Source organism: Rhodococcus sp. NPDC056960 (genome assembly GCF_042674125.1).
Taxonomy (GTDB): Bacteria; Actinomycetota; Actinomycetes; order Mycobacteriales; family Mycobacteriaceae; genus Rhodococcus_F.
Genome location: NZ_JBHURF010000015.1, coordinates 69,715 through 181,461 on the forward strand (window position 1 = coordinate 69,715; position 111,747 = coordinate 181,461).

Annotated in this window: 106 protein-coding genes and 10 pseudogenes (1 of these 116 only partly in view); 60 read left to right on the forward strand and 56 right to left on the reverse strand. The window is 67.1% G+C overall.

The window, feature by feature from the left end:
* From ACFTWF_RS24000 to tal, 7 genes are all read right to left on the reverse strand, one after another.
* A protein-coding gene (locus ACFTWF_RS24000; protein ID WP_378463670.1) for a PfkB family carbohydrate kinase crosses the window boundary here: on the reverse strand, positions 1 to 164 show its 5' portion. 787 nt of this gene lie to the left of the window's left edge; only the first 164 of its 951 coding nucleotides appear in the window; it begins with the start codon at positions 162 to 164; its stop codon lies beyond the left edge, outside the window.
* A complete protein-coding gene (locus ACFTWF_RS24005) occupies positions 161 to 1,192 on the reverse strand; it encodes a LacI family DNA-binding transcriptional regulator (protein WP_378463671.1) in 1,032 nt (343 codons plus the stop codon). The genes ACFTWF_RS24000 and ACFTWF_RS24005 overlap by 4 nt, the downstream gene beginning before the upstream one ends.
* A gap of 7 nt (positions 1,193 to 1,199) precedes the next feature.
* On the reverse strand, positions 1,200 to 2,012 hold the full coding sequence (locus ACFTWF_RS24010) for a glutamine amidotransferase (protein ID WP_378463672.1): 813 nt from the start codon (positions 2,010 to 2,012) through the stop codon (positions 1,200 to 1,202).
* A 144-nt stretch (positions 2,013 to 2,156) separates the two neighbouring features.
* Positions 2,157 to 2,681 (reverse strand): pyridoxamine 5'-phosphate oxidase family protein, encoded by a 525-nt coding sequence (locus ACFTWF_RS24015; protein WP_005561315.1) that lies wholly within the window; start codon positions 2,679 to 2,681, stop codon positions 2,157 to 2,159.
* A 7-nt stretch (positions 2,682 to 2,688) separates the two neighbouring features.
* Positions 2,689 to 3,096, reverse strand: coding sequence for a hypothetical protein (locus tag ACFTWF_RS24020; RefSeq protein WP_378463673.1), 408 nt, complete (start codon positions 3,094 to 3,096; stop codon positions 2,689 to 2,691).
* Between the two features lie 409 nt (positions 3,097 to 3,505).
* Positions 3,506 to 5,149, reverse strand: coding sequence for a glucose-6-phosphate isomerase (pgi, locus tag ACFTWF_RS24025; protein WP_378463820.1), 1,644 nt, complete (start codon positions 5,147 to 5,149; stop codon positions 3,506 to 3,508).
* A complete protein-coding gene (gene tal / locus ACFTWF_RS24030) occupies positions 5,149 to 6,435 on the reverse strand; it encodes a transaldolase (RefSeq protein ID WP_378463674.1) in 1,287 nt (428 codons plus the stop codon). The genes pgi and tal overlap by 1 nt, the downstream gene beginning before the upstream one ends.
* Positions 6,436 to 6,718: 283 nt before the next feature.
* On the opposite strand from tal, the gene ACFTWF_RS24035 reads away from it, so the two are divergent.
* The 7 genes and pseudogenes from ACFTWF_RS24035 (at position 6,719) to tkt (ending at position 16,125) form a co-directional block, all read left to right on the forward strand.
* Complete coding sequence (locus ACFTWF_RS24035) at positions 6,719 to 8,185, forward strand: aldehyde dehydrogenase family protein (protein WP_378463675.1); 1,467 nt, start codon at positions 6,719 to 6,721, stop codon at positions 8,183 to 8,185.
* Positions 8,186 to 8,265: 80 nt separating this feature from the next.
* On the forward strand, positions 8,266 to 9,696 hold the full coding sequence (locus ACFTWF_RS24040) for an aldehyde dehydrogenase family protein (protein WP_378463676.1): 1,431 nt from the start codon (positions 8,266 to 8,268) through the stop codon (positions 9,694 to 9,696).
* 55 nt (positions 9,697 to 9,751) lie between these two features.
* Positions 9,752 to 10,702 (forward strand): phosphogluconate dehydrogenase (NAD(+)-dependent, decarboxylating), encoded by a 951-nt coding sequence (gene gnd, locus ACFTWF_RS24045; RefSeq protein WP_378463677.1) that lies wholly within the window; start codon positions 9,752 to 9,754, stop codon positions 10,700 to 10,702.
* The gene (gene glpX / locus ACFTWF_RS24050; protein ID WP_378463678.1) at positions 10,699 to 11,700 is read left to right on the forward strand and encodes a class II fructose-bisphosphatase; all 1,002 of its coding nucleotides are present in this window, start codon (positions 10,699 to 10,701) and stop codon (positions 11,698 to 11,700) included. The genes gnd and glpX overlap by 4 nt, the downstream gene beginning before the upstream one ends.
* 40 nt (positions 11,701 to 11,740) lie before the next feature.
* Complete coding sequence (fgd, locus tag ACFTWF_RS24055; RefSeq protein ID WP_378463679.1) at positions 11,741 to 12,754, forward strand: glucose-6-phosphate dehydrogenase (coenzyme-F420); 1,014 nt, start codon at positions 11,741 to 11,743, stop codon at positions 12,752 to 12,754.
* Positions 12,755 to 13,012: 258 nt separating this feature from the next.
* A pseudogene (locus tag ACFTWF_RS24060) lies at positions 13,013 to 13,860 on the forward strand (3-hydroxybutyryl-CoA dehydrogenase).
* Positions 13,861 to 13,959: 99 nt separating this feature from the next.
* Entirely contained in the window at positions 13,960 to 16,125 is a 2,166-nt protein-coding gene (tkt, locus tag ACFTWF_RS24065) for a transketolase (protein ID WP_378463680.1), read from the forward strand.
* Positions 16,126 to 16,409: 284 nt separating this feature from the next.
* Here tkt and ACFTWF_RS24070 read toward each other — a convergent pair.
* Positions 16,410 to 16,562: pseudogene (locus tag ACFTWF_RS24070) on the reverse strand (histone-like nucleoid-structuring protein Lsr2); the annotation flags it as partial.
* 1,137 nt (positions 16,563 to 17,699) lie between these two features.
* Here ACFTWF_RS24070 and ACFTWF_RS24075 point away from each other — a divergent pair.
* The gene (locus ACFTWF_RS24075; RefSeq protein ID WP_378463681.1) at positions 17,700 to 17,930 is read left to right on the forward strand and encodes a hypothetical protein; all 231 of its coding nucleotides are present in this window, start codon (positions 17,700 to 17,702) and stop codon (positions 17,928 to 17,930) included.
* An 83-nt stretch (positions 17,931 to 18,013) separates the two neighbouring features.
* Here the strand turns inward: ACFTWF_RS24075 and ACFTWF_RS24080 are convergent, their stop codons facing one another.
* Entirely contained in the window at positions 18,014 to 18,463 is a 450-nt protein-coding gene (locus ACFTWF_RS24080; RefSeq protein WP_378463682.1) for a hypothetical protein, read from the reverse strand.
* 578 nt (positions 18,464 to 19,041) lie between these two features.
* Here ACFTWF_RS24080 and ACFTWF_RS24085 point away from each other — a divergent pair.
* On the forward strand, positions 19,042 to 19,407 hold the full coding sequence (locus ACFTWF_RS24085) for a WhiB family transcriptional regulator (RefSeq protein ID WP_378463683.1): 366 nt from the start codon (positions 19,042 to 19,044) through the stop codon (positions 19,405 to 19,407).
* Positions 19,408 to 19,671: 264 nt separating this feature from the next.
* On the opposite strand, the gene ACFTWF_RS24090 is transcribed toward ACFTWF_RS24085, so the two are convergent.
* From ACFTWF_RS24090 to ACFTWF_RS24105, 4 genes are all read right to left on the reverse strand, one after another.
* Complete coding sequence (locus ACFTWF_RS24090) at positions 19,672 to 19,926, reverse strand: hypothetical protein (RefSeq protein ID WP_378463684.1); 255 nt, start codon at positions 19,924 to 19,926, stop codon at positions 19,672 to 19,674.
* Positions 19,927 to 20,185: 259 nt separating this feature from the next.
* Entirely contained in the window at positions 20,186 to 20,968 is a 783-nt protein-coding gene (locus ACFTWF_RS24095; protein WP_378463685.1) for a hypothetical protein, read from the reverse strand.
* Between the two features lie 145 nt (positions 20,969 to 21,113).
* Complete coding sequence (locus ACFTWF_RS24100) at positions 21,114 to 21,422, reverse strand: hypothetical protein (protein WP_378463686.1); 309 nt, start codon at positions 21,420 to 21,422, stop codon at positions 21,114 to 21,116.
* A gap of 584 nt (positions 21,423 to 22,006) precedes the next feature.
* Positions 22,007 to 22,426 carry an Ig-like domain-containing protein gene (locus tag ACFTWF_RS24105; protein WP_378463687.1) on the reverse strand — a complete coding sequence of 140 codons (420 nt, stop codon included), beginning with the start codon at positions 22,424 to 22,426 and terminating at the stop codon, positions 22,007 to 22,009.
* A 903-nt stretch (positions 22,427 to 23,329) separates the two neighbouring features.
* On the opposite strand from ACFTWF_RS24105, the gene ACFTWF_RS24110 reads away from it, so the two are divergent.
* Positions 23,330 to 24,043 carry a hypothetical protein gene (locus tag ACFTWF_RS24110; protein WP_378463688.1) on the forward strand — a complete coding sequence of 238 codons (714 nt, stop codon included), beginning with the start codon at positions 23,330 to 23,332 and terminating at the stop codon, positions 24,041 to 24,043.
* Here the strand turns inward: ACFTWF_RS24110 and ACFTWF_RS24115 are convergent.
* The 8 genes from ACFTWF_RS24115 to ACFTWF_RS24150 form a co-directional block, all read right to left on the reverse strand.
* Positions 24,007 to 24,816 (reverse strand): GvpL/GvpF family gas vesicle protein, encoded by an 810-nt coding sequence (locus tag ACFTWF_RS24115; RefSeq protein ID WP_378463689.1) that lies wholly within the window; start codon positions 24,814 to 24,816, stop codon positions 24,007 to 24,009. The genes ACFTWF_RS24110 and ACFTWF_RS24115 overlap by 37 nt on opposite strands.
* Positions 24,813 to 25,178, reverse strand: coding sequence for a gas vesicle protein GvpJ (gene gvpJ / locus ACFTWF_RS24120; RefSeq protein WP_378463690.1), 366 nt, complete (start codon positions 25,176 to 25,178; stop codon positions 24,813 to 24,815). The genes ACFTWF_RS24115 and gvpJ (ACFTWF_RS24120) overlap by 4 nt, the downstream gene beginning before the upstream one ends.
* A gap of 338 nt (positions 25,179 to 25,516) precedes the next feature.
* Positions 25,517 to 25,735, reverse strand: a complete 219-nt coding sequence (locus ACFTWF_RS24125) for a gas vesicle protein GvpG (protein ID WP_378463691.1) — start codon at positions 25,733 to 25,735, stop codon at positions 25,517 to 25,519.
* Positions 25,736 to 25,738: 3 nt separating this feature from the next.
* Positions 25,739 to 26,572, reverse strand: a complete 834-nt coding sequence (locus ACFTWF_RS24130) for a GvpL/GvpF family gas vesicle protein (protein ID WP_378463692.1) — start codon at positions 26,570 to 26,572, stop codon at positions 25,739 to 25,741.
* A complete protein-coding gene (gene gvpJ, locus ACFTWF_RS24135; RefSeq protein WP_378463693.1) occupies positions 26,572 to 26,937 on the reverse strand; it encodes a gas vesicle protein GvpJ in 366 nt (121 codons plus the stop codon). Before gvpJ (ACFTWF_RS24135) ends, ACFTWF_RS24130 begins: the two co-directional genes overlap by 1 nt.
* A gap of 293 nt (positions 26,938 to 27,230) precedes the next feature.
* Complete coding sequence (gvpJ, locus tag ACFTWF_RS24140; protein WP_378463694.1) at positions 27,231 to 27,647, reverse strand: gas vesicle protein GvpJ; 417 nt, start codon at positions 27,645 to 27,647, stop codon at positions 27,231 to 27,233.
* Entirely contained in the window at positions 27,644 to 29,152 is a 1,509-nt protein-coding gene (locus ACFTWF_RS24145; protein ID WP_378463695.1) for an SRPBCC family protein, read from the reverse strand. Before ACFTWF_RS24145 ends, gvpJ (ACFTWF_RS24140) begins: the two co-directional genes overlap by 4 nt.
* A 6-nt stretch (positions 29,153 to 29,158) precedes the next feature.
* Positions 29,159 to 29,827: a hypothetical protein gene (locus ACFTWF_RS24150; protein ID WP_378463696.1), complete on the reverse strand. Its 669-nt coding sequence runs from the start codon at positions 29,825 to 29,827 to the stop codon at positions 29,159 to 29,161.
* A 673-nt stretch (positions 29,828 to 30,500) separates the two neighbouring features.
* Here ACFTWF_RS24150 and ACFTWF_RS24155 point away from each other — a divergent pair.
* From ACFTWF_RS24155 to ACFTWF_RS24175, 5 genes are all read left to right on the forward strand, one after another.
* The gene (locus tag ACFTWF_RS24155; RefSeq protein WP_378463697.1) at positions 30,501 to 30,977 is read left to right on the forward strand and encodes a hypothetical protein; all 477 of its coding nucleotides are present in this window, start codon (positions 30,501 to 30,503) and stop codon (positions 30,975 to 30,977) included.
* 101 nt (positions 30,978 to 31,078) lie between these two features.
* Positions 31,079 to 31,729 carry a PAS and ANTAR domain-containing protein gene (locus tag ACFTWF_RS24160; RefSeq protein WP_378463698.1) on the forward strand — a complete coding sequence of 217 codons (651 nt, stop codon included), beginning with the start codon at positions 31,079 to 31,081 and terminating at the stop codon, positions 31,727 to 31,729.
* 107 nt (positions 31,730 to 31,836) lie between these two features.
* Positions 31,837 to 32,016 carry a YegP family protein gene (locus ACFTWF_RS24165; RefSeq protein WP_378463382.1) on the forward strand — a complete coding sequence of 60 codons (180 nt, stop codon included), beginning with the start codon at positions 31,837 to 31,839 and terminating at the stop codon, positions 32,014 to 32,016.
* 240 nt (positions 32,017 to 32,256) lie between these two features.
* Positions 32,257 to 32,511, forward strand: a complete 255-nt coding sequence (locus ACFTWF_RS24170; protein WP_378463699.1) for a hypothetical protein — start codon at positions 32,257 to 32,259, stop codon at positions 32,509 to 32,511.
* Entirely contained in the window at positions 32,511 to 32,897 is a 387-nt protein-coding gene (locus ACFTWF_RS24175) for a hypothetical protein (protein WP_378463700.1), read from the forward strand. Before ACFTWF_RS24170 ends, ACFTWF_RS24175 begins: the two co-directional genes overlap by 1 nt.
* A gap of 205 nt (positions 32,898 to 33,102) precedes the next feature.
* On the opposite strand, the gene ACFTWF_RS24180 is transcribed toward ACFTWF_RS24175, so the two are convergent.
* From ACFTWF_RS24180 to ACFTWF_RS24190, 3 genes are all read right to left on the reverse strand, one after another.
* Positions 33,103 to 33,513 (reverse strand): lipopolysaccharide assembly LapA domain-containing protein, encoded by a 411-nt coding sequence (locus tag ACFTWF_RS24180; RefSeq protein WP_378463701.1) that lies wholly within the window; start codon positions 33,511 to 33,513, stop codon positions 33,103 to 33,105.
* 247 nt (positions 33,514 to 33,760) lie between these two features.
* A complete protein-coding gene (locus ACFTWF_RS24185; RefSeq protein WP_378463702.1) occupies positions 33,761 to 34,018 on the reverse strand; it encodes a Rho termination factor N-terminal domain-containing protein in 258 nt (85 codons plus the stop codon).
* Between the two features lie 672 nt (positions 34,019 to 34,690).
* Positions 34,691 to 35,113 (reverse strand): Hsp20/alpha crystallin family protein, encoded by a 423-nt coding sequence (locus ACFTWF_RS24190; protein WP_378463703.1) that lies wholly within the window; start codon positions 35,111 to 35,113, stop codon positions 34,691 to 34,693.
* 127 nt (positions 35,114 to 35,240) lie between these two features.
* Between ACFTWF_RS24190 and ACFTWF_RS24195 the strand changes: the two genes are divergently transcribed.
* Both ACFTWF_RS24195 and ACFTWF_RS24200 read left to right on the forward strand, forming a co-directional pair.
* Positions 35,241 to 35,621, forward strand: a complete 381-nt coding sequence (locus ACFTWF_RS24195) for a MerR family transcriptional regulator (RefSeq protein WP_378463704.1) — start codon at positions 35,241 to 35,243, stop codon at positions 35,619 to 35,621.
* 108 nt (positions 35,622 to 35,729) lie between these two features.
* Positions 35,730 to 36,386, forward strand: a complete 657-nt coding sequence (locus tag ACFTWF_RS24200; RefSeq protein WP_378463705.1) for a PAS and ANTAR domain-containing protein — start codon at positions 35,730 to 35,732, stop codon at positions 36,384 to 36,386.
* Between the two features lie 337 nt (positions 36,387 to 36,723).
* Here ACFTWF_RS24200 and ACFTWF_RS24205 read toward each other — a convergent pair whose 3' ends face one another.
* Positions 36,724 to 37,173: a hypothetical protein gene (locus ACFTWF_RS24205; protein ID WP_378463706.1), complete on the reverse strand. Its 450-nt coding sequence runs from the start codon at positions 37,171 to 37,173 to the stop codon at positions 36,724 to 36,726.
* On the opposite strand from ACFTWF_RS24205, the gene ACFTWF_RS24210 reads away from it, so the two are divergent.
* The 4 genes from ACFTWF_RS24210 to ACFTWF_RS24225 all read left to right on the forward strand — a co-directional run bounded on the left by ACFTWF_RS24210 (position 37,172) and on the right by ACFTWF_RS24225 (position 41,077).
* Complete coding sequence (locus ACFTWF_RS24210; protein WP_378463707.1) at positions 37,172 to 37,348, forward strand: hypothetical protein; 177 nt, start codon at positions 37,172 to 37,174, stop codon at positions 37,346 to 37,348. The genes ACFTWF_RS24205 and ACFTWF_RS24210 overlap by 2 nt on opposite strands.
* A gap of 52 nt (positions 37,349 to 37,400) precedes the next feature.
* Positions 37,401 to 39,581 (forward strand): catalase, encoded by a 2,181-nt coding sequence (locus ACFTWF_RS24215; protein ID WP_378463708.1) that lies wholly within the window; start codon positions 37,401 to 37,403, stop codon positions 39,579 to 39,581.
* Positions 39,582 to 39,913: 332 nt separating this feature from the next.
* Entirely contained in the window at positions 39,914 to 40,378 is a 465-nt protein-coding gene (locus tag ACFTWF_RS24220; protein WP_378463709.1) for a CinA family protein, read from the forward strand.
* A gap of 45 nt (positions 40,379 to 40,423) precedes the next feature.
* Positions 40,424 to 41,077: a HemK2/MTQ2 family protein methyltransferase gene (locus ACFTWF_RS24225; RefSeq protein ID WP_378463710.1), complete on the forward strand. Its 654-nt coding sequence runs from the start codon at positions 40,424 to 40,426 to the stop codon at positions 41,075 to 41,077.
* A gap of 325 nt (positions 41,078 to 41,402) precedes the next feature.
* On the opposite strand, the gene ACFTWF_RS24230 is transcribed toward ACFTWF_RS24225, so the two are convergent.
* On the reverse strand, positions 41,403 to 41,903 hold the full coding sequence (locus tag ACFTWF_RS24230) for a hemerythrin domain-containing protein (protein ID WP_378463711.1): 501 nt from the start codon (positions 41,901 to 41,903) through the stop codon (positions 41,403 to 41,405).
* A gap of 525 nt (positions 41,904 to 42,428) precedes the next feature.
* Here ACFTWF_RS24230 and ACFTWF_RS24235 point away from each other — a divergent pair.
* Positions 42,429 to 42,680, forward strand: coding sequence for a DUF6480 family protein (locus tag ACFTWF_RS24235; protein WP_378463712.1), 252 nt, complete (start codon positions 42,429 to 42,431; stop codon positions 42,678 to 42,680).
* Between the two features lie 36 nt (positions 42,681 to 42,716).
* On the opposite strand, the gene ACFTWF_RS24240 is transcribed toward ACFTWF_RS24235, so the two are convergent.
* Positions 42,717 to 45,071, reverse strand: a complete 2,355-nt coding sequence (locus ACFTWF_RS24240) for an ATP-dependent DNA ligase (protein ID WP_378463713.1) — start codon at positions 45,069 to 45,071, stop codon at positions 42,717 to 42,719.
* A 190-nt stretch (positions 45,072 to 45,261) separates the two neighbouring features.
* Here ACFTWF_RS24240 and ACFTWF_RS24245 point away from each other — a divergent pair, with 190 nt between their 5' ends.
* Positions 45,262 to 45,504, forward strand: coding sequence for a CsbD family protein (locus ACFTWF_RS24245; RefSeq protein WP_378463714.1), 243 nt, complete (start codon positions 45,262 to 45,264; stop codon positions 45,502 to 45,504).
* Positions 45,505 to 45,648: 144 nt separating this feature from the next.
* On the opposite strand, the gene ACFTWF_RS24250 is transcribed toward ACFTWF_RS24245, so the two are convergent.
* Complete coding sequence (locus tag ACFTWF_RS24250; protein WP_378463715.1) at positions 45,649 to 46,125, reverse strand: PAS domain-containing protein; 477 nt, start codon at positions 46,123 to 46,125, stop codon at positions 45,649 to 45,651.
* A 389-nt stretch (positions 46,126 to 46,514) separates the two neighbouring features.
* Here ACFTWF_RS24250 and ACFTWF_RS24255 point away from each other — a divergent pair, with 389 nt between their 5' ends.
* The 3 genes from ACFTWF_RS24255 (at position 46,515) to ACFTWF_RS24265 (ending at position 49,149) form a co-directional block, all read left to right on the forward strand.
* The gene (locus tag ACFTWF_RS24255; protein ID WP_378463716.1) at positions 46,515 to 46,994 is read left to right on the forward strand and encodes an SRPBCC family protein; all 480 of its coding nucleotides are present in this window, start codon (positions 46,515 to 46,517) and stop codon (positions 46,992 to 46,994) included.
* A 222-nt stretch (positions 46,995 to 47,216) separates the two neighbouring features.
* Positions 47,217 to 48,320: a glutamate--cysteine ligase gene (locus ACFTWF_RS24260; protein ID WP_378463717.1), complete on the forward strand. Its 1,104-nt coding sequence runs from the start codon at positions 47,217 to 47,219 to the stop codon at positions 48,318 to 48,320.
* Positions 48,321 to 48,450: 130 nt separating this feature from the next.
* Positions 48,451 to 49,149 carry a GAF and ANTAR domain-containing protein gene (locus tag ACFTWF_RS24265; RefSeq protein WP_378463718.1) on the forward strand — a complete coding sequence of 233 codons (699 nt, stop codon included), beginning with the start codon at positions 48,451 to 48,453 and terminating at the stop codon, positions 49,147 to 49,149.
* A 317-nt stretch (positions 49,150 to 49,466) separates the two neighbouring features.
* Here ACFTWF_RS24265 and ACFTWF_RS24270 read toward each other — a convergent pair whose 3' ends face one another.
* Positions 49,467 to 49,844, reverse strand: coding sequence for a hypothetical protein (locus ACFTWF_RS24270; protein WP_378463719.1), 378 nt, complete (start codon positions 49,842 to 49,844; stop codon positions 49,467 to 49,469).
* 560 nt (positions 49,845 to 50,404) lie between these two features.
* On the opposite strand from ACFTWF_RS24270, the gene ACFTWF_RS24275 reads away from it, so the two are divergent.
* Positions 50,405 to 50,908, forward strand: coding sequence for an STAS domain-containing protein (locus ACFTWF_RS24275; protein WP_378463720.1), 504 nt, complete (start codon positions 50,405 to 50,407; stop codon positions 50,906 to 50,908).
* Positions 50,909 to 50,966: 58 nt separating this feature from the next.
* Positions 50,967 to 52,031 (forward strand): NAD-dependent epimerase/dehydratase family protein, encoded by a 1,065-nt coding sequence (locus tag ACFTWF_RS24280; protein ID WP_378463721.1) that lies wholly within the window; start codon positions 50,967 to 50,969, stop codon positions 52,029 to 52,031.
* 57 nt (positions 52,032 to 52,088) lie between these two features.
* Here the strand turns inward: ACFTWF_RS24280 and ACFTWF_RS24285 are convergent, their stop codons facing one another.
* The 4 genes from ACFTWF_RS24285 to ACFTWF_RS24300 form a co-directional block, all read right to left on the reverse strand.
* Positions 52,089 to 53,006 (reverse strand): amidohydrolase family protein, encoded by a 918-nt coding sequence (locus ACFTWF_RS24285; protein ID WP_378463722.1) that lies wholly within the window; start codon positions 53,004 to 53,006, stop codon positions 52,089 to 52,091.
* A 161-nt stretch (positions 53,007 to 53,167) separates the two neighbouring features.
* On the reverse strand, positions 53,168 to 53,356 hold the full coding sequence (locus tag ACFTWF_RS24290) for a hypothetical protein (RefSeq protein ID WP_378463723.1): 189 nt from the start codon (positions 53,354 to 53,356) through the stop codon (positions 53,168 to 53,170).
* Between the two features lie 324 nt (positions 53,357 to 53,680).
* On the reverse strand, positions 53,681 to 54,586 hold the full coding sequence (locus ACFTWF_RS24295) for a Rieske 2Fe-2S domain-containing protein (RefSeq protein WP_378463724.1): 906 nt from the start codon (positions 54,584 to 54,586) through the stop codon (positions 53,681 to 53,683).
* 43 nt (positions 54,587 to 54,629) lie between these two features.
* Positions 54,630 to 55,478: an SDR family oxidoreductase gene (locus tag ACFTWF_RS24300; protein WP_378463725.1), complete on the reverse strand. Its 849-nt coding sequence runs from the start codon at positions 55,476 to 55,478 to the stop codon at positions 54,630 to 54,632.
* A 181-nt stretch (positions 55,479 to 55,659) separates the two neighbouring features.
* Here ACFTWF_RS24300 and ACFTWF_RS24305 point away from each other — a divergent pair, with 181 nt between their 5' ends.
* Together ACFTWF_RS24305 and ACFTWF_RS24310 are read left to right on the forward strand one after the other, a co-directional pair.
* The gene (locus tag ACFTWF_RS24305) at positions 55,660 to 57,021 is read left to right on the forward strand and encodes a cytochrome P450 (protein WP_378463726.1); all 1,362 of its coding nucleotides are present in this window, start codon (positions 55,660 to 55,662) and stop codon (positions 57,019 to 57,021) included.
* A gap of 67 nt (positions 57,022 to 57,088) precedes the next feature.
* Positions 57,089 to 58,198 carry an NAD-dependent epimerase/dehydratase family protein gene (locus ACFTWF_RS24310; RefSeq protein ID WP_378463727.1) on the forward strand — a complete coding sequence of 370 codons (1,110 nt, stop codon included), beginning with the start codon at positions 57,089 to 57,091 and terminating at the stop codon, positions 58,196 to 58,198.
* A gap of 71 nt (positions 58,199 to 58,269) precedes the next feature.
* On the opposite strand, the gene ACFTWF_RS24315 is transcribed toward ACFTWF_RS24310, so the two are convergent.
* Positions 58,270 to 59,730, reverse strand: a complete 1,461-nt coding sequence (locus tag ACFTWF_RS24315) for an aminotransferase class I/II-fold pyridoxal phosphate-dependent enzyme (protein ID WP_378463728.1) — start codon at positions 59,728 to 59,730, stop codon at positions 58,270 to 58,272.
* A 203-nt stretch (positions 59,731 to 59,933) separates the two neighbouring features.
* Between ACFTWF_RS24315 and ACFTWF_RS24320 the strand changes: the two genes are divergently transcribed.
* Both ACFTWF_RS24320 and ACFTWF_RS24325 read left to right on the forward strand, forming a co-directional pair.
* A complete protein-coding gene (locus ACFTWF_RS24320; protein WP_378463729.1) occupies positions 59,934 to 61,043 on the forward strand; it encodes a glutamate--cysteine ligase in 1,110 nt (369 codons plus the stop codon).
* A 98-nt stretch (positions 61,044 to 61,141) separates the two neighbouring features.
* Complete coding sequence (locus ACFTWF_RS24325; RefSeq protein ID WP_378463730.1) at positions 61,142 to 62,197, forward strand: C45 family autoproteolytic acyltransferase/hydolase; 1,056 nt, start codon at positions 61,142 to 61,144, stop codon at positions 62,195 to 62,197.
* 44 nt (positions 62,198 to 62,241) lie between these two features.
* Here ACFTWF_RS24325 and ACFTWF_RS24330 read toward each other — a convergent pair whose 3' ends face one another.
* A complete protein-coding gene (locus ACFTWF_RS24330; protein WP_378463731.1) occupies positions 62,242 to 62,583 on the reverse strand; it encodes a hypothetical protein in 342 nt (113 codons plus the stop codon).
* 625 nt (positions 62,584 to 63,208) lie between these two features.
* Here ACFTWF_RS24330 and ACFTWF_RS24335 point away from each other — a divergent pair.
* From ACFTWF_RS24335 to ACFTWF_RS24345, 3 genes are all read left to right on the forward strand, one after another.
* Positions 63,209 to 63,793 carry a hypothetical protein gene (locus ACFTWF_RS24335; protein WP_378463732.1) on the forward strand — a complete coding sequence of 195 codons (585 nt, stop codon included), beginning with the start codon at positions 63,209 to 63,211 and terminating at the stop codon, positions 63,791 to 63,793.
* A gap of 779 nt (positions 63,794 to 64,572) precedes the next feature.
* Positions 64,573 to 65,379 carry an aromatic acid exporter family protein gene (locus tag ACFTWF_RS24340; protein ID WP_378463733.1) on the forward strand — a complete coding sequence of 269 codons (807 nt, stop codon included), beginning with the start codon at positions 64,573 to 64,575 and terminating at the stop codon, positions 65,377 to 65,379.
* 13 nt (positions 65,380 to 65,392) lie between these two features.
* Entirely contained in the window at positions 65,393 to 65,623 is a 231-nt protein-coding gene (locus ACFTWF_RS24345; RefSeq protein WP_378463734.1) for a hypothetical protein, read from the forward strand.
* A gap of 535 nt (positions 65,624 to 66,158) precedes the next feature.
* Here ACFTWF_RS24345 and ACFTWF_RS24350 read toward each other — a convergent pair.
* The 3 genes from ACFTWF_RS24350 to ACFTWF_RS24360 all read right to left on the reverse strand — a co-directional run bounded on the left by ACFTWF_RS24350 (position 66,159) and on the right by ACFTWF_RS24360 (position 69,576).
* Entirely contained in the window at positions 66,159 to 66,566 is a 408-nt protein-coding gene (locus ACFTWF_RS24350) for a DUF952 domain-containing protein (protein WP_378463735.1), read from the reverse strand.
* Positions 66,567 to 66,652: 86 nt separating this feature from the next.
* The gene (locus tag ACFTWF_RS24355; protein ID WP_378463736.1) at positions 66,653 to 67,132 is read right to left on the reverse strand and encodes a hypothetical protein; all 480 of its coding nucleotides are present in this window, start codon (positions 67,130 to 67,132) and stop codon (positions 66,653 to 66,655) included.
* Entirely contained in the window at positions 67,129 to 69,576 is a 2,448-nt protein-coding gene (locus tag ACFTWF_RS24360) for a molybdopterin oxidoreductase family protein (RefSeq protein ID WP_378463737.1), read from the reverse strand. The genes ACFTWF_RS24355 and ACFTWF_RS24360 overlap by 4 nt, the downstream gene beginning before the upstream one ends.
* A gap of 168 nt (positions 69,577 to 69,744) precedes the next feature.
* Between ACFTWF_RS24360 and ACFTWF_RS24365 the strand changes: the two genes are divergently transcribed.
* The gene (locus tag ACFTWF_RS24365; RefSeq protein ID WP_378463738.1) at positions 69,745 to 70,251 is read left to right on the forward strand and encodes a MarR family winged helix-turn-helix transcriptional regulator; all 507 of its coding nucleotides are present in this window, start codon (positions 69,745 to 69,747) and stop codon (positions 70,249 to 70,251) included.
* Here ACFTWF_RS24365 and ACFTWF_RS24370 read toward each other — a convergent pair.
* From ACFTWF_RS24370 to ACFTWF_RS24380, 3 genes are read right to left on the reverse strand one after another with little or no spacing between them, the layout of a single operon-like run.
* A complete protein-coding gene (locus ACFTWF_RS24370; protein WP_378463739.1) occupies positions 70,223 to 70,600 on the reverse strand; it encodes a hypothetical protein in 378 nt (125 codons plus the stop codon). The two genes, ACFTWF_RS24365 and ACFTWF_RS24370, sit on opposite strands and share 29 nt — an antisense overlap.
* Positions 70,597 to 71,619 (reverse strand): SDR family oxidoreductase, encoded by a 1,023-nt coding sequence (locus tag ACFTWF_RS24375; RefSeq protein ID WP_378463740.1) that lies wholly within the window; start codon positions 71,617 to 71,619, stop codon positions 70,597 to 70,599. The genes ACFTWF_RS24370 and ACFTWF_RS24375 overlap by 4 nt, the downstream gene beginning before the upstream one ends.
* Before the next feature lie 31 nt (positions 71,620 to 71,650).
* Entirely contained in the window at positions 71,651 to 73,420 is a 1,770-nt protein-coding gene (locus tag ACFTWF_RS24380) for a glycoside hydrolase family 15 protein (protein WP_378463741.1), read from the reverse strand.
* Positions 73,421 to 73,751: 331 nt separating this feature from the next.
* On the opposite strand from ACFTWF_RS24380, the gene ACFTWF_RS24385 reads away from it, so the two are divergent.
* From ACFTWF_RS24385 to ACFTWF_RS24450, 14 genes and pseudogenes are all read left to right on the forward strand, one after another.
* Positions 73,752 to 75,545 carry a thiamine pyrophosphate-requiring protein gene (locus tag ACFTWF_RS24385; protein WP_378463742.1) on the forward strand — a complete coding sequence of 598 codons (1,794 nt, stop codon included), beginning with the start codon at positions 73,752 to 73,754 and terminating at the stop codon, positions 75,543 to 75,545.
* A 2-nt stretch (positions 75,546 to 75,547) separates the two neighbouring features.
* Complete coding sequence (locus ACFTWF_RS24390; protein WP_378463743.1) at positions 75,548 to 76,651, forward strand: enolase C-terminal domain-like protein; 1,104 nt, start codon at positions 75,548 to 75,550, stop codon at positions 76,649 to 76,651.
* A gap of 94 nt (positions 76,652 to 76,745) precedes the next feature.
* A complete protein-coding gene (locus tag ACFTWF_RS24395) occupies positions 76,746 to 79,694 on the forward strand; it encodes an FAD-binding and (Fe-S)-binding domain-containing protein (protein WP_378463821.1) in 2,949 nt (982 codons plus the stop codon).
* A gap of 5 nt (positions 79,695 to 79,699) precedes the next feature.
* A complete protein-coding gene (locus ACFTWF_RS24400) occupies positions 79,700 to 81,247 on the forward strand; it encodes a phytoene desaturase family protein (RefSeq protein WP_378463744.1) in 1,548 nt (515 codons plus the stop codon).
* The gene (locus ACFTWF_RS24405) at positions 81,244 to 81,522 is read left to right on the forward strand and encodes a hypothetical protein (RefSeq protein ID WP_378463745.1); all 279 of its coding nucleotides are present in this window, start codon (positions 81,244 to 81,246) and stop codon (positions 81,520 to 81,522) included. Before ACFTWF_RS24400 ends, ACFTWF_RS24405 begins: the two co-directional genes overlap by 4 nt.
* A gap of 183 nt (positions 81,523 to 81,705) precedes the next feature.
* On the forward strand, positions 81,706 to 81,981 hold the full coding sequence (locus ACFTWF_RS24410) for a type II toxin-antitoxin system Phd/YefM family antitoxin (protein ID WP_378463746.1): 276 nt from the start codon (positions 81,706 to 81,708) through the stop codon (positions 81,979 to 81,981).
* Entirely contained in the window at positions 81,978 to 82,241 is a 264-nt protein-coding gene (locus ACFTWF_RS24415; protein WP_378463747.1) for a type II toxin-antitoxin system RelE/ParE family toxin, read from the forward strand. Before ACFTWF_RS24410 ends, ACFTWF_RS24415 begins: the two co-directional genes overlap by 4 nt.
* A 159-nt stretch (positions 82,242 to 82,400) precedes the next feature.
* Positions 82,401 to 82,703 carry a putative quinol monooxygenase gene (locus ACFTWF_RS24420; RefSeq protein WP_378463748.1) on the forward strand — a complete coding sequence of 101 codons (303 nt, stop codon included), beginning with the start codon at positions 82,401 to 82,403 and terminating at the stop codon, positions 82,701 to 82,703.
* Between the two features lie 167 nt (positions 82,704 to 82,870).
* A complete protein-coding gene (locus tag ACFTWF_RS24425) occupies positions 82,871 to 83,344 on the forward strand; it encodes a hypothetical protein (RefSeq protein WP_378463749.1) in 474 nt (157 codons plus the stop codon).
* 9 nt (positions 83,345 to 83,353) lie between these two features.
* Positions 83,354 to 84,871 (forward strand): phytoene desaturase family protein, encoded by a 1,518-nt coding sequence (locus ACFTWF_RS24430; protein WP_378463750.1) that lies wholly within the window; start codon positions 83,354 to 83,356, stop codon positions 84,869 to 84,871.
* A 297-nt stretch (positions 84,872 to 85,168) separates the two neighbouring features.
* Positions 85,169 to 85,456, forward strand: a complete 288-nt coding sequence (locus ACFTWF_RS24435) for a hypothetical protein (RefSeq protein WP_378463751.1) — start codon at positions 85,169 to 85,171, stop codon at positions 85,454 to 85,456.
* A gap of 184 nt (positions 85,457 to 85,640) precedes the next feature.
* Positions 85,641 to 87,153: pseudogene (locus ACFTWF_RS24440) on the forward strand (FMN-binding glutamate synthase family protein).
* Between the two features lie 207 nt (positions 87,154 to 87,360).
* Complete coding sequence (locus ACFTWF_RS24445; RefSeq protein WP_378463752.1) at positions 87,361 to 87,495, forward strand: hypothetical protein; 135 nt, start codon at positions 87,361 to 87,363, stop codon at positions 87,493 to 87,495.
* Between the two features lie 288 nt (positions 87,496 to 87,783).
* Positions 87,784 to 88,272: a hypothetical protein gene (locus ACFTWF_RS24450; RefSeq protein ID WP_378463753.1), complete on the forward strand. Its 489-nt coding sequence runs from the start codon at positions 87,784 to 87,786 to the stop codon at positions 88,270 to 88,272.
* Positions 88,273 to 88,655: 383 nt separating this feature from the next.
* Here ACFTWF_RS24450 and ACFTWF_RS24455 read toward each other — a convergent pair whose 3' ends face one another.
* The 5 genes and pseudogenes from ACFTWF_RS24455 to ACFTWF_RS24475 all read right to left on the reverse strand — a co-directional run bounded on the left by ACFTWF_RS24455 (position 88,656) and on the right by ACFTWF_RS24475 (position 91,928).
* Positions 88,656 to 89,294 carry a DsbA family protein gene (locus tag ACFTWF_RS24455; RefSeq protein WP_378463754.1) on the reverse strand — a complete coding sequence of 213 codons (639 nt, stop codon included), beginning with the start codon at positions 89,292 to 89,294 and terminating at the stop codon, positions 88,656 to 88,658.
* Between the two features lie 363 nt (positions 89,295 to 89,657).
* Positions 89,658 to 89,939: a hypothetical protein gene (locus tag ACFTWF_RS24460; protein WP_378463755.1), complete on the reverse strand. Its 282-nt coding sequence runs from the start codon at positions 89,937 to 89,939 to the stop codon at positions 89,658 to 89,660.
* A 225-nt stretch (positions 89,940 to 90,164) separates the two neighbouring features.
* Positions 90,165 to 90,339, reverse strand: a pseudogene (locus ACFTWF_RS24465) (TetR/AcrR family transcriptional regulator); the annotation flags it as partial.
* 425 nt (positions 90,340 to 90,764) lie between these two features.
* Positions 90,765 to 91,415, reverse strand: a pseudogene (locus ACFTWF_RS24470) (HemK2/MTQ2 family protein methyltransferase).
* Between the two features lie 49 nt (positions 91,416 to 91,464).
* Positions 91,465 to 91,928 (reverse strand): annotated as a pseudogene (locus tag ACFTWF_RS24475) (CinA family protein).
* Positions 91,929 to 92,434: 506 nt separating this feature from the next.
* Here ACFTWF_RS24475 and ACFTWF_RS24480 point away from each other — a divergent pair.
* The 4 genes and pseudogenes from ACFTWF_RS24480 (at position 92,435) to ACFTWF_RS24495 (ending at position 96,297) form a co-directional block, all read left to right on the forward strand.
* Positions 92,435 to 93,616, forward strand: a complete 1,182-nt coding sequence (locus ACFTWF_RS24480; protein WP_378463756.1) for a zinc-dependent alcohol dehydrogenase — start codon at positions 92,435 to 92,437, stop codon at positions 93,614 to 93,616.
* Positions 93,617 to 93,993: 377 nt separating this feature from the next.
* Positions 93,994 to 94,240, forward strand: a pseudogene (locus tag ACFTWF_RS24485) (phosphatidylserine/phosphatidylglycerophosphate/cardiolipin synthase family protein); the annotation flags it as partial.
* Between the two features lie 108 nt (positions 94,241 to 94,348).
* The gene (locus ACFTWF_RS24490) at positions 94,349 to 94,642 is read left to right on the forward strand and encodes a DUF4193 domain-containing protein (RefSeq protein WP_378463822.1); all 294 of its coding nucleotides are present in this window, start codon (positions 94,349 to 94,351) and stop codon (positions 94,640 to 94,642) included.
* A 1,397-nt stretch (positions 94,643 to 96,039) separates the two neighbouring features.
* The gene (locus ACFTWF_RS24495; protein WP_378463757.1) at positions 96,040 to 96,297 is read left to right on the forward strand and encodes an SAP domain-containing protein; all 258 of its coding nucleotides are present in this window, start codon (positions 96,040 to 96,042) and stop codon (positions 96,295 to 96,297) included.
* Between the two features lie 111 nt (positions 96,298 to 96,408).
* Here ACFTWF_RS24495 and ACFTWF_RS24500 read toward each other — a convergent pair whose 3' ends face one another.
* The 4 genes and pseudogenes from ACFTWF_RS24500 to ACFTWF_RS24515 all read right to left on the reverse strand — a co-directional run bounded on the left by ACFTWF_RS24500 (position 96,409) and on the right by ACFTWF_RS24515 (position 97,951).
* The gene (locus tag ACFTWF_RS24500; RefSeq protein ID WP_378463823.1) at positions 96,409 to 96,774 is read right to left on the reverse strand and encodes a Rieske 2Fe-2S domain-containing protein; all 366 of its coding nucleotides are present in this window, start codon (positions 96,772 to 96,774) and stop codon (positions 96,409 to 96,411) included.
* Positions 96,775 to 96,973: 199 nt separating this feature from the next.
* Positions 96,974 to 97,168 (reverse strand): annotated as a pseudogene (locus ACFTWF_RS24505) (hypothetical protein); the annotation flags it as partial.
* The gene (locus ACFTWF_RS24510; protein ID WP_378463758.1) at positions 97,134 to 97,487 is read right to left on the reverse strand and encodes a hypothetical protein; all 354 of its coding nucleotides are present in this window, start codon (positions 97,485 to 97,487) and stop codon (positions 97,134 to 97,136) included. The gene ACFTWF_RS24510 and the pseudogene ACFTWF_RS24505, both read right to left, overlap by 35 nt.
* Positions 97,484 to 97,951, reverse strand: a complete 468-nt coding sequence (locus ACFTWF_RS24515) for a hypothetical protein (RefSeq protein ID WP_378463759.1) — start codon at positions 97,949 to 97,951, stop codon at positions 97,484 to 97,486. The genes ACFTWF_RS24510 and ACFTWF_RS24515 overlap by 4 nt, the downstream gene beginning before the upstream one ends.
* A gap of 218 nt (positions 97,952 to 98,169) precedes the next feature.
* Between ACFTWF_RS24515 and ACFTWF_RS24520 the strand changes: the two genes are divergently transcribed.
* Positions 98,170 to 98,814: a hypothetical protein gene (locus ACFTWF_RS24520; protein WP_378463760.1), complete on the forward strand. Its 645-nt coding sequence runs from the start codon at positions 98,170 to 98,172 to the stop codon at positions 98,812 to 98,814.
* Positions 98,814 to 99,455: an RES family NAD+ phosphorylase gene (locus ACFTWF_RS24525; RefSeq protein ID WP_378463761.1), complete on the forward strand. Its 642-nt coding sequence runs from the start codon at positions 98,814 to 98,816 to the stop codon at positions 99,453 to 99,455. Before ACFTWF_RS24520 ends, ACFTWF_RS24525 begins: the two co-directional genes overlap by 1 nt.
* 1,627 nt (positions 99,456 to 101,082) lie before the next feature.
* Here the strand turns inward: ACFTWF_RS24525 and phoU are convergent.
* Both phoU and ACFTWF_RS24535 read right to left on the reverse strand, forming a co-directional pair.
* Positions 101,083 to 101,730 (reverse strand): annotated as a pseudogene (gene phoU / locus ACFTWF_RS24530) (phosphate signaling complex protein PhoU).
* Positions 101,673 to 102,107, reverse strand: a pseudogene (locus ACFTWF_RS24535) (hypothetical protein); the annotation flags it as partial. The pseudogenes phoU and ACFTWF_RS24535, both read right to left, overlap by 58 nt.
* Positions 102,108 to 102,634: 527 nt before the next feature.
* On the opposite strand from ACFTWF_RS24535, the gene ACFTWF_RS24540 reads away from it, so the two are divergent.
* The 3 genes from ACFTWF_RS24540 (at position 102,635) to ACFTWF_RS24550 (ending at position 105,204) form a co-directional block, all read left to right on the forward strand.
* Positions 102,635 to 102,988, forward strand: coding sequence for a hypothetical protein (locus ACFTWF_RS24540; RefSeq protein WP_378463762.1), 354 nt, complete (start codon positions 102,635 to 102,637; stop codon positions 102,986 to 102,988).
* A gap of 888 nt (positions 102,989 to 103,876) precedes the next feature.
* The gene (locus ACFTWF_RS24545; RefSeq protein ID WP_378463763.1) at positions 103,877 to 104,407 is read left to right on the forward strand and encodes a hypothetical protein; all 531 of its coding nucleotides are present in this window, start codon (positions 103,877 to 103,879) and stop codon (positions 104,405 to 104,407) included.
* Positions 104,404 to 105,204, forward strand: a complete 801-nt coding sequence (locus ACFTWF_RS24550; RefSeq protein WP_378463764.1) for an ANTAR domain-containing response regulator — start codon at positions 104,404 to 104,406, stop codon at positions 105,202 to 105,204. Before ACFTWF_RS24545 ends, ACFTWF_RS24550 begins: the two co-directional genes overlap by 4 nt.
* Before the next feature lie 1,328 nt (positions 105,205 to 106,532).
* Here ACFTWF_RS24550 and ACFTWF_RS24555 read toward each other — a convergent pair.
* From ACFTWF_RS24555 to ACFTWF_RS24570, 4 genes are all read right to left on the reverse strand, one after another.
* Positions 106,533 to 106,736: a hypothetical protein gene (locus tag ACFTWF_RS24555; protein ID WP_378463765.1), complete on the reverse strand. Its 204-nt coding sequence runs from the start codon at positions 106,734 to 106,736 to the stop codon at positions 106,533 to 106,535.
* 284 nt (positions 106,737 to 107,020) lie between these two features.
* Complete coding sequence (locus tag ACFTWF_RS24560) at positions 107,021 to 108,208, reverse strand: histone-like nucleoid-structuring protein Lsr2 (protein WP_378463766.1); 1,188 nt, start codon at positions 108,206 to 108,208, stop codon at positions 107,021 to 107,023.
* 1,184 nt (positions 108,209 to 109,392) lie between these two features.
* Positions 109,393 to 110,100, reverse strand: a complete 708-nt coding sequence (locus tag ACFTWF_RS24565) for a cutinase family protein (protein WP_378463767.1) — start codon at positions 110,098 to 110,100, stop codon at positions 109,393 to 109,395.
* 440 nt (positions 110,101 to 110,540) lie between these two features.
* A complete protein-coding gene (locus ACFTWF_RS24570; protein WP_378463768.1) occupies positions 110,541 to 110,690 on the reverse strand; it encodes a hypothetical protein in 150 nt (49 codons plus the stop codon).
* Positions 110,691 to 110,991: 301 nt separating this feature from the next.
* Here ACFTWF_RS24570 and ACFTWF_RS24575 point away from each other — a divergent pair, with 301 nt between their 5' ends.
* Positions 110,992 to 111,447, forward strand: coding sequence for a hypothetical protein (locus ACFTWF_RS24575; protein ID WP_378463824.1), 456 nt, complete (start codon positions 110,992 to 110,994; stop codon positions 111,445 to 111,447).
* Positions 111,448 to 111,747: the final 300 nt, after the last annotated feature.

The following is a 111,747-nucleotide window of genomic DNA, read 5'->3' on the forward strand; positions in this document are numbered from 1 at the left end:
GCGGCGTTGGCGCCTTTGCCGCCGCCGTACCGTTCGACGCGGGTTCCCACGACGGTCTCGCCCGGACCGGGCAGTCTCTCAGCGGCGACGACCAGGTCGACGTTGATCGCTCCGACGACGAACACTCGCCCCCGGGTGGTACCCGCGTCCAGCGACGTACTCATGAACTACCTAAGGGTGTGGCCACGGAATCTCTTATCTGTAGCAGGGTCGGGAACGGCTCGGGAGCGGGCACGTCGACCTTGTCGTCGATGAGTTCGAACAGCAGGTTCGCGGCTCGCTCACCCATGTCCCGAGCCGGTTGGCGGACTGTGGTCAATCTCGGCGTGAGGAGCGAGACCAGCGGTAGGTCGTCGAAGCCGACGACGCTGAGTTCTTCGGGCACTCGGATGCCCTCGGATCGGCAGTACTCGAGCACGCCGATGGCCATCAGGTCGTTCGCGCACAACAACGCTGTGGGGCGCTCCGACGGCGGCCCGGACAATGCCTTCGCCGCGAGTTCCGTACCCGACTCCTGCCGGTAGTTTCCACCGAAGACCGGAACGGTATCGGGTTCGATTCCTGAGGCTGCCAGCGCCTCCCGATAACCGGCGAGTCGCTGTTGGGCCGTCCACAAACCCTCGGGACCGCCGATGACGGCGATCTTGCGATGGCCTGTTCCGAGCACATGTTGAGCGACTTCCCGGGCGCCGCGGCGGTTGTCCGACACGATGGCCGGCAGGTCGAATCCGGGGACCTGCTCGTCCACCAGAACGATCGGACCGAGCCGCGTGAGTTCGAGAAGCGACGTCGGTGACGTCGACGCCCCCGACAGATAGATGATTCCGTTCAGCCTCTGACTTCGGAGCAGCCGCCCGTTGAGCGACTCTCCTCCATCGGTGGCTTCGGGGGCACACAACACGACAAGCACTCCACGAGCAGCTGCGGCCTGTTCGACGCCTTCCACGAGGAGCGCGAAGAACTGGTTCGACAGTTCGGGGACCACGAGTCCGATCGTGGGCGCCGAACGTCTCTTCAACCCCCGCGCAGCCTCGTTGGGTGCGTAGTTGAGGACACGCACAGCGTCGAGCACGCGGGCTCGACGTGCGGGCGCAACCGGTCCGCTGTCGTTCAAGACGTAGCTGACCGTGCTCACGGACACGCCAGCGTGCCGGGCCACGTCTTTCATCGTCGGGGGCTGACCATTGCTCATAAAATTCTCAATCTACCGCAGCAACCGCGTGCACCGGCGACGGAAGGCCCGCGTCGACGCCCGCAGCCCAGTTCACGATCGAGGTCCACAGCGCCTGATAATGCTGCCACTCCACGAATTCCGGCGGCGCCCAATGTGGGGCCAGATCGGACGCGAACGCCACCGAGCGGCCGACGCCGGCGGTACCGACGACCAGCAGCGGGTCTTCGCGGAAGCGCGCGACAACCGTCGCGTCGGATTTGGCGATGACCCGGTTGTAGCCGAGAAGCATCGGCCATTCCGCGGGGGTTCCGCCGAGGATCTCGTGATTCGGTTCGTCGAACGTGGCGTCGAGGCCTTCGGGAACTTCGATGCGGTCGTCGTAGTCGAGCATGGTGACCGGAAGCACCGGTGCCAGCGGGCTCATCCCGTAGCGGGCCTTGCCGTCGATCCCGGTGAACGACATGTAGCCGCCCACCATGATCAGGCCCCCGCCGGCTTCGGTGAAGTCCGCGAGCAGCGACAGGCGGTTGACGCTGCGTTCGGAGCGCAAAAATGTCTCGTCGGCCAGCAGGAAGGAGTTCGCTCCGATGTCGCTGAGGACCACGACGTCGAACTGCTGCAACTCTTCCAGCGCCTTCGGGAACCGCCCCGAGATCTCGTGGGCGCGCAGGTACGTCACGTCGAGCCCGGAAGCGTCCAGCGAGTCCAGGAAGACGCCGCCGCCTTCCTCGTACTCGACTGTGCGAAATTCGTCGAAGCCCTTGATGTGCACCGTGTGCTTGATCCACGATTCGCCGACCACGAGCACCCGGGTGGCGCCGTCCTTAGTCGAAGTCATACCTACTCCAAATTTCAAAGAATGTGTGTGTGCAACTCGAGCCGTCGCCCGCGGTCGTCGTTGTCGGAAGCGGGCGGACCGACGTCCCCGTCAGTGAACGAGGCGATGCCGGTCCGCCGTGATCTGCGGCGATGAACGGATCGGTCAGCTCTTGGGGAGCGGCCGGTCTCCTACAAAGTCCGGCAGCACACGAGCTTCCGGAACCTGCGGCATCGTCGTCTCGCGTGAATCCCAGCCGATCATCTTGTCCGGCACCAATTCCAGGTAACGGCGGTCGGCGAATTCACCGAACTCGAAGTACTGCTCGGCGTAAGGGTGACCCGTGCCGAAGTACTTCTCGAACACCTTGTCCTGGAGCTTCTTCACGAGAACCTCGTCTGTGGCTTCGACCAGCGTTCCCAGGATGCGTACACCGCTGACGGTGGCGTACTCGTCGCCCGAATCGACCAGCGCGGCGATTTTCCGGCCTGCCTGCGAGTTCGCACCGTGGCGGCTACCGGCATCGATCGGGAGGAAGATCCTCTTCTCGTCGACGACGAACCACAGGGGAGTCAGGTAGATGCTCCCGTCGGCATTCACGCTCGCCACACGAATGCTCTTGGCCCGGTCGAGGTAGCCCCACCTCTTGTCGCCCCGCAGAGGGGCGGTCTGGCTTGCGGTCACGGCCATTGCTCTCTCACTTCCTCAGTTCTTGGAGGGTCTTGTGGTAATCCGGCACCTCGACGAGTCCCACGCGGGGAGACGGTCCGCTCGTCCAAAAGAAGACGGTCCGCACGCCGGTGTTCTCGAGGGTGTAGGTGTATCCGGCCGGCAGGTAGATGTGCTCTCCCGGACCGGCTTCGAGCACGACCTCTCGGTCGTTCGCATCCTTGACCCGCAGCTTGATGTGCCCCTCGAGGCAGTAGTGCGTCTCGTCGAAGTTGGGCTGCTCCCAGTTGTAGGGAGCGTGGTCGGGCTCCTGGTAGCAGTAGCCCTGGCGGAAGTAGCGTGCGTCGTCGCGCTCCCGTGACAGGAAGATCGCGGTGTCGATGCCGGTGTTGAACTGCATACGCGGCATGCTGCTGATCTCGTCTTCAGTGATCACCCGCGGGTAACGTCGCGCGTTCGGCGCTGACGGATCGAAGTCGGCCATCCGGGTCTTCCCTTCATTTCGAGTCGGTTTCCGGAAGCATCCACAATGGTGGCCAGGCAGACTGAGCGCAGTTGGCTCGTGCTGGATCTTTCGGGTGATTCCCGCGACGACCACCGGGATTGCTAGCCGGTGTGAAACGTTTCCACTTTGGAGATCTAATCTGGCATTTTACCTGTTGTAATGCCGACTGGATTCGTTTCTAATCTACAAGAGCGGTTATGGAGCGTCAAGTGTTCTGGAGGAATCTCGCGTGCCTGTCGCGGACACCGTTCCGCACGCCCGGGACCTGCACACCGCACTGTGGACAGCCTTGTTCCCTCAGCGCACGGCGGCAACGCTCCGGTCTCCATCCGGTCCGTGACTACACCCGCCGGGCCGCGGCCTTCCGGTACAGCGAGACCAGGGAGTTGGTCGATTCATCGTGACCGAGCGCGGGCGGCTCGTCCTGAGAGAGCTCGTCGAAGATGCGGTGGGCGAGCACTTTGCCCAGCTCCACACCCCATTGATCGAACGAGTTGATCCCCCACAAGACCCCCTGGGTGAACACCTTGTGCTCGTACAGAGCCACCAGCTGGCCGAGCACGAACGGGTCCAGCCTCCCCGCCAGCAGCGTATTCGTCGGTCTGCCCCCCGCGAAACTTCGGTGCGGGACGAGGTCGGCCCGTACCCCGGCAGCCGCCACTTCCTCCTCGCTGCGACCGAAGGCGAGAGCCTCGGTCTGAGCGAAGAAGTTCGCCATCAACAGATCGTGGTGTTCGTCAGGACCGTCGACGGGACGAAGAAAGCCGATGAAGTCGCAGGGGACGAGGTGGGTGCCCTGGTGCAGCAGCTGGTAGAAGGCGTGCTGGCCGTTCGTGCCGGGTTCGCCCCACACGACCGGGCCGGTACGGACCCGGACCGGACGTCCCTCCGTGTCCACCGATTTGCCGTTGCTCTCCATGTCGAGCTGCTGCAAGTACGCCGGAAAGCGTGCGAGGTACTTGCTGTACGGCAGTACGGCATGAGTCTGAGCGTCGTGAAAATTGTTGTACCAGAGTCCGATCAGTGCGAGGAGCACCGGCATGTTGCGGCCGAACGGGGCCTCGCGGAAATGAGTGTCCATCGCACGGAAGCCGTCGGTCATCGAGGCGAAGTTCTCCGGCCCGATCGCGATCATCAACGACAGTCCGACCGCCGACTCGACGGAGTACCTACCGCCGACCCAATCCCAGAAACCGAACATGTTCTCGGTATCGATCCCGAAGCGACTCACCTGTTCCGTATTGGTGGAGACGGCGACGAAGTGTCTGCCAACCGCGTCCTCGTTGCCGAGCGCGTCCACCAGAAGCCGGCGCGCGGTGCGCGCATTGGTCAGTGTCTCGACAGTGGTGAACGTCTTGGACACCACGACGTACAGGGTTTCGCTCTGATCGAGATCCCGGACCGCCGACACGATGTCCGAGCCGTCGACATTGGAGACGAAACGGACGTTCAGTCCCGGATCCGAGTAGGCCGACAGCGCTGCGGCCGTCATCACGGGACCGAGATCCGACCCGCCGATCCCGATGTTCACCACGTTCTTGATGGCCTTACCCGTGTATCCCAGCCACGCTCCCGACCGGATCCGGGTCGCGAAGGCGGCCATGTCGTCGCGCACGCGGTGCACCCCCGGTACGACATTGCCTCCGCCGATCACCATTCGCTCACCGCGCGCGGCGCGCAATGCCACGTGTGCCACGGCGCGATCTTCGGTCATATTGATTCGCTCCCCCGCGAACATCGCCTCGATCCGCCGGTCCACCCCGGCGGCGTAGGCGAGGTCGACCAACTCGTCGATCACCTCGGCGTCGACGAGGTTCTTCGAGTAATCCAATAGCAGTCCGTCGACACCGAGGGTGAACTCAACAGCGCGTCCGGGGTTTTCGGTGAAGAGTCGGCGAAGCGATACTCCGTCGAGGCGTGCTCGGTGTTTCCCGAGCGCGGCCCACTGCGGCCGCTGATCGACCGGGGTCTGAAGGAATTCCATCATCGCCTCACATTTCTCGAGCCTTCGGCCGCCGATACGGGGATCGGCGGTGGTATCTGTGCTGGGTTACGGGACCGGTCGACCTGCGCGCGGGCGTCGTCGAGAAGCTGCGCGACGGTCGAAGTGAGTTCGTTCCAGGCGACCTCGAACTTCTGCAGTCCCTCGGCTTCGAGCGCACGGACGACGTCGTCGTACTCGACTCCGGCGAGCGTGAGCTTGTCGAGGACCGTGCGCGAGGTGTCGTATGTTCCGGAGATGCTGTCGCCGTCCACGACGCCGTGATCGGCCACGGCGTGCAGTGTCTCCTCCGGCATCGTATTCACCGTTCGGGCGGCGATTAACTCGGTGACGTACCTGGTGTCGAAGTACGCGGGGTCCTTGACACCGGTGGAGGCCCACAGGAGGCGCTGCGGGTGGGCGCCGTCGGCCTCGAGCGCCCGCCATCGAGGAGTGCGCAGCATCGTCTCGAACTTCTCGTAGGCGAGCCTGGCGTTTGCTATCGCGGCCGCCCCGCGCAGGTAGTCGCGAGCGTCCTCGCCGAGGCGGCGGTCTACTTCCGTGTCCACTCGGGAGATGAAAAATGATGCCACAGATTGGATGGCGGCCAGGTCGTGGCCGTTCGCGCGGGCCTGCTCGAGACCGGCCATGAACGCGTCCTGGACGCCTTCGTAACGTTCGAGAGAAAAGATCAGCGTCACGTTGACCCCGATGCCGGCCGCGAGCGTCTGTGTGATGGCGGGAAGGCACTCGGCCGTCGCCGGAATCTTGATCAGGACGTTGCGGCGACCGATCAAGCGAAAGAGGTCGCGGGCCTCGGCGACGGTGCCCGGCACGTTGCGCGACAGGTAGGGGTCCACCTCGATCGAGACATATCCGTCGGTACCTCCGGATCGTTCGTACGTCTCCTGCAGAATCTCGCAGGCCCAGCGGACATCGGTGGTGGTCAACGCTCGTACGGCCTCGGCGGCATTCGCCCCCGCGTTCGCCAGCACGAGGATCTGCTCACCGTAGGCGGCCTCACCCGACTGCAGGGCGTTCTCGAAGATCGACGGGTTGGTGGTCACGCCGCACACGGACCAGTTCCGCACGAGTGCGGCGAGGCTCCCCGACGCCAGGCGGTGACGAGACAAATCGTCGAGCCACACTGCAACGCCGGCGGCGGACAGCCGCTGGAGCGGGCCCGACGCGGCCGGGGATTGCGCGGAGTTGCGCTCCTCCCCCGCCGGCCGTTCGTCGGTGTCGAGGTACTCGTGAGGGCGGACAGTGCGCCCTCGATCGTTTCTCATTCGAAGTCTCCTTGACCGTTCCGGCATGGCCACATATTGTCATGTAAACGTTTCTACTCGGGAGGTCATCCCATCACATGCCGAATGCCCCTGACAACCTCATGACCCACGATTCCCCGAGCGCCTCGGCCGGCCCGATCGCCGCGATGACGCTCCGGCTCGGACACCCCGGCTGGATTCCCGGACGCAACGCACCAGATCCGATGCCTCCGTGCTCCATCGATGCAGGTGAAAGACCTGCAATTCTCCGTTCGACTCCTTCCATGCCCCAGGTCAGGTGACCATGTCCAACACTTGTGCGTCTGCAACGCTCCTCGATGACGCCGCGACACTCTTCCTCGATGGCGAGTGGTGCACCTCGGAACAGACATTTAATCGATTCGAGCCGTACGCGACAGATCGACTGTCGGGCATATTCGCGTCGGCGACTCCCGCTCACGTACGCCGCGCCTACGACGCGGCCGAGAAGGCCCAGCCGGGATGGGCTGCCACACCTGCCGTCCAACGCGCCGACGTCCTGCGCCGAGCAGCCGACCTGCTCGAGGCCAGGGTCGAGACGGCCGCTCGCCGGCTCACCGCCGACATGGGCAAGGCCATCCGCGACGCCCGCGGCGAGGTGCTGCGCAGCGCTGCGATCCTGCGCTACTACGCCGGCGATCTGCTGCAGCCCTCGGGCGAGACCTACCCGAGCGCAGACCCCGAGACCATTCTGCTCACCGTCGAGCAACCCCTCGGGATCGTGTGCGCCATCACGCCGTGGAACTTTCCGTTCGCGATTCCGACATGGAAAATCGCTCCCGCAGTAGCATTCGGCAACTCCGTGGTGTGGAAGCCGGCCGAAGTGGCCTCAGGCAGCGCGGTATTGCTCACCGAGATTTTCGCCGAGGCGGGTTTGCCGACCGGTGTGCTCAACCTTGTCACCGGAAAGGGCCGTTCCCTGTCCGGTTCGTTGACCGGGGACAACCGCTTGGCGGCGTTGACCTTCACCGGATCCAACGGTGTCGGTGTTCGCCTCCGTGAGGCGGTCGCAGACCGCAACGTCAAGGTGCAACTCGAACTCGGCGGCAAGAACCCTGCCATCGTGCTGGCGGACGCCGAACTCGAGGACGCGGCCGTGCAGGTCGTTCGCGGAGCCATGCTGGCGGCCGGACAGCGCTGCACGGCCACCAGTCGCGTCTACGTTCAGCGCCAGGTGGCAACGGAATTCCGCGAACTGCTGCTCGCCCAGGTGAACCGACTGGTGGTGGGCAACCCGTACGACGAGGCCACCGACATCGGGCCGATGTCCTCACCCGAGCAACGCGACACCGTCGTCGAGTACCTTCGGCTCGCGCACGAGGAGGGTGCGGACATACTGCTCGGTGGCAAGACAGACGGTGAGGGCTGCTTCCTCGAACCGACGGTACTGACCGGCGTGTCCCCGTCCAGCCGACTCGTGCGGGACGAAATCTTCGGCCCGGTGCTCGTCCTGACCGAGGTCGAGACTTTCGACGAAGCCCTCGCCGCGGCGAACGACACCGAGTTCGGCCTGTCGGCCTCGCTGTTCACCTCGAACATCTCCAAAGCCATGCAGTTCGTGACCCGGATCGATTCCGGCCTGGTGCATGTCAATCGGGAGACGGCGAGTGTGGAGCCGCACGTCCCGTTCGGCGGGGTCAAGGCCTCGAGCAGCATGAATCGTGAGCAGGGAAAGGCTGCCCGCACGTTCTTCACCACCACCAAAACGGTCTATCTCAGATCGCCGAACTAGCGGGGCGATCGCACATTTTCGAACTCAACCGCTTGGCCCCAGCACTTTTCAGAACCACCAACGCTTCGACGGAGGAAACGATGGACCACACTCAGAAGTTTTACATCGACGGCACCTGGGTAGACCCGATCGGCTCGAAGACGCTCGAGGTGATCAACCCGGCGACGGAGAAGCCGATCACCACAATCGCAATGGGCAACGAACAGGACGTTGACGTCGCAGTCACCTCCGCACGCAAGGCGTTCGACAGCTTCGCGTCGACCACCCCGGCCGAGCGCATCGCCCTGTTGGAGAAAATCATCGAGGTGTACAAGCGGCGCATGAAGGACCTGGCGGTCGCCGTCACCAGCGAGATGGGAGCGCCCACCGGCCTCGCGGAGGCGGCTCAGGCACCGGCAGGTCTCGGGCACTTCACGGCGACGCTCGACGCCCTCAGGGACTTCACGTTCGAGGAAAAGATCGACACCACGACCGTGGTGCGCGAGCCGGTCGGCGTCTGCGCCTTCATCACCCCCTGGAACTGGCCGCTCAACCAGATCGTCGCCAAGGTGGCACCCGCCCTCGCAGCCGGATGCACGATGGTGCTCAAACCGTCGGAGATTGCGCCCCTCAACGCGATCATCTTCGCCGAGATCCTGGACGAAGCCGGTGTTCCCGCGGGCGTCTTCAACCTCATCAACGGTGACGGCCTGACCGTGGGAACGGCACTGTCCGCGCACCCCGCGGTCGACATGGTCTCGTTCACCGGGTCGACGCGGGCCGGCGTCGAGGTCGCCAAGAACGCGGCACCGACGGTCAAGCGCGTCGCCCAGGAACTCGGCGGCAAGTCGGCGAACATCGTCCTCGACGACGCCGACTTCGAAGACGTCATCACCCGCGACGTCACCGCAATGGTGGTGAACTCGGGCCAGTCCTGCAACGCCGGATCCCGCATCCTCATCCCCTCGAATCGCATGAACGAGGCTGTCGAGATCGCAAAGAAGGCCGCGGCCACCATCGTCGTCGGAGCTCCGGATGCGGAGGGCACGACTGTCGGTCCCGTGGTGTCGCAGGCACAGTTCGACAAGATCCAGGGACTCATTCAGAAGGGCATCGACGAGGGCGGGACGCTCGTCGTCGGTGGCACCGGCCGCCCGGACGGGTTGCAGGAGGGTTACTTCGTCAAGCCCACCGTCTTCGCCGACGTCACCAATGACATGACGATCGCGCAGGAGGAGATCTTCGGGCCGGTGATGATGTTCATCGGCTACGAAGACGAGGACGACGCGGTGCGCATCGCCAACGACACGCAATACGGGCTCGCCGGCATGGTGTCTTCCGGAAACCCCGAACGTGCGCGGAGGGTCGCACGGCGGATGCGGACCGGAATGGTGCACCTCAACGGTGCCCCGCTGGCCGCCAATGCACCGTTCGGTGGATATAAGCAGTCCGGCAACGGCCGTGAATTCGGCAAGTTCGGTTTGGAGGACTTCCTCGAGGTGAAGGCCATCTTCGGGGACAACCAGAACTGACACCCCCCGCGGGAGGTCGAGCACTCGGCCCACGGGGCTCGGCCTCCCACACCGGTTGTGCTCTGTCGATTCGGAAAGGCTCCACGCTATGCAGATCGGGCTTATCGGGCTGGGAAAGATGGGCTTCAACATGCGCGAACGGCTCCGCCGTTCGGGAACCGAAGTCCTCGGTTACGACCCACACGTCAACAGCTCCGACGTGTCGTCGATTGACGCGCTCGTCGAGGCACTCCCCTCACCGCGCATCGTCTGGGTGATGGTTCCGGCGGGTGGGCCGACACGGGAGACAATCACGCACCTGTCACAGGCGCTTTCTCCGGGCGACCTCGTCATCGAAGGAGGCAACTCCCGCTTCAGCGAGGACATCCACCACGCGAAAGCGCTCGACGCGCACGGGATCGGATACATCGACTGCGGTGTTTCCGGCGGAATCTGGGGTCTCGAGAACGGCTACGCGTTGATGGTGGGTGGAGCCGAGGAGCACGTCGACAGGGCGATGCCCCTCTTCGACGCCCTCCGCCCCGAAGGCCCCCGCAGCGAAGGATTCGTACACGCGGGACCCATTGGAGCAGGACATTATTCAAAGATGGTGCACAACGGGATCGAGTACGGCCTGATGCAGGCCTACGCGGAGGGTTTCGAACTGCTCAAGGCCACGGAACTCGTCGAGAACGTCCCGGCAGTCATCGAGGCCTGGAGCCGTGGCACCGTCGTGCGATCGTGGCTCCTCGACCTCCTCGTACGCGCCCTCAAAGACGATCCGGAGTTGTCCGGGATCTCCGGGTGGACCCAAGACTCCGGCGAAGGCCGGTGGACCGTCCAAGAAGCCATCCGCAATGCCGTTCCGGTACCGGTCATCTCGGCCGCACTCTTCGCCCGGTTCGCCAGCAGGCAGGAGTCCTCACCGTCGATGAAGGCGGTCTCCGCCCTGCGGAAACAGTTCGGAGGACACTCCACGAGCAGCGCAGACGCTGCCCTCGATCAGGTGAAGGCTGCGGCCCGGTGACGGTGAGCCGCCGGGAGAAGCCGGACCGCAATCTCGCCCTCGAACTGGTTCGCGTAACGGAAGCAGCCGCGATGGCCGCCGGACGCTGGGTGGGACGGGGCGACAAGATCGGCGGCGACGGCGCCGCAGTCGACGCAATCCGGCAGCTCATCAATTCCGTATCCATGCGCGGAGTCGTCGTGATCGGCGAGGGCGAGAAGGACCACGCCCCCATGCTCTACAACGGCGAGTGCGTCGGAACCGGCGACGGTCCCGAATGCGACGTCGCGGTCGACCCGGTGGACGGCACTACGATGATGTCCAAGGGAATGTCCAACGCCATCGCCGTGCTCGCGGTATCCGAGCGCGGAACGATGTTCGATCCGTCTGCGGTGTTCTACATGGAGAAGATCGCAGTCGGTCCCGATGCCGCCGACGTCATCGACATCACCGCGCCGGTCCACGAGAACATCCGGCGTGTGGCACGAGCGAAGAAGTCGTCGGTCTCGGACGTGACAGTGGCCGTACTCGACCGGCTCCGACACGGCGACCTCATCAACACCGTGCGAGACGCCGGAGCCAGGGTCCAACTGCTGGCGGACGGCGATGTCGCCGGCGCCATCGCAGCCGCGGATCCACGCTCGGCGCCGGACATGCTGCTGGGGATCGGCGGCACCCCCGAGGGCGTGATCGCAGCAGCGGCCCTGCGCTGCATGGGAGGCGCGATCCAGGGCCGGCTCGCACCCACCAACGATGCCGACCGCCGGCGAGCGATCGACGCGGGCCACGACCTCGACCGGGTGCTGCATACCGAGGATCTCGTCTCCGGAGACAACGTCTTCTTCTGCGCGACGGGCGTCACCGATGGTGACCTGCTCCGCGGGGTGCGTTACGCCGCCGGCGGAGCCTCCACCCAGTCGATCGTCATGCGATCCAAGTCCGGCACAGTCCGGATGATCGACGGACGACACAGTCTGAACAAACTCCGTGAGTACTCCGCGGTGGACTTCCACGGCTGACGAACCACTTCGTACACACACAGAAATGCAGGAAACGCACATGACCGCAGAACTCAAGCTCGGATACAAGGCCTCGGCGGAACAGTTCGGCCCACGTGAACTGGTCGAACTCTCAGTGCTCGCGGAAAGTCATGGACTCGACAGTGCCATGGTGAGCGACCACTTCCAGCCGTGGCGGCACAAGGGTGGCCACGCCCCGTTCTCCCTGGCGTGGATGACGGCCGTCGGTGAGCGGACCACAAGGATCCGGCTCGGCACGTCGGTTCTGACACCGACATTCCGATACAACCCCGCGGTCATCGCGCAGGCGTTCGCCACGATGGGCCTGCTCTATCCCGGACGGGTGATGCTCGGGGTCGGCACCGGTGAGGCGCTCAACGAGATCGCGACCGGGTTCGAAGGCAATTGGCCCGATTTCAAGGAACGCTTTGCCCGCCTGCGCGAATCCGTACAACTCATGCGCGAACTGTGGAAGGGCGGCCGGGTCGACTTCGAAGGTCAGTACTACCGCACCACCGGCGCCTCGATCTATGACGTTCCCGTAGAGGGCATTCCGGTGTACATCGCGGCAGGCGGTCCGGTCGTCGCCCGCTACGCCGGACGTGCAGGTGACGGATTCATCTGTACCTCCGGCAAGGGCATGGAGCTGTACAACGACAAGCTGATGCCGGCCGTCGCCGAGGGCGCGCAGAAGGCCGAACGGAAAGTCGAGGACATCGATCGTCTGATCGAGATCAAGATTTCCTACGAGACTGATCCTGCACAGGCGCTGGAGAACACCCGATTCTGGGCGCCGCTGTCCCTGACACCCGAGCAGAAACACGACATCACCGACCCGATCGAGATGGAGGCCGCCGCGGATGCGCTCCCCATCGAGCAGGTCGCGAAGCGGTGGATTGTGGGTTCCGACCCGGACGAAGTGGTCGAGGCGATCAAGCCCTACATCGACGCAGGGCTGAACCACCTGGTTTTCCACGCTCCCGGTCACGATCAGAAGCGCTTCCTCGAGTTGTTCGCGCGTGACCTGGCACCCCGACTGCGTAAGCTCGGCTAACTCTCCCCAGCCGTCACCGCACCGTCCAGCCAGACACTGCGGTGACCGTCACCGCACTCGTCCAGCCATAGACAGTGCGGTGACCGTACTGCGGCGCACCAGGTGTTCGGCCTACGAGTGGTTGGAAATTCCACCCACTCGCCTGGGCCGTACGTCGCCATCGCCTGGTGCGCCGCTGTACGACTTTCACCGAGACCTGACTACGTTTGCAGCAGAGCCGATCCAGTCGCTCGACCAGCATGAAGACCAAGGAGACACGTGAAGAGTGTGGGCGTCATCGGCGGCGGAACAATGCGGGCAGGGATAGCGGAAGTAGTTGCACGAGCTGGTGATTCAGTGACCATCTTCAAGCGCGACATCACCTCGGCCAATGCCGCAGCGGACCGTATCCAGTCGTCCCTTGCCCGTTCCGTCAAGTCGGGACGACTCGACAACAACGCCTCGGCGGACACCTTCGCGAGAATCAACGTCACACTCGGTATCGAAGACTTCGCGAACCGCAACCTCGTGATCGAAGCCGCTCCCGAGATCGAAGCCATGAAGCTCGACTTCTTCCGCACCCTCGACGACGTCGTCAGTCCATCGGCAATTCTGGCAACAAATACCTCCGCTATTCCGGTTATCCGGCTCGCAAACGCCACCCGAACCCCGGGCGGGTGATCGGCGTCCACTTCTTCAACCCGGTGCCCGTCCTGCCGCTGGCCGAGATCGTCGTCAGTCTCTCCACCGCAGAGCACGTTGTCGACCAAGTCACTACCTATGTGCAAGAGCGGTTGGGGAAAAGAACCCTCCGCTCGGGGGACCGGGCAGGTTTCGTGGTCAACGCCCCGCTGATTCCGTACCTGGTCAATGCGATCAGGATGCTGGAATCGGGGTTCGCCAGCCGGGAGGATATCGACGAAGGCATGACCAGTGGCCGCGCCCATCCTCTTGGACCTCTGACACTGTGCGACAGAATCGGCCTCGATGTCGTACTCGCGATCACCGAATCGCTGCACGCTGAGTTCCGCGAGCGACAGCACAGCCCGCCGCCGTTGCAACAGCGAATGGTCGATGCGGGTCGTCTCGGTAAGAAGACGGGCCAGGGTTTCTACTCCTACACATAGTCCAGACCGCTCGTCGACGAATGGGCGGCCAGAATCAGTCCCGAAACCGGCAGCAATCGAGAGCCCACTTCCCCAACTCGCAACAGGAGACTTCTGCCCGTGTCGATCACAGACGACATCCACGTCCTCACGCAACCGGTTCACCCCGCCGACTGGACCGAACTGGACACCAAGGCCGTCGACACCATCCGGGTGCTCGCCGCCGACGCGGTGCAGAAGGTGGGCAACGGCCACCCCGGCACGGCCATGAGCCTCGCCCCCCTCGCCTACACGCTGTTCCAGCGGGTCATGCGCCACGACCCCACCGACGCCGACTGGATCGGCCGCGACCGCTTCGTCCTGTCCTGTGGACACTCCAGCCTCACCCTGTACATCCAGCTGTACCTCGCCGGTTACGGCCTCGAACTCGAGGACCTCGAGTCGCTGCGCACGTGGGGTTCGAAGACCCCTGGCCACCCCGAGCACGGCCACACCCGCGGCGTCGAGATCACGACCGGTCCCCTCGGACAGGGACTGGCCTCCGCCGTCGGCATGGCCATGGCCGCCCGCCGTGAGCGCGGCCTCTTCGACCCCGAGCCCGCGCTCGGCGACAGCCCGTTCGATCACCACATCTACGTCATCGCGTCCGACGGCGACATCGAGGAAGGCGTCACCTCCGAGGCCTCCTCGATCGCCGGCGTCCAGCAACTCGGCAACCTGACGATGATCTACGACGACAACAAGATCTCCATCGAGGACGACACCGCCATCGCGCTGTCCGAAGACACCGCCGCCCGCTACGAGGCGTACGGCTGGCACGTGCAGGTCGTCGAGGGCGGCGAGAACGTCGTCGCCATCGAGGAGGCCCTGAACAAGGCCCGCGAGGTCACCGACAAGCCGTCGATGATCCTGCTCCGCACGATCATCGGCTACCCGGCCCCGAACAAGATGAACACGGGCGCAGCGCACGGCGCCGCCCTGGGTGCCGACGAGGTCGCCGCGGTGAAGACGGCGCTCGGCTTCGATCCGGACAAGACGTTCGAGGTCGCCGACGAGGTCATCGCGCACACCCGCAAGGTCGTCGAGCGTGGTGCGCAGGCGCACAAGGAGTGGCAGGCCCAGTACGACGAGTGGACGCAGCGCGCCCCCGAGGGCAAGAAGCTTCTCGACCGCCTGATCGGACGCGACCTGCCCGCCGGCTGGGCCGACGTCCTGCCGACCTGGGAGCCCGACGCGAAGGGTCTCGCCACCAGGAAGGCGTCCGCCGCCGTGCTGAACGCCGTCGGACCGGTTCTCCCCGAACTGTGGGGTGGCTCCGCCGACCTCGCCGAGAGCAACAACACCACCATCAAGGGCGCCGACTCGTTCGGTCCCGCGTCCATTTCCACCAGCATGTGGAACGCGGAGCCCTACGGGCGCACCCTGCACTTCGGTGTCCGCGAACACGCGATGGGCTCCATCCTCAACGGTATCGCCCTGCACGGACCGACCCGCCCCTACGGCGGCACCTTCCTCGTCTTCAGCGACTACATGCGACCCGCCGTCCGGTTGGCCGCGATCATGAAGACGGCGGTCACCTACGTGTGGACGCACGACTCGATCGGCCTCGGTGAGGACGGACCCACCCACCAGCCGATCGAGCACCTCGCCGCGCTGCGCGCCATCCCCGGCCTGTACGTCGTGCGGCCCGGTGACGCCAACGAGACCGCCCACGCCTGGCGTGCCGTCCTGGAGAAGGGCTCCGACGAGGCCACCCGGGCCCCCGCCGGTCTCGCGCTGACCCGTCAGGACCTGCCCGTCCTCGAGGGGACCAGCTACGAGGGTGTGTCCCGCGGCGGTTACGTCCTCGCCGACGCCTCGACCGGGGCGCCGGAGGTGGTGCTCATCGGCACCGGCTCCGAGCTGCAGCTCGCCGTCGCCGCCCGCGAGGCCCTCGAGGCGGACGGCATCCCCACCCGCGTCGTGTCCATGCCCTGCGTCGAGTGGTTCGACGCCCAGGACCAGGCGTACCGCGACGGCGTGCTTCCCCCGACGGTCAAGGCCCGGGTCGCCGTCGAGGCCGGCGTCTCGATGCCGTGGTACCGCTTCGTCGGCGACGCCGGCGAGATCATCTCCATCGAGCACTTCGGCGCGTCCGCCGATTACAAGACCCTGTTCCGCGAGTTCGGCTTCACCGCCGAGGCCGTCACCGCAGCCGCACAGCGCTCACTCGCACATGCCAAACGCTCTCGGTACGCTCCGCCTCCGTTGACAAGCATTTCGACGGCCGCTACCAGAGCGAACTGACTGCGCAAACAACGCCCGCCGTACACGAACCGGCAATCCGTAGGTCCGCAAGCTATTGCGGCGGACCGGCACCTTCGCGCGGGGTGCGATGGCGTCGGCGTAATAGCCCCCCGAAACCGGTGATCGCCTCCAGTTCGGCGGTCAGCTGGATGTGAGCGAGCTCGTTTAATCACGATCTCCGGCGCCAAGCGGTGAGCGGATGCCCTGCGCCAGCCGTGCCGGCTTCACGTCCGAGGTATCGCCACGGCACCCGCCCTTGTCGCAGCATGATGGCCGCGGGATCATCAGAGTGTTGCAACTTTCGCGGCGCGCATCTTTGCCTGAGCGTCATGGAAGGCTTGCTCGATCTCGCCCGAGATCCGGCCTCGGGACGACACATCGAGGCCCTCCCCAATCGCCCACACGCGAATCTCCTTGGTCGTCATCTTCATCGGGGCCTTGCTCGCCGCCGCCTTCTACACGTCCCCCTCGGCCCCCTGACCCAGTGGAAGGGGGGCGTGTGCTTCCCAACGTCATCGGCAACGCCGTTCTCGAACACGATCATCACCCACCTACCCCGTCGATGCCGGAACACGATGTGCCTGGGATCCGCGAAGCCATCTCACGCTTCCGGCCACACACTCAGGCTCTCCGGGCCGAAGCAGTCACCCTGGGTCAACTCTCAGGGCAGGTAGCGCGTTGTAGGCGTCCCAGACCTCAGCGCTCAGGCGCCCGTGATCGGAAACGGCAATGTCATGGGAACGGGCCCAGCCACGGACTTCGGAGGGGGCGGGATCGATGGGACGGTGACATAGGCCTCCCAGACCCCGGCACCGAGGCGTCCGTGATCGGAAACGGACAGGCCGTGGGCGCGGGCCCAGGCGCGCACCGCGGCAGTGGGCGGAGTCGGTGCGTCCGCGTTGCCGTTGTCTGTCGTGGAAGCGACGGCGCCCGGTGCTGCCGTCGTCTCGTCGGCCGTGTCCGCGCGGTGGGCAGTGTCCTCCTGGTCGGCGGTGTCTGCCTCGTCGGCGGTAGCGTCTGCTTCCGGCCCTATTGTGTGATGCCGATTACTCCTCACCGATTTCATTGAGTCTTCAATCAGAGTGTCGCTACCATTGACATCACACCTCGTCAGCCCTTGTTTCCGTGGCGAACGTGTGTGGAGGCACCCGGAGAACGGCGTCTCCGTCGTCCACCGATGTCGAGCCCAGGCATCAGCGCACCCCGACGACCCTGCACCGCAAGCCCGGGGGGCGCATCGCCGCCGACACCTGACCGGTACAGCCCGTGCCCGTTCGTATCCGCTGGGCGCGGCGGAACCCAGCGATCATGCGAGACGACGAGGGACCCTCTCGCACAACATCATCGGGTCCGCAACTGGTGTCCACCCAGTTTGTGCACCGCCCATGTCCGCTCCCCGCACCGCCTTCCGACCCACCACCGCCACGACCAATCCCGTGACCACCATTACCTGCACCCGACCTCCCAGCACATTGCGAAAGGACACCATGCCGACCAACCTCAGCGCCCGTTCCAAGGCAGTTCGCCCGCCGGGAACCACGCGCGCGCCCCAGCTATCCGCCGCGATCAGGCTCTTGACCGAGCGCCACGCGCACAGCGAGGACGCGGCCTTCGACGCCCTGCTCGACGACGCTCGACGCCACCACATCAGTCTCGCCGCCGCCGCCAAGAATGCCCTTGCCCGGCACATCCCGCAGTCGCCGGCGGAACCGGACACCCCGCTCGGCGGGGACACCGCACACCTCCCCCAGGGCACCGTCACCCTGAGTGATAGTCGCAGTGGCACAGCTAGCCTAGGTTCCTGAAGGATCGGAAGATGTTGGCTGGGTGCGCTGTTCAGTCGGCCAGGCAGCAGGCCTCGATCCCCGCGGCGACCGCGGTAGCCGGATCAACGTGCATTCGCCCGCGCACGCCGGTCGGCCGTGGCCGCGAGAAGGACCCGGTAATCGTCGTCACCGAGGAGGTCGCGGGAGCGTTCGATCTGATCCCACGTCCCCCGCACATAACTCTCCCCCAGCGGGTCATCGCCCGGAACATGCCCGAAGGTGTAGTCCCAGGCCAGAAGCTCCGCCATCATCCGGTCGTGGTCGATCCGCTTCGCCGCATGCTCGAGCAGCACCTCCCGAGGGGAGCGGTCGCGGGCCGCCGGATTCAACCGCAGCCGTTTCACGATCCGGCTGACCTCCGGTTGCGTGACGGCCAGATTCTTCGCGATCACCCGCTGCGGCACCTGACTGTCGGTCGCGTGCGCCACCGCGCGCAGCAACTTGATCTGCAGCAGTTCCTTCTCCGCCGGGATCGCCCGCAGATCACGCTCCACATCACCGGTCAACACCACCGATATCACCTCCAACTGCAGTTATACGAAAAGTATCACTACGGTTTATCCGCCATCGGTCCGTGGGCGTCGGTACAGTCACCCGTCCTCACCGACCCGTTACGGATCATCCACCGCCGTCACCCGCGATCAGTCGACTGAGGCCGCCACACGGGGATCCCGGCCCGGCCCCAAGAGAAAGCCGGCTTTCCGGACGTTTCCGCGTGGGCGCGGCTTGTGTGATGCCGGTTACTCCTCACCGATTCCATTGAGTCATCAAACAGAGCCTCTCTACAATGGACCTCACACTCTCGTCACCTCGGGTTTCCCCACGGCGACGGGGTGGAGGCAGCCACACCGGCGCCTTCCTGTCACCGATGTCGAGACCAGGCATCAGCGCACCGACCCGGCGACCTCCCGCCGCGGCCCCGTTGTGTACCGGCCGCGGAATCCTCGAAGTGCCCCGCCCGTCGTTGATCGTGCCTGCACGCCCTCCACGGCGCCCAGTGCAGTGCGATATGCCGAAGGGTACTGTCGCACAACACCTCCGAGATCGTGTCCGGTACGCAACCCCGATCACTGCACCCGCCGGAAAGACGATGACGAACACGTTTGCATCCCGACCGACCGCCCCCACCCCGGCCTCCGCATCGGACTGGCAGCACCGCGGATCCTGCCGCGGCACCGACACCGAGATGTTCTTCTCCCCCGACGGTGAACGCGGATACGCCCGCGCCCAGCGTGAACGCGCCGCCAAACAAATCTGCCAAGACTGCCCCGTGCTCACCGAATGCCGCACCCACGCGGTCACCGCCGCCGAACCCTACGGGATCTGGGGCGGACTGTCCGAAACCGACCGTAACCGCCACAAACGACGTGCCGCCCGTGATCGGCGGCAAACTAACCTCACCACATCACACTCGTCGGAACGCAACCCCGAAGGCCATACACAGCACGCCAGATGACAACCACCACGTGCGGAAGGGACATCCGCCACCGATCACGACAGCGACTCACGGCACGTTGATCGGGTCCGGAGAATCGTGTGATGCCACGATCACGGCGTCACTGGACGACCGAAACCGGGTGCGGCACTGGGTATGCGAATGGATACAATTCGACAGCCCACGCAACTACCTGGTGACGGCAGGGCCGGGCGCACCAACCCCCACCTCGTCGCCGTGAGCGAGCGAAAGCCGGCGCAGGACCACACCGAACGTCGCCTCAGCTCACATCGCCTCTGGTGGGGCCGGTTCGACGTCACCATCGTCGGCGAAGACCAGACGCCCGTCGTCGGCCGCGACAGCCCACCGACGCACCGGCGCCCACTCATGACCGCCGGCATCCGCTTCCGCGGCGAAATCGTCCACCACCACACCGAACACCCAATCCGAACCACCTCCACCGCCAGCAGCAGCCCGAACCCGGACGCGATCCCCCGGCACAATCCCCTCCTGATCCTTCGGTGCATCGGGCATGGACATGATTGTGGCACTCCCCCACAAACCAAGGCAGTAAGTCGCCACATCCCGCTCACCGAGCAAGACATAGGGAAACGGGATTCGCGCGAACGACCGGCCGATGTGACGGAGCAAGTGGGAGCCATCAGATTCGTTGTCGCTGGGCAGTCCGGTGAAGACGTAGGCGGCGGGGTTCTTCCCGGTCGGCCCGTGTGTGCGGTAAAGGGCTGCGGGTGACGATCCCGTCCCCAGGGCGACGCTTCCGTCAGGAGCCGCCGCTCCGCTAGTGGGACTTCTTCTCGGCGATCGCGGTCGCCGGGTGCACGGCGATCAGGCCGAGGCCTTGGCGTCGCGTGCACAGCCGCGCCAGCTCCCGATACGCGGCCTCACCGAGCAACGCGGTCAGCTCCGGCGCATACGACTGCCACACCGCCTTGGCGCCGACGTGCGCGTCCGGCGAGCCGGAGCAGTACCAGTTGAGATCCGCGCCGCCCTCACCCCAACCACGTCGGTCGTACTCGGTGATCGTCGTCTTCAGGACCTGCTCGCCGTCGGGTCGCTCCACCCATTCCTGGGTGCGCCGGATCGGCAGCTGCCAGCACACGTCCGGCTTCACCTCGAGTGGCTCGATGCCACGCCGCAGGGCCATCGCATGCAACGCGCATCCGATGCCGCCCGCGAAGCCGGGCCGGTTGAGGAAGATGCACGCGCCCTGGTGGCGGCGGGTACGTAGCGCTGGCTCGTCCTCGAGCTCGTCGTCCTCGATGTACCCCTTCTTCCCGAGACCTTGCTTCATGAACTGCCAGTCCTCGGCTCTGAGCAGCTTCACCGACTCGTGCAACCTCTCCACGTCCTCCTCGTCGGTAAAGAAGGCGCCGTGCGAGCAGCAGCCGTCGTCGGGTCGGCCCGCGATGATGCCCTGGCAGGCCGGGGTGCCGAATACGCAGGTCCAGTGCGAGAGCAGCCACGTCATGTCCGCGGCGATGAGATGCTCGGCGTCGTCGGGGTCGCGGAACTCGACCCATTCCCGAGCGAAGTCGAGCGCAACCTCGGGGCTGGGCGTCATCTTGTGCGCATGCCCCGGAATACCTGCTGTCACAAACCCCCACGGTAGTCGACCCACATAACAGTCAAGGACTGATCGGGTCCCCACCCGGGAACAACGATGCTCGGCCCGATTTCGCGCGGCCTCCCCCGGGCCGGCACCGCGGTCAGGAGAAGACTTCGTCCCCGATATCTCGGTGCACGAGTTCGAACCACGCACTGGTGCCGCCGTGAACGTGCGGATCCGGGTAACACAGGGCCAGGCGTTGCCCGTCGAATGCGGTGAACCATTCGTGCCAGGAAAGGTGCTCGAGTCCCGCGGTGCCGTGACCGGGGACGTCGATGCGCAGGACTCCGGCGCTGTTGGCGGTCGCGGTGTTGGCCAGCCTCGCGGGTGCGCCGTGGTGCGCTTCGATCCAACGGCGGATTTCTTCATGATCTGTGGTTATGTGGCGGTGTGAACTCTGCATGGTCATCGGGTCGACTCCTGGGTCACGCTCGCCCTGGGCTGGGAGTTTTCGGGTAGGTGAAATTCCCGGAGTACCCACATGGTCTGCGGACGAATCGAGCGGCAGGTCACGGCGCAGAATCGGACCTGCTCCCCCAGGACGTTGTTCAGGGAATCCTCTGCCGCGACGGGCAGGGGCATGGAGTGCCCCGAGTGTTCTCGTTACCCTGGTCGAGCCTTCGTGGATCGTTGGCCTCAATTGGTCCGCGGGTCTTCGCTCGACCAGGCGAGGTCCTTCTCCCGTCCACTTACGCAGTCGGTCCCGGCCACCGGACATGTGCGCTCGGCACATGGCGAAAAAGGCGGTCAACGCGTACGTCAGCAGTTGGCGGTGGAGTGGCCGACACGACTTCGTCGCGATGTCGATGGCCGACGGCGTACGACGGCTACGGCAGAACAGACTCGACCCCAGTTGATTTCAGCTCCCGAGTTCCCGGATGGGTGGGTTTCGGTCTCGTTACCCCGTCGCCTCCGCTGCAATATTCCGACCCCGGCGCACACGAGGTATTCCGGGCCTTGGGTCCGGTATCGGCGATGGTGTCGAAGACCCGGTCAGCCCATCGGAAGGCAAATCGAGCCCAGATTCAGTCCCGTTGACACGGTCACGGTCGTGCTGCCCTCCGAGGCTTTGAAACCGGCCGCTCCTGTGAATTTTGCGCCGACGACGTGCGCGCCCGGCGCGCTGAAGGTGTGGTTGGCGGTCGCGGTGCCGTTCGTGACGACGGCGGCGGGAGCGATCACGGTGGCGCCGTCCTTGAACTCCACCGTGCCGGCGGCGTTCGCCGGGATCACCGTCGCGGTCAGCGTGACCGGACAGGTGGTCGCGACGGTCCCCTGCACGGACACAGTCGTCGTGGTATCGACGTCAACCGCTGCGGCGGGTGTGGCCATGAGGACCATCGCGGTGGCAGCGGCGCCGAGTGTGAACATCGGAGCCCGGAACCGTCGCACCTGCCGCCGTCGAACGCGCATGCCCCGTCCTGCCGATCCCGAACCGGCACAAAGACTTGCGAAAGCGATCATGGCCGTACTCCTTCGATTCGCGCTTGGCATGAAACGCGAAGCGGACGACCACGCATCCGAAAGTGTCGGCGGCCGCCCGGGCCGCTGAATTCGACGCTACTCGCGGCAGGTCTTCGCCATCAATACCCCCACAACAAACCCCGTGGCCGCCAGAATTGTGGCCCACACCGCCTTCCGTGATTCACCGAGAGGTGGGGGCGTCAACCCGATCGGGAGCTCACCCGCCCCGTGCATGCCGGGGTCGCCCGATTCGCGCGAGCAGCACTGGCACAGCACATTCGGCGCCCGCGACACGCAGTTCACCGGTGCGCCACGCCACGCGGGATCGACCATCCCCGGCCCTGGATCACCCCGGGGGATCTTCACACGTTTTGATCAGTCGTCCATTTTCCTTGTTGATCACTCCCCCACCCGAATTGGTCATTCGTTCAGTGCGAAAAGGGGCGGCCAGTTGTCCGATCCTCCCGTGTGAAAGAAGCCCAGATGCGGGGTCGATAATGGGCAAGACCGTTCAATTGGGAGGGCACGGTGAAGCCCGGAAGCGTCGTCCCCGCGAGGTCCAGTGCGGGGTTTCGGGGTGCCCGTTGCCGCTGTCGTGGACCGACCTCAGCAAGCGGTGCTGACCTGCCGGTACTCCCTTCTCCGTCCGCGTCACAGGAACCGCCCGCCGGCCGCAGCGTGGCGGCGATAGCAGGTCGTCGTGGCCGGGAAGCGCGGGCGAGCCCACCACACCGCTAGTCGGGTGCCGATTGTCGGCGGACCGTCGGCGAATCCGCTCACACCAGCCTCGGTTCGACGGTGAGCCAGACGTCGTGACTCCGCGTGCCCGAATCGCCGCTACCATCGCATGTCATGGGAGTCGTCACCGCGGCACAAGCGCTCGGCCGCCCCCACTATCGGCTCGCGCGGATCCCCTTCGACCTGTTCGAGGACACCGTGATGCCGGTGCTCTTCGACAACGGAGCCCCGGCCCGGCTGGCGTACCAGTGGGTGCTGATCGAGTGCGACAACGCCGCCGCAGTTCTCCTCGACGATGCCGCCGCAGTTCTCCTCGACGATGCCGCCGCGGCCACCCACGCACAGCGATTGCGGCAGCGCAGTACCGCCGTAGGGTACGCCCTGCCCGTCGGCAACGGCAGAGCGTCCATGCGACCGACGCCGCCGCCCTCGATCGGACTCCCGGATCTACCGGGCGACTGCCCGCCGGGACGTATCCCGCAGCGGTGGGTGATGGTGGAGGTCGAAGAGGCATACATTCACTGCCGCAAGCACATTCCCGCATGGAGTCCGTTCCGCACCACCGGGGCTGGGGAACCGACGACGCGAAACGCACGGGCGGTGACTACTTCGACGCGAAAGACACCCAGCGATACGACAGAGCGGCGGCGACCGCACCGCCCGAATCGACTCCGGCGTTGCCGTCGAGGTGTTTCTGACATGGGCGCGAAGCATCTCCTGCTCGGGCGCCAGCGAATCACACCCTTCACCTGCTGGAGGGGCAGCGTGACGACTGACAGCAGACCCCTCGTTCAGTCCTCCGGCTTCGGTGCCACCACGAAGTCGTAGGGCGCCATCGGGCCGACGAGGCGCATGGTGACCCGGTCGTCCCAGCGCGCGGCCAGGTCGCCGACCGTCTGTTCGAGTTCGTCTTGCCGGTCCACCTCGAGCAGGACCGCGATCTGGACGGCGTCCTCGTCGTGGGTGGGTTCGCGAACGGTCATGGTGTCGGTCAGCGGCGCCAGAGCGTCGAGAGCGGTGCCGGTGTCCGTCTCCCGCTTGGCCGCTAAGGTGTTGCCGATGATCTCCCCCAGCGCCATCCGGGCATCGCGGGTCAGTTCCTCGGGTTGCTCGCGGAGCGACTCGAGCAGGCTGGTGGCCTTCGGGTTCTCGTCGACGATCTCGCGGATGATGGCCTCCTCGACGTAGCGGCCCCTCACCAGGTACTGGGCGCAGCCCTCCAGTGCCTCGAGAGCGGAGGAGAACTCGTTCTCGTGTTCGGCGAGCAACTCGTTGATCACCGCGTCACGGTCGGACACGACGGCACCGAACCGCAGCGGCAGCACCGGGGCGACGCGCGAGGTGCCGTCCAGGATGCGGGCGTGGGCCCGCAGGTCCGCGGGGGTGCCGAGTCGTTGTGCCGGGTCGATCTCGCTGACCAGTGCCGCGATGTCGCCGTGGGTGACGATATCGATCGGCGCGTCGTGGATGCCGGTGGCGTCCTCTTCGGGTTGCACGTCGGCGGGCACGATTCCGTACACGTAGATCCCGACCGCCCGAGCGCCCTCGTCGTTGTTGTCGGCGGTGTCGGTGTCGGTGTCGGTATCCTCTGAGGAGGTCATTTTTGCCTCCGTCGGGGTGCGGGTTCGCGTTCGCTGCCAGATCCGCCGAGCAGCTCACCGAGTGTCTCCCCGACGCCCTCGAGGATGCCCTTGGTCTTGGATTCGGTGCTGCCGCTGCCCTTGACGTCGGAGACCAGGTCCGCGAGGCCCTTCGGTTCGCTGCCGATCGCGAGCCGGTTCGCCGCCTCCGCGAACCGCAGGTAGGTGTCGACACTGGCGACCACGATGCGGGCGTCGATGGTCAGCAGTTCGATGCCGACCAGCGAGACCCGCACATAGGCGTCGATGACCAGGCCCTTGTCCAGGATGGTGTCGATGACGTCGGCCAGGCTGCTCGAACTCGGACCACCTGCTGTGGTCATTGCTGCGCTCCTCACTTCCGGTTCCCAGGGGTTTTGCCTGGGCGCGCCGATCCCGACCGACCGCGAGTACCCCACCCACCGTCCCCCTGAACAGGGCCCCGCCCAGGGCTTTCGCGGGTCGGCGGGGTTTGCGCCGCCGACCGAGTGCGCACCGAGAACGCATGCACACGGGTGATCGTCGCGTACGAGGGGCACACGAGAACCGGCACGGCGTCGCCTCCGCCACCCGGACTCGGCCGGCCGCCATCGCGCACGAGGTGATCGGTCTCCCGAGTAGCCGACCCGAACTGAACAGCACCATCCGGACAGTCTTGGAACCCGCCCCCGTGCCCGGAATCCTAGGGCGATCCCGTCAGCCGGTCGATGAGCGCCTGTTCCTCCTCTTCAGCCGTGATGTCACCCCGGGCACGGGCCTCCTCGAGTTCCTCGAGCCCGCGGCGGATTGCCGCCGGATTGTGCATCTCCTCCTCGACCTGCCGTGGGATCAACTCCGCCAGCGAGATCACGCCCTTCACCGGTTGGAGTGGCAGCGTGACGATGAATGACAGCAGTCCCATGGTTCAGCCCTGCCCCGCCGGATTCGCGGTGACCACGAAGTCGTAGGCGGCCATGGGCCCGAGCAGCTTCACCTCGACCCGGCCGTCCCATTCCTCGGCCAGTGCTCCCACGGCCCTCTCCAGGTCGTCCTGCCTGTCCACGTCGGCGAGGACCGCCACCTGCACGGCCTCCTCCTCGTGCGTGGGTTCGCGGCGATTGACGGAGTCGGTGAGGCCGCCCAGGGCCTCGACCGCCTTGCAAGTGTCTTCCTCACGCTTGCCGGCGATCGCGTTGTTCACCAGTTCCCCGAGTGCCATCCGCGCCTGACGGCCGGCGTCCTCCGACTTGTCCCGGATCTCATCACGCAACCGCGCCGCCTGCTCGTCCTCCTCGAGGATCTCCCGCAGGATCGCCTGCTCCACATATCTGCCCTTGACCACGTACTGAGCCTTTCCCTCCAATTGTTCGAGGGCCGCCGCGAACTCGTCCGCATGCGCCGAGAGCAGTTCCTCCTTCACGGCGTCGGCGTCGGTGAGCACCGCACCGAACCGCAGCGGCAGCACCGGCGCCACCCGGGACATCCCGTCCAGCACGTTCGCGTGGGCACGGAGGTCTTCGGGTTTGCCGAGCGGACGGTCCACCGACATTCCGCTCACCAGGGCGGCGATGTCCCCGCCCGCCACGACGTCCACCTTCCCGTCCGCGACGCCGCTCGCGTCCTCTTCGGGTTCGACGCCGGCCGGGACGATGCCGTAGACGTACACTCCCGCCGTCTGCATCTTGTCCGACTTCTCAGCGTTCTCGCTCTTCTCTGTGTTCTCGCTCTTCTGGTTCTTCGTCTGCTCCGATGTAGCCATCACCTGTCACCTCGAGTCGACTTGCGCGACACTCGTTCCCGTTCCGGTTCCTCTTGCCCGCCCAGCAGGCCGCCGAGCTTGTCTTCGATGGCACTCTTCGTCTTCGACTTGGCGATCTTTTCCGTCCCACCCGACACCAGATCGGACAGCCCCTTCGGCTCGCTGCCGATCGCGAGCCGGTTCGCGGCCTCCGCGAACCGCAGGTAGGTGTCGACACTGGCGACCACGATGCGGGCGTCGATGGTCAGCAATTCGATGCCGACCAGCGAGACCCGCACATACGCGTCGATCACCAGGCCCTTGTCCAAGATGGTGTCGATGACGTCCGCCAGGCTGCTCGCACTCGGCCCACCCGCTGTGGTCATCCTCCTCGCTCCTCCCTGCCCCGCTTCGCCCCTCCCGCAACGCCGGGTGCGGGCTGCTCGTCGACGCGTGGCGGTACCGGTCGTTCCTCCGCCCGCTCTGCGTTCTCACCGCCGCCGCGCACAGCCCGCCCCTGTGGCATACCCGAGATGAAGACGAAAGTGCGGACTGCAGGAGTACCCGGAACGGCGGTGGGTTCTCTCGATCAAACACCGCAAGGGACTGAGCAATTCGACGAATACACCCCGCGCGAAACGGTGCGACCGGTCGACTCCCCGGGTACCCGACGGCGGCATCACCTGTCCTCTCGCGTGGACTTGCGTGAAACCCGTTCGCGCTCAGGTTCTTCCTTCCCGCCGCCGAGGAGGTCACCGAGTTTCTCCCCGGCCGCCCCGAGTGCACCCTGGGTTTTCGATTCGGTGTCGCTCTCGCCGCCGCCCCCGGCCAGGTCCGTCAGCCCCTTGGGCTCGCTGCCGATCTCGAGCCGATTCACCGCCTCCGCGAACCGCAGGTAGGTGTCGACGCTGGCGACCACGACGCGGGCGTCGATGGTCAGCAGTTCGATGCCGACCAGCGAGACCCGCACGTACGCGTCGATCACGAGGCCCTTGTCGAGGATGGTGTCGATGACGTCGGCGAGGCTGCTCGAGCTCGGCCCGCCGCTGACTCCTCCGCCGCCACCGCCACGACCTGCGGGTTGTATCGACGTCATCGCCGCGCTCCTTGCTTCGAACCGGCAGACTTGGCCGCCGTCTTGCGCGGGCGGGCACGGCGTGCCGGCGCCTTGTCCTCACTCGCAGCCGCTGCCTTGCGCGGACGGGCACGGCGTGCCGGAGCCTTGTCCTCACTCGCAGCCGCCGTCTTACGCGGACGGGCACGGCGTGCCGGAGCCTTGTCCTCACTCGCGGCCGCCGTCTTACGCGGACGGCCACGGCGCGCCGGCGCCTTGTCCTCACTCGCGGCCGCCGTCTTACGCGGACGGCCACGACGTGCCGGAGCCTTGTCCTCACTCGCGGCCGCCGTCTTGCGCGGGCGGCCACGGCGCGCCGGCGGCGGTGTTTCCTCCTCCTCCGGCTCCTCGTCCTCGTCCGTCTCTTCCGGCTCCTCGGGTTCCTCGTCCTCCTCCGGCTCCTCAGATTCGTCCGTTTCGGTGGGCTCGTCGTACTCGTCCTCTTCCGGTTCCTCGGCCTCGTCTGTCTCCTCTGGCTCCTCGGGTTCCTCGTCCTCCTCCGGCTCCTCAGATTCGTCCGTTTCGGTGGGCTCGTCGTACTCGTCCTCGTCGGGCTGCGCTTCGTCGTCGGCCGGTTCCTCGTCGTAGTCCTCGGACTCTTCGGGTTCGACTACCTTGCCGTCCCGGATTTCTCCGCGCCAGCCCTCGATCTCGTCGGGATGGAGGATCGACTGCGTCATGACGTGGCGTCCGAAGTGCTTCAGTTCCAGGCGCGCTCGTCGTCCCTGCGCCCGCCACAGGTTTCCCGTCCTCTCGAACAAACCCTTCGGGTGATATTCGAGGATCAGAACGATGCGGGTGAGATCGGGGGTCACCTCGTGGAACGTCACCGCACCATCGGGGTAACCCTTGGCGCCCTTCGACCGCCACACGATCCGCTCGTCGGGTACCTGCTCGATGATCGACGCTTCCCAGGTTCGGTGCGAGAGGAAGATCTGAGCCTTCCACTCGAGCTTCTCATCCGCCTCCTGCTCCACCCGCTCGACCTTTTTCATGAACGATGGGAAGTCGGCGAACTGGGTCCATTGGTTGTAGGCCAGTTGGACCGGGACCCCGACATCGATCGTCTCGACGATGTTGGTGAGCTTGAGTTTCTTACCCTTGCCACCACCACCACCGCCGCCGGTGACCGCATCCTTGAGGTCGGATGCCTTCTCCTTCACGGTGTCCGTCAGCCCGGACAGGGGCGACTTGCCGTCACCGTTCCCGTCGCTGTCCCCGTTGCCCTTCCTGTCTCCGTTGCCGTTGCCGTTGCCGTTGCCGGTGATCGCGGACAGCAGGGTGCCGCCGCCGCCCTCGGCGTAATCGTTGAGCCGGCCGGTGGCGCCCGCCACCTTGTCGGAGACGGCGGAGACCGCCTTGTCGGTCACGGTGCCGAGCAGGCCCTGCGCTGCACTTTTCAGTGGGGAGACCGACGCCGCCTTACCGGACGCCCCGGACACGTTCTTGCGCAGCGTCTTCGCCGCGCTGTCGAGATTCGCAGTCATCGCTGATCACTTCCGGGTCCGTCGTACGGGGGTGGAACTCGTGGTCGCCTTCGCACGCGTCCTGCGGACCCGCGCGAGCTCGTCGTCATCGCCGTCATCGCCGTCATCGTCGTTGGAGGACGACCGGGACCGGCGGGGCCGGGACGTGCCGCTACCCGAGGACCGGCGGCGCGGGGTGGGCCGCCGCCGAGCCCGGGGCTTGTCCTCGGTCTCCTCGTCCGGCTCCTCCCCCTCGCCCGGCTCCTCATCCGGTTCCTGGTCCGATTCCTCCCACTCGACCTCCGCGTCCTCGTAGTCGTCTTCGTCGTCTTCGGGTTCCTCGTCCCGGCGCCGCTTCGACTTCTTCCCGCCCGCGGTATCGCCGTGCCCGCCGAGCAGGCTCTCCCCGGACTGCAACCGGGAATTGAGCGAGTCGATGCGCTGACTGGCCGCGGTCACCGCGGCCGTCTTCGCCGCGTTCATCAGCTCGTGGCGGACCGTCTTGCCGAGCTTGGCGACCTCGGGGGAGTCGGCGAGTAGCTTGCGGCCCTCGTTGAGAAGACCCAACGATCCGCCGGAGGGAAATTGTCTGGTCGCCCCACCGGCGGCCAGCATCAACGCCAACTTCATCTTCTTCGTGCGGCCCAGCATGTATCCCGCACCGACGGCCAACGCCAGCTGAGATTTGGTGGTCATCGCCCAACCCCTTCGTCGAGTGAAAGTGGTGCACCTCGGCGCCGGCGGCGGTCTGTGAGCGGATCCTGCCCGGTGGGGGCGCATTCCGCCGACTACCCCAGGCCGGTGCTGCTCAATCGTTCACCGAACACATTCCCCACCCCTGCAGTCACCGAGCCAGACGATGTCGACGACCGCGTCGCGCACGGCGGGATGGGCGCAGGTCCCACAGTGTTGCTGCGTCTGCGACTACATTTCTCCGCCTCGCCCCGCACCCGCCGCCGGGTCCCGCGGGCCGGCGGCGGGTGCGGGTCACGGGCTCGGCCGGAAACCGGCGTAGCCCGCCCCGATCGGGGTACCCGCAAACTACGCTGCTCCGCGACCCGACACGGACCGTGGCAGCGAGTTCCGCTCAGGTCCGGCCTTCGAACCCCTCGGCCGCGGCGGAGCGCCCCGCCGCGCACGGACCGAGGCCGAGTGTTCGCCCACCCCACCTCGGCCGCGCGCGGCCCCCACCCCCGGTGACCTGAGGGCATGGCGGACTGGCGCGGCAACCCGTCAGCGTGCCATCCGGACCCGGGGCTCACCGCAATGGCTCCTTCGGGTAGGTCTGCTTCCGGAGCCGCGCGTGGGTCGTTCGGATCGAGTACCAGCTCGGTGCGCACACGCGTCATGATGAGGTGTGAGGATCTGGATGCTGGTCGATCTCGAGCCCGGATACGAGCGCCTGCAGGTAGGAGACCGAATCGACGCCACCACCCGGTGGTGCCGACCGGACATGCTGCCGGCCGAGGTGGTGAGCTGGGACGTCCCCGTGCACGTCGAACGCGTCGCCACGAACGGTGCCGGTGAAGGCGACTGGATAGCCCACAGCGAGGGACACTTCTCCGCGCTGCTGCCGGACTGGAAAGAATCCGAGGGCCGCACCGCGATCTCCGGCTCTCTGATGTACGACAGATATCTGCACCTGTTTCACCGCGTTGTGCCGACGACGCGTGGCCGCATTCTTCGTCGCGCCGTGATCACCCGGGAAGCGCACCGCATCCCGGCCCCGCATGGTGGCTACTCGGTGAACCCGTCCGGCCCGCCTGCGTTGACCGAGCGCGGCGCCGTTCCGCCGGGCAGGACCGTGACGTGGGACTGCATCGAACTCGGCACGGAGGCCGAATAGTCCACGATGACAGTGCTGCGGACGCTGCGGTGAGGTGCGGCCCGGGCACAGGCGCCCGTCCCGTTGGCAACCGCCCGGCTACGTGCGCTAAAAATTTGGGCATGGATTCAGAGCAGGTCTTCGGTGGCGGCCAGGTGCAGCGGGTGGGCAGCTTCCGGTTCTTCCTGGACGGACAACGCTGGGAATGGTCCGACCCCGTCGCCCAGATGCACGGCTACCGGCCCGGCGAGGTCACCCCCACCACCGAATTGCTGCTCTCCCACAAGCACCCCGAGGACCAGCCGCACGTGGCCCGGGTCCTGGACCGGACGGTCAACGCCGCCGAACCGTTCAGCAGCAAACACCGCATCATCGACACCACCGGGAAGGTCCGGCAGGTCGTGGTGGTCGGGGACCGCATGGTCGACGACACCGGGCAGGTGATCGGGACCACCGGGTTCTACATCGACATCACCGACTCGTACCGCAGCGACGTCAAGGACTCGGTCGACGGCCAGGTGGCGGCACTGAGCGAGTCCCGGGCGGTGATCGAGCAGGCGAAGGGTGCGCTGATGCTGGTTTACGGCATCCCCGCCGCCCGCGCCTTCGACGTCCTCACCTGGCGTTCCCAGGAAACCAACATCCGATTGCGCATCCTCGCCGAACAGATCGTCGCCCGGTTCACCGACTCCAAACCCGACGCCGCCGGGCTGCGCAGCTGGTTCGATCACCTGCTGCTCACCGCCCACGACAGCGTCCGACGCCCGGAGTAGGTGCTGCGCGGCGGTCCTTCGGGCGTTTCGTCAGCCGACGGCTGGTCGCCCGGTTTACGGTGAAGCGGTGCCCCTGACCGCTGCACATTCTTCCCCGAGGAGGGGTGATGACCGCGAAGTTCGAGTTGTTCAAGGACACCGCCGGCCAGTTCCGGTTCCACCTGAAAGCCGCGAACGGCGAAATCATCGCCGCCAGTCAGGGTTACACCTCGAAGGCGGCGGCCCAGAACGGGATCGCGTCCATCAAGACCAATGCGGCAACCGCCCCCACCGAGGACCTGACCTGACTCAGTGTCAAACCCCCTGGGTATCTCGGCAACTCGCGTCATCCGGCCGATTTTCGCCGCGCCCGCCTCTCGGGCTGTGACCGTGCACGCCGGGCCGGGGATGATGTCGGGTCCGTTTGGTGCAACTACGGCAGGAGATCCCGCTTCAGTGCGGGAGCCCGGTCGCACAACACGAACACCGGTGTCGGGGCAGGATGACGCACTGCCCACGCAGCCAGCCGAACCCGAAAGTCACACGAGATGACGACCACCTGGACACTCTGGACCGGCGCGCTGCTCGTCGTGATCGGATCCGCTGCCCTCCTCCAACGCCGAGTTCTGATCGCCCGCGTCCTCTGGCTCCTCGCCGCCCTCGCCTTCGTGGCCGCCGGCATCGGAGCGCTCGCCGCCGCGGTCCTCTCGCTGCCACTGGTGCTCGCGCTCGTGGTAGCGATCGCGGTGACCCTCGTCCTGGTCAAGGCGACCATCCCATCCCGGCAGAACACCATGAGGTGATGTCGGTGAGCGAGTGGATTCTCTGGGGTCGCAACGTTGCCGTCCTGGTGTTCCCGATCGCACTGGCGGTACGGATCCTCCGAGGCCGGCGGATGCGGCGCCGGGAGTTCCAACGAGGGCTTGACCACCTCACCGAGGGCGGACCGTACGTCACCTTCGACCGGAATCACGGCCGGATGCAGGTACAGACCCAGGACGGGGCGATCCTCGGGAGCTGGTCTCTCCCCTGCGGAGGGGCCCGCGCGCTGCACGCGACCCAGGTCCTCGCCGACTACGGGTGGCACACCAGTGCGCAACTCATGCTGATCGACGCCGACACATTCCTCGCCGCGGTCACGCACCGTCCCCTGATCGACCATGAAACTCGGCAGGTCGAGGAGTCGTAACTGACGCCGCAGTACCGCCCCGGGAAGCGCATCCGCAGGGCCGTTCTGGTCGGACGGAGATTCGCAGACTCCATCGATGTCGCATCGCTGCGCGGGCACCGTACGACTTTGCTGCCGAGGAGGCACCACCTATCGACCTTGTGTCGTCGGTGCCGTCCCCGATCGGACAGGTTCAGCTCAATCGGTAGACGCCGGACGTTGCCGTTTATGGGCTGGTGGTGAGGGTGCGCTGCCGCTTGGCTGCGTGCCGGATTTGCAGTATGCGCACCCCGCCGGCGAGCGCCATGATCACCGCACCGGCGACCGCGGCGAACAGCAGGGCCACTCCGAGTGGCAGCGAGAAGTCCCACCCGAAGAGTTCGAGGGTGATGGTGTCAAGGTTCTGCAGGATGAAGACCAGCAACAGGACCAGCAGGAGGATCCCGACGACTAGAGCGGTCCAGGTCGCACCGGTGCGGGTGCCCTTGATGCCCTTGCCGCGAGCAACGTCGGGGTGCGGACTCGTGGACTCGACCGGGTCCGACGTAGGCGGATCCGGCGGCACACCACCCTGCAGGGGATGTCCTGCCGGGTGGTCGGCGTGCGAATCGGCAGCCCCACCGGATGAGAGCGACATGAGCGGCGAGTACCCGCGACACGAAGTGGCTACACCGACCCGACATCGCCAAGAGGCGGTGGCCGGCACCCGGTCTCTGGTACTGCGATCCTCGAATACCTGCCCGGTCACCCACCACGTACCGCGCCGGCGTCGGGGTCGTGACCGTCCGCCATGCGGTCGCGGGCGTCCACGATCTGATCGTGCTCGCCGGGCCGCCGCCAGTGCATGGCGCGGGGGTTCGGCCCGAAACACTCTCTCGGGTCCGTCAGTGGTTGCGCAGCGCGTCGATCAACTCGCCCTTGCGTTTCGATGAATAGCCCGACAAACCCACTTCCTTGGCCTTCTTCTTCAGCTCGTCGACCGTCCAGTCCTCGTACGACTGCGACTTTCCGCCCTTACGTCCCGTGCTGGACCGCCCCCGGTTGGCTGCCGAGTTCGCGATCCGCGCCGCCTTCTGCTTCGACGCGCCGTCCTTGCGTACTTCCTCGTACACCTTTTCGTCCTTGATCGACGACCGCGGCATGACCTACCTCCTCGACTGCGATGACCAGTTCACACCGAATACCCGGGCCGGCCCGATCTACGCCGAGAATGCTCGCGTTTCAGCCGCTGATCGCACCCGTACCGGGCATCTGCTCAATGCGCCGATACGAACCGACCCTGCGAAGAGTCACAAGGACGAATTGCCTCGAAAGTTGTCACGACGCGATCCGGCGGAGTAGTCCGGCGGACCAGAAATCTGACGGCCGTTTCCCTCCCGTCAAGGCGCTCGCTTCCGGTACGGATCGCCGCTCGTGGATCCGAATCGACGGAATTGTGCGTGACGTCGGTGGCCTTGTGAGTACGTTGTTGGTTGATCGGGGCTTGACTGCGGGAGCGGCAGGCTCACCTCTCGTCAGGATGCCCGCCCTGGGGGTGGCATGTGATCGGAGACGGGGCGGTGTGCCTGCCGCGGATGCATGTGTGTGCCGGATGTCGTTCGAATAGTCACCGTCCTTCCCGAGTCTGTGGAACGGAGCCGCAGCCTGAGGCGTCAGCGCGTCGGCCAGGATGCGGCCGGAATCGTGTTCGAGCACAGCGTATTCGAGTTCGTGCCACGACCGAATCGCGGCGTCGGCAGAATCGGCGAGAGTGGCAAGCGGAGTCGGTGTCGTCATCGCCTCTCGAACTCCTTCTCGGGTGCGACTCGCGTGGATCAGGCGTTGATCGCTTGGGGCTGATGGCCGTTGCCGGTCACTTCGATCTTGTGCGGCTTCGCCTTCTCGGCGACGGGGATCGCCAGGCGCAGCACCCCGGTGTCATAGTGCGCCTCGATCTTGTCGGTATCGAGGTTGTCGCCGAGGATCAGCTGCCGACTGAAGACGCCGCGGGGCCGCTCTGCGGCGACCATCTCCCGGTTTTCGTCGCGGGCGGGGCGCTCGGCCCGCACCGTGACCACATTGCGCTCGACATCGAGATCGAGGGAGTCGAGTTGCACTCCGGGAAGGTCGAACTCGACGAGGAACCGGTCTCCTTCACGCCAGGCGTCGAGGGGCATGACCGCCGGCCGCGCCGGTGTGCCGAGCACTTGCTGGGTGAGTCGTTCCAGATCGCGGAACGGATCGGTGCGCATCAACATCGTGATCACCTCCAGAAGAACCTCATCATGACGGTTAACCTGCAGCAGATGCTGTAGATCTGGTATAGCATTCACAGTAGAAAGTTGACAAGATTCTCCGGAAAATTTTTCGACGGAAGGTACGGCGATGCCGATCCGATCGACGAACCACCCCCCAGACCAGCCGCGTTCGGCCGGGCCGTCACGGCGGCCGCTGTACGGCATCTCGGTGGCCGCGGAGTTGTCCGGGTTCGCGGTCGGCGCGCTTCGGCTGTACGAGCAACACGGCCTCGTCGCACCCACCCGGACCGACGGGGGCACCCGCCGCTACAGCGACTTCGACATCACCCGACTGCGCCGTGTCGCCGAACTCATCGGCGACGGCGTCAACCTCGTCGGCATCGGTCAGATTCTCGCGCTCGAGCAGCGCACCGCCGATCTGACCCACGACAACAACCAGCTCACCGCCCGCAACGACCAACTGACCGCCGACAACACCCGCCTGAGCTCCGCGAGGCGGAACACGTAAGCAAGTAGAGGTGAGGTTCGACTTCGCGCTGGTGTGGCACACTTTCCGGTCGCCGACGAGTGCGGTGACGACGGCAGAATGTTGTCAGGATCGAGACGGGAGGGGCGGATGAATGCGGGTGTGGAGGTCGACCATGTTCTCGGGTCCGGCGCACCGCAGCGGGTGGGTAGTTTTCGATTCTTCCTCAACGGTCACCGATGGGAATGGTCGGATCCTGTCGCCGCCATGCACGGCTACCTGCCCGGACAGATCACCCCGACCACGGCACTGCTGCTCTCCCACAAACACCCCGACGACCACCCTCAGGTCGCCGCGATCTTCGACAAGATGATCGCCGACGGTGAGCCATTCAGCAGCCGCCACCGCATCATCGACACCGGTGGCCAGGTCCACCACGTCATCGTCGTCGGCGACCGAATGCTCGACGACACCGGTGCGGTGACCGGAACGACCGGGTTCTACATCGACGTCACCGATCTGCTCGCGCAGGACCGCCGGGACACCGTCGATGAGATGGTCGCCGAACTCGAGCAGTCCCGAGCGGTGATCGAGCAGGCCAAGGGCATGCTGATGTTCGCGTACTCCATCAGCGCGGACCGGGCCTTCGACATTCTCACCTGGCACTCCCAGCAGACCAATACCAAACTCCGCGTCGTCGCGGGGAAGTTGGTCGCCGCGGTCGCGAGCGCCACCCTGCTCCCCGATGCGGTACGCGCACGCTTCGACCATCTCCTCCTCACCTCGCACCGTCACGATCATGACTGAGATGCGGTCCCGCGCGCTGCTGGGGTGAACGCACGGAACCTCGACCGCCCGGCCGCCGGCAACCGAACCGATCGTGCGGGCAGAGTGCCCGTCCTCTCCGTCGCCGAAACCGCCGCAGCATAGCGGCGGGTCCAACGAGGCACGCCCACAACGTCTTCCAGTCTTTCGCACCAAGCCACCAGCCAACTCATACCTGCGCGGAGGCCCAAGCAGTCGACACGCACGCCGCGACGTCGTGTCATCCGGCACGAGGCCGCCGTGTGCCCGGATCGCGAGATCGGCACCTACTTCGCGACAGCACACTCAGCATCACAAGTGGTGACGCGTCATCTGCAGGTCACTTCTTGTCTTCGGCCTTGCCGACACCTCCCTCGTGTGCGGGGCCCACCCCGGAGTCGCTGCCCCCGCTCGCCGCGCCGCCTGCGGCGGGATTCTCCTGCGCCGGGGACGCCACCGCGCCACGCGGGGTCTCCTCGGGTTTCGGCGACTGCATCCCGCCGGAGTCCACGTGCTCGTCGTGCTCCGGGCGTCCGTCTTCCGTGCTGGTCGTCCGGCCTTCGTACGGCGGTATTTCCGGCTCCGCGGCGGCCGGCGGTATCGAGCCGGCAGCCGGCGCCGGGTTCGTCCCGCCTTCCGCGGTGGAGGTGACCTCCTCCTGGCCCAGCGCCCCCTGCTCGCGGCCCGCCTCGTCTGCGCCGGCCCGGTCCGGGCCCGCGTCCCGGGACCCCTCGGGTCCACGCTCGGACTGTGGTTCCTCGTGCAATTGCTTGCCTGGTTCGGTAGTCATGATCTTCTCCTCGCCGGCGCACCAGAACACCGGACTTCCCTTCGTGGTGGTTGACATCTGTGGTAGCTATGCCCTGGGACGCGAACCCGAAACCGCGTCCGTCGGGGATCAGTCTTCGATCACCGGCATGGTTGTCGCGGCGGCCGACAACGACTCGTTCCCCGGCCCGACCTGATTCGCCGTGCGGACCACTGGGCACTCCGACAAGTGCGGACCGTTCAGCCACGATGCGGCGCCGAATCCACAGTCCCTCTGCGAGGAGTTACGCCGTGTCGAAGAAGAGCCCTGTCATTCCCGGGACGCCCGGTTCGGGCACGCCGACGGTCGCCGAGCCCACGGAACCGACCGAGCCGTTGCCACCCAAGCCGGATCAGCGGGCCCCCGCCCTGCGCGCTGCGACCGGGCAGTCCGTCGACGGTCCGGACACGGCCCGTGGTCAGCACGGTGAACGCCTCACCACGGCGCAGGGCGCGCGGTTGTACGAGACCGATCACTCTCTGAAGGCGGGCGAGCGGGGACCGACCCTGCTCCAGGACCATCATCTCCGCGAGAAGATCACCCATTTCGATCACGAGCGGATCCCGGAGCGGGTGGTGCATGCGCGCGGGGCGGCCGCGCACGGCGTCTTCCGCGGCTACGGTTCCGCCGAACCGGTCAGCAAGGCGGCGTTTCTCGGCAAGGACGTCGAGACGCCGGTCTTCGTGCGGTTCTCGACCGTGCTCGGTTCGCGAGGGTCGGCCGACGCCGTCCGCGACACCCGCGGGTTCGCGACCAAGTTCTACACCGGTGAGGGCACGTTCGATCTGGTAGGCAACAACATTCCGGTGTTCTTCATTCAGGACGGCATCAAGTTCCCCGACATCATTCACGCCGGCAAACCGCACCCGGATCGGGAGATCCCGCAGGCGCAGAGTGCGCACGACACCTTCTGGGACTTCGTGTCGCTGCACACCGAAGCTACCGCGCACACATTGTGGAACATGTCCGACCGCGGGATCCCCCGGTCGTACCGGATGATGGAAGGCTTCGGGGTCAACACCTTTCGGATGGTGAACGCGGCGGGCGAGAGTTCGCTCGTGAAGTTCCACTGGAAGCCGAAACTGGGTGTGCACTCCCTGGTGTGGGAGGAGGCCCAGATCGTCAACGGCGTGGACCCCGACTACCACCGCCGCGATCTCGCCGACGCAATCGAGTCCGGCGCCTACCCACAGTGGGAACTGGGTATCCAAGCGTTCCCGGACACCGCGGACCAGATGTTCGAGGGCATCGACCTGCTGGATCCGACCAAGATCGTGCCCGAGGAACTGGCGCCCGTGCAGCCACTCGGTCTCATGACCCTGAACGCGAATCCGACCAACTTCTTCGCCGAGACCGAGCAGGTGGCGTTCCATCCCGGACACCTCGTCCCGGGAATCGACGTCACCGACGACCCGCTGCTGCAGGCCCGGCTCTTCTCCTACCTGGACACCCAGATCAGCCGGCTCGGTGGGCCCAACTTCGGGCAGATCCCGATCAACCGGCCCCACGCCGACGTCAACGACATGCTGCGCGACGGCATGCACCAGAGCGGGGTTCATCCCGGGGTGGCGCCGTACCGGCCCAACTCCCTGGACGGCGGTTGCCCCTTCCTGGCCGGTGCGGACACGGCGTTCGTGGAGGTGCCGGTGCCGATGCCGGAGTCGACGAAGCTGCGCGGTGCGCCCGCCAGCTACGACGATCACTTTTCGCAGGCCCGCCTCTTCTATGCCAGCCTGACCCCCGTCGAGCAGGCCCACGTCGCCCAGGCATACACGTTCGAACTGGGTAAGTGTTACGAGCAGGCGATCAAGGAGCGCGCTCTCGGGGTGGTCGCGAACATCGACCCCGCCCTGTGCGCGACGGTCGCCGAAGGACTCGGTCTCCCGGTACCGGAGCCGACCGTCGCCTACGACGCGGCGCCGACGCCCAGCCCGGCGCTGTCGCAGGTGGGCGCGCAGTGGCCGCTGGACGGTCGGATCATCGGCATCGTCGCCGACGACGAGTCGGATCTGACGGAGGTGGCCGACACCGTCGCGAAGATCGACAAGGACGGCATGGTGCCGCTCGTCATCGGGCCGCACGGAGGCGAACTGGGATCGGGCAAGGGTGCCGTTCCGGTGTCGCGGACGTTCCTCACCATGCGGTCGGTGGAGTTCGACGCCGTCCTCGTCGCGGCACAGACAGCGGACCCACGGGTGCTGGTGCTCCTGACGGAGGCGTTCCGGCACTGCAAGGCGATCGGAGGCTGGGCCGCCGGTCGGGGCCTGCTCGACGCCGCCGGGATCCCGGCCGACGCCCCCGGCATCGTGATCGCCGACGAGGCGTCCGCACTGTTCGACGGCGTCACCGCGCTGATGAAGTCCCACCGGGTCTGGGAACGCCAGCCGTGACCTTCGGGTGGTCGTCCCGCCGACCCCGGCACCGACCAACAGTGCGCACCGAACACACCTCGCTGCCCTGCGCTTGTTCACCGGATCCCCAGAGGGACACGGAGCGGGAGCGGCAGGGGCATCTCGGACACGGCGATGGCCGCGCTCCGCGGTCGCATGGCGGCGGCGTGGCCGCACTGAAGTTCCGCGGGCAACCGGCAGCGGGTTACTACAGTCGACAAAGCAACTTGAGTCCACGAGAGAAACGGTAAGGGTTTGACGCTCGATTTGGCGGCGGTGGTGATCGTGCCGGCAGCGATGACGGGTGCCAAGCACGGATTGGAGGGCATCGCGTGAGTACCTGGGAGGAACGTGCGGAACACATTTCGACAGCGGCCCGCGACCGGCAACTCACCATCGCCACCGCGGAATCGTTGACCGGCGGAAAAATTTCCACCGTTCTCGGGGCCGCGCCCTCGTCGTCGCAATGGTATCGGGGCAGCATCGTGGCCTACGCCGATGCCGTGAAACACGGTCTATTGCAGGTCCCCGACGGCCCGGTTGTCAGCGAGCCCAGTGCCCGCGCGATGGTGACAGCGGCGGCCGGGTTACTCGGCGCGGATCTGGCGGTGGCGGTCACCGGTGCAGGTGGGCCGGACCCTCAGGACGGGCAACCACCGGGCACGGTGTGGTTCGGGGTCTTCGCCGACGGCACGGCTCGGACCGAATTGCGGCACTTCGACGGCGATCCCGGCGACGTAGTGGACGCGACCGTCGCTCATGCCCTGTCCTTGCTCGAAGACGCACTCGAGATCTAGGTGCAGGCAGTCCGGTTCGTTTTCCGAAGGTGAGAGGAGTGGCCGATGTTGCTGCGGATCCCGGGTGTCTATCCGCCCCAGGACGACACGTGGCTGCTCGCCGCCGCTCTGGCCGAGCAGCCCTGGAACATCCACGGACGCGTCCTCGACCTCTGCACCGGCACCGGAGCGCTCGCCGTGCGGGCAGCAGCGCTCGGCGCCGGCGATGTCACAGCGATCGACATCTCACGCCGCGCAGTGCTCACCTCCCGGCTCAATGCACGGATGCACCGGCGCCCGATCCGCGTGCTACAGGGAGACCTCACCGCGCCCGTTACCGGCGAACGCTTCGATCTGGTCGTCAGCAATCCGCCCTACGTGCCCGCGCAGAGGGACCGGATTCCCGCCACCGGCAGGGCGCGGGCCTGGGATGCCGGCACCGACGGGCGAGCGCTGCTCGACCGCATTTGCCGGCAGGTTCCCGACGTCCTCGTGCCGACGGGAACGCTGCTTCTCGCCCAGTCGGTACTCAGCGGGGTCGAGAAGACCCACGTCATGCTGGAGGAGCAGGGCCTTCAGGTCGATGTCGTCGCGCGGCGGACGATCCCCTTCGGGCCCGTCCTGACCGCACGTCGTCGCATGCTCGCCTCTCGCGGCGTCATCGACGCCGATCAGAGCAGCGAGGAGATAGTGGTGATCCGGGGCCGTCAGCACAGCTAGACGATTCTGGCGGAACGGATTACGGGGACGGATTGCCGCGGCCGCACCGACTTCGCCGATACCCCCCGGCGCGCACACCCGGTGAGGCATTCGGGACGCACCGCCAGCCCGGGCCGCGACGTCGATCGGGATATCCGACGGCAGTGGCCACCACGGAGAGTCGGCCTCGAGGTGCCCGCTGGCGACCAGACCGCGCGGGTGGGAAGATCCGGGCGTCGCCCCGGAACGTGGCGGCGACGCGGAACGGTGCCGTCACGAGCGCTGTGCGGACCGTGTCGAGGATGTGCCCGGTCGGGCCCACAGCCGCGATCCTTCCGCTCGATTCCTATTGCAGGACGGCGTCGACCGTCTTCTTCAACGCCGACGGTTGGGCGGGAGACCTCGGTGCCTTCTCCTTCAGTTCGAGCAGCCGTTCGCCGATCTTCTGGAGCTGTTTGCGCCCCAGCTCTTCTCGCACCTTGGGAAACCAGTCCTGCTCTTCTTCCTCGATGTGGTGCTCGACGTTCTCGATCAGCACGGTCGTCTTCGCGTCGAATCGCTCGTCGTCCGGCTTCATCCCTGCCAGTTCGACGACCAGGACGTCCGCGACGTGGTGTTCTTCGTAGGATTCGAGGATGTCGTCCTCGAGGTCCGGGGCCAGCTCGCGTACCTGCGGGTACATGCCCTCGTTCTCGATGTAGGTGTGCACCGTCAGGGCTTCGATGATGGAGTCGACGATGCGGCCCTTCTCCACGCGGGCGTTCGGCCCGGCACCGCGGTAGTCCCGGAAGAGTTTTCGGATCTGCTTGTGATCGCTTTTCAGGAGAACGATCGCATCGGTCGACATGAGTACCTCACACAGGGGGTTCGAGTGGAGACGCCAGGGCAGTGACGTCGTCACTACGCATTACCCACTCACGCCGACCACTAACACCATTCGGAAGCCATGCTCCTCATCTACCTCGTCTTGTGAATCTCTGGCCTGCTGATCGACCGCGACGGTGGCCGTGAACCGTGCCCTCAACAGTGCCGACGATTGGTTCCACGTCGTGCTCGGTGCCGCTCCTGGCGGTGCTCGGCTTCCACACTCTGTCGCACACGTCTCCGGGACCGCGCCTCTGAGCCCGAACTCAGGGGCCGGTCCAATGGTCTGCGCGGCACCTCGCGTGATGTGCCCGTCTCAGTGCGGTCTGCAACGGCGTCTCGTTTCAGGCAAGCTCAGTGTGGGATGTACCAGCCGGCGGTGCTGTTGCCGCTGTGTGAGAGCTTTCGGGTGGGTGGTTGGTCGTGTGGGTATCGCGACTGTGGGTATTCGAACCCCAAAGCCATCCGCTTGACCATCGAGCGGGCAGTACTTCACGGAGGCCTCATCATGACCGCTCAACCTCCGGATCCCGATCCGGCGAACACCCCCGATCTCGATTCGGGCGGTGGCGTCCGGCCGGGTTCGACCCCTCCGGACTCTGCGCAGACGTCGTCAGGACTGTCCGAGCACGAACCACGCACCAGTTGGTCGTTTCCGCCGACGGGTGTCGCCACCATGGTGGTCATCGGTGTGATTGTGGTGGTGTTCGTCGCAATTGCGGTCCTGCTGGTGCTCGATATCGTGGGTGTCTTCGACTGAGGTTTGCCGGCAGGGTGTGCGAGGACGACCAGACGGTCATTCCAGCCGCACGTCCTCGGGTTTCTTGTCCGTTCGCAGACCACGCCAGGTCGGGTGCCGGAGAAGGTTCGCCGTGGTCCACTCGGTGAACCCGACCTCGCCGACCAGGCGGGGAGTGACCCAGTTCGCGTCCTTGCGCTGTGCGGCCGTCAGCGCTGCGGCGAACGGACTCGTCTTCCGGGCGAGCCGCTCGAGCTTTCCCGTCAGGGAGTCGAGCATCGGCTCGGTGAAGCCGGTCCCGACCCTGCCCACGTACCGGAGTCCGTCGCTGTCCGGGATGCCGAGCAGCAGCGATCCGAGGGTATCGGCGCGCGATCCCCTACCCCATCGCCAGCCACCGACGATCACTTCCTGGGTGCGCTGGTTCTTCACCTTGATCCACCCGGTGCCCCGCCGGCCGGCCAGATAGGTCGAGTCGTCCTTCTTGCCGACGATTCCTTCCCACCCGCGCCGACGACTCTCGGCCAGCGCCTCGCCGGCATCGCCTTCCAGGCGTGGTGGAACGGTCAGGCCCGTCGCCGACGCCAGTTCCTCCAACACCCGACGCCGATCCGCATATCCCGTGTGCAGTAGCGAGATGCCGTCGACGAAGAGCACGTCGAATACGTAGAACTCGGCCGGATACTGTTGCGCGGCGGCGGCGATCGCCGCCTTCTTGCGCAGCCCGGACCGATTCTGCAGGGCGGAGAAACTTGTCACGCCGGCCGGGTCGAGGGTCACGATCTCGCCGTCGAGGACCGCCTCGTGCTCGGCCAGGGCATCGCCGATCGACACCAGCTCCGCGTAGGTCGCGGTGAGGTCGCGACCGGTGCGGCTGTGCAGGAGAACCTTTCCGTCCGCCACCTCGGCGATCGCCCGTATGCCGTCCCATTTGCCCTCGAACGACCACTCGTCGCTGGGCATGCTGTCGAGATCCCGATCGGATCCGAGTGTCGCGAGCATGGGTTCGAGATCCCGGGGCAGGGGCTTTTCTCCGGTGGACTCCGATGTGGCGCTCTCGGAGACCCTGTCCGATTCGGTGTGCGGCAGCGGCCTTTCCCGATCCTTCGTGATCTTGTGCATCAACCACTGGTCGTGCTTGGTGTGGATCAGCACGTACTGCCCGTGAAGGCGCCGGCCCCGTAGTTCGAACAGGACCTCGTCGCGTTCCCATTTGATGGGGACGTAGGTTCCCTCGTCGAAGATGTCCACCCGGCCGCCACCGTACTGACCCTTGGGGATGGTGCCGGAGAAGGTGCGGTAGTCGAGGGGGTGGTCTTCGGTTCGGACGGCCAGACGATTCTTCGACGGCGACTTCGGGACGCCTTTAGGCACCGCCCACGAGACGAGTACCCCGTCGTGTTCGAGGCGGAAGTCCCAATGCAGGGTGGTGGCGTGGTGCTCGTGGACGACGAAGCTCAGCGCCTCGCCCGATGCCGCTGCAGACGAATCGGCCGTGGCGTCGGGGACCGGTTCGGGTGTCTTGCCGCGGGTTCGTTTCGATCGGTACACCCGAAACGAGTCCAGGGAGGCCGAGAGCAGGTCACCGTCGCTGCGATACCGGTCGAGCACCTCGTCGAACCGCAGCTGACGCACATCGGTCGACTCGAGTTCGGACCAGTCCCGTGGCGCGGCGACCGTCGGCTCGGCCCGACCGCGCAGCGAATACGGGGCCACGGTGGTCTTGGCGACGTTGTTCTGGCTCCAGTCGACGAACACCTTTCCGCTGCGGTCGGTCTTGGTCATGGTCGCCGTCACCACTCTCGGCCAGTCCTTCTCGAGCCTCTTCGCCAGCGTTCGGGCAAACGAGGAGGGATCGAGGTCACTCTCGGCTGTCAGCGATGCATAGACGTGAATGCCCTTGCTGCCGCTGGTCACCGGGAACGACGACAACCCGGCGTCGTCGAGTTGTTCCTTGACCGCCAAGGCCACACGGGCACAGTCGGGGAGGTCGATGCCCTCCCCGGGATCGAGGTCGAACACCAGTCGTGTCACCGGTCCCGGCTTGCCGTCGACCACCGTCCACTGCGGTACGTGCAATTCCAGCGCGGCGAGTTGACCCATCAACATCAGGGCTGCGGTGGAGTCGATGAGGGGATAGTCGATACTGCGGTCCCGGTGCCGGACGGTCAGCCGTGGAACCCATTTCGGTGTCGACGAGGGAAGGTTGCGTTCGAAGAAGGAGCTCGCGTCGACGCCGTCCGGCCACCGCTTCCGGGTCACCGGACGCTGCGCCAGGTGCGGCACCATCGCCGGTGCGATCTCCGCGAGGTAGTCGATCACCTCGCCCTTCGTCGTTCCCGCGGCCGGGTACAGCACCTTGTCGAGATGGGTCAGGTTCAGCCGGTGCCCATCGACGGTCCTGGTTGGCATGGGGAGGGTGCTCCCTTCTGTGGTCTCGGCTCGGTACCGGTAGGCGTACCCGAGATGGCGTTCGCTTAATTGCGGCCCTCGACCGCACCATTCGGGCGGTCGTTTGGCGCGCCACCGACCGGGGTAGGCGAAGACGGGCGTGGACCACGGTGCACGCGAGAATCCATATCCGCCAGAGAAGGATGAACGAATGGTTGACGACAAGTCGGGGCCGGCCGAGGGCGTCAAGGGTGTGGTGGAAGAGGTGAAGGGAAAGGCCAAGGAGGCGGCGGGCGCCGTCACCGGCCAGGACGACCTGACCCGAGAGGGGAAGGCGCAGCAGGACAAAGCCGAGGCCCAACGGGAGGCCGCGCAGAAGGAAGCGGCGGCCGAGAAGGCACGCGGTGAGGCCGAAATCCACGAACACCGCGAACGCGCTGAGCAAGACAAATAGACACCGCGAGATCGGTGCACAATGTCCGGGCCGTCGAAGGCGAGCACGAGACCACACCGCACAGGGCACCACGACCGAAGCCCCGGTTCGGCGGCCGGAGCCCGGCTCCCCGGCCGCCGAAGCGGGCCGCGCAACGACGGGAGATCAACCAGGGGAGATCGTCCGCGGGTCCTCGCAGAGGTCGCCGCTGCAGTCCTTCCACGTTACCGCGATCAGATGCGCACCGCCGACAGCGAACACCGACGCTGCGGCATGGACCCACAACCAGTCCCCACCGCAGTGCCGGAGGCGGAAAAATGTGGTGCGCGTGGTGCCAGCACTGTCGAGGTCCCGCAGGAAGCGCCGCCATCGGGGTGTGTCGGATGGCAACAGCAGCCACTCGTAGTCACCTATGAGCTGCTCGACGCGATAGCCGACGAGGTCGGCGGAGGCCGGGTTGGCGAAAAGTATCCGACGCTGATCGTCGAAGACACAGAGCGGCTGCGGCAATACCGTGAACAGCGCCTCGAGCACCGCGCTGCGGCATGGAGCGGCGGACCGGCCGTCAGGCACGTCCGGGACGATGAAAGGCCTTCCGGTCGGCCGGGTACAGGTCATGGTGGGAACCGATTGATCTTCCACTGCACGTGCTCCTCGTCGCCGCCGAAAACCGCTGACCTTCGGTGTACCCGCAGCAGCGATAACGCTAACCGGTGGACCGGCGAAGGACGCGTCCGGTGCCGCCCGCTATGCGATCTCCACGGGCCACGGTGGTTTCCATCCGCATAGTGCACCATCCGGCGCGAGCGAATATCAGAAGACGGGCCCATCGGGAACGAACCGCGCCGACCTACCGCCCCCGAGAATGCAAGTGCATGAACATATTCGGTCCGGGCAAGCGGCGTGCGCACGCAATTGATTGTTCTGCGCTCGACCGGTGCGCGATCAATCGACAGACATGATGGCCTCGTCGAGGACGGGCCCCGGTGTGCCTCGTTTGGCAGAGCGGGGAGCGGGTAAGCGTGCGAGTCATGAGCACAATCACCGAAGCAGTCGACGTCGCCGTCCCGATCCGCATGGCCTATGACCAATGGACCCAGTTCGAGTCGTTCCCCCAGTTCATGGAAGGAGTGAAAGAGATCCGGCAGATCGATTCCACCACCACCCATTGGGTGCTCGACATTGCCGGGCAGAGACGAGAATTCAACGCCACCATCACCGAGCAACATCCCGACGAACGGGTGGCGTGGAAGTCCGATGTCGGCCCCGACCATGCGGGGGTCATCACCTTCCATCGACTCGACGACACCCACACCCGGGTCACCGCCCAGATGGATATCGACCCGGACGGAGTTGTCGAAAACGTCGCCGACAAGCTCGGTATCTTGACCCACCGGGTGAGGGCCGACATGACGAAGTTCAAGGAGTTCATCGAAGCACGCGGCACCGAAACCGGCGCCTGGCGCGGGAACGTCGACCGTCCCGACGAAACACTTCCGGACGAGACTTGACCGAGGGCCCTCGACATCGCCGGGAAGTTCGTCGCGTGTCTTGTCCCATCCATGCATGCTGCTTCCGGCTCATCCATGGACCATTCTCAGTCCGGCTCTGTGGGCAGTCGGGGTCGCCACTTCATCGACGCGTCCGGCTCCGGGTACACGTAATCGTGACGCAGACAGCACATTCAGTGTCGTCGAGAATCACGATCAGGAGCCGATCATGGTGTCCACCGAATGGTCGATCCCGCCCCCACACTCCACAATGATCAGAGCCTGCTCACCGTCGGCGTCGAGGAAGAATACGTCGTGGTCGACCCGGCCACCGGGACACCCGTTCCGGGCAACAGCGCCGTCGCCGCCGCGGGGCGGGCCCTCGATGCCGACCTGCAACTCAAGCTCTCACAATGCCAGATCGAGACCGCCACCCCGGTCTGCACCGGCACCACCAAGCTCCGCACGGAACTGTGCCTGGCCCGCGGGCGAGCAGCCGCAGCCGCCACCGAGGCGGGGGCGCGTCTGCTGGCTACCGGCGTCCCGCCCTTGGGACCCGCCCCGCGGACGATCACTGACCGTCCGCGATACCGGCACCTGGCCGAACACTTCGGGCTCCTCGGCTATCAGGTGATCTGCGGCTGCCTCCGCGACCGCGACCTCGCTGCCTCGGTCAGCAACCATCTGCGCCCCTGGCTGCCCACCTTGTTGGCGTTGACCGCGAACTCTCCCATCGTCGGCGGCGAAGACACCGGGTATGCCAGCTGGCGGCATGTGCTCTGGGCGCGGTGGCCCAGCGCCGGACCACCCCCGGTGTTCGACTCCGCCGACCACTACGACACCGTGGTAGCGGAACTGCTCGCGCAGCAGGCCATCCTCGATTCCGCGATGATCTATTGGGACGTGCGCCTGTCGGCGGTCGAAGTCCGCATCGCCGACGTACCCGCCACCGTCGAGGAGACGGTCCTGCTCGCCACCCCGATCCGCGGACTGGTCAGCACCGCTATCACCGACGTCCGTCTCGGCCGGACCACCGCGCCGGCATCCGGCCACCGGCTGAAGGCGGCGTACTGGCGTGCCGCCCGCGACGGAATCGGCGGGCACGCGGTCGACGTGCGCTCAGGACGACTGGTCGTGGCCACCGAACCGATCCGGCGCCTGCTCGAGCACGTGCGGCCGCTCTCGAACGCACCGGCGACTACCGCGACACCCAGCAGGCGGTGCGGACCGTCCTCACCGTCGGGAACGGCGCCATCCGTCAGCGCCGCGCCCTCGCCGCGGACACCATCCGGGAATTTGTCGACGTGCTCGCCCGCAGCACCGTCGGTGGCTGCATCCCAGGACTGACACCGCCCGCGGCACCCAGCGAGAGACCGGCCTCTCGGTGACCGGCCGATCCCCGCACCCGATCATCGGTGGGCGCGGTTGCCCTTCCCACCCGGTGGGTACCCGGCCCACGTGAAAGGAGGTCACCGCCGTGACCGACCCCGCCGATCCGGAGGACCTGACCCGCCAGATGGCGCAACTCGCGCGCGGATTCTTCGTTCCACACGACCTCGACCGCACCCTACGTGGGGTGACGGCCGCCGCCGTCGCCTCGGTGTCCGGCGCCGACAGCGCCGGCATCCTCGTCATCGAATCGAAGAAGACCTTCGCCTCCCACGCCGGGACATCGGAACTGCCCGAACAACTCGATGGGATCCAGGAGAAGCTCGGCGAAGGCCCCTGCGTGGAGGCCGCACTCAACGCCATGGTGGTCCGGTCCGACGACTTCCGCACCGAACCGCGGTGGCCGAACTTCGCCCGCGCCGCCGTCGACGCCGGCGTCCACAGCAGCATGTCGTTCCAGCTCTACACCCAACGTGACAGCATGGGCGCACTCAACCTCTTCTCCTTCACCCCAAACGGTTTCGGCGTCGAGGACGAGGCGATCGCCGAGGCCCTCGCCGCGCACGCCGCGATGGCACTGAGCGCCGCACGTCACCACGAACAATTCCGGTCCGCCCTCGCCTCCCGCGACATCATCGGTCAGGCCAAGGGCATGATCATGGAACGCTTCGCCGTGGACGCGGTCCGCGCGTTCGAGATGCTCGCGAAACTCTCCCAGGACAGCAACACCTCGCTGACGGTGGTGGCCGAGAAGCTGGTCGCGCTCGGTCCCGAACGCCGCTCCTGACCTGCAGACAATCCACGGTCCCGGGCCGGGGAACCGTCGGGGTTGGTCCGAGTTCCGTTGCGGGCCTGCACTGTGCAGTGATTGCCGTCCCGCCGTCGGGGGTATCACATGAACAGATGCGGTGGCGCTTCCGGAAGCGCCGATCGCGTCGAGGCCGCGCCCGGTTCAGCCGAGCAGCCGGCGTGGCCGCCGCTCGACTGCTGGGCCCCAGGAGTAATCCGTACGTGGCGCGAAGGTTCGAGTGTAACACGCTGTGCAGCAATGACCCTCGACAAATCTCGTGATGCGGTGACGACCTCACCAAAGTGCAGGGCCCGTTATCGTCCTACCGTGGTGACATCGGGCGGGTCGGGCAGGTCGACGTCGAGCATGAAGTCGAGCCAGATCAGTGCGTCGGCCAAAGTCTCCGCGCGCAGGGTCATGTCGAATCGGTGTCGGGCGGCGATGAGCGATCGCTCCGCCTCCACATAGTCCTCGGCGAGGAATGCCGCCACCGTCCGAAGCACCCACCGTTCCGACGCCGGCAAAGCCTCGACGTCTTGCCTGCCGGTGAAGCGGAGATCGAGGAGAAGCCTTTCCTTTGCGACCGCGGCGCCCAGGCGGGCGGTGACGACGCCGACGATGGCATCGACGACCCAGGCGAGCACATCACCGTATTCCGGTCGACCTGCGGTGAGGTTCGTGTCGGTGCACACCCGTGATACCTCGCACGAGAACCGGGCGGTCTCGCGGTCACCGACCAAGTGTATGAGCCGACCCCCGACAGCGGCAGCCGTCGGGCTGATGGGGCGACCGGTATTCGATTCCACACTCCGCGAGTGCCCGTCGCCGGGCATCCCCACACAGCACGGACCGCTGCAGTCCACTCGACTCCACGCAGTGCCGCATCGACGTCACTGACAGCGTGATCGTCGAAAGGCTGAGTGCGCCCGCATGATCGGCGTCGATGCGCAGCGGAATAAGGGAGCATCGGATTACTCGAAAGAAGAGGCGTCAGACGCTACCGGAGATACGAGCGCCCGCTCAGTGGAATCGTCTTCAGCTGGACCCGAGGAGCCCGGCCGACTGTCGGCGCACGTCGGTCGCCGCGACTCCCGACTATCAGGGGTTTCATTCCGGCCGCAGTCGGATTACCGTCATGGTCACAGGTTAAGACAGCAGCCGCCACACTTTCCGATGCGGCCGCCGTGCGTACCCTGACCTCCCTTATCGCTGGCAGGTTATCCGCTCCCCGACCGCCCAGCCTGGAGCGACCATGACCTACCTGCGATCCGTCATCGAAACCCCGCAACGCCTGCGCCTGTCCCTGTCCGACACCGCCGACTGGGACGAGGCAGACCCCGACAACCGCCGTTTCACCCTCAAGATCGACGAACCCACCGGTGGTCCGATCGTGCTGCGTCTGAGCGGCGACGTCGACGTGGTCACCGCGCCGATCCTTGCCGCATGCCTCGACGAAATCGTTCTCCACGGCCGCAGCGCCGTCGTCGACCTGCTCCGCACCAGCTTCGTCGGATGCGCTGCCCTGACCGCACTCGCGGCCGCCGGCACCCGAATCCGCGAGCAGCGCAGCCACCTGACCGTTGCCGCACCCCAACACCTGCGCCGGGTCATCGCCCTGGCCGACATGGACGCGGTGTGCACCTTCGATACCCTCGCGCACGCCTTCACCGCCGCCCATACCGCCACATCCAGCGCCGGCGAGGAGCCGCTCGGCCCCAGCGACCTCTCCGCCTCGCGGCCACGTCGGACCGGATGACGACCCGCAGCCGTCCACGCACGGATTCGCCACCGTGCGGTAGGGGTAACCGAACCGCGTGAGCAGCAGACGTGGACTGCGTGTGGTCGTGATCGGCGCGACCGGCAATGTCGGGACCAGTGCGGTGTCCGCTCTCGGAGCCATCCCGGACGTCGAGACCGTAATGGCCGTCGCCCGCAGACCCACCGAGTGGACGAGCCCGAAGACCACGTTCGTCACCGCCGACGCGGCCACCGATGACCTGCGCCCCGTGATCCGGGGCGCGGACGCCGTGATCCATCTCGCCTGGCTGTTCCAGCCCAGCCGCAAGCCCGCCGTGACTTGGAACAACAACGTGCTGGGCGCGTTGCGGGTGTTCGACGCCGTCGCCGCCGAACGCGTGCCCGCCCTGGTGTATGCGTCGTCGGTGGCCGCCTACTCGCCCGGCCCGACCGACCTGAAGGTGACCGAGGACTGGCCTACTCACGGGTGGCCCGGTGCCGCGTACCCCCGCGAGAAGGCCTATCTCGAACGCCGGCTCGACGCATACGAGGTCCGCAATTCCGGAATCCGGGTGGTGCGGATGCGTCCCGGGTTCATCTTCAAACGGGAGTCCGCGACCTCGCAACGCCGGCTGTTCGGCGGGCCCCTTGTGCCCGGCTCATTGGCTCGCCCCGCGGCCATGCCCGCCGTACCGCTTCCGGACGAGCTGCGGGTGCAGATCCTGCACACCGACGATGCCGCAGCGGCGTACGTGCAGGCAGTCCTGCGGCCGGTACACGGCGCATACAACCTGGCCACCGACCCTCCTGTCGACCGACAGTTCCTTGGCCGACTTCTTCCGAGCACACCCGGTGCGGATTTCCGCGGGGACACTGCGGGCAGCAGTCGCCGCCGCCTGGCACGCGCGGCTGGTGCCGGCCACGCCCGGACTCATCGAGACCGTTCTGCATCTGCCGCTGATGGACAGCACCCGCGCGCGGACCGAACTGGACTGGTCACCTGCCCACACCCCACACGACACCTTCACCGAATTCCTCGACGGCCTACGGTCGGGCAGCGGCCTGCCCACCGCCCCCTGGCCGACGACGCCGCCCGACGCCGGTGGCACGAAATCGCCACCGGCGTTGGACGCGTACCGTGAACAGCGAGGCGGGCCCCTCGCGGGCGATGACCCACGCGCCTTCCCGACCTGAACGCTCTATCCGAACCACAGGGCCTCCGCGTTGCGAAAAGCCACGCATTCCGCCGCACTCTCCGCAAGCGCGGAGAGAAAGGTTCGGATCTGCCGTCCCCGGGTGTCGACCGTGTCCGCCCGTGCCACGGAGTCGGTGCCGACTACGAATCGGTCCGGTTGTCGTGCAACGAGTCTCACCCATTCTTCGTCTGCACCACTCGCGTCGGTGATTCGGTCGAGTAGCACCCACGACAACTCGACCGTCAGATTGCGATGCCGTTCGATCATCCGGCGCACCAGATCCAGCTGGCCGGGCGGGTCGACCTGCCGGGACACCCCGGCATGACACCAGACCACCGACGTCGAGGGATGACGCTCGAGTGCACGCTCGAGGCTTCCGGCGTATTCGTGCCGATCGGGCATTCCGACGGAACCCGAATCGTGGTGCAGCGAGATCGGCACCTCATTCTGCGCACAGAAATCGAGAACGGCGTCCATCGCGACGTGATCCGGTGACGGCACCTCCCCGGACGTCAGGTTCGTGAGGTCGTCGTGCCGGAACATCACCTCCCCGACACCGGCCCAGCGCTCGGACCGGCTCCACACGAACTCGAGGTGCTCGATCGCCAGCAGATCGGTCGGGTCGAACCCGCAGACCAGCGGGGCGACCTCGAGCGCACCGCCCGATTCGAGATCCGGGAGTACGTCGAGGACCGTCGCGTCGGTGAGCGAGTGATAGTGACACGGTGCATTGTCGTCGAGGTAGTAGTCCGGACGCATCGGTTCGGCCGTCGACCATTTCTTCTTCACCGGCAGTCCGAACACGACTGCCCGCGTGGCGCCGTTGCGGAGGAGACCGTCCCGGAGGTCGTGCATCTGTCCCGGCCGCTGCAGGAAGTCGACGAGATGGACGTGCGTGTCGATCCACGTGAGAGAAACCATCCATCCGATGTACCAGCAATCGGCCTGGCTGTCCTGGCACGAACCCGCGGCGCGCGGATGCGGTGTCCCCCCTCGTCACGCAGATCAGGCAGAAATGTGGGCAACTCTGCACCGAAACCCGGACGCGCCGAGTCCACTGACATCGATGAGGGCCCACCAATTCAGCGCGGATTGTCGGGGGTATACGTGATGGTCCGCATCTCGTGGGCGCGGCGCCGCCGACGCGCCCGCGCGGCGAGGATGCCGCCGACCAACGAGACCATCGTGACAACCGCGGCAATCACGGCCCATCCTTCGAATCCGCCGCCGCGCGCGGTGATACACAGTGCCGCACCGATGAGGCCTGCCATCAGCAGAACGACGGCGGCCAGTTCTCCGCTATCCGCACCCGGCGGCGGCCGTCTCGGGTAGGTTCTCGTGCTGCACCGTGGTTTTCGGTCATCGCTCCAGCCTTCCTGTGGGAACCGCGCTTCGTGTGTGGGTGTTACCTGCAACGACCGTCAGGGTCAGGGCGACCCGGACCAGGATGCCGCCTCCCCTGTCCGGACGGGTACCCGAGGCACCCGCCGTCCACACCGACGACGGCACGTCGTGATCTCCGGTCCGTCAGGCGCGGTCGTTCGTCTGCTGTCGACGTAGCCTCCGTCTGCGATCAGGATTGCCGCCCAATGGCATCAATCATTCCCGCTGGCAACGGGGTTGGTGCGCAGCGTCCGCTGCTCATCCGCTTGGCGGACCTCGATCCGTCCGTCCCGTACCCGGGTCTCGTACACCTGTTGAGGTCGGGTCGCGGGACCTCGCACCACCCGGCCGTCCGCCACGTCGAAGCGACTCCCGTGCCAGGGGCATTCGATGCACCCGTCGCCGAGCGAGCCGTCGACGAGTGGCGCGCCGCGGTGTGTGCAGCGGTTGCTCAGTGCGACAACGGAGCCTGGGCGCTTCACCAAGAGCACCGACACGGTGCCGACCAGCACGGCGACCATGTCCCTGCCGTCCAGGGCCGCTTCCGGGGCCGCGTCCGTCCATTCCGAGGGCAGGGTGGAGAACGCGGTGGTGTCGACTCCGACTCCGGCGGCATAGGTCAGATGGCCCCCGAGCCAGCCGCTGACTCCCAGCAGTCCTGCCCCCGCGGCCGACAGCCCGACGCCGACACGGTGACGGCCACGACGGCGAGCGGTCCACGACGCAAGATACGCGGCGATCGCGCCATAGTTCGACATCGCATGGACGGCGCCGATCCTGCGCTCGGCGCCGAGCGTGTCGGCCCAGTCCGACGCGCCCGTGAGCGTGGCGGGCACGGCGGCAAGGGCGCCCAACCCCACGAGTGTCCTCGCGGCCGACCGCGCGCCTCCGCCACCGAAGGCGTCGAGGAAACCGGCGCTAATCCAGGCGCCGATAGGAACCGTGACCAACAGCGGGTGCAGCGGATGCCCCAGATCGGTGCCGGACAACACGTCCTTGACCCGGCCCGCCGGAAGCCACCTGTTGATGACATTGACCACCGCGCCGGCGGGTCCATCCAAGGAGTGGGCCTGTTCGAGTCGACGCACACTCCGCTCGAGAACCGTCACAACCACCACATCCCAGAATCCTCTCGACTCGACCACCTGTTCGTGCACGCGGTCAGCCCGGCAGCGTCTCACCGCCGAGCGGGGCGAGCACTTCCCCGGAGTAGTACGACGACAACAGACCGGAGGCGAAGAACACGTAGGACGGCGCGATCTCGTCGGGTTGGGCCGCTCGCCCGTAGGGGGCCTGCGTCCCGAATTCCGCGACCTTCTCCTCGTCCATGGTGGCCGGAATCAGTGGTGTCCACACCGGTCCGGGAGCAACACAATTGACCCGAATTCCGCGGTCCAGCAGGGTCTGCGCCAGCGAGTACGTCAACGCCGTCACCGCACCCTTGGTCGCGGAATAATCGATCAGCGACTTGTTGCCGCGCAACCCGTTGACCGACCCGGTGTTGATGATGGCCGAACCCCGCCCGAGATGGGGGACGGCCGCCTTCGTCACGTGGAAGTAGCTGTCGATGTTCACCGAGAAGGTGCGCCGCCACTGTTCCTCGGTCAGCTCCAGGAAGTCGTCGACCGGCTGCTGGTAGGCCACGTTGTTGACCACGATGTCGAGCCCGCCCAGTTCCGAGACCGTGCGGGCGACCACGTCACAGCAGTGCCGGGGATCGGCGAGATCGCCGGCGAAGGTGCGGCAGCGTCGACCTTCCCGTTCGACCAATTCAGCGGTGTGGGCGGCGTCGTCGTTCTCCTCGAGGTAGGCAATGGCCACGTCGGCGCCTTCTTTCGCGAATGCCACCGCCACCGCCCGGCCGATCCCCGAGTCCGCGCCGGTGATCAACGCCCGCTTGCCCTTCAACAGTTCGTTGCCGCGGTACGCACGCATCTCGTCCCGTGGTTGTTCCGCCATGTCCGCGGTGTGACCGGGGTAGTCGATGGTGTGTGGGGTGTGTTCGCTCATGCACCTCTCCGATCGGTTCAGCGGTCTCCTGTCGGATACCCGATCCGCGAGCGGGCAAATCGTGTGTCACACGCGAAGGGACCGGGTCCTCTCGAGTCTGTTTTCCCGGCGACCGGCAGGGGTAGACGGCACGGTGTGTGTGGACGGTGCTCGCCCCGTAGGTGTCGACCGGAGGTATTCGATGACTCTGACCGCCACCGGCCCGGCAGCGACCGCGCAGCAGCGTCGCGTGGCTTCCATCGACCTGGCGCGGCTGTTCGGTCAGGTCGCGCTGCCGTTCGTCGCGGCCGGTGCCATCGCGCGACGCCGCCGGGTGATGGGTCTGCTCGAGCGTGTGCAGGCCGACGCGGCCGCGGTGCGGCAGATACCCGCGCTCCGCGAATGCTACGGTGCCGGACCGCTGCCGTTACGCGTGTTCGGCCGGGACCTCGCCCTGGTCCTCTCCGACGACGACATCGACACAATCCTGCGGACCGACGCCGACACCTTCACCGCGGCGAACCGCGAAAAGATCGCTGCGCTCAGCCCGTTCCAACCCAACGGTGTCCTGATCTCCCGGGGCGACCTCCGGGCCCGCCGCCGGGGCGTGAACGAGCAGGCGCTCGACACCGGGCAGGCGATGCACCACCTCGCGGGCCCGATCGCCGAGTTGATTCGGGACGAAGCCGAGGAGATGCTGCGCGCAGCCCGAACCACCGGCGGCCTCGACGCCGCCGAATTCACTCGCTGGTGGTGGCGGGTCGCACGAGGTGTCGTATTGGGGCAGTCCGCGCGCGACGACCACGAATTGACCGACCAGTTGTGGACCCTTCGCTCCACCGGGAACTGGTCGTTCGCGCACCCGCTCCGGCACGCCCTGCGCGACAAGTTCACCCAGCGGCTCCAACGCCACGTCGAGTCGGCACCGGCCGAGTGCCTCGCCGGTGCCCTGCGCGAGGTCTCCGCCAGCGCACCGATCGACCCCGTCGGCCAGATCCCGCACTGGCTGTTCGCCTTCGACGCCGCCGGCATGGTCACCCTCCGCACCATGGCGCTGCTCGCGACCCACCCACGGCAACGCACCAAGGCACTCGACCGGATCGATTCGTCGACCCTGGCCGCGCCGCGACCCTACGACTACCTCCGCGGATGCGTCCTCGACAGCACCCGGCTGTGGCCGACCACCCCCGCGATCCTTCGCGATTCACTCGCGCCGACCGAGTGGGAGGACAACCACGGCCGGTATGCGATCCCAGCCGGTGCCGCGTTCGTCATCCTGACCCCCGCATTCCACCGCGACCGTCACACCTTCCCGTTCGCCGACCGCTTCGAACCCGAAATATGGATCGACGGACGCGCGGAACCGTACCGCGGACTCGTCCCCTTCAGCGCCGGACCCACCGCCTGTCCGGGGCGGAATCTGGTGTTGCTGGTGGCCAGTACGGTGCTCGCGAACCTCTTCTCCCGCGCCGACTTCACCGTCACCTCACGCACCATCCCCGACCCCGACCACCCGCTGCCCGCCACGTTGAACAACTTCGGCATCACCTTGTCCGTCCGATGAGGTCACCCAGTCGCCTCCGTCTCGCTCGCCGCTCGTCTCCTCCCACGGCCACGGACAGGACGAAGCGGTGGTGAACGTGCCCCGCAGAGTCGTGATCACCGGCGCCAGTGGAAATGTCGGCACCGCTCTGCTGCGCCTGCTCGCCGCGCAGCAACCAGCACCAGCGGTGACCACGATCGCCCGCCGAACCCCACCCGCCACGGCACCCTACGACGGCGCGCAGTGGCACCCACTCGACCTGGCACGAGACGACGCCCACACGAAACTCGTACCACTGCTGCAGGGCGCAGACGCGGTGGTGCACCTGGCGATCGCGTTCCAACCGGCCCGGGACCGCGACTACCTCAGACGCACCGCGGTCGCCGGAACACACGCGGTCGCACGGGCCGCACGAGACGCCCACGTGGACCACCTGGTTCACCTGTCCTCGGCTGCGGTGTACTCCCCCGGCGCCTACGGCGACCAGGTCGACGAACAGTGGCCCCGGCGAGGCATGCGGAGATCGATCTACAGCGTCGACAAGGTCGCCGAGGAAGACGTCCTCGACGGGATCGACGCGGCCTCGGCAACCGACGATCAGGCGCCTCTGATCGTCACCCGGCTGCGGCCCGGACTGATCGCCCAGCACGACGAGGCCACCGCGCTCCTGCGCTACACGGCACCGGCTTTCGTGCCGCGGAGCGTGACCCGGCGAATCCCGGGATTACCGGTACTGCCCCTCGATCGGACACTCACACTGCCCGTCGTCCACACCGACGACGTCGCCGACGCCGTGATGCAGGCCCTCCTCCATCGCGCGCCGGGGGCATTCAACATCGCCGCCGAGGACCCGCTGACCGCAACGATGATCGGCGTCGCCTTCGATGCTCACGTTGTGCACGTCCCGGCGCGGGCCTCGAGCGTTGTCGCCGACGTGGCGTGGTCGCTGCACCTGTCACCGGTGCACCGGGGCTGGATCGACCTCGCCTACGCCACGCCGCTGGTCGACTGCACCCGCGCCCATACCACGCTCAGCTGGCATCCCCGGCACGACGCCGAAGCGGTGATCGATGAACTCGTCACCGGAATCCGAAGCCGATCACGCAGCACGAGCGCCGTTCTCGGCGAACGTTCCCCGATCGACCGGGTGCGTAAGCTCCTCACCGCGGGGCCGCTCACTCGACGGAAACTGCCGTAACAGCACGGCACACCTTCCGGTCGTGCGTTCCACGGCTGCCGGACATTTCCAGGGTCTGTCGGCGTCGCTCGTCATCCGGCGACCACGCGGATCCGGCGGATGGTTCCGTCGGCGGCGTCGGGTATCCCCATCCCGGCGGCCACGCCGCTGCGCAGATAGTCGATCACTGGCTGGTCGAGCCGCTCCCCCGGCACCACGGCAGGAAGGCCCGGCGGATACGGGGTGAGTGGTTCGGCAGCGATACGTCCGGCCGCCTGGTCCGCGTCGACCATCTCCACCGGACCGAAGAACGCATCCCGCGGAGACATCACCGACTCGAGTTGCAACTCGTCGGGACTCGGCAACGAGATCGGTGGTGGTGCATCGAACGAGGAAGCCGCGCAGACCAGGTCGTCGAGCGCGGTAACCAGCCGGCCGGTGGTGTCCTCGTCGTCGGCCATCGACATGGTGGCCATGATGCGACGATGATCGTGCATGCCGACGTCGAGGTGGCGATGCTCCCGCATCCAGTCCGTGCACTGGAACCCGGACACGCCGAGTTCGCTGACATCGATGAGGATCTGCATGCGGTCCAGGTCGTGCGAAGCCTCTTCACCGAGCAACCGGTCCTCGAGCACGGTCAGTCCGTCGATGCCGGCGATCCGTTCCCGCGTGCGGCGAGCCAGGGACAACGCCGAGCCGAGCAGGTCCGTGCCGTGCTCGGCCATCTGCCGCCGCCACCCGTCCATGGCCGCGTACAACATCACGTTCGGGCTGGTCGTCGTCAGCAGATCCGCGCATTGCGAGAGATGCGTACCGTCGATCAGATCACCCTGCAGGTGATAGACCGATCCCTGCTCGAATCCGGCGCCCATCTTGTGGATACTGACAACGCAGATGTCCGCGCCGGCGTCCATCGCCCAGGTCGGCAGGTCGTCGTGGAAGGGCAGGTGCGCACCCCACGCCTCGTCGACGATGAGCGGTTTGCCGCGCTGGTGGCACACCTCGGCGATGGCGGTGATGTCGGCGCAGGTTCCGTACGGACTCGGACTGACGATCAGTGCACCGGCCGCGTCGGGATGCTTCTCCCACATGGCCCGCACCTGGTCCGGGGACGGAGGATGGGAAAAGTGCATGTCCTCGTCCCAGCGTGGGGTAATCCATCGGGGGGTCACCCCACTGAAGATCAGCCCGGCGACGATGGACTTGTGCGAGTCACGCGAGACGAGCAGACCACCGGGATCGTTTCCGGCGACGGCCATCATCGCCGCCTTCACCGACAGTGAGCTTCCGCAGGTCGAGAAGAAGGCCTGGTCGGCCCGGACCGCGTCGGCCATCAGCTGTTCGGCCCGGGACAGGTAGCCGTTCCTCGACCTTCGGTCGTCCAGGCCGCCGGAGGCGAGCACATCCGCGCGGAACGGGTCGGCGAGAACCCGCCTCACCCGCTCGTCCGCACCGCGCCCCTGACGATGCCCCGGCGGGGAGAATCCGTAGCGGTCGAGCTGGTGGTATTGCTCCAATGCATCCAATAACGGTGCCTGCGACTGGTCCATACCCGACGGTGTACCCGCACTCGTTTCACCCTGAACCCACGCCGCACCGGCGGCGCCGCAGACGCTTCCCCAGCGTCGCTCTTCGTCTGCCGTGCGACAGAGCAGATCACGCGATCCGTAAGTCTGGGTGAGGACGTGATCGGTTTCAGCTGAGTCCGGCGAGCCGCCGGTTTCGTCTCGAGGGAACCGGGGATACCTTGTGAATGAGCACTGCAGCAACGGAATCAGGTCACGACCTCAGTGTGGGGGTCGAGGAAGAATTCTTCCTCGTCGACGGGTTCGGCCACCTGGCCACCGCGGGACCCGACGTGGTCGCGGAGGCCGGGAACGTCATTCACGGGCTCCAACGTGAGCTCGCCCGCTGTCAGATCGAAACGGCGACCGGTGTGTGCCACACGGGGAAGGAACTGCACGAGGAGTTGCGCAGCCTGCGACGTCGGCTCGCAAAGGCCGCCGCCGCCCGCGACCTGTCGCTGTTGCCGAGCGGGACGTCCCTGAGCGACGAGGCAGTGCCGCCGGCGATCACCCCGAGCCCGCGGTACCAGGAGATGGCCCGCCGCTTCGGGTCGATCGTCGACACCGTGACCACGTGCGGCTGCCACGTGCACGTCGGGATCCCGAACCGTGACGTCGGTGTGCGGGTGAGCAACCAGGTGCGCAGTTGGCTTCCGGTGCTGCTCGCACTGTCCGCGAACTCCCCGTTCCACGGTGGACACGACACCGCGTATCAGAGCTGGCGGCACATCCTGTGGTCGCGCTGGCCGTCGGCGGGACCGCCGCCGCACTTCGATTCCGCGGACGAGTACGAGTCGGTCGTCGGCGCCATGATCGGGACCGGCGCCGCCATGGACCGCGGAATGATCTATTGGCACGTCCGGCTCTCCGACAAGCAACCGACGATCGAGGTCAGGATCGCGGACGTCGCGATGACGGCGGCGCACGCGGCACTCTACGCGGTGGTGGTGAAGGGACTCGTCGGGTGGGCGCTGCGGTCGCTGGAGGACGGCCGCACTGCGCCGTGGCTGCGCGCGGAGTTACTGCGGGCGCAGTTGTGGCGCGCAGCTCGTGACGGACTCGACGGCGAATGCACGAGTCCCGCGGCCGACCGGTCGATGCCGATCCGCCGGCAACTGGAACTGCTGAACGAGTGCATCGCCCCCGGGCTGGGGTCGAGCGACCGCGCCTTCCTCGAATCGGGATTCGACACCGTTCTGCGGGAGGGGACGGGTGCCGAGCGGCAACGCGCCGAATTCGCGCGCCGCGGCACGCTGGCGGCGGTTGTCGACCTCCTGACGAGCGAAGTCGTCAGCTGATCAGGGACGGGAGTGCGTCTGGCACGCCCGCGATATCGATGCTCCATCCCTGGATGTGTTCTACGACTGCGCAGTCGAATGTAGCGAGTGGAGGCGCGATGACGGTCATCGAGTGCGCCGGAAGTGGGCGGGTGCGCGGTCACGCTCACGGCGAGCAGGCACGCGACTTGATCCACACCGCCCTGGACCGGTGGCGCGACGGTACGAGCGCCCACAGTCGGGAGCACCTCGCGACGACCGGACTGCTGGCGGCGGTCGAGGCCGTCGTACCCGACCTGGCCGAGGAGATGCGCGGCATCGCGGAGGCAGCGGAAGTCCCGTTCGCGGAGATCCTCGCGTACAACTTCATGGACGAACAGTGGTGGGTGCACCGGGAGCATCTCGAATTCGGTTGCAGTGTCCTCGGACGGGCCGACGCGGACGGTGTGTTCCTCGCCCAGAACATGGACCTACCCGATTTCATGGACGGCTCCCAGGTCGTACTGCGGGTCCGTCCGGAAGTGGGTCCGGAAGCGCTCGTGCTGAGTTCGGCGGGAATGATCGGGCTGACCGGTGTCAACGCGGCCGGGGTCGCGGTATGTGTGAACGCGCTCGGCATGCTGCGCCACAACCTCGCCGGTTTGCCGGTGGCCGCCGCGATCCGCGGCGCGCTCGCCCACTCCTCGCGCACGGAGGCAGTGGATTTTCTGCACCGGATTCCGCACGCGAGCGGGCAACACTACGCGGTCGCGGATGCGCACGGCTTCCACGGTGTCGAATGTTCTTCTGCCGCAGTCGTTGTCAGTTGCCGGGCGGGTTCTCCGCTGCTGCTCCACACCAATCACCCGTTGGCGAACATCGACATCGATCCCAACGCCGAACAGGAACTGCAGAAGCAGGGCCGGATCGCCGATTCCCGGGTTCGCCTCGACTTCCTCGACACGAGCGCGAGGACCGTCCGTGACCGCGCCGCCGCCGAGCGCCTACTCGGCGACCGCACCGCACCGCTGTGCGTCATACCGCATCCAGGACACCGGACGCGGACGTTCGGTGCCGTCGCCTTCGAGTTCGCCACCCCACCGGTGGCGCGCTTCTGCCTCGGCCTACCGAACCAGCGACCCTGGTTCGAACCGGGTTGGCAAACGCCACCTCAGTACGCCGAGTCTTCCGCATAGAGACCGAGCACCACACTTTCGCTGTGATCGGCCCCGGTGATGCCCTACCTGCGGTGCCGACCGCTGTAGGCGCACAACGTTCCCCACGCTAGGGCGAATCCGGCGACTTTGGCCTTGGTCGCGGGGTCGGGAAGGGCGATTCCGAAGACCGCGGCATCACCGAGGTCCGAGGCGACCCGGACCAGGACGGCGCCGCGCAGAGCCGCTCCGGATGGCGCCAGGGCGAGGAGAAGTCCGCTTGCCGCATCCCGCACCCCTACCGCCCGGATGACGGTAGCGACCTCGGGTGAAACACCGCCGTCGGCGCGGGTGAGTTTGCAGGGCTTCGCGAGAATGCGGGGCGAGACGATGATGGCGGTGCTGTACGCGGCGGTCAGGACACCCAATACTCGTGGAAGAGCACGCGCGGCGGAAGTCGAGGGCATAACGCCCGTGTACCCCGATCTCGTTGGCGGACACGCCACCTCCACGGACGATCGTCACGAGAGCGCGCCCCACGCCTGTTCCACGTCCCGAACCTGACAACATCTGTCCCAATGCAGGACGGCTTCACGACCGGTCGTCGCGTCCGAGCACCGACAGACCCGAGCCGCGTTTGCCCGGCACGCCGCCGGGGGAAGCTGCCGGGAAGGGCACTTACGTCTTCGGACAGACGAGGGAACGGGTCGATGAACGCTTTCACCACCGGCATTACCGCCGGCGCCGCAGGCACCACCATGCTCAACGCCGTCACCTACCTGGATATGGCCGTCCGGGGCCGCCCCGCGAGCACGGTCCCGGACGAGACCGTCGAATCCGTCGTATCCGCCCTGGGCATGGCGACCCCCGGAAGGGGTGATGCACGCGCTGCCCGCCGGTCGGCGTTCGGGGCGCTCGGCGGGATCGCCGTCGGCACCGGAATCGGCATGGCCGCCTCCCTCGTCCGTCGGGCCGGTGCCCGCCTGACTCCGACCGCGGGAACGATCGGCGTCGGCGTCGCCGCGATGGCGGCCAACCGATGTTCCTATCGCTTTGCGCGGCATCAGCGACCCGCGAACGTGGACCACCCAGGACTGGCTCAGCGACATCGTGCCGCATCTGGTTTACGGCGCCACCGTCTCTTCCGTCCTGCGACAACAGGACGCGGCCACGGACCATCGGACCACCCGATCGGCGGAACGGTCGAGCACCGTCCGGTCGGCCGTGATCGGTGTGGCGAGCGGCCTGCGCAGTTCCACCGGCGTCGCGGCGGCTCTGCTCTCGCGTACCTCGGGGTCGGCGCACCGGACCCGGCTGATCGGCGCGACCGTGGTGGTCGGCGGAGAAGTGGTCGCCGACAAGAGCCCGAACATACCGTCGCGGCTCTCCCCACCCGCGCTGACAGGGCGCCTCGCGGCCGGCGGCGTAGGCGCCGCCGCACTGGCCCGCCGCGACCGGACCGACACGGCGTCCGCACTGGTCATCGGAGCTGTCGGTGCCCTCGCCGGCTCATACGGCGGCGCGCGGTGGCGGCAGTGGGCAGGCCGGCGCATAGCGGACTGGCAGGCCGCGGTGGCCGAGGATGCCGTCGCCTTCGCGATGGCGGCGGCGGCACTCCGAGTGGCCGCGTCGTCCTAGGTTGGCGAGCGGGACGACGTCCGGCGTCGTCGTCGGGGACCACCGATTCACCCGGCCGTACGGACTCGAGGTGTGGCCGCGCCAGTCGGTGACCGATTTACCCGCGCTTCCGAGCGTGCACGTCCCACCTGACGGACACGCCACCGTCCGATCCGGTCGGTCTAACTCGCATGCGGCCGGAGATTTCGACGCCGGGTCACCCTGGCCTCGGGCGGAACCGCCGATCGTGTGGCCCCTTCCCGGGACCGGCGCAGGCTCTCGGACATCACTCGTTGCCACCACAGGTCCAACGGACTCGGATCCGGCCACTGGATCGGGTCGTCTTCCCACCCGACATCAAGGTAGCCATCGCCACGGTCGGGGCCTTCTTCGATGTGAGGCACGATCTGTACATCCTCTCGGTCAGACGCAGCACGCACTCGGTCGTCGAATGCACCGCCCGCGTTGCGCTGGTTCGACGTCGACATCCGTTACCGGCCACCTCATCGTCCCGGCGTCCGGTTACCCGAATCAGCGTTCGCCTACCCACGCCGTGACGCAGCTGGCGGCCCGCCGATGCCAGCGCGGTGGATCGGTTGGACGGGTCCGCGGTGTACCAGTACGGTCACCTCACGACGCGATCGCGGTGGCCCGGGTCCCGGGGCGCTGCGCGACTCGTGACGGCCGGTCCCGGACTGCGCGGTGGGTAACCGGTCCCCATGTCACTACCTCGCTCGTTCGCTGCTGTTCGTGCCCTGGCACGAGCAGTCGGCTCGCCCCTGCGGTGGTTCGACCGTGCGGTGCGTGTCACCGGCCCCGAACGCGCCGCGCTCGTACAGGCGATCCAGGCCACCGGCGCCGCAGTGCTCGCCTGGGTCGTCGCCTCCCGCATCTTCGACTTCTCCCAACCGTTTCTGGCGCCGTGGTCGGCGATCTTCATCGTCGAGGCCACTGTGTACCGCTCGGTGCGCTCAGCCGCCCAGCAGGTATCGGCGGTCACGGTCGCGGTGGTGCTGACGACCGCCGTCGCCGCTGTCATCCCGTGGGAGTTGCTCACCCTGACCGTGGCTGTCCTGGCGGGACTGCTGATCGGCCAGTGGCACCGGTTCGGCGAGAGCGGACCGTGGATCGGGATCACCGCGCTGTTGCTGCTGACCTCCGGGGCCATGGCGGAATCGCTGCTCGTCGAGCGACTGGTCGAGACCGTCCTGGGCGCCGGAATCGGACTCGTTATCAATGCCACAATCTTCCCTCCGGTCTACGGTGACGCCGCGCGCGGTGCGACGAGCACGCTCGCAGACGAATTGGCCTCTCTACTAGCCACTGGCCACCGCGCTACGCGCGAACGAGCCACCGCCGCAAGCCGACGCGTGGGCACGACAGGCCAAAGCTGCGATCGGGCTGGTCCGCCAGGCCGAACGCGCCGTGGAATTGAGCGCCGAGAGCCGCCGACTCAACCTCCGCCAGCGCGCTGTCCGGCTGGGTACGGGCATCGAGGACGCGGAATGGGTGTTCACCAGCCTGCGCAACGTCTGGCCCTACGTCGAGGAGATCGCGCAAGCGGTGCGTACGGTGATCGAGCACCAACGTCCCTTCGTCTATCCTGACTCGGTTTCACGGATGGGTTTCGCTGAGGTTCTCGATCGGCTCGCCGACGTGGTCCGGCTCCGCGGTGAGGGCCACAGCGGCGGACCGGAGTTCGATGCGGCAGTCGAGTCCGCTCGCACCGCTCTCGATGACCTCGACGACCGGCTCGAAGCCCCCGAAACGGTGACCTTCGGATCGGCGGCCGGGGTACTCGGCATGGTGCTACCCGCCAGGCACGCCCTACGCGAACTCACCGCGTTCTGACCCACACACCGGACTGTCCGGTCAGCACTCGCGAGAACGTCCTACCGGTACGACGAACCCCCGTGCCGGGCCCCTGCGTGGTTGACAACCGTGGTCTGTGTGGCGCTCTGGGGCTGGCGGTTCGCAACCGCGGGCCAGTGACTGCACGGTGTGGCAATTCGGGCTTCGGATCATTTCGGTCGCCGGGCCGAGGCGCCACTCCATTCCCACCGCCGGGACCGACGACTCACCCGCAGACCGATCTGAGCGGTGGTGCGCTGCAGTGAGGCCGACCCTCCAGTGTGGTGGTGACGGTGCGTTGTGAGCAGCAGGTGGCCGAACGGGGCTCGGGCTGCCTCCGGCAGCAGCGCGGTCCCGGTGATCGCGGTCCCGGTGATCGCGACGCCGCGGAGTTTGGTGTCGTCTGTGGTGATCGCCAGGTAAGGATGCAGAAAGGCACGATCGACTGGGGCACTACTCGAAGGCCCGAAGACGGCGCAAGTAGAGTGCGGTCCCCGCTGTGACAGGTGGGCGCTGATGCTCTCTGATGGCATCGTCACGGTGAGGCCGGCGCGTGATTCCGCACCGACAGGCTCGACAGGTCGGGCGCGATCCAATGGTTGTCCTGGCGTTCGAGCGGGATGGTCATGACGACAATCGGGGCTTCCATCGGGAAGGGCCCGAGGATGCGCGGGACGCGTTCCCCGCTTCCGGTGGGGTGCCAGGTGACGCCGATTCCGGCGTCGGTCAGCGCCCGTTCGTCAAGCACGACCAAAAGCAGAGGCAGTGTGAGGTGTCCGTAGATCCGGTCGAGAACGCCCGGTAGGCGGGCGCGAGTAGTGGCATGGATGTGACCGGTGTCGTCGAATGGGGTGGCGAGGGTGGAGACGTCATACTCGCCGAAGCGGAGGCATCCTTCCCAGTCGTCGGCCAGCGCTACATGCATGATTCGTTGTTCACCCATCAGATAGCTCCTCTCGCGATCGGGATGTGTTGCTCTTGGGGGCGCAGCCTTGTCGATGTGGCGGGCGGCGGGGATCGTGGATGCGATCAGCTGGCCAGCACTTGTGGCGCGAGAACCTTCAGATGGGCATTGGCCCAGCGAAGTTGCCTCAGGGTCTGCGGATGGCATCGCCTGCTCATGGTCGACAAGACGGCATCCCGTGTCGCCTGGGCGCCCTGGGCGAGCAGCTCCCAGTCCAGCGACACCCCCGCGGCCACCCGGTGCAGGTGTCGCAGATCCATCAACAGCATCAACCCCGGCTCGGGCCGCCGGCCCAGCAGGTCGCTGAGCTTCTCCTGCACCTGTGCGGTTCTCCCCTCGGTGCGTGGTTCGTCGTTCAGATCGAGTCCATAGGCGCGACCGACCTGTGCGAGTTCCCGCACGTGAGATTGTGACCACACTGCGAGATCGCGGGCGACGTGGTGGATTTCGTGGTCTGCCTTGTGCCGAGAGGACAGACTCGTCAGGTCGAGGGCGAGCTTGCGTTCGGATCGGTGGAGTTCTCTGATGGCAAGTCCGAGTTTCATTGGTCGACTCCGATCGCGGGTGTCTCGGTGACCATCGCTGCGGCGCCTCCGGTGGTGGTGGCGATGCCGTGACCGAGTGGGGCGGAGGCCGTCGTCGTCGGGGCCGGAGCGGGCCCGGGTCCAGCGCCGACGCGGGCGACTGCCGCGGCGGCAGTCTTGAAGATCGGCTGTTTCGACGCCGGATCCCAGTCGGTGACGGTCAGTTCATTGGCTGCTCGGTCGAGTTGTGGATTGCCGGCGTCCCAGTATCCGTAATGGAACGGAACGAACAGCACGCCGCAGCGGATACCGGTGACCCGGGCCTGCGCGTGCAGTGTCCCCCGCGGCGAGGAGATCGCAACCACGTCGCCTTCCTCGACGCCGTAGACCTGCGCATCCGATGCGGATATCTCCACCCACACCTGGGGTGCGGCCGCGTTCAGCTGCGGGGCACGAGCGGTCTTGGTGCGGGTGTGGAAGTGGTAGAGCGTGCGTCCGGTGATCAGGGAGAACGGATACTCGTCGTCCGGTACCTCGTGCGGCGGCAGGTATTCGGCGGCCTTGATGATCGCTTTCGCGTCCGGGTTCAGGGCTCGGTACTCGGTGGGCTCGAGCGGGGCTCCGGTGACCAGGTCCTTGCCGTAGGACTCGCAGTAATCGGGTGCGGAGAAGAAGTGGCCGTCGATGTAGAGACGTTCGACGCCGCCGGGGTGGTCGGCATTGCAGGGCCACTGGATGCCGGAGTCGCCGCGCAGGTTGTCGTAGCTGATGCCGGAGTAATCGCAGGGCCGTCCGGTCGAGCACTTCTTCCATGCCTCGAACGCCGATTCCGCATCGTTCCAGGCCGGCAGCGGGTTCCCGTCCTTGTCCCGAAAGTCCATCCGGCGCGCAAAGTCGAGGAAGATGTCGAGGTCGGGGCGCGCGGCACCGGGTGGGTCGACGGCCTTGTCGGACAGGTGCACGGTGCGATCGGCGTTGGTGAACGTGCCGGTCTTCTCCCCCCACATCGCGGCAGGCAGGACGACGTCGGCGAGTTCGGTTGTTTCCGTTCGGAACACGTCCTGCACGACGAGGAACAATCGATCCTGCGTCAGGATCGAACGGATCCTGGCGAGTTCGGGCATGGAGACGGCAGGGTTGGTTGCGCTGACCCACAACATTTTCAGCGTGCCCTGCTCGGCGTAGCGGAACATCTGCATCGCATGTGTCGGCGGTCCATAGTGCGGAATCTTGTCGGCCTCGATATTCCACAGGTCGGCCAGTTCGGCGATGTGGGTGTCGTTGGCCCAGTTGCGGAAACCGGCGAGGTCGCCGTCCGCGCCACATTCTCGCGTGTTCTGCGCGGTGGGCTGGCCGTTCATCTGCAGGACCCCGCAGCCGGGCCGCCCGAGCATCCCGCGGATCAGATGCAGGTTGTTGACCTGCACCGCGGCGGCGGTGGCCTGGTGAGACTGGTAGAACCCCTGCAACACCGTCGACAGCAGGTGGTCGGTGGTACCGATCAACTGGGCGGCGGCGCGGAGGTCGTCGACGGGTATGTCGCAGATCGCGGCTGCCCGCTGCGGGGAGTACGCAGCCACCTGTTGCCGTAATTCGTCGAATCCCACCGTGTGCCGCTCGAGATACGCATCGTCGATCCAGTCACGGGAAATGATCTCGTTCAGCAGGCCGTTCATCAGGGCGACGTTCGTGCCCGGTAGTGGAGCGAGGTGGATGGTGGCGTGTTCGGCGACCGGGGTCGGCCGTGGATCGACACACACGAGCGCCGGCGGGTTCGGACCCGCGAGCCGATCCAGCATGCGCGACCACAGCACCGTCTGGGTTTCGGCGACGTTGTGGCCGAACAATGCGATCACCTCGGCGTGATCGACGTCCGCGTAGGACCCCGGTTGGCCGTCGCAGCCGAAGGACTCCTTCAACGCCTCGGCCGCGGTCGCGGTACACAGCCGGGTGTTTCCGTCGACATGATTGGTGCCGATCGCTCCGTGCGCGATCACCCCGAGGGTGTAGTACTCCTCGAGGAACAACTGGCCCGAGGTGTAGAAGCCGATCGCACTCGGGCCCTGTTCATCGAGCAAGACCCTGGTGCGCGCGACGATCCGATCCATAGCGGTGTCCCAGTCGGTCTCCACCAGTTCGCCGTTCCGGCGGATGAGCGGTGCGGTGAGCCGGTCCCGGGAGGCGCCTGCCTGCCAGCCGAACAGGTCCTTCGGGCCGAGCCTCCCCCGGTTGACCCGATCGGTGCCGCGGCCGCGGACTCCGACGATCCGGTCGTCCTTGACCGCGATATCGAGGGCGTCGCCGTTGGAATGGAGAATCGACGCCGACCGCACCCACCGATCCACCGACGCCGGGTCGATCCCGTCGGCGAGATACTGATCCACCCTCCGCGGCCAGCGCTGCCCCGGTTCGTACGGGGTGCGTGTTCCCCACGGTGCGGCGATCCGGTCATGCGAAGCAGTCATCAGCGGCTCCGTTCTCTTCTCGGGATCGATCACTACGCATCGATGGATCGGGACCATCCCGTCGGCCTTTCGGACGTGTGCGTGGTGGTGGGTGGCTGCGGCGGTCCCCCTCTCTCATCGAACGCGCAATGGTTGCGGTTGCGCAAGGGTTGGGGGCAGGATTTGAGTATGAGCGCGGCGCGGGGACAGCAGACCGAGGCGGGCCAACGGTTCACCGAGCAGGTGGAAGCGGTGCTGTGGGCCTCGCGCGCACTGGTGGGCATTGCGGCTGCCTCGGTCGCCGAGGTCGAAGATGTCGTCACGGTGCCGCACCTGCGGATCCTGGTGATGGTCGACACCCGTGGGCCGCTGAATCTGGGGGCGGTCGCCGACGCGCTGGGAGTCAATCCGTCCAATGCCTCGCGGGCGGTCGACCGGCTGATCAAGGCCGGGTTGCTGGATCGGCGCGATGCGCCCGAAGATCGGCGGAATCTGAATCTGACGCTCACCGCCGCCGGCCAGGACCTGGTCAATCGGGTCAGCACGCACCGGCGGGAGGCGATTTCGGGGGTCCTCGAGCGGATGACGCCCGAGGACCGCGATGCGTTGGCGTCGGCGTTGCGCCGGTTCGCCGCGGCCGCGGGTGAACCGATCGACGGTGATGTTCTCACGTTGTTGTGGCCGCCGGACCACTGAGCTGCCGGTCGGGACGGGTGCGAGCGGACGCCAGTCCGGCAGCAGCGAAACCACTGGCGCACAGCACTTCCGACACCGCCGGTCGGCGGCGGCGCCGATCGACGGCCGCGATGATCATGCTGGCCGCGTGCGCGGCGTCGACACCGGCGCCGAGTCGCAGCACCGCCGGTGTGGGCATGGCGACGGTGACTGTGGCCTGCAGCAGATGCCGGGCGCCGAGCAGGCGCACCACCGTCTGCTCGCGGCGGCGCAGAGGTTGCCCGAGCAGGTGGGTGGGAACCAGGTCCGGAGCGCTGAGCTGCAGCAGTCCGTAACCGATTCGGATCAACACAAGAGTACGGGGAGTCATCGTCGCCGCCGGGCGGTGAGGGCGGTGGCCGCGCCGGCGGCGAGCAGACCGGCTGCGGCGCCGAGTATTCCGTGATGGTGGGAGGCCCACAGTTGCCCGCTGCGCGCGTGGGCTTGCTCGTCGAAGATGCCGTGGGCGCCGAAGTCGTGGCCGTCGGTGTCGTCGGCGGGCTGCCACAGATTCGCCGGCTGGTGCGGGTCTCGCGGTTGGTTGGTTTGTTGGGAGGAGAAGCCGGTGGCGGCGAGGTACCGGTCGAGCAGACCCGGTGCGATCGCGTTGGCGGCGAGGGTGGCGGCGGTGCTGGCCCCGACCCAGTATTCGCGGCGGTTCGGGTGCTCGGCGGCGTAGAGGACGGCGCGGGCGGCGACCTCGGGTTGGAAGATCGGCGGTACCGGCTGGGCGTGGCGGGGCAGCCGGGAGAGCACCCACGAAAACTGCGGGGTGTTGACCGCGGGCATCTGCACCATCGTCACCCGGATACCGGATTTGTCGTGCAGCAGCTCGCAGCGCAGGGCTTCGTGGAATCCCTGGATGGCGTGTTTGGCGCCGCAGTAGGCGCTTTGGAGTGGGATGCCGCGGTAGGCGAGGGCGGAGCCGACCTGGACGATCGTGCCGGTATCCCGGGGCCGCATGCGGCGCAGTGCGGCCATGGTGGCGTAGACGTAGCCGAGGTAGCTGACCTCGGTGACCCGCCGGTATTCAGCCGCGGTGATGTCGGTGAACGGGGCGAAGACGGAGGTGAAGGCGTCGTTGACCCAGATGTCGATCGGGCCGAGGGTGTTTTCGACGAGGTCGGCGGCGGCCTCGACCTGGTCGGGGTCGGCGACGTCGGTGGGCACGGCGAGGGCGATCGCCCCGGCATCCTCCACCTCCCGAACGGCTGCGTCGAGGCCCTTCTTGCCGCGGGCGATCAGGGCGACCTGGTCGTGGCGGGCGGCGAACGCGCGGGCGACGGCGCGGCCGATGCCACCGGAGGCGCCGGTGATCACGACGACACGTCCGGATTCCGTGGTACTCATGAGGTTCTCGGTTCCTTTCAGAGGTGGCGGGTCAGCGCTCGGGTGGCCACGGCCGGGCGAGGCGGTGCGCGGATTCGAACAGCAGGGCGTGGACGAACGCCTGCGGGAGGTTGCCCCGGAGCTGGTGTTCGACGACGTCGAATTCCTCGGTGAACAGGGCCGGGGATCCGCAGGCGGCGCGGTTGCGTTCGAACCAACGCACCGCGTCGACGTGACGACCCTGTTGGTGTTCGGCCAGGGCCATGTGGAAGCCGCAGAGCAGGAAGGCGCCCTCGGCGTCGGCGAGCGGGCGCTCGTCTTGCCGGAACCGGTAGACGTGGCCGTCGCGGCCGAGTTCGGTGCGGATGGCGTCGAGGGTGAGCCTGGTGCGGGGGTCGTGGGCCGGGACGGCGCCGCGGATCGCCGGCAGCAGCAAGGCGGCGTCGACGCGGTCGTCGTCGGGGGCGCGTTGCCAGCGTCCGGTGGGGTGCAGGGACCGGGTGGTGGTGTCGGTGACGAGGGTGTCGGCGAGGGCCGTCCAGTGCGCGGCCTGCGCGGTGGGGGCGATATTGCCGATGGCGCGCAGCCCGGCCGCGCAGATCAGCCGCGAGTGCGCCCAGGCGTTGTTATCGAGTTCCCAGATGCCGGCGTCCGGTTCGCTCCAGCGCTTTTCGATGGCGGCCGCGGCGATCTCCACGGCGTGCCAGTGCTCACGGTCGAGATGTCCGTGCCGATCCGCGGCCGCGAAGAGCAGCAGCGCCTCCCCGAAGGCGTCGAGTTGGAATTGGTCGTTGACCCAATTCCCGATGCGAGTGTCGGCCCCGGGATAGCCTGGCAGGTCGAGGATCTGCTCGTCGGGAACGCGGCCGCCGCCGACGGTGTAGGCGGGTTTGAGGGTGGGACCGTCGGCGAGCAGGTGGTCGCTGACGAATCCGACGGCCTCGTCGAGCAGCGGATGGGGACCGGCTGCGGCGACGGCCTGCCCGGCGTAGCACTGATCCCGGATCCAGCAGTACCGGTAGTCGTAGTTGCGGCCCTGCTCGGCGCGCTCGGGCAGCGCGGTCGTGGCGGCGGCGACCATGCCGCCGGTGCTGCTGGTCAGCCCGCGCAACACCGCGTACGCGTGCCGGGCGTCGCGGTCCGCTACGGATCCCTCGATCGGCGGGACCGCCTGGTGCCAGGCGTGTTCGGTGCGATCCCACAACCGGTCCGGGTCCGGCACCGTGTCCGGGAGGGGGCGGTCGCCGAGTTCGAGGACCAGATCGAGGTGACCACCAGCGGGGATGTCGAGGACCATCTCGAGCCGTCCGTTGCGGTGATGCGCCGCCGGCGCCCCGGACCAGCGCAGCTGCAGGGCCCCGGCGTGCAGGGTCCGGATCCCGTGCTGGTGGCCGGTCTGCTGCATCGGGTGTGCGCCGAAGTCGGCGGACACGTCGAGTCCGACGGTGACCTGCGCGTCACCGTCGACGGCCACGACGCGGCGCAACAGGACCGCAGTGTGCGGATCGGCGGGGAAGGCGAGCGCCTCGCGACATTCGATGATGCCGGTGGTGGTGACCCACCGGCTGCGCCAGATCAGCGTGCCGTACTCGTAGTAACCGCCCCAGGTGAACCTCTGAGATGTCGGGGCGAGGGCGTAGACGCCGGGTCCGCCGAGCAGCACCGAGAACACCGCCCCGTCGTGCCAGGCCGGGACGCACAGCCAGGAAATGTCGCCGCGCGGGCCGATCAGGGCGCCGCGCTCACCGTCGGCGATCAGCGCATACTCCCGCAGCACGTGCGGGGGAAAGAGCGCACCGGCACCACGTGTGGGCACTGCCACCTTCTCTCAGCATCGCAATTTTTGCGCCTTCGCAAACAACTGACGGTCCATCGAGTTCCCGGTGACCGGACGCTCAAACCCTGAAGGTGAGATTGATCAGGAAATTCTCAGAATTCGGGGCCGCGTGGAGGAGATCGCCAGAATGAGCGGATCTTTCCCTCACCCCTTGCGCTACCGCAACCTTTGCGCGTAGAGATGGAAGGAGACCGTCCGCTGAATTTTTCGGGTACTCGTGTGCCGAACCCGCACGCTTTCCTTTTCGCCGTCCCGGCAGCCCTTGAGGCCACGACGTTCACCGGCCGGCACGCACCCCATCTGCGAGGAGGACTCGATGGCCAGTCAGAACGTCGCCGACTACCTACTCGAGCGATTGCGCGCGTGGGGGATTGAGCATGTCTTCGGGTACGCCGGGGACGGGATCAACGCCGTCCTCGCCGCCTGGGGACGTGCCGATAATCAGCCCCGGTTCATCCAGGCCCGGCACGAGGAGATGAGTGCGTTCGAGGCGACCGGATACGCGAAATTCAGCGGCCGGGTCGGGGTGTGCATCGCCACCTCCGGCCCCGGCGCGGTGCATCTGCTCAACGGTCTCTACGACGCCAAACTCGACCACGTGCCCGTCGTGGCGATCGTCGGGCAGACCAACCGCACCGCCATGGGCGGCTCCTACCAGCAGGAGGTCGACCTGCTCAGTCTCTACAAGGATGTCGCCGGCGACTACGTGCAGATGGTCACCGTCCCCGAACAGCTGCCCAACGTCCTCGACCGCGCCATCCGGGTCGCACTGACCCAGCGGGCGCCGACCGCCCTGATCATCCCGGCCGACGTGCAGGAACTCGACTACTCGCCGCCCACCCACGAATTCAAGATGGTGCCCTCGAGCGTCGGGATCGACTGGCCCACCACCGCACCGGACGGCCAGGCCGTCCTGCGGGCCGCGGACATCCTCAACGCCGGGAGCAAGGTGGCCCTGTTGGTCGGGCAGGGGGCGCGCGGCGCCCATGCGGAGATCGCTCAGGTCGCCGACCTGCTCGGTGCCGGCGCCGCCAAAGCCCTCCTGGGCAAGGACGTGCTCTCCGACGAGCTGCCCTGGGTGACGGGGTCGATCGGGTTGCTCGGTACCCGCCCCAGCTACGAGATGATGACCGGCTGCGACACCCTCCTGACCATCGGATCCAGCTTTCCGTACACCCAGTTCCTGCCCGGCCTCGACCAGGCCCGCGGGGTGCAGATCGACATCGACGGCCGCATGATCGGCATGCGGTACCCGTACGAGGTCAACCTGGTCGCCGACGCCCGAACCGCGCTGGACGCCCTGATTCCCCACCTCAAACGGAAACAGGACCGGTCCTGGCGGGAAGAGATCGAAACCGGCGTCGCCCGCTGGTGGGAGACGATGGCCATGGAAGCAGACGTCGCCGCCGACCCGGTCAACCCGCTGAAGTTGTTCGCCGAGCTGTCCCCCCGCCTGCCCGAGGATGTGATCGTCACCGCCGACTCCGGATCCTCCGCGAACTGGTACGCCCGCCACCTCAAATTCCGCCCCGGGATGCGCGGATCGTTGTCGGGCACCCTGGCCACGATGGGCCCCGGCGTGCCGTACGGGATCGGCGCGAAATTCGCGCACCCGGACCGCCCGGTGGTCGTGTTCGCGGGCGACGGGGCGATGCAGATGAACGGGCTCGCCGAGCTGATCACCGTCAAACGGTACTGGCAACAGTGGGCCGATCCCCGGCTGATCGTCGCCATCTTGCACAACAACGACCTCAACCAGGTCACCTGGGAAATGCGGGCGATGTCCGGAGCACCGAAATTCACTGAGTCGCAGACACTTCCGGACGTCGACTACGCCGCATTCGCCGCCGGCCTGGGGCTGCACGCGCTCACCCTCACCGACCCGGGCGAGATCGCCGGAGCCTGGGAGAAGGCACTGGCGGCGGACCGGCCCACCGTCCTCGACGTGCACACCGACCCGAACATTCCACCCATCCCCCCGCACGCGACGTGGGAGCAATTCACGTCCGCCACCGCCGCCGTGCTCAAAGGCGACGAGAACAGCTGGGACTTCATCAAGGAAGGGCTCAAGACCAAAGCCCAGGAATTCCTGCCGCACCGAAACGGGTGAACATGCTCGACGTCCCCCTCCGCGAGGTGAGTACCGCGGTGTACACCTTCCCCACCGACGCCCCCGAGGCCGACGGCACCCTCGCCTGGGACTCGACCACCATGGTCCTCGTCCACGTCACCGCTGCCGACCGGACCGGGATCGGATGGACCTACGCACCGCCCGCCAGCGCCGACGTCATCACCGGCATCCTGGCCGAACAGGTTCGCGGCCGCAGCGTCCTCGACATCCCCGGAAGCTACCAGGCCATGGCCCGTGCCGTCCGCAACGCCGGCCGACCGGGGATCGCCGCCTGCGCGATCTCCGCCGTCGACGTCGCCCTGTGGGACCTCAAGGCCCGCATCCTGGACCTGCCGCTGCACCGGCTGCTCGGCGCCGTCCACGACCGGGTACCGGTGTATGGGTCCGGCGGGTTCACCACCTACGACACCGACCAGCTCACCGCACAACTCGAGCACTGGGTCGACACACAAGACATCGGGCGGGTGAAGATCAAGATCGGGCAGTCCTGGGGAACCGACGACAAACGCGACCTCGCCCGGATCGAGCAGGCCCGCACCGTGATCGGTGACGACACCGAACTGTATGTCGACGCCAACGGCGCCTACCAGCGCAAACAAGCCATCCGCGTCCTCGCCCAGGCCGACGACTTCGACGTGGTCTGGTTCGAGGAACCCGTCTCGTCGGACGACCTGGACGGATTGCGGCAGATCCGCGACACCGTCACCGCCGACGTCGCCGCCGGCGAATACGGGTACACCCTGACCTACTTCGAGCGGATGTGCGCCGCCGGCGCGGTCGACTGCCTGCAGGCCGATGTGTCCCGCTGCGGCGGCATCACCGCCTTCGGGCAGGTCGCCGCCGTCGCCGCCGCCCATCACCTGCAACTGTCCGGACACTGCGCCCCGCACCTGCACGCCCACGTCGCGGCCGCCACCACGAACCTGCGCCACCTCGAATGGTTCCACGACCACGTCCGGATCGAAGCGATGTGTTTCGACGGCGTCCTCGACCCCACCGGGGGCTCGATCCGACCCGACCCCGACGCACCCGGGCACGGCCTGACCGTGCACACACAAGACATCGAACCCTACCGGGTCGCCTGAACAGCATGGGCACGACCGACCGGACCACGCCCGACCGGACAATGTTGAGGAGCTTCCCGTGAACGAGTCCACCGCCACCGGAACGCGGCCGATGATGCTGTTCGACGCTCTCGAACAACGCCTGCGTGAGACGGTCGCGGGTGAGGTGCGGTTCGACCCCGGTTCGCGGGCCGCGTATTCCACCGACGCCTCCAACTACCGGCAGGTCCCGATCGGCGTGGTCATCCCCCGGACCCCGGACGCCGCCGAAGCCGCGATCGCGGTGTGCCACGAGCACGACGTGCCGGTCCTCTCCCGCGGCGGGGCGACCAGCCTGGCCGGGCAGTGCTGCAACACCGCGGCGGTGATCGACTGGACCAAGTACTGCACCCGGATCGAATCATTGGACATCGACGACGGCATCCTGGTGGTGCAACCCGGCATCGCCCTCGACCGCCTCAACGACCACCTCGCGAAGTGGGGATGGATGGTCGGCCCGAAACCGTCCACCCACGTCTCCTGCACCATCGGCGGGATGATCGGCAACAACTCCTGCGGCTCCACCGCGCAGGCCTACGGCAAGATGGCCGACTCGGTCCGTCGCCTGGAAATCCTCACCTACGACGGACACCGGATGTGGGTGGGCCCCACCACCGCGGAGGAGCTGGACCGCAACATCAATGCCGGCGGCCGGGCCGCCGAAATCTACCGAGGACTACGACAGCTGCGCGAGAGCTACGCCGACGACGTCCGGGCGCAGTATCCGGAGATCCCCCGGCGAGTCTCCGGGTACAACCTCGACCAGTTGTTGCCCGAGAACAACTTTCATGTCGCCCGCCTCCTCGTCGGCTCCGAGAGCACCCTGGTCACCGTGCTGCGGGCGGAACTGTCCCTGGTGCGGGTGCCGGCCGCGAACTCGTTGGTTCTGCTCGGATTCGACAACATCTGCGCCGCTGCCGACGCCGTCCCGAAGGTCCTCGACCACACCCCCGCCGCCCTCGAAGGGATCGACCACCGCCTGGTGCAGCTCGAGCACAGCCAGCACCTCGCCGCCGCGGCACTGCGGGAACTGCCCGACGGCACCGCCTGGCTGATGGTGCAATTCACCGGGGACAGCAAAGACGACGCCGACCGCAAGGCCCAGGACATGGTCGACGACCTGCACCCGGTGACACCGCACGCGAAGATCCTCGACGACCCCGACCACGAGAAGCAGGTGTGGGCCGCCCGCGAGGCCGGCCTGGGCGCCACCGCCTACCCACCGAACGAACCGGAAACCCACGAGGGCTGGGAGGACGCCGCCGTCCCCCCGGACCGGCTGGGCGACTACCTGGGCGACTTCCGGGCACTGCTCGACCGATACGGTTATGGAACCGCCTCCCTGTACGGGCATTTCGGGCACGGCTGCGTCCACACCCGCATCCCGTTCGACCTGCGCACCGCCGAAGGCATCGCGAAGTACCGGTCCTTCGCCACCGAGTCCGCCCACCTGGTCGTCGACTACGGCGGCTCCCTGTCCGGCGAGCACGGCGACGGCCAATCCCGCGCCGAGCTGCTGCCGATCATGTTCGGCGACCGCCTGGTCACCGCGTTCGAGACCCTCAAATCGGTGTTCGACCCGCACAACCGGATGAACCCCGGCAAGATCGTCCACCCCCACCGCCTCGACGAGAACCTGCGGCAGGGTGTGCACTATCTGCCGCTCGAACCCGCCACCCACTTCGCCTATCCCGACGATCAGCACCGGTTCAGCCGCGCCGCCGCCCGCTGCGTCGGCGTCGGCAAATGCCGAGGACACGAATCCGGGGTGATGTGCCCGTCCTACCGGGCCACCGGCGAGGAAGAACACTCCACCCGCGGCCGCGCGCGGCTGCTGTTCGAGATGCTCCAAGGCGACGTCATCACCGACGGCTGGAGATCGACCGCCGTCCGCGACGCCCTCGACCTCTGCCTGGCCTGCAAAGGGTGCCTGTCCGACTGCCCGGTGAACGTCGACATGGCCACCTACAAGGCCGAATTCCTCTCCCACCACTACCGTCACCGACTGCGGCCACCGGCGCACTACGCGATGGGCTGGATCCCGCTGTGGGCGCGCCTGGCCGCCGCCGCCCCGGCGCTGGTCAACACCCTCACCCACACTCCTGCACTGGCGGCCGTGATCAAGACCGCCGGCGGCGTCGACCGGCGCCGCCCCTTCCCCCGATTCGCCCGGAGGCGATTCACCGACTGGTGGACCGATCGTCCACCCCACACCGATCCCGGGGAACGGGGACCGGTGCTGCTGTGGCCGGACACCTTCACCAACAACTTCGACCCCCACATCGCCGTCGACGCGGTCACCGTGCTCGAGGCCGCCGGCTTCACCGTCGAGGTCCCCGACCGGACCGTGTGCTGCGGGCTGACCTGGATCTCCACCGGCCAACTCGCCACCGCGCAGAAGGTGCTGGCCCGCACCCTGAAGGTGCTGACGCCGGCGCTGCGGACCGGCACCCCGGTGGTGGTCCTCGAACCGAGCTGCGCCGCCGTGTTCCGCTCCGACCTGCCGAACCTGCTGCACGGCAACGAGGACGCCCGGCGCCTGGCCGCCCAGACCTACACCCTCGGGGAACTCCTGCAGCACCAGGCCCCCGACTGGCACCCCCCTCACCGCCAGGACATCTCGGCCCTCATCCAGCCGCACTGCCACCAACACGCCGTCCTGAACTACGACGCCGACGAGAAAACCCTCGAGAGCGCCGGCGTGGACACAGAAGTTCTCGACGCCGGCTGCTGCGGACTCGCCGGCAACTTCGGATTCGAACGCGGCCACTACGACGTCTCCGTCGCCTGCGCCGAGGACACATTGTTGCCCGCGCTCCGCGCGGCCGATCCCACCACACTGGTGCTGGCCGACGGGTTCAGTTGCCGCACTCAGATCCGCGACCTCACCGCCGACGCCGCGCCGCTGCATGCCGCGCAGGTCCTCGCCGCCCAGGTTCGCGGCACCCCCCTCGCCGCAGACCCGGCAGCACGTCCGCCGCGGCGAACCTCCCTCGCCCGCCGCTCCGCAGACGCCGAGAGGTGATCAGCATGGCCCCGCCCGTACATGATGCGGTGATCGTCGGCTCCGGGCCGAACGGGCTCGCGGCCGCGGTCATCCTCGCCCGCGCCGGCCTGCACGTCCTCGTCCTGGAAGACCAACCGTCGCCCGGCGGGGGATGCCGCACCGAGGAACGGGCCCTCGCCGGAGCCCCACTGGCCCACGATGTGTGCTCGGCGGTGCACCCGATGGCCGCCGCGTCCCCGTTCTTCACCGCCTTCGACCTCGCGGCCCGCGGGGTGCGGTTGCTCCGTCCCGACATCGCCTACGCCCACCCGCTCGACCAACACCCCACCGGGCTCGCCTACACCGACCTGACCCGCACCCTCGACTACCTCCGCGAACACGCAGGGATCGCCGACACCCGCGCCTACCGGGAACTGCTCGAACCCCTGATCGACGCGTTCACCACCGTCACGGCACTGTGCTTGTCCGATATGCGGTCACTGCCCCCGACTGCCCGGTCCCTGACCGGGCTGTCCACCGCAGCCGGGCTGGGTTTGCGGATCCTCGAGCAAGGCACCCCCGCCTGGAACCGCCGGTTCATCGGCGAGGTCACCGCGGCGATGCTCACCGGCGTCGGCGGACACGCCAGCGCCACCCTCCCGTCGATGGGACCGGCCGCCACCATGCTGTTGCTGGCGTCGGCGGCGCACACGGTCGGGTGGCCGATCCCCGAAGGCGGCAGCGGCGCCATAACCGCTGCGCTGCTCGCGGATCTGATCGACCACGGCGGCGACATCGCCTGCTACCGAGGCATCTTCGACCGTCGCCTCCTCCCGCCGGCACGGGTGTATCTGTTCGACACCTCGCCCTGGATGCTCGAGCAGATCTACCGGGTTCCGCTCGGCGCCCGCTACCGGCAGCAGATCTACCGTTTCCCGCCCGGGAACGGGGTCGCCAAGGTCGACTTCGTCCTGTCCGCTCCCGTGCCGTGGCAGGACCCGAACATCGCCGCCGCCGGCACCGTGCACTGCGGCGGTACCCGCACCGAGATCGCCGCCGCCGCCGCCGACATCGCCGCCGGGCGCCACCCGGCGCGCCCCCTGGTGCTGGTCGCCCAGCCCGCCATGGTCGATCCCTCCCGGCGCAGCGCCGACGGACTCGACCCGTTGTGGACCTACACCCACGTCCCCAACGGGTCCGATCAGGACGTGACCGAGACGATCACCGCGCAGATCGAACGGTTCGCCCCCGGCTTCCGCGAAATCGTCCTCGCCGCCCGCTGCACCCCCGCCGCACACCTGGGCGATCACGACGTCAATTACCGCGGCGGCGACATCGCTGCCGGAGCGCTCAGTATGTACCGGATGCTCGCCCGCCCCGCCCCCCGCTGGAACCCCTACGCCACACCCATCGACAACGTCTATCTCTGCTCCGCCTCCACCCCACCCGGCCCGAGCGTGCACGGCATGTGCGGCTACCACGCCGCCCGCCGCGTTCTGCGCACCCACTTCGGCATCCGCACCCTTCCCTACCTCGGCCCCGAACCCCTTCGGCACGGCCGCCCGCACCCGCGACTGGAGCCCCACTCATGACTGCCCTGCATCTGACCACCGACCACGAGCAAATCCGGTGCTGGGTACAAACGAATCATGGTGCCCCCGCCCGCATCCCCTCCGAACCCGGTACCGCCGGCGACACGTTGTGCCTCGACTTCCTCGGACTCACCGCCCGCGACGTCGACCACCTCACCTGGCACGACTGGTTCACCCTCTTCGACAACCAACACCTTGCCCTGAGCTACACCACCACCGAACCCCACGTCCGGCCGCGATGGGAACTGGTCCACCGCGGTCGCGCTACCCCGTAACAGGCACACCCCCAGGATCGGGTGGTCGCCGAGAAGATCGCGTCGAACGGCAACTGCCCGCCACGAACAGTCGCCGTCGCATTGTGGCGATGCCGCCGGACCAGGCATCGGCTTCCTACGAGCCCCGTCTGTACAAAATACGAAACTTTCGTACTTCTTCCTACCCTGATGTACTATTAGTACATGTCTGATGCCGCTGCTTTCAGCATCTCCGATGCACGCACCCACCTGGCAGCGATCATCGATCGCGCTCGGACCGACCACCAGCCCGTCTACGTCGCTCGCCGCGGACGTCGGGTAGCGGCTGTTATCGATGCCGACGACCTCGATCACCTCCTCGAGCTGGCAGAGGACATGGCCGACATTCGCGCCGCCGAGCAGGCGCGCGCCGAGATGCAGTCGACCGGAGAGACGCCGATACCGTGGGATGAGGTCAAGGCCGATCTCGGCCTCGCATGATCTACGAGGTCTCCCTGACTCCTGCCGCAGCACGGCAGTTACGCAAGTTCGATCCGCAGGCGCGCCGACGAGTGCAAGCGGCCATCGAATTGCTTGCCACCGAGCCGCGGCCGCCGGCAGCGACGCGCCTGGTCGGTGGCAATGGGGAGTGGCGCGTGCGCACCGGTGACTACCGAATCGTCTATGAGATCGTGGACGACCGGCTCTTGGTGCTCGTCTTGACCGTCGGGCATCGTCGTGAGATCTACCAACGACACTGAAACGACGTCGAGCCAATCCCACCGTGTTGGTAGCGGATCCGCTTTTCGCCACGAGCGCAGACCCTTGCGGGCGTGCGCGCCGGCACCGATCTCGTCTCGATGCAGGTTCGCGTGTGGACTCCAGCTGGAGGTCCACCGTGCCGACGTACGCTGAGCCGCATGACCTTCGCCAACGCTGGAACATTAGGTGCCCTGCCGGGAAAGCGCGACGCACTGGTGGCACACCTGACGCGGCGCAGTGATCTGCTCGAGCAGATCGGGTGCCTGTGGTACGAGGTGGGAGTGAACGATGATGAGCCGGACACGGTGTTCGTGGTGGAGCTATGGGAAAGCGCCGCAGCGCACCAATCCTCACTCGCACTCCCCGAAGTTCAGGCGTCGATCGCGGCGGCCCGCCCGCTACTGTCCGGCACCTTTGGTGGATTCCGTTTCGAGGTCATGGGATCCCCGTTGCGCGACTGAGCCGGTGGTGGTGCTCGAGCCCAGCTGCGCGGCGGTGTTCCGCGCCGATCTCCCGAACCTGCTGCAACGTCAATGAGGACGCCCACCGTCTCGCCGGCCAGACCTACACCCTCGGCGAGTTGCTGCGCGCCAAGGCCCCGACCTGGCACGCTCCGCACCAGGACGGAGTGTCGGCACAGGTCCAACCGCACTGCCACCAGCACGCGGTGCTGCACTACGGCGCCGACCGCACGGTCCGTGCCGATGCAGGAGTGGACGCCACCGTCCTCGATACCGGTTGCTGCGGGCTGGCCGGAAACTTCGGATTCGAACGCGGGCACTACGACATCTCCGTCGCCTGCGCCGAAGACACCCTGCTCCCGGCGATCCGCGACGCCGACCCCACCGCCCTGATACTCGCGGACGGGTTCAGCTGCCGCACCCAGATCCGTGACCTCCAGGAGGGCACCGCCCCACTGCATACGGCGCAGGTCCTCGCCGCCGCGGTGCGCGGCCGGCAACCCGGCCGCGACTACTCGGCGACCTCGGTAGAACGAGCCTCGGTGCCCGCGGCGATTGCCCTGGCCGCTGCGCCGGTCACACTCGCGGTGGCGGGGCTGGTGCGCCGCACCATCCGGCGACGCCGGACCAGTGGAAGGTGATCGACGATAATGCTGAATCCGGTCCATGACGCTGTGGTGGTCGGTTCCGGGCCCAACGGCCTCGCGGCCGCGGTCGTCCTGGCCCGCGCCGGTCTGGGGGTGCTGGTCCTCGAGGACCAACCCTTCTCCGGCGGTGGGTGCCGCACCGAACTGGCCGCGCTCGCCGGTGCGCCGCTGCGTCACGACCTCTGCTCGGCGGTGCATCCGATGGCCGCGGCGTCGCCGTTCTTCACCGCCTTCGACCTCGCCGCGCGCGGGGTGCGGCTGCTCCGCCCGGCCATCCCCTACGCGCACCCCCTCGATCAACACCCCACCGGGCTCGCCTACACAAACCTGCGCCGCACCCTCGAGTACCTCACCGCGCACGCCGGCATCGCCGACGCCCGCGCCTATCAGGAGCTGATCGGCCCGCTGGTGACCTCCTTCGACACCGTCGTCGCGCTCGCCCTGTCCGACATGCGCCCCCTGCCCCCACCGATCCGGCATCCCGCCGGCATGGCGGCGGCCGCCGGGTTCGGGCTGCGGATACTCGAACAGGGCACCCCTGCCTGGAACCGGCGGTTCACCGGTCCGGTCGCCGCGGCGATGCTCACCGGTGTCGGCGGTCACGTCAGCGCGCCGCTCCAGTCGATGGGATCGGCCGCCATGATGCTGCTGCCCGCCGGTGGCAGCCAGGCCATCACCAACGTGATGATCGCTGACATCCGGGCCCACGGCGGCACCGTCGCCTGCGGGCGCGGCATCGCCGACCACCGGCTGCTCCCACCCGCACGGGTGTACCTGTTCGACACCTCCCCCTGGGTGCTCACCGAGATCTACGGGACCCGTCTCGGCACCCGGTATCGGCGCGCAATCGACCGCTTCCCCACCGGGAACGGGGTCGCCAAAGTCGACTTCGCCCTCTCCGGGCCGGTTCCGTGGACCGATCCGCGGATCGCCGGCACGGGGACCGTGCACTGCGGTGGCACCCGCACCCAGATCGCCGCCGCCGAGGCCGACCTCGCCGCCGGCCGGCACCCGGCCCGGCCGCTGGTGCTGGTCTGTCAGCCCGCCGCGGTCGACACCTCCCGCCGCTCCGCCGACGGGCTCGAGCCCCTCTGGAGCTACACTCACGTCCCGGCCGGGTCCGACCTGGACGTGACCGAGACGATCATCGCGCAGATCGAGCGGTTCGCCCCCGGCTTCCGCGACGTCGTGCTCGCCTCCCGCTGCACACCCGCGAGCCGGATGAGTGAGCACGACGCGAACTACCGCGGCGGCGACATCGCCGCCGGCCGAGTGTCGATGTACCGGATGATCGCCCGGCCCGTCGCGCGGTGGAACCCGTACCGCACCCCCATCGACAACGTCTACCTGTGCTCGGCCTCGACACCACCCGGTCCGAGCGTGCACGGAATGTCCGGATACCACGCGGCCCGGCGAGTCCTGCTCCGGCACTTCGGCATCCGCACCCCGTCTTCCCTCGGGCCCGACCACCTCACGGCGTCCACATCCCACCGCAGCGGCGCGAGGAGGCGGAAAGGATGAGCGAACACCGCGGTACACCACCGGGTTCGCGACTACTGGGTTCGCGACCACCGGGTTCGCGACCACCGCACCCGCCCGGACGGCGAGTTCTGCCGATCGCAGATCGCGAGCCGAGTGTCCCGCCGCGCCGCGGGCTCGGCGCCGCGTCCTCGGACCCCTCGGTGGCGCTCTGCCACGATCCGCCGTCATCGATACCATCGCAACCACCACACCACGAAAACGGGGCACCCCGACCTCCGGGACACCCTGCAGCAGAACACCACTCACACACCCGCCCGACGACTCCAGGTCCACATCATGTCCACCGCACACATCGCCACCGACCATGACGAAATCCGCCGTTGGATCCTGACCAACCACGGCGCACCCGCCCGCCTCACCCACGCCGCAACCCACACCCCCGGGCCGCTGCGGATCGACTTCCTCGGTGTCCACAGCTCCGACCTCGAACACCTCTCCTGGCACGACTGGTTCACCGCCTTCGACGCCCAGCACCTCGCCCTGAGCTACCCGGATCCGCACATCCGCGGAGGCACCAGCACCTGGTTCGAAGTCGTCCACCGCGGCGGAGCAGACCACCGGTGAGTGATCAACCATGCTCACCACAATTCGGGTTCACCCACCGGAGAACCCGTCGCCCACCGTGACCGCCCCTGCGACGTCATCCCCCAGGGACGGCCCGACCCGGTGCGCCGGGAGGCTCGGAACAGAAAGAGTGGCCTGATGTTTCGGTTCTTCGTCGCCCGGCTTCCTCGCGCTGGCGGCCATCGTGGTGGGGATCGCCGCGGCCATCGGAGCGTGGGCGTGGTGGGTGGCGCTGGCCCTGCTGGTAGCGCTGGTGCTGCTCGGGGTCTACGACCTGCTCCAACGCCGGCACGCGGTGCTGCGGAACTACCCGATACTGGGGCACCTCCGGTATCTCCTCGAAAGCATTCGACCGGAGTTGCAGCAATACTTCGTCGAACGCAACATCGACGGTCGACCCTTCGACCGCGATGTCCGCACCATGATCTACGAACGCGCCAAGGGCATCCACGGTGATTGTCCTTCGGCACCGAACGCGACATCGAACAGGTCGGCTACGAATACCTGATCCACTCCACCGCCCCCGTTCCCCGAACCGGACACACCCCCACGGGTCCCGATCGGGGGCCCGGACTGCACCCAGCCGTACTCGATGTCGCTTCTGAACATCTCCTCGATGAGCTTCGGCGCCCTCTCCTCGAACGCACTGCGGGCCCTGAACACCGGGGCCACGCGCGGGGGATTCGCCCACGACACCGGGGTGGGCTGACCCCCTACCTCCTGTCCGGAGGTGGGGATCTGGTCTGGGAGATCGGCTCCGGGTACTTCGGCACCCGCACCACCGGCGGGCACTTCGACCCGCACCATTTCGCCGACAAGGCCGCCCCCCAGGTGAAGGCGATCTCCATCAAACTCAGTCAGGGCGCCAAACCCGGTGTCGGCGGAGTGCTCCCGGCGGCGAAGGTCTCCGAGGAAATCGCCCGCTACCGAGGTGTGCCCGCACACGAGAAATGCGTCAGCCCGGCCGCGCACACCGCGTTCCACACCCCACGCGAACTGATCCAGTTCCTCGCCCGGCTCCGAGAATTGTCCGGCGGGAAACCCGTCGGCATCAAACTCTGCGTCGGATCCCGCATCGACGTGCTGGCGATCTGCAAGGCGATGCTCACCGAGGGCAGCGCACCGGACTTCGTCATCGTCGACGGCGCCGAAGGCGGCACCGCCGCGGCCCCACTCGAATACGAGGACTACGTCGGTCTGCCGCTCACCGACGGGCTGATCACCGTGCACAACGCGCGAGCGGGAAGGTCGCCGTCGGCAACGACATCGTCAAACGACTCATCCAGGGCGCCGACTACACCAACTCCGCGCGGGCGATGATGATGGCGATCGGCTGCATCCAGGCCCAACGCTGCCACACCAACCGGTGTCCCGTCGGTGTCACCACCCAGGACCCCAAACGCATCCGCGCCCGCGACGTCACCGACAAGAGCGAACGAGTCCACCGTTACCACGACGCCACAGTCCGGCAAGCCGTGCAGATCATGGCCACCCTCGGCGCCGCCGACCCCAGCGAACTGACCCCACACATGCTGCACAAACGGATCTCCCCCACCGAACATCGCTCCTATGCCGGACTGTACGAATGGCTGACCCCCGGTGAACTGGTCGCCGACCCGGCGCCGTCCTGGGCGACCGACTGGATAGCCGCGGACCCGGACTCCTTTGCACCCTTCCCGGGGCTGATGCGCACCTGACTCGCCCGACATCGCGGCGCCCAGCGCACGAGGCCGTGTTCAACAGCGACCGCGACCGAGTGACCGCATCCTGTGCCGTGGGCAGCTCCACCGCGTGCGGGTGTGGGGAGCCGCTGGTACGGATCCTCGGGATCACAGCCGCGACGCGCGACCCGATGACAGTGGCCGACAACTGTCCGCCTGTCGCCTCGTTTCATAGGTTCGGCGGTGACCGATCGGGTCGGACTCGTGGTCGCGGGTAGCGGTGCCCGCGGCGCCTGCGAGGCCGGTGCCATCACATCCCTGCTCCCCGCCTGGGCCGGCGGCCGACGGTCCTCGTCGGGACCAGCGTCGGCGCCCTGAAACGTTGTCGGCCTGGCCGCCGGCGCCCACTACGGCGTCAGCAGGCGGCCGAACGCGTGGTGTCGCTGCGGGAAAGAACCGGAAACTCCCCAGCCGCTGCGGCGCACCGGCCCTCATCACCTCGTCGAACTCACCCACGCGGTACCCCTCACGCCCAGCACATCCTGAACGCTGCCGCCACGCAGGCTCGGCGGACACCGGAAGTGGCCGCACCCGCGGAACAGCCCAGTCGCATCCTCGAACGGTGTTGTCCGGTGTGCGGATCGGTCCGGTAGGGCACTCTGCAGCATGGAGTTCAATGACGACTGCCCGCTCAGCCCCGCCGCCGTGGGAGGCCATTTGGTCCGGTTGGTCGCTGACCGGGACGGTCCCGCACTTGCCCAGGCGGTCTCCCAGGTCAGCCTCATACCCGGGGCGCGGACAGATCGCCCGAAGTACGAGGACGTGCTGGCCTGGCTGATGGACGCGATCGTCGAGGTCGTCGAGGCCCGGCTCGGGCCCGCACCCCCGGGGGAAACGTTCGTCCTCGCGGTCCGCCACACCGACGGACACGAGCCGGACCCGGCCGAGCTGCCGGCCTCCGGGCAGTGGGTGCTGCGCGCGGCCGCGGCGTTCCTCGGTGACGCCCCGGCCGAGGCGGAACGCCAACTGGCCGAGGCGGGGCGCGAACTCGACCCGCTACGGCGGGCGGAGACCCTGACCGACACCCTGGTCTGGTTGGACTTTCTTCTCGACGTCGAACTTCCCGACCCACCGGACGTTCCCACCAGCGCATGAACAACCGGCACCGAACCTTCAGGGTCGCCCGCGACACCCAGGGTGACAGGGGTCGATCACCGAGGACTCGCGGGTGACGAGCGGCTCCCGGGTCGTGTCGACGGGCAGCCCGACGCGAGAGTCTGGCTGCCCGCCAGGCCGCCCAACCCACCCGCAGCGTTGATCCTGGATACCGACGCAGATAATGTCACTCCTCATCTCCCCCATTAACACAACATGCCGCTTAAGAGGTCCCGTTGAAGACGATCGCAAAGTCGAGGGCACCCAACCGTGAGTTTCCCGCCCCGTCGCGGGGCGGATCCCCCGCGGCACGATCGCTTGTCAAGCGGTAGGCATCCCAGCAGACGACGGGTGGCTCGCCCCTTTCTGACGGCGGCTGCGGTTCAGATATTCTTCGTGCCCGAGGTGTCGGGCATACCGTTCGGGCGCGTGCGCTTGAGTTCGTAGAACGCGGACACGGGCGTGAGTATGCGCAGCCCATCCCAAATGGCCAGGCCGTCATCCCTGTTGGGCATGTCGTTGAGTACAGGGCCGTAATACCCCTTCTTCTCCCCGTTTTCGAGCTTGAATACGATGATTGGAACGCCGGTGTCGTCGCCGACGGCGGCGACGGCCGAGTTCGTCTCATCTCGCAGGTACGCGTCCCAGGACGTGTCGTCGGCAGCCCGTACAAGGTCGGCGGGCAGCCTCTCATCAGCCAGCACCTGCGCGATGAGCGCGTCGTCGTACTCGCGGCCCTCGATGTGGTAGGGATGTCCGAACGCGGAGTACAGGTCGATAACTGCAGCGCCTTGCTTCGCGGCGGCCGCGATCACGCGGTGGACCCTATGCGCGGGGCGATGCAGGTCACCGTGAGAGGTCTTGTCGGAGCCGTCGTTTGCAATTTCGTCGTTCTTCTCGGCTAGGCTGAATGGGCGCCAGGTAATGTCGAGATCGCGCTCCTCGGCGACCTTGAGCAGCCACCGACTCGTGATCCAGCAGAACGGGCATGACGGATCGAAGTAGAACTCGAGTCGCTCCATACACCCAACCTAACAAGGGATCGCGGTCGTCGGCGACCGCACCCACCGGATATCGTCTCGACGAACTCGGGTGTGACTGCGCCCGCGAACTACGCTGCCCCGCGGCGCAACACGGACCGCGGCAGCGAGTTCGATTCGGCCTTCGAACCCCTGCGCCGCGGCGGGCCGCCCCGCCGCGCACGGACCGAGGCCGTGTGCTCGCCCGTCCCTCCTCGGCCGCGCGCGGCCCACCCACATTCGGGCGACCCGACGGCATGGGGACCGGGTGCGGCAACACCGCTCCGTTCTCGTCACCGCCACCAACCACGAAGGTCACCCGAAGCAGGGGCGACTGCCGTGCCGTCCCGGGTTCACCGGAGTGGCTCACTCGGGTGGGTCTGCTTCCGGAGCCGCACGTGGTGAACCGGGCTCGACGGTGAGATCCTCGGTGTCGGAGAAGACCCGTCCGTCGTCGAGAGCGATCGCCCACCGATGCGTCGGCGCCCAGTCATGTCCACGCTCACCGGTGTCGACCAGTGCGGTGTAGTCCTCGACCACCTCACCCAACACAGCCGCCTCGGCGTCCCGGAGCACTCGTACCCGGGAGCCCACCGTCACCTCCGTCTCGGTGTCCGGCGTCTTCGTCGGAGACCTCCGCTCATCCATCGCGGTTTCCCCTTCCACTCGGTGACCACCGGAACGCAAGCACGGGCGGTCACCAATCTCGACTCCCCGGACATGCCGGGTTCCCTGACTCTTCCAGACGATTGTCGGGCGCTTCGTCGTCATGGAGGGCCCGGGGCAGTGCACGTCCTCACCGCGAAACCGCCACCCGCCAGATTCCCGAGCCGACATGGATTGGATACCCGCCGACGCGGGCGTAGCGGAAGATCAGCGAGCCTTGGAGGCAAGGGTCTGCACAAGGTCGTCGAGGGCGGTGACGGCGGCGGCGCTGTCCCGGTCGACCAGCCAGCGCAGCACCATCCCGTTCATGCATGCGAGCGCGAACCGGGCGACCGGGGTGGTCCATCGAGCTCGCGCATAGGGTGAGGAACGCGACGGTTTCGGGCGCTACCGATGACGGTGAAGGTTGTATCCATGGAGCCTCCCGGAGCAGGCGGTGGTCGGTGTCGTAGACCGAGCGCCCCGGCGCCGAGGGGGCGACACGGACTGCACATCATGGCCCCGGTGCCAGCATCGCCCGCGGCGCGCCACCATGCATCGATACCTGCGGTCGGCAGGAATCGATGCAGACCGAACCCGCCTCCTCCGACGCCGCGACCACTGCGCCGGACGGCGACGACCGTCACCGATCTCGCCGCAGTCGCAAGACAACGCATCCGCCGACTGGCGCACAGGGGGGTCGCTTCAGTCGGCAACGTCGTATTTCATCGAATAGCGCGCGTGCCGGAGCGCGGCCGGCACTGCGCGTCGGGGGTGAGGCCGCGGGAACTCGGCGAAAGATCACCGTGGAAGCGCAGGCCGAGGGCTTTAGGTGTGCTGGCGTCCGCGGATCACGACGATCTCTTCGTCATGCTGGTCGGCGGTGATCACGCCGCGGGACTCCAACATGCGGCGCCGCCCGGTCAGGACCGGCCCGAATGGAATCTCCGGGCGCGCGATGATGTCGACCTGCAGACCTTGTTCCCCGCGCATGACGTGTGTCTTGTCCACTCCGCTCAGTGCCGACTGGGCGAGAAGAAGTGTTCCCCCAGGCGCGAGGACATCGGGCGCCTCGGCGCAAATCCGGTCGAGGAGCGCTCGCCCGTCGGTGCCGGCATCCCAGGCCCGCGCGACTCCGGTGTCGGGAATCCGGTCGTTTTCGGCGGGTACGTATGGCGGGTTGGAGACCACCAGGTCGAAGTGCTGCCCGCGGATGTGCGCGGTGAGGTTGCCCTGCACCACCCGGATCGTGTGCCCACGCGCACGTTGCACCGGGCGGTGAGGACGGCGCGGCGGGAGACATCGATTGTAGTGACCCAGCCGGCTCCCAGTTGCGCTGCCCGTACGGCGAGTGCGCCCGTTCCGGTGCAGAGGTCGAGAACTCGGGTGCGTGCGCCCGGTGGGTGCTCGGCCAAGGGCGTCGGCGAGTAGCCCCGTAGCTTCCTGTGGGCGGTAGACACCCGGGATTCGTAGCAACATCAACAACTCCTCACGCCGGCCGTACCGGCCAACACCTGGGCACCTGCGTCTATCGGCGGAGCGCGTCTTCGAGCAGGAGCAGTGCGTGTGCGGTGGTCGCTTCCGCGACGTCGCCGGGATCACCGTCGAAGTGCCGTAGTTCGGTGCGAGCGGCACCGTCGGCGAAGACCCCGAACCACACCGTGCCCGGTGGTTGTCCGTCCTGAGGTTCTGGTCCGCCGGCACCGGTGACGGCCACCGTCAGATCAGCGTCGAGCAGCTCGGCCACCGTGGTCGCCATCGCGCGTGCACTGGGTTCGCTGACAACCGGGCCGTCGAGGACCCGCAGAAGCCCGTGTTTCACCGAGCTGGCGTAGGCGACGAAACTGCCCCGTTACCACTGCGACGACGATGGTGCCGCGCCAAGCACGGGAGAGATTCGTCCGCCGGTCAGCGATTCCGCGGTGGCGAGGCAAGTTGTCGGTTCCGGGCGGTCGCGGAGATTCGCTCGGCACGCTCATCGCAACTACCCATGCGTGACACTCCGGTTCCGCGGGGGCCCGCTCGGGCGACCGAGACTGTGCAGTGTGTGGGCGCATGCCGTGCCCGCCGCGAGTGCGATCAGTAACAGTCCCACGTTGACCATCCCTCCTCCACCATCTACTCCTGCACAACATCTTTCGTGCGCTTCGCGGACTGCAGTTGTCCCGCCGATAGTGCGTGGGACGTTCGGGCGCACGCACCGAGACGCAGCCAGCGGTACCGCCACCGCAACCCGTCGGCTACCAGCAGAACCGCGTAGCCTGGTCGGCGCCGCGACCCGCGCACCACGCCGATGTGTAGATCGAGATACCCAGCCACGACCGGACACAATCCCCGTCCTCTGGCCGCACCAGCGAAGACGCCCGAGCCTGGTCTTGCCCGTATCGAGACATCCGTCCGTCAAGTAGGCCTGACCCGCACACTGCCGAGCACGGTTTACCGCCATCCCCCGTCGGGCACCCGCAACGGACAACGGCCGACGAGAGGTTGGGTTCCCAGTGCGAGCAGTCACCTGGCAAGGCAAACGAAAGGTCGGCGTCGATACCGTCGCCGATCCCGAGATCGAACAACCGACCGACGCCATCATCAAGGTCACGACGACGAACATCTGCGGCTCCGACCTGCACCTGTACGAGACTCTCGGTCCCTTCATGGCGGAGGGGAACATTCTCGGCCACGAACCGATGGGGATCGTCGAGGAGGTCGGGCCGCAGGCGGGGGACCTGAAGGTCGGCGACCGCGTGGTGATCCCCTTCCAGATCTCGTGCGGCGACTGCTTCATGTGCAACATGCAGCTGTACACGCAATGCGAGACGACACAGGTCCGCGACCAGGGCATGGGAGCCGCGCTGTTCGGCTTCTCGAAGCTCTACGGCGAAGTTCCGGGCGGACAGGCCGAGTACCTACGGGTCCCCCAGGCCCAGTTCACCCACATGAAAGTCCCGGAGGGCCCGCCCGATTCCCGCTTCATCTACCTGTCCGACGTGCTGCCGACGGCGTGGCAGTCGGTCGAGTACGCTGCGATCCCCGACGGTGGGTCGGTCACCGTGCTCGGTCTCGGACCTATCGGGGACATGGCCGCACGGATCGCCCACCACAAGGGCGCACGGGTCATCGCCGTCGACAACGTCCCCGAACGCCTTGCCCGCGCCCAGGCCAGGGGCATCGACACCCTGAATCTGGACGAGCACGGCAGCGATCTCGCCGATGTCATCCGCGACGCGACCGACGGCCGCGGCACGGACTCGGTGATCGACGCGGTCGGCATGGAGGCGCACGGTTCACCGATCGGCAAACTCGCCCAGCAGATCGTCGGGTATCTCCCCGACGCCGTCGCGGCGCCGCTCATGCAGAAGGCCGGTATCGATCGGCTCGGCGCGCTGTATTCGGCGATCGACATCGTCCGCCGCGGAGGCACCATCTCCATCATCGGCGTCTACGGCGGCATGGCCGACCCGATTCCCATGCTCACCTTGTTCGACAAGCAGATTCAGCTGCGCATGGGCCAGGCCAACATCAAGAAATGGGTGGACGACATCATGCCGCTCCTCGGCGACGACGACCCACTCGGCGTCGACACCTTCGCCACCCACGAACTACCCCTCGAACAGGCACCGCATGCCTACGAAATCTTCCAGAAGAAGCAGGACGGCGCGGTGAAGATTCAGCTCAAACCCTGACGGTGTCCAACCGTATGGTCAGTCGAATACTCCCCGGAAACCTACTGCGACCTGTTCCTCCACACCCCCCTGACCACCGGGAACCTCGACATCAGCCGGTTCACCCTCACCTACTGGATCGCCGAGCACCCCCGCTACTGACCTAATATGTAGGGAAGTTTGTCAAGAGGGCAGAGTGAGGCGCCTCCGGGGAGCGACCCCGCAGGCCTCGAACGTGAACTCGCCATGCTCGCCTATGGACGCGACCGCGCCCGATCTTCGGAAGGCGACGACTTCCGCATCCCGACCACCGCGGTCGACCAGGTTCCCAACGAGCTCCACAGCTACAACGATTGCTGTCGGACCCAGCCGTGACGCCGGCCCGAGCGCGGCCGGGGGTCACCGCCGACAACCAATGGCTGCACCCGCCCGCGGTCGTCGACTCCGACCCCATCCACGTCCCACACACCCGGAAAGCCCGTCGCGTATCTGCTGCGCACCCGCATCGACCTCGAACCCGCCGCAGTGACCGAAGCGGAGACCCGGCTCGCCGCCCTCGGACACCCGAACCCCCGCCTCAGAAAAGATCACCGCATCGTCTCCGCCGGCCTGCGGGCCGCGCTGCTCCGGCTCTGGAACCTCTAACCGATCGGACCTTCTCAGGCCATGACATCACCGATCCGGACCCCGGCCGGTGAAGTCTTGCGGGCCGAAGACACAGCTATTCACGCAGATCATGAGGTAAGAGCAGGCATTGCCACCGATTACGACGCACCGCGAGTCACCGAATCCGACGAGTCGGCGGACACCTCGCTCGAACAGCTGACCGCCAGTCGGAACGACTCCCAGTCGCCCGTCGTGGACGTGGACGACGGCGACACCGTCGAATCCTTCGAGCTGCCCGGCGCCGACCTGTCCGGCGAAGACTTCACCGTCCGCGTCATCCCGAAGCAGGCCGACGAATTCACCTGCACCCGCTGCTTCCTCGTCCATCACCGCGGCCGCCTCGCCCAGACAGACCAGCTGATCTGCCGGGACTGCGCCTGAGGACAATCGTTGGTATCCAAAGCCTCGGATGCCGAGGCACTCCTCGAAACATGGTGCACCCCGCCTCCCGAAATCCTGCGGCCACCTGCCTGGTGCGAGCACCACCCGTCAGGTCATGCTCGCCTCCGGAGTCGAGGGCGATTACGCCTCCAGAGGCGGTGACGGCCGGGTGGCGTGTGCGGCGAGATCATCGGCCTGCATCCGAACGAGAGTGTTCTCATCGCGCCGCGGCCGTCCGCCGACTGGACTCAATACCTACGACGACCGGAACCGCCGACCTGCGCAGCGGCCGCACGTCATGAGAGCTCACCGACAATCACCACCTTCACGCACCGAATACCCACCGGACCGAAACCCACTCGCCACATCTGAGGGGCAACACCGCGTACGCATCGTCAGTCGCTCGCCCTCAGAAGTGGACCTCCCCGGACCATACGAAGGCTCCGACCGAGTACGGCGAGAAGCCGCGTCCACCGCCCGGCACACCAGCCTTCACATCGGTTTCGTAATATTCAGTCTCGCAACGGCATTGACGAGTGCACCCGCGGCCGGCGCACGCCGGACACAGACGGCGTCCGGCCATGTTCGTCAGGACTCGTATCCGGCGAACCGCTGGGACATCGCCATCACCGACCTGGCGCACCAGGACGCCCGGTCCCAGGCACGGTGCCCCTGGGCAGCCTTCGGTAGCGGTGTAGGCGGTCACACCACGTCCTGCTCCGCCGCGATCAGATCCGCCGTCGTCACGGCGTCGCTGCGCCGTGGCCGGTGTCGTGGGGTACTGCTCGGCGATCTCACTGACCTCCCGGGCCAGCCAGGTCAGCTTCCCCGACACGTTATCCCCGACGGTCATCAGATCCGCCCACTCACGTTGCGGGCCCCGGACACACACCAACGCCAACTCGTTCTCGGACAACGTCTGCCACAGCTGCTCCACCGCGGACGACCCCATACCGACCATTTCAACCGCAGAACATCGATCCCGGGTGCGGCAACACCGGACCACGGGGACCGACTCCGCCAAACTCGCAGCACCACTGCCGGTGATCGGCCCATATGGGCCATAGCCCGCCCATACGGCCGACACGGCACGCAGTCCCGTAGGGACCGAGATACCGACCGCAGCCGCCGCAAACCCGTCCCGGACGACCACGCTCACAACATACTGGTGTTTCACCACTCCGCAGGCAGCCGCAGCCCCACGCCGATCCCTCCGTGTCAGGGCCCTCGACAACTGAGAGTCGATGACGCCGACCTCACCATTTCACACCCGGCAGCGACCGGAGGCACGGTGATACGCCACTCGTTATGCCCTTCACACTGAACCGGTATCCGGTGTGGTACAGGCCCGGTGAATGCGGGTACCCGCCGAGTAGCCACTGGAGAGGAGAAACGCCATGCCGCGGGCATCGATCAAGGACGAAAACGTGTACCAGGAAGTACGGAAAGATGGCGCGTCGAAAGAGAAGGCGGCGCGGATCGCGAACTCCGCCGCCAACCGTGGCCGATCCGGCACCGGCCGTAAAGGCGGCAAGTCGTCGTCCTACGAGGACTGGACCGTGGACGAGCTGAAGAAGAAGGCGAAAGAGGTCGGTTTGTCGGGGTATTCGTCGAAACGGAAGAGTGAATTGATCGACGCGCTACGCAACCATTGATGCCCTCCACCCGTACGGACGCACCCGATCAAATTTGGTCCGGGGTCTACCGCGGCGCACGGTCACGACGCGTCGAATAATGGCGCCTGGAGCGGCCTTCCGGTGGATCTGTCAGTCGGCGTAGCCGATTCGTCCGCGCTGCGGAGTCCAGACCGCCGACTTCGCACCGTCACTCGTTGCCACTGGCAACAGGGTTGGTGCGGAGCGTCCGCTGTTCGTCGGTTTGCCGGACTTGGATCCGTCCGTCACGCACTCGGGTGTCGTACACCTGTTGCGGCCGGGTCGCTGGCCCTCTCCAACCTGACCGTCCGCGACACCTAATCGGCTGCCGTGCCACGGGCATTCGAGGCACCCATCCTGAAGGGAACCCTCGCCCAACGGAGCACCCCGATGGGTGCATCGGTTGCTCAGCGCGACGACGCCGGCCGGGCGGTTCACCAAGAGCACCGATACGGTGCCGACCAGCACGGAAACCATACCCCTGCCGACGAGGGCACTTTCCGGGGCCGCGTCGGTCCAGTCCGACGGGAGGGTGGAGAACGCGGTGGTGTCGACCCCGACCGGCCGCGGAGGTAGTCGACGGGCAGGGCCCGGCTGGACCGGGCCCGGTCGCGGGGGCACCGTCGCGGACGTTGGTGACGGCCGCGAACCGCAGCGTGTCGGCGATGCCCATCCACGTCCCGCCTGCCAGCAGATCGCGGCCCGCGACGACGCCGTCGTCCCAACGGTGCAGCGGTTCGGTGGCCTTTGTACGATGGCATTGGGGTGGTCCCGCCGCATTCTCCCAGTTTGCCGCGTTCACCAACGTGACAGTGCCATTCAGCACAATGGCAACACTATTCGGTCCGTTTGGGGTGCCCTGCGCCCGCATGCTTCAGCCACAACGTGCGGTGCTCGATGTCCATCACGTACCAGATGCGGCCGGCGGCGGTGACCTCGTACTGCCACTGTTCCATCTCGACGCCGTTGTGCACCCCGGTCGCGAGCTTGCCCTTCAACCGGTGATGGCGCGTCGTCGACTCCCCCGCGACCGTGCGGCGTCGCATCTCCTCGTACGCCACCAGTGTGTTCGCCGGCGCCTGCCGGCACAGCTCGTCCCATCCCTTCGCCGCGTCACTGGTCGCGAACCTCAGCTCCCACAGCTCCCCCGCGGCCGGCGGCGCGACCCGCTCACCCCGCTTCGGGCTCACAGCTCCGGCACCGGCACGGCTCCGAAGTCACCGCCGGACGGCGTCGACAGGATCCGGGCGAGCTCCGGATCTGCGTACACCTCCGCCGTGTGGCGCCACGTCTCGATCGTGCGGGCCGGCGGCGCCGGATTATCGAGCGAGGAACCCGCCCGTAGCGATCCGATCAGTTCGTCGACGAAGTCAACGAGCTCCTCGGACGATAGGTAACTCACCCACGGGAACGCCGCTGCGACCACTTTGCGGACCAGAACGCCGTCATCGGAGTGCAGCAGGGCGTCGACCATCGCCGTCGCCGCCGCGAACACCTCCCGCTCCTGATCCGCCCGCGCCGCCGTCATCAACACCAGATCCTCGTCGTCGCGCCGCGTCACCCGCAACGGCCGCGCACCCGACCGCTGCCACTCCGACAACGTCGCCTTCCCCTTGTTCTGGATATCCGAGAACGGCACCTCACCCACAGACATACTTTCAATCTACTTTCAAAGTACGCGGTCGGCAAGGTTGGGATGCACGGTCCTCCGGGCCCCCACAGTCTTGCTGCAGCCGAGACAGGGCCGGGACCCGCGATCGCGGCGTTCGTATCTGACCGTCCGATCCATGCGCCAAGCACGACCCTGCGGGTGATCGGTAGCCTAGAAATCAACACTGAATTACACTGTTAATGAGCGTTAGGAGAATTCTTGTGAGAGTCGCAGACGATCGTCAGGCCGGTGCCGCACAGCAGTACGCCGCCGGAGCGCTGACGTTCGAAGACGCACTGACCCGCACCATCGGACACCCGATCGACCGAGCAACGGTCGCCACAGCCCTCGAGTACCTCGCGTCTCTGGGTACCCTGCAGCCGCACGGGGCGCTCTCGCGACACGATGCCGACCTCCTCGACGAAGCCGGCTTCACCGACGACGGAGAACGAGCCAGCTTCGCCGTCGCGCTGGGTAGGGCACAGACCATGAGCGACCTGCGCCGGACCGCCTTCACCGCCACCGAGGTCGCCGACCTGCTGGCGGTGAAGGCTCCCCGGGTCCGCCAACTCACCTCGATCGAACGCAAACTGTGGGCCCTCGACGACGTCGATCGACGAGGACGCCTGTACCCGAAGGTGCAATTCACCGACACCGGGGTGGTGCCGTACCTCGACCAGATTCTGCCCCACCTGCCCGCCGACCTGCACCCCCTCACCGTCAACGCGGTGCTGACGCTGCCCCGCGAAGACCTCACCGTCGACGGCCGCCCAGCTTCGGTCGTCGAGTTCCTCACGTTCGCCGCAGCCGAGAAGGACCTCCCCACCGTCCTCGACGTCGTCGAACGCGCGACGAGCCTCGGCTAGTGGCCACGACCACCCCACCCCCGATCGCGGACATGCGCAATCGGGGGGTCCGCGACGACGAACTGGTCACCATCGCGGCCACCACACACCGTCTCTGGCGGATCCACCCCACCGACGGCGCCCACGTATTGCCGTGGCACGGCTTCCGCACCTACGGGCCCCTGCTGCGCTTCGACCATCACCCACGGCCGCGAGCCGACCACCCCAAGTACAGCATCTGGTACGGAGCCAGTAGCCCCCGCGGCGCCCTCGCCGAGGTCTTCCAGGAAACCCGGGTGATCGACCGATATCGCCGCGCCCCGTACCTCTCAGCACTCACCCTGGACCGCCCACTCACCCTGCTCGATCTCGGAGGGTTCTCCGGCGACACCTGGCCGACCCGGCTCGGATGCAATCACTCTCTCGACTCCGGCCCGCACTCCCAATCCCAGGCGTGGGCCAGGACGATCCACCGCGCCCACCCCAACCTCGACGGGATCGCCTACCGCGGCAGGTTCGCCGGTGAGTTGTGTGTAGCACTGTTCGAACATGCCGCGGACGCCTTCCCCACCAACCCCACACTCTCACTGCCACTCTCCCACGTCGGACTCGCACGCCGAATCGACAGCGCCGCCGTGGAATTGGGATACCAGGTCATCTGAACCGGCCACCCACAGCGCATCCCAGCCACAGCTACAGCTACGCCGACACCAGGGCCGTCAGTGATCCTTGGAGGTGACCATCGTGCGGCGGTTCGAGTCGCCGGCGGCGATGGCGTTGATCGCGTCCCTGCGTGAGCAGCAAGTCCGGGATGCGCTGGCGCGTGGGAGGTTGCTGCGACTGCCCTCCGACTGCGACATCGGCCACCTCTCCCCGCAAATCTCCCTATTGTGCAGCCGGCCCGTGCCAGGGGCGACGGCGACACTTCGCCGTCATAGGCGACCGTGCTGGAATGAGTGATCCAGTCCATCGTCGAGGTCGTACTCGCGCGTCTCGGCGGGTCGGACCTGCGAAATGTTCATTCTGGAGGTGCGGGCTGGCTCTTCGGGACGTGCCATCTCACCAGGTCAACGCACTGCGCGCGGCCCCGATCCTTACCGTCCATCACGGCCAGTACGACGAACGACCCTCCACGCCGAGCGTGCGGCTTCACCCGTCACGCTGCGAGCGGAGCTCGGCACTTCGCTCGAGTGCTACGCGCCGACAACTGTGTTGCGTCTGTGCTCGCCGATCAAGCTCTGAGTTTTGGAGGTCGAGTTGGCTCTGACCAGCATAAGGTTCCTGCTCTGTGGTCCAACACGACGCGGCGTAAGCCGCTACGCCATCCCGGCTTTGAGCATGCAACCACGTGATTTTGCCCAGTCCCCGAAAAGCCAGCTCGTAAGCGCTCGCGTCAGGTTCCGTCGTGGTGTAGTGCTCAATGTATTCAACGGCAGCGCGTGCGAGTTGCGCTCGTTCGGGAATCGTTGGTTTACGCTTTTTCACGCGTCCTTTCTAGACCACATCAGTTCGCGATGCGTGCGACAGCCGCCTGTCCGACTTACCTTCACCACCTTTACCGGGACCGGAATCAGTGTCGCCCGCCGCGTGGCCGCCGGCGGTCTCCGGCAGCAGCGTGCGTGCCTTCGTCCACCAACACCACCGGGCTTGTGGGGTACGCGACCCGCGCCACGAACCGGCGATCTCGTCGGCGGTCAAGATCCTCCCGAGCGGCGGCCTGGTTGCTACATTCCCGATCATCGCATCTCCCCCATCGTCTGAGCTGCACGTTGTGTGGACAGTATCGCGCGGTGAGCGTGGCCCCTTTGAACATCACAGGGAGAGAAGATACGACGGTGCTGCTACCCGAGGATGAGGCACTCGAGTTGGTCGAGCGAGCCGGCGGCACGACGCGCCCACACGTGACGATGGACGGCGGATATGCGGGCGACGGTCACACGGCCGTTCTTCGCTCTCGCGGCAGGAGTCATGCTCGGCAGGGACGAAGCTCCCCGCGGGGACGACACGTTCGGCGACCATGGGCTCCGCACGGCGCCATGAGAGGGTCCCTCTGTTGTGTCAAGCGGGACGTGTTCGAACACCGTCGGCGGGATGACTGGATGCGGGGTCGACGAGGGAAACGGCGACCCGCATCTTTTTTTCCTGGGAGACACAACAGGACCCGCCAGGGAACTTGGTGGGGTTCGGCTGGCGGGGACCATCGCACCGGCGACTTCGAGGGGGATGCGAAGGGTCGGTGCGCGTCCAGGATATTCCCGAGGTGTAACGCCCGGACAGGGTCGCGAAGGGCTACTGCGGCAACTGCTCTCCGGTGGCCAGGAAGATCACCCGGCGCCCCACTTCGACGCAATGGTCGCCGAAGCGTTCGTAGAAGCGGCCCAGCAGGGTGGCGTCGACGGCCTCGGTGGTGCTGCCTGTCCAGGTTGGGTCTTGAATCAGGGCGAGAAGGTCGCGGTGCAGGTCATCGAGGCGGGTGTCGGTGTCATCCAGTGCGAGGGCCAGGCCTGGGTCGCGGGTGCGCAGCACCTCGACGGCGGCGGCGGCGAGTTCGCCGGCGAGGCGTCCCATCTGGATCAGAAGTTGCTGCGTGAGGTCCTGCGCGACGTACTCGGGATGTCGTCGGCGGACGCTCGCGGCGATGTGTTCGGCGAGATCGCCCATACGGCTCAGGTCCGACACCAGGTGGACGCCGGTGATGACCTGCCGCAGATCCCGGGCGACGGGTGCCTGCAACGCCAGCAGGGCCATCGCCTAGTCCTCACACGGCGTTCGTAGGGAGTCGATCTGCTCGTTGAGGGCAAAGACCTTCTCGGCGAGGGTCAGGTCGGCCGCGCTGAGTGCGTCGGTGCTCGTGATGACGGCGTCACCGGCCAGCTGGCTCATCGAGGTGAGCTGGTCGAAGAGGTCGTCGAGCTGGTCATGGAACTTCGTCCGCATGCATTCATCATGGCGCATGACATGGCCGGTCGATCGTCGAGTTCATTCTCGACGATTCCGAGGGCGACTTCGATGAGAGATTCGTTGGCGTACCCGGGGCATCTAGCGGTTAGCGACGTCAGCTTGCTGAAAGGGTCATATATGGTGCGCCAGATGCGTTTGGCAACTTGCCGTTTCAGGCATAGCACGGCTTCGCGTGGCATTTTGCCGTCGTTGATCTTGCGCTGGTAGTACTCGTAACCCAGGCTGCTCAGGGTGCGGGGCCTGGGTGACGCGACGACATGGATGGCGGAGTTCAAGGTCCGATCGCCGGCGCGAGAGAGCCGATGCCGTTGTTTGTCGGCACAGGCCACCTCCACCGGTGCAGTGCCGGTGCAGGCGGCGAACGCCGCCTACACCGGCGATCGGCCCATCACACCGCCGCGTCGATGCCCTCCTCGCCACATCGACCACGTACCCTGCCGCTGGAGAAAAACACAGGAGGAGAGGGCTGCATGGGGGTCGGATCAGTGCACGGGAATCTCGTTCGACTACGACGCAATGGCTACCACCGGGGGTTGGACGTGCAGGTCACGACAGTCGCGACCAACGACGCCGGCACACCGACATTCTGCGCCGACACGCTAACCCATCGCGGCACCCGGGCGCCGGGCGAGGAGGCGGGCCCGGATCGGCGATCGGCGCACTCGGGACGTCGTGACCTTCCACCTGCGAGAGAGGCGGGCAGCACCCCGGCGTTACGGCGACGAGGACCTGAGCGGATCGATCCGGCGAGGCTGTTCGTGGTCCTCTCGAACGGCGCAACGGTGAAGATAATCAGTGATGCTCCCCTCCAAGGACTTTCGCCCACTCTGGTTAAGAAATCCCTTCCGGGGAAAATCGCACCGGAGGAGGTGCATGCACCATGACCACCGAACAGTGTGTCAGCCACGGCACGGGCCGGACCGCCATGCCCGTCCACGAACAGGCGCTCCATGAGCTGGTGGCGGCGATGAATCCCCTCGACGCCAGCGACGGACCACTCAACCTCGACGCGGTAGTACGGATCCGGCAACGCCAATTCGACGACTGGATCCTCGCCGCCGCCCGCTCCGGCCTCGTCACCGCCCGCGAGATCGGCACAATCGTGCAGTCCTGGGACGCCTCCCCGCGGTCGCTGTTCGACGCGCTCCTCGCCGGCTCCGACGACCTCACCCGGAGGCGCTACCACGCGATCTGGAACTCATTGGGGACCCTGGACGCGCGCGAGTACGCCTGACGCAGCCCCGCAGACACCACGGCGACCAAGGTCCGTCGACGTCATCTTCGCGGCCGCGAATCGCCCCGCGAAGAGAGAGGATCCCCGAGCAGAATCGAACGCACCACCGGAATCGCCACCGGCGACAACTACACGCGCCATCGCGGCCCGCATCCATGCGTCGGGCGCCGCGGAACTGCCCTCAGGCTGTGCCCGGCGGGGTGAGAACGATCGGTCGTCGGGACCTCGGCGACAGTGCGATGGACGGCGGCGGTCGCCGTGCCGAACGTATGGGCTCGAATCCGGTGATTGTCGCGAAGAGTGTTGGGATGGAAGTGTTGTGGCGACACTGTCGACGTCGATCTACCTCCCAGGCCAGCGGAGCTGAGCATGGATCGAGCATGCTCTGCGTACAACGTCGAGTCTGCTGGCGGTCGGGTTCACCGGCTCGAGCCGGTCGGTCGCCGCGCTGATTCTCGGCGCGTACGACGCCGAGGGGGCGGTTGGTACTGGTGGGCTCGATGAGCTCGGGGCTCACCATCGACGTGCACCGACAGCTTCGGGAGGAGTTCGGGCCGCTAGAATGCCTGAGCAGCCCCCTCACCGAGCCGCTGCCTCCCCGGAGGCGTCGTCGTAGGTGAGAGACGTTGTCGTCGTCCTGCTCCCCGGGCGAGTCGACGGTCAGAGCTCGGTGCAGATCGTGTGGGGGTCCTCCCAGATCTCGCCGGTGCGATCCTCCCAGACCACCGCCACCAGTCGGGTGTCGTCGGCGGTGAACGCGGTTGCGGTGGCATGCACCCATAACTAGTTGCCGCCGCTGTGGGTGCAGTCGGAAGTAACTGGCATGCGTGCTACCAGTGTGGTGGACTTCCCGAAGAAATCCGCCACGCCACCAGGCATTTATGGACGGTGCGCGATTGGGAGACAGGCGGCCGGGTACTCGCCGGCCAAGGAACGGCTGTCCGATCACGGCGCCGTCTGCGTGCCCAGGGGGACGGTGGCCTGCTCCTGCTGACCCAGGACCTGCTCGAGTCGCCGATCACCGCGCCGATCGAGGCATCCGCCCGGCTGACCTGGGAGGTCACCACCCGATCGGGTCGCATCCCGGACGCCGTCGTGCTGATCGGGGGTGGCGCCCGGATCCCGTTGGTGCGGTCCGTGCTGCAGTCGCGACTGAACCTACCGGTGATCGTCCCCGCACAGCCGGAACAGGTCGCCGCGGAGGGCGCCGCCCTGCTCGCGGAGCCGAATACCGCGCCGACGGAGACCCTTCCGGTGGTGCCGCATCCGCACGGCGAACCCGACTCGCTCGCCAGCACTCCGCCGCTGGGCCGGCCGGGCCGTTACCGATCACGTGCTCCACCCGTGTGCGATATTCGTGGGCTCGTCCGCTGCGCTGAGGGTCTGAACCCTCGAAATAGTGCAAGGATGAAACCATGACCATCGGTAGGGACGGGCCGGCGGAGTATCCGTCGATGACCGCGGTGACCTTCGCGTTGGACACCGTCACCGCGGCACTCGACACGCTGCGCGGCGAGGCGGCCGCCGCCGAAGCCCTCGAGGTGGTGTTGCTGCGGCTGGCCCGGACCGGAGTGGCCGCCCTGCCGGACGCCGACGCGATCAGTGTCACCCGGTTCGACGAACCACACCCGGTTACCATGGCGGTCACCGACCCCGGAGTGGAGCCGATCGACGCGGCGCAGTATGCGGCCGGTCGGGGCCCGTGCCTGCAGGCCGCCTCCACCCGCCGTCCGGTGCGGGCGGGGGTCGGCGACGACGACGACGGGTGGCCGGAATTCACCTCGGCCGCCCGGGCCGCCGAGATCCGTGCGTACCTGTCGGTGCCGCTGCTCGTCGGCGACGTCGACGCGGCGGAGTTGGTGGGCTCGTTCAACGTGTACAGCGGCCGGGAAGGCGCGTTCGATCCGTTCGACGAGAAGTTGATGGAGTTGTTGAGCACCGCCGCGTCGGCGGCGATCACCAATGCCCGGCGGTGGGATCGCTCCCGGCAGACCGTCGAGCAGCTGCAGGCCGCGCTGGTCAGCCGATCGGAGATCGATCAGGCCAAAGGAGTGTTGATGGGAATGCACGGCATCGACGCGGAGGAGGCCTTCGCCCAGTTGGTCGCGGTGTCGCAGCGCACCAACACCAAACTCTACGACGTCGCCCGCGAGATGCTGTGCACCACCACTGCGCGCACCTCGGCTGGCGCCGGCACGGCACCACCACCCCGGTAATCGAAGACACCGCCGAACGTTCGCACCCCGGTGACGCAACACCCGGCCAGCCGTGAAACGACCCGACACGCAGGCGATCTCGTCCGCGAGTATCACGACCGCAGAGGCCCTCGTGGTGCGACGTTGCAGTCCGGAGAGAGCTCCGGGCAGCTGCCCGTCATGGCCGTCATCATCGGGGCACGTTCAACCGCCTTCGGCATGGCGAAATATGATCCGCGGCAGATGATCTCGACCCACCCGGGGACCGGTTATGCAAAGATGCAGCATGCGCCGCCACCGTTGGCCGGCCATCCGAGCACGGCCTTGGCGTGCAGGCACCCGCCCCGATCACCGCCGAGAAAGACCTCACCCTCGAACTGTCCTCGGTCACCGCCTTCGCGTCGCTGCTGCTGCAACTGGCGCTACGCACCACCGGGATCCGCGCCGATTTTCGCCCGCCACGAGACAAGATCCCTGACGGACCCACAGCATTGGTCGGCGCGGTGGTCCTACCTGACCGTGCGGGTCCGCTCCGACGACCTCGACGGCCCCGCCGACGCGCTGCACCAGAACGACACCCCTCCCGGAGGAGGATCCGGACCGTACCGCACCACCCCGAGCTACCGGATCGGCAGCTACCCGCGCTCGAGATTCCAATGGGGATCTGTTGCAGTAGTAGCAACATCACCCCTCAGATCGGACGCCTGTACTCGCACAGAGTCCGGGATGGCGACCGCTCGCGGCGCGACGGAGCGCGCTTGGGTCGGGGGCCTATCGTCGCCGATCTGTTTGCGACGGGGTCGCCGAATAAGGAGCAACCGGTTTTCGCGACCGGTGTCACGCGCGACCATGGGGTACGACGAGGGGTCGGTCGCGCGCGGCCGGGGCGGCCCTATCCGGGACCGAGTGGGTGCGGTCGACGGAGAGGGTCTGGCTGCAGCGCGGGACACCAGTATCCGGGCTGCACCGTAGGACGCGAGTACCCGTCGCGCACACCGAGTATGCAGTCGATCATCGCCCAGGGTCGGGTGTCGAGGGAGACCCGACCAGACCGTCCGTGCCGACCGCTCGTCGTATCCGGTCGCTGACAAGCCCGCCGCCGCCCCCGAACTTGCCGCGTGGTATCGGCGCCCCGGCGCTTCCCACTGTTCGAGCCGCGGTGCGCTTACACACGGTCACGGGAACCCGCTGGTTATGGGCACACACGCCGGCGGCGAAGCCACCGCCACGGTGGGCTGAACGCAACGCACTGCGCCGCTCGGAGGATCCGCGGCCGTCGACACGCTCACCAGTCGAGGGAATGCGAGCCAGCTGTCGAGCACGCCAGTTCCCGGTAGCGTCCCTGCAGATCAGCAGGCAACGCCGGGTGATCCCGGGCCCCGAAGGTAGTCGATCAGCGTGTCGAGGACGGCTTCGAGATCCTCGACACTGCCCGTCGACCGCAGGACCTGCACCCCACCCTGAATGCCCGCGATGAACGCGGACGCGGTGCGCGGGGCATCGGGTTCCGCCCGGATCAGCCCCGCCGCCTGCATCGCCTCAATCCCGGCCACCACGTGGGTCCGCCACTACGCACCAGTGTTCCTACCCGGTTCGATCGCCCACGGCCTCATCCCGCCCTGAGCGGGCGGTCATCAGAGCGCGCCGCTCGACACACACGAGAGGCACCGTCAGTGCGGCTCAGCATCCTGGCCGCGGGGAGGGACTTGGCGTTCGATCAACTCAGCAAGCTCCTCGATGGTGACCTCCACGGAGCCGAACACGGGGATCACCCGAGACGGCACACCGCGGCAACAGGAGTCGGTCGGTCACGCTCATCAGCGGACCCCCACCCGTTTCAACCGAGCGGGAGCGGCAACTTTGCCGCAGCGTCATGGAATGCTCGCACAATCGCGGCCGAAATCCGACCGCGGAAGGACACTGCACGGCCCTCCCCGATTGCCCACTCGCGAATCTCCTTGGTCGTCGCCTCCGCCGGAGCGGTACCCGCCGCCGCTCCCGTCACCGGAGCGTTCTTCACGGCCGCCGCTTCCGCAGCCGACTCCGCCACCGTCGCCGTCGCCGTCGCCGTCGCCTTCGCCGGAGCCTTCCGCGCGACCATCTTCTCTGCGGCCGCAGCCTTCGCCACCGCCACCTTCGCCACCGACGTCTTCGCCGGAGCCTTCCTCGCGACCTTCTTCTCCGCGGCCGTCGCATCCACAGCCGACTCCACAGCGGCCGTCTTCACCCCTGCCGTCTTCGCGCCCGACGTCTTCGCCGGAGCCTTCCTCGCGACCTTCTTCTTCACGGCCGTCGTCTCCGCGGCCGTCGTCTCCGCGGCCGTCGTCTCCGCGGCCGTCGTCTTCGGCGCTGTTGTCTTCGCCGGAGCCTTCTTCGCAGCCGCCTTCTTCGCCGCCGGTGCCTTCTTCGCGACCGTCGTCTTCGTGACCGTCGTCTTCCTGTCTGTCTTCTTCGCGACCGACGTCTCCGCCGGAGCGTTCTCCGCAACTACCTTCTTCACAGGCGTCTTCACAGGCGTCTTCACAGGCGTCTTCGCCGGCATCTCTTCTGCCTGAATCTCCTTTGTCTGAGCGTCATGGAAGGCTCGCTCGACCTCAGCCGAAATCCGACCGCGGGGCGACACTTCACGGCCCACTCCGATCGCCCACTCACGGATCTCCTTGGTCGTCGCCTTCGCCGGAGCCTTGCCGACTACCGCCGCACCCTTCGCCGGCGCCTTCGTGGCGACCCTCTTCTCCTCGGCCGTCGCCTTCGGCGCTGTTGTCTTCGCCGGAGCCTTCTTCTTCGCCGCCGGTACCTTCTTGGCGACTGCCTTCTCCGCAGCCGTCTTCTTCGCAGCCGACGATTTCGCCGCTACCTTCCTCGCTGGCGCCGTTTTTGCCTGAGCGTCATGGAAAGCTCGCTCGACCTCAGCCGAAATCCGACCGCGGGGCGACACTTCACGGCCCACTCCGATCGCCCACTCACGGATCTCCTTGGTCGTCCTCTTCGCCGAACCTGCGGAATTCCTCGGTGATACCGGCATCGTGCTCTCCTTCTACATCGGCAATCGTCGACCGCACACAGTAACGGCAGGTCCGTCTCGGTAATGAGGAAGCTCACCCGAACTGACATTTCAAGGCCTAAAGACATTGTCCATGTCGGCGAACCAACACGACCTCTCGGAGGTCAAACTCACATCGCACCGAGCTTCATGCGCGACGAGCGTGGCTCGCCATGGCAGGGGCAAATCTCGAAAGCACTTCCCGAAATAGGCTCGGCGGCTAGGGGTTTAACGAGTCGGCTTTGACGATTTTTGCATTCAGAACGGAGAGCGGGCGTGCGCTTTACCGCCCATCATCTACTCACCGACGACTACGCCGCAAATTCCGGCGGTGCAGCGTCTCCCGGACTCGGATCGCAGCGGTACCGAACCCTACGGCGCAGGCGCGCGCCGGCCACATCCCAGCAGCCGGAAGAACACACTGTCATGACCGTGCCACCACATGTGGAGTGTGGTCACTCCCAGTCGGCGCCATCCTCGTCCCCCCAGGGTCGCGGTACGCGGCGATCGCCTAACGTGACGCCGACGCCCCCCGATCTGCTGCCGCTCCGTGCCGGGGATGTCCTGCGCCAACACCGCCCCCGCCGCCTAACCCACTACGTTCAGGCCCGGTTGCGGGTGCTGTCCACCGGCGAATCTGCTCGCAGGCGTCCTCGTCACCAGCCGGCGAGCGGTCGTCGGATCCGCCGGCACTTCCCGCAGCTCGACCATCGCCGATGAGGCCACCCAGGTTCACCGACGACCCCGACACGATCACGCCGCCCGGAGGTTCATCGACACCCTCGACGAGATCACTGAAGTTCGACCAAGCACCCGGCACTTCGGCGTGGCGCATGTCGACGCCGACCCGATGTCCCCATCCCCACGACGCCGACGGGTCGACCGAGGATCCCGGTGGCTGCCGGCCGCACCACCCGCGATGCGCGGCGGGCGCCGGGGCGCCGGGCCCACGGCCGGGTGGGTCCGCACATACCCGGGCGAACAATGTCTCGAAGCGACTTGTGGAGGCGGCATGCACACCGAGGACGGCCTGATTCAGAAAGACCTGGAACAGGTGCTGCGCCCGCAACAACGGGAGCCACGTTCGATCCCTTCCACTCAGCGACCTCGAGCCCGAAGCCTTCGAGCGGCTAGCGCAGCGTTCGGCTACGTGTGCTGATGCGGCACTAGAGGCGAGCGGCGGCGAACTGTGCAGCCGTGATGGTCATCCCGTTCGCGGGATACAACGCGTGCGCAACATTGGGGCGCCCCAGAGGGGAACCATCGCAGATGTTGTCGCCGGGAGCGCACATCTCGATTGTCTTAGGCTCGAACAGCGACCCGACAACGATCGGCGGACTGCCTGCATCACGCATAAACCGGTCCGAGGGTTTTCCGAAAAAGACGCCCGCGGCAACGTGGCTCGCCTCATCCGGCGACAACGGCCCGGGTAAGCCTAGATCAGTAGATAATCCGGCTGGATTTCCGTCCGCGGTGACAAACCCTGCCACAGCCGCGCCCTGAGAGTAACCCCCGACCACCATCCTCGTGTTGGGGCAGCTTGACGCCATGAACTGAATCCGAGAATGCATATCCCGCATCCCGTCGACGAAGGTGCGGACAAACGCTTGCCTGTCATCAAAATTGCTACCGGCAGGGTAGTTGACGGCGTACACCCCGATTGACCGCGCCCCCGCGAACAAGCGCAGCGATTCGACGAATGAGAATCCTGTGATGCCCACGCCATCCGGCTGATCGGTACCCCGGGCGAACGCCACCTCGACATCGGGACATGGCTGGGCGGATGCGGGCGGGGGTTCGACCGGTACGCCGAGCAACGCTGCAAACGTCAGCATCGCCGTGCACAGGAATCGAGCAAGCGTACGTGTCGCCATGAGGTAAACACTACTTCAATAGCGAACGCGGCCAGGTTTCCTTTACCGACCCCGGGAAACTCTGGGTGTGGCCCGCACCGGTGACGGCACTGTTACGCGGCTTGAAAAGTATCGCGGCACAGTTCGCTTTTGAGATGTTGCTATGGAACACCCTCGGGTTGTTCGCCTTTAAGGAGAAAGTCGGTCGCGTGACTTCCCGCCCGACCCACGAACCGGTCGGCCATCCCCATCAACGTTCCGCAGAGCCGCACAGCCGTGGCCTATCTCCTGCACGCCCGTATCGACTTGGAACCGATCGCGAAACCGGACGCCGAAACCCAGCTCGCCGACCGCGGACACCCGAACCCCGCCTGCGCACTGACCACCGCACCACCCGTCCGCAACCACCGGCCACCTCAGCCGGGGCCGGAACTCGTGACGATCAGTGGCCGAACTGGGGCCTACTCAGGTGACCACACCCAGACCGACCCCGCAGACATCAGCCCGGAGGCGCCCCCGCCGTCGGTCACGCCGCGATACTGCTCGCCGATCTCCCCCGTCTGTCGGGCGAGCCACGTCAGCTCCCCCACCGCCTCATCCCCGGTCGTCATCAGATCCGCCGACCGGCACTGCGGCCCGCGACGCACACCAATGCCACATCGTTCTCCGCCAACGCCTGCCACAGCTCTTCTACCGCGGACGACCCCATGCCGTCCATTCAATCCCAGCACCACACCAAATGGGTGAACCACAACCATTACGTCCGATACCGGCAGCGCGTCTCCGCATGGGCGGCGATACCGATCAGCGAACGAGGTGGGCAAGGCAAACGCCGAGCGACATACTCGACCGGGCGCTCCCCGCTCACCGGGAAATCACCCCTCCTCGCGGACGGTGCTCACCGCCAGCGGGATGGCCGCGGAGCAACTCGATGACGTCGACGCCAAGTACGTCGCCGCCGGGGTGAAGAACGTGCTCTCGAACCTCAAGGCCCGTCGCGCATGGGAGAACCACATCGGCGCGATCTTGACCCACAAGCAGGCCGTCGACGCCACCGGCTGGACCAAGCAGGCCCTCAGCCAAGCCGTCCGGGACTCCCGGGTCCTGCGCCTCGAGGCCGCCGACGGGACGATCGGCTACTGGTCGGGCGGATTGACCGACACCGCGCCCCACGTCCCGATCCGGGGAATCAAAGACGTCCTGAAGGCGTGGGCGCGCGCCGACGTCCAGGCCTGGACCATCGCCTCGTGGATGTCGAGTCCACAACCCGAACTCGACGACCGCACCCCGAGACAGGCCCTCCTCGACGGCGACACCGCCGACGTCGTCGCGCTCGCCCGGCAGGCAGCGGAACGGTTGGCTTCGTGAGCGCTTCCCGCGCGAGGCAACACCTCGCCGCTCCACCGTCCCCGGACACACTCCGGGGACGGTTCCCTGTGTGCACCGTGCCCGCCGGCACCACGACGTACCGCACCCACGGGGCCAAGTTCGGCCCGTGGTGGTTCGGCACCAGCCTCGGGGGCCGCTTCGACCTTCCCGGCCCCGACGGAACCTGCTACACCGCCGAATCGGAGCTGATCACCCTCCTCGAGACCTGGTGCGGGATCGCGCTCATCCCGAGCCCGGAGATCGCACAACGCGTCATCTCCGCAGTGGTCGTCATCCGAG

Excerpts from the sequence above, each read along its gene's own strand:
- ACFTWF_RS24005 (WP_378463671.1), bottom strand. The coding sequence starts at position 1,192 with ATGAGCAATGGTCAGCCCCCGACGATGAAAGACGTGGCCCGGCACGCT.
- ACFTWF_RS24010 (WP_378463672.1), bottom strand. The coding sequence starts at position 2,012 with ATGACTTCGACTAAGGACGGCGCCACCCGGGTGCTCGTGGTCGGCGAA.
- ACFTWF_RS24015 (WP_005561315.1), bottom strand. The coding sequence starts at position 2,681 with ATGGCCGTGACCGCAAGCCAGACCGCCCCTCTGCGGGGCGACAAGAGG.
- pgi (WP_378463820.1), bottom strand. The coding sequence starts at position 5,149 with ATGGAATTCCTTCAGACCCCGGTCGATCAGCGGCCGCAGTGGGCCGCG.
- tal (WP_378463674.1), bottom strand. The coding sequence starts at position 6,435 with ATGAGAAACGATCGAGGGCGCACTGTCCGCCCTCACGAGTACCTCGAC.
- ACFTWF_RS24035 (WP_378463675.1), top strand. The coding sequence starts at position 6,719 with ATGTCCAACACTTGTGCGTCTGCAACGCTCCTCGATGACGCCGCGACA.
- ACFTWF_RS24040 (WP_378463676.1), top strand. The coding sequence starts at position 8,266 with ATGGACCACACTCAGAAGTTTTACATCGACGGCACCTGGGTAGACCCG.
- fgd (WP_378463679.1), top strand. The coding sequence starts at position 11,741 with ATGACCGCAGAACTCAAGCTCGGATACAAGGCCTCGGCGGAACAGTTC.
- ACFTWF_RS24085 (WP_378463683.1), top strand. The coding sequence starts at position 19,042 with ATGACGAACACGTTTGCATCCCGACCGACCGCCCCCACCCCGGCCTCC.
- ACFTWF_RS24090 (WP_378463684.1), bottom strand. The coding sequence starts at position 19,926 with ATGTCCATGCCCGATGCACCGAAGGATCAGGAGGGGATTGTGCCGGGG.
- ACFTWF_RS24095 (WP_378463685.1), bottom strand. The coding sequence starts at position 20,968 with ATGACGCCCAGCCCCGAGGTTGCGCTCGACTTCGCTCGGGAATGGGTC.
- ACFTWF_RS24100 (WP_378463686.1), bottom strand. The coding sequence starts at position 21,422 with ATGACCATGCAGAGTTCACACCGCCACATAACCACAGATCATGAAGAA.
- ACFTWF_RS24105 (WP_378463687.1), bottom strand. The coding sequence starts at position 22,426 with ATGCGCGTTCGACGGCGGCAGGTGCGACGGTTCCGGGCTCCGATGTTC.
- ACFTWF_RS24110 (WP_378463688.1), top strand. The coding sequence starts at position 23,330 with ATGGGAGTCGTCACCGCGGCACAAGCGCTCGGCCGCCCCCACTATCGG.
- ACFTWF_RS24115 (WP_378463689.1), bottom strand. The coding sequence starts at position 24,816 with ATGACCTCCTCAGAGGATACCGACACCGACACCGACACCGCCGACAAC.
- gvpJ (WP_378463690.1), bottom strand. The coding sequence starts at position 25,178 with ATGACCACAGCAGGTGGTCCGAGTTCGAGCAGCCTGGCCGACGTCATC.
- ACFTWF_RS24125 (WP_378463691.1), bottom strand. The coding sequence starts at position 25,735 with ATGGGACTGCTGTCATTCATCGTCACGCTGCCACTCCAACCGGTGAAG.
- ACFTWF_RS24130 (WP_378463692.1), bottom strand. The coding sequence starts at position 26,572 with ATGGCTACATCGGAGCAGACGAAGAACCAGAAGAGCGAGAACACAGAG.
- gvpJ (WP_378463693.1), bottom strand. The coding sequence starts at position 26,937 with ATGACCACAGCGGGTGGGCCGAGTGCGAGCAGCCTGGCGGACGTCATC.
- gvpJ (WP_378463694.1), bottom strand. The coding sequence starts at position 27,647 with ATGACGTCGATACAACCCGCAGGTCGTGGCGGTGGCGGCGGAGGAGTC.
- ACFTWF_RS24145 (WP_378463695.1), bottom strand. The coding sequence starts at position 29,152 with ATGACTGCGAATCTCGACAGCGCGGCGAAGACGCTGCGCAAGAACGTG.
- ACFTWF_RS24150 (WP_378463696.1), bottom strand. The coding sequence starts at position 29,827 with ATGACCACCAAATCTCAGCTGGCGTTGGCCGTCGGTGCGGGATACATG.
- ACFTWF_RS24155 (WP_378463697.1), top strand. The coding sequence starts at position 30,501 with ATGCTGGTCGATCTCGAGCCCGGATACGAGCGCCTGCAGGTAGGAGAC.
- ACFTWF_RS24160 (WP_378463698.1), top strand. The coding sequence starts at position 31,079 with ATGGATTCAGAGCAGGTCTTCGGTGGCGGCCAGGTGCAGCGGGTGGGC.
- ACFTWF_RS24165 (WP_378463382.1), top strand. The coding sequence starts at position 31,837 with ATGACCGCGAAGTTCGAGTTGTTCAAGGACACCGCCGGCCAGTTCCGG.
- ACFTWF_RS24170 (WP_378463699.1), top strand. The coding sequence starts at position 32,257 with ATGACGACCACCTGGACACTCTGGACCGGCGCGCTGCTCGTCGTGATC.
- ACFTWF_RS24175 (WP_378463700.1), top strand. The coding sequence starts at position 32,511 with ATGTCGGTGAGCGAGTGGATTCTCTGGGGTCGCAACGTTGCCGTCCTG.
- ACFTWF_RS24180 (WP_378463701.1), bottom strand. The coding sequence starts at position 33,513 with ATGTCGCTCTCATCCGGTGGGGCTGCCGATTCGCACGCCGACCACCCG.
- ACFTWF_RS24185 (WP_378463702.1), bottom strand. The coding sequence starts at position 34,018 with ATGCCGCGGTCGTCGATCAAGGACGAAAAGGTGTACGAGGAAGTACGC.
- ACFTWF_RS24190 (WP_378463703.1), bottom strand. The coding sequence starts at position 35,113 with ATGTTGATGCGCACCGATCCGTTCCGCGATCTGGAACGACTCACCCAG.
- ACFTWF_RS24195 (WP_378463704.1), top strand. The coding sequence starts at position 35,241 with ATGCCGATCCGATCGACGAACCACCCCCCAGACCAGCCGCGTTCGGCC.
- ACFTWF_RS24200 (WP_378463705.1), top strand. The coding sequence starts at position 35,730 with ATGAATGCGGGTGTGGAGGTCGACCATGTTCTCGGGTCCGGCGCACCG.
- ACFTWF_RS24210 (WP_378463707.1), top strand. The coding sequence starts at position 37,172 with ATGATCTTCTCCTCGCCGGCGCACCAGAACACCGGACTTCCCTTCGTG.
- ACFTWF_RS24205 (WP_378463706.1), bottom strand. The coding sequence starts at position 37,173 with ATGACTACCGAACCAGGCAAGCAATTGCACGAGGAACCACAGTCCGAG.
- ACFTWF_RS24215 (WP_378463708.1), top strand. The coding sequence starts at position 37,401 with ATGCGGCGCCGAATCCACAGTCCCTCTGCGAGGAGTTACGCCGTGTCG.
- ACFTWF_RS24225 (WP_378463710.1), top strand. The coding sequence starts at position 40,424 with ATGTTGCTGCGGATCCCGGGTGTCTATCCGCCCCAGGACGACACGTGG.
- ACFTWF_RS24230 (WP_378463711.1), bottom strand. The coding sequence starts at position 41,903 with ATGTCGACCGATGCGATCGTTCTCCTGAAAAGCGATCACAAGCAGATC.
- ACFTWF_RS24235 (WP_378463712.1), top strand. The coding sequence starts at position 42,429 with ATGACCGCTCAACCTCCGGATCCCGATCCGGCGAACACCCCCGATCTC.
- ACFTWF_RS24240 (WP_378463713.1), bottom strand. The coding sequence starts at position 45,071 with ATGCCAACCAGGACCGTCGATGGGCACCGGCTGAACCTGACCCATCTC.
- ACFTWF_RS24245 (WP_378463714.1), top strand. The coding sequence starts at position 45,262 with ATGGTTGACGACAAGTCGGGGCCGGCCGAGGGCGTCAAGGGTGTGGTG.
- ACFTWF_RS24255 (WP_378463716.1), top strand. The coding sequence starts at position 46,515 with ATGAGCACAATCACCGAAGCAGTCGACGTCGCCGTCCCGATCCGCATG.
- ACFTWF_RS24260 (WP_378463717.1), top strand. The coding sequence starts at position 47,217 with ATGGTCGATCCCGCCCCCACACTCCACAATGATCAGAGCCTGCTCACC.
- ACFTWF_RS24275 (WP_378463720.1), top strand. The coding sequence starts at position 50,405 with ATGACCTACCTGCGATCCGTCATCGAAACCCCGCAACGCCTGCGCCTG.
- ACFTWF_RS24285 (WP_378463722.1), bottom strand. The coding sequence starts at position 53,006 with ATGGTTTCTCTCACGTGGATCGACACGCACGTCCATCTCGTCGACTTC.
- ACFTWF_RS24290 (WP_378463723.1), bottom strand. The coding sequence starts at position 53,356 with ATGGCAGGCCTCATCGGTGCGGCACTGTGTATCACCGCGCGCGGCGGC.
- ACFTWF_RS24300 (WP_378463725.1), bottom strand. The coding sequence starts at position 55,478 with ATGAGCGAACACACCCCACACACCATCGACTACCCCGGTCACACCGCG.
- ACFTWF_RS24305 (WP_378463726.1), top strand. The coding sequence starts at position 55,660 with ATGACTCTGACCGCCACCGGCCCGGCAGCGACCGCGCAGCAGCGTCGC.
- ACFTWF_RS24315 (WP_378463728.1), bottom strand. The coding sequence starts at position 59,730 with ATGGACCAGTCGCAGGCACCGTTATTGGATGCATTGGAGCAATACCAC.
- ACFTWF_RS24320 (WP_378463729.1), top strand. The coding sequence starts at position 59,934 with ATGAGCACTGCAGCAACGGAATCAGGTCACGACCTCAGTGTGGGGGTC.
- ACFTWF_RS24325 (WP_378463730.1), top strand. The coding sequence starts at position 61,142 with ATGACGGTCATCGAGTGCGCCGGAAGTGGGCGGGTGCGCGGTCACGCT.
- ACFTWF_RS24345 (WP_378463734.1), top strand. The coding sequence starts at position 65,393 with ATGGGTTTCGCTGAGGTTCTCGATCGGCTCGCCGACGTGGTCCGGCTC.
- ACFTWF_RS24350 (WP_378463735.1), bottom strand. The coding sequence starts at position 66,566 with ATGGGTGAACAACGAATCATGCATGTAGCGCTGGCCGACGACTGGGAA.
- ACFTWF_RS24355 (WP_378463736.1), bottom strand. The coding sequence starts at position 67,132 with ATGAAACTCGGACTTGCCATCAGAGAACTCCACCGATCCGAACGCAAG.
- ACFTWF_RS24360 (WP_378463737.1), bottom strand. The coding sequence starts at position 69,576 with ATGACTGCTTCGCATGACCGGATCGCCGCACCGTGGGGAACACGCACC.
- ACFTWF_RS24365 (WP_378463738.1), top strand. The coding sequence starts at position 69,745 with ATGAGCGCGGCGCGGGGACAGCAGACCGAGGCGGGCCAACGGTTCACC.
- ACFTWF_RS24370 (WP_378463739.1), bottom strand. The coding sequence starts at position 70,600 with ATGACTCCCCGTACTCTTGTGTTGATCCGAATCGGTTACGGACTGCTG.
- ACFTWF_RS24375 (WP_378463740.1), bottom strand. The coding sequence starts at position 71,619 with ATGAGTACCACGGAATCCGGACGTGTCGTCGTGATCACCGGCGCCTCC.
- ACFTWF_RS24385 (WP_378463742.1), top strand. The coding sequence starts at position 73,752 with ATGGCCAGTCAGAACGTCGCCGACTACCTACTCGAGCGATTGCGCGCG.
- ACFTWF_RS24390 (WP_378463743.1), top strand. The coding sequence starts at position 75,548 with ATGCTCGACGTCCCCCTCCGCGAGGTGAGTACCGCGGTGTACACCTTC.
- ACFTWF_RS24395 (WP_378463821.1), top strand. The coding sequence starts at position 76,746 with ATGCTGTTCGACGCTCTCGAACAACGCCTGCGTGAGACGGTCGCGGGT.
- ACFTWF_RS24400 (WP_378463744.1), top strand. The coding sequence starts at position 79,700 with ATGGCCCCGCCCGTACATGATGCGGTGATCGTCGGCTCCGGGCCGAAC.
- ACFTWF_RS24405 (WP_378463745.1), top strand. The coding sequence starts at position 81,244 with ATGACTGCCCTGCATCTGACCACCGACCACGAGCAAATCCGGTGCTGG.
- ACFTWF_RS24410 (WP_378463746.1), top strand. The coding sequence starts at position 81,706 with ATGTCTGATGCCGCTGCTTTCAGCATCTCCGATGCACGCACCCACCTG.
- ACFTWF_RS24415 (WP_378463747.1), top strand. The coding sequence starts at position 81,978 with ATGATCTACGAGGTCTCCCTGACTCCTGCCGCAGCACGGCAGTTACGC.
- ACFTWF_RS24420 (WP_378463748.1), top strand. The coding sequence starts at position 82,401 with ATGACCTTCGCCAACGCTGGAACATTAGGTGCCCTGCCGGGAAAGCGC.
- ACFTWF_RS24430 (WP_378463750.1), top strand. The coding sequence starts at position 83,354 with ATGCTGAATCCGGTCCATGACGCTGTGGTGGTCGGTTCCGGGCCCAAC.
- ACFTWF_RS24435 (WP_378463751.1), top strand. The coding sequence starts at position 85,169 with ATGTCCACCGCACACATCGCCACCGACCATGACGAAATCCGCCGTTGG.
- ACFTWF_RS24450 (WP_378463753.1), top strand. The coding sequence starts at position 87,784 with ATGGAGTTCAATGACGACTGCCCGCTCAGCCCCGCCGCCGTGGGAGGC.
- ACFTWF_RS24455 (WP_378463754.1), bottom strand. The coding sequence starts at position 89,294 with ATGGAGCGACTCGAGTTCTACTTCGATCCGTCATGCCCGTTCTGCTGG.
- ACFTWF_RS24460 (WP_378463755.1), bottom strand. The coding sequence starts at position 89,939 with ATGGATGAGCGGAGGTCTCCGACGAAGACGCCGGACACCGAGACGGAG.
- ACFTWF_RS24495 (WP_378463757.1), top strand. The coding sequence starts at position 96,040 with ATGCCGCGGGCATCGATCAAGGACGAAAACGTGTACCAGGAAGTACGG.
- ACFTWF_RS24500 (WP_378463823.1), bottom strand. The coding sequence starts at position 96,774 with ATGGTTTCCGTGCTGGTCGGCACCGTATCGGTGCTCTTGGTGAACCGC.
- ACFTWF_RS24515 (WP_378463759.1), bottom strand. The coding sequence starts at position 97,951 with ATGTCTGTGGGTGAGGTGCCGTTCTCGGATATCCAGAACAAGGGGAAG.
- ACFTWF_RS24540 (WP_378463762.1), top strand. The coding sequence starts at position 102,635 with ATGACCACCGAACAGTGTGTCAGCCACGGCACGGGCCGGACCGCCATG.
- ACFTWF_RS24550 (WP_378463764.1), top strand. The coding sequence starts at position 104,404 with ATGACCATCGGTAGGGACGGGCCGGCGGAGTATCCGTCGATGACCGCG.
- ACFTWF_RS24560 (WP_378463766.1), bottom strand. The coding sequence starts at position 108,208 with ATGCCGGTATCACCGAGGAATTCCGCAGGTTCGGCGAAGAGGACGACC.
- ACFTWF_RS24565 (WP_378463767.1), bottom strand. The coding sequence starts at position 110,100 with ATGGCGACACGTACGCTTGCTCGATTCCTGTGCACGGCGATGCTGACG.
- ACFTWF_RS24570 (WP_378463768.1), bottom strand. The coding sequence starts at position 110,690 with ATGACGACCGGGGATGAGGCGGTGGGGGAGCTGACGTGGCTCGCCCGA.
- ACFTWF_RS24575 (WP_378463824.1), top strand. The coding sequence starts at position 110,992 with ATGGCCGCGGAGCAACTCGATGACGTCGACGCCAAGTACGTCGCCGCC.